Annotated in this window: 102 protein-coding genes, 2 tRNA genes and 2 pseudogenes (2 of these 106 cut by a window edge); 80 read left to right on the forward strand and 26 right to left on the reverse strand. The window is 68.3% G+C overall.

Going from position 1 to position 112002, the window contains the following annotated elements:
- Positions 1-820 carry the end of a SurA N-terminal domain-containing protein gene (locus D571_RS0100530; protein ID WP_018934724.1) on the forward strand. 1070 nt of this gene lie to the left of the window's left edge, so only the last 820 of its 1890 coding nucleotides appear in the window; the start codon falls outside the window, past its left edge; its stop codon occupies positions 818-820.
- Between the two features lie 102 nt (positions 821-922).
- Here D571_RS0100530 and D571_RS0100535 read toward each other — a convergent pair whose 3' ends face one another.
- On the reverse strand, positions 923-1723 hold the full coding sequence (locus D571_RS0100535) for an enoyl-ACP reductase (protein WP_018934725.1): 801 nt from the start codon (positions 1721-1723) through the stop codon (positions 923-925).
- Positions 1724-1868: 145 nt separating this feature from the next.
- Positions 1869-3434 (reverse strand): LysM peptidoglycan-binding domain-containing protein, encoded by a 1566-nt coding sequence (locus tag D571_RS0100540; protein ID WP_038046576.1) that lies wholly within the window; start codon positions 3432-3434, stop codon positions 1869-1871.
- 37 nt (positions 3435-3471) lie between these two features.
- Between D571_RS0100540 and D571_RS0100545 the strand changes: the two genes are divergently transcribed.
- The 3 genes from D571_RS0100545 to dnaQ are packed head-to-tail and all read left to right on the forward strand — an operon-like array spanning position 3472 to position 5406.
- On the forward strand, positions 3472-4200 hold the full coding sequence (locus tag D571_RS0100545) for a hypothetical protein (protein WP_018934727.1): 729 nt from the start codon (positions 3472-3474) through the stop codon (positions 4198-4200).
- Positions 4193-4651 carry a ribonuclease HI gene (rnhA, locus tag D571_RS0100550; RefSeq protein ID WP_018934728.1) on the forward strand — a complete coding sequence of 153 codons (459 nt, stop codon included), beginning with the start codon at positions 4193-4195 and terminating at the stop codon, positions 4649-4651. The genes D571_RS0100545 and rnhA overlap by 8 nt, the downstream gene beginning before the upstream one ends.
- A gap of 38 nt (positions 4652-4689) precedes the next feature.
- A complete protein-coding gene (gene dnaQ, locus D571_RS0100555; RefSeq protein WP_018934729.1) occupies positions 4690-5406 on the forward strand; it encodes a DNA polymerase III subunit epsilon in 717 nt (238 codons plus the stop codon).
- A gap of 21 nt (positions 5407-5427) precedes the next feature.
- Here dnaQ and smpB read toward each other — a convergent pair whose 3' ends face one another.
- On the reverse strand, positions 5428-5910 hold the full coding sequence (gene smpB / locus D571_RS0100560) for an SsrA-binding protein SmpB (RefSeq protein ID WP_018934730.1): 483 nt from the start codon (positions 5908-5910) through the stop codon (positions 5428-5430).
- Positions 5911-6035: 125 nt separating this feature from the next.
- Here smpB and D571_RS0100565 point away from each other — a divergent pair, with 125 nt between their 5' ends.
- From D571_RS0100565 to D571_RS0100575, 3 genes are read left to right on the forward strand one after another with little or no spacing between them, the layout of a single operon-like run.
- Positions 6036-7394, forward strand: a complete 1359-nt coding sequence (locus D571_RS0100565) for a sodium-dependent transporter (protein WP_018934731.1) — start codon at positions 6036-6038, stop codon at positions 7392-7394.
- Complete coding sequence (locus D571_RS0100570; protein ID WP_018934732.1) at positions 7394-7834, forward strand: type II toxin-antitoxin system RatA family toxin; 441 nt, start codon at positions 7394-7396, stop codon at positions 7832-7834. Before D571_RS0100565 ends, D571_RS0100570 begins: the two co-directional genes overlap by 1 nt.
- Entirely contained in the window at positions 7827-8243 is a 417-nt protein-coding gene (locus D571_RS0100575; RefSeq protein ID WP_018934733.1) for an RnfH family protein, read from the forward strand. Before D571_RS0100570 ends, D571_RS0100575 begins: the two co-directional genes overlap by 8 nt.
- On the opposite strand, the gene D571_RS0100580 is transcribed toward D571_RS0100575, so the two are convergent.
- Positions 8219-8578: an outer membrane protein assembly factor BamE gene (locus tag D571_RS0100580; RefSeq protein WP_018934734.1), complete on the reverse strand. Its 360-nt coding sequence runs from the start codon at positions 8576-8578 to the stop codon at positions 8219-8221. The two genes, D571_RS0100575 and D571_RS0100580, sit on opposite strands and share 25 nt — an antisense overlap.
- Before the next feature lie 99 nt (positions 8579-8677).
- Here D571_RS0100580 and fur point away from each other — a divergent pair, with 99 nt between their 5' ends.
- A complete protein-coding gene (fur, locus tag D571_RS0100585; RefSeq protein ID WP_018934735.1) occupies positions 8678-9106 on the forward strand; it encodes a ferric iron uptake transcriptional regulator in 429 nt (142 codons plus the stop codon).
- 24 nt (positions 9107-9130) lie between these two features.
- Here the strand turns inward: fur and recN are convergent, their stop codons facing one another.
- On the reverse strand, positions 9131-10795 hold the full coding sequence (recN, locus tag D571_RS0100590; protein ID WP_018934736.1) for a DNA repair protein RecN: 1665 nt from the start codon (positions 10793-10795) through the stop codon (positions 9131-9133).
- A gap of 1 nt (position 10796) precedes the next feature.
- Positions 10797-11675: an NAD(+) kinase gene (locus tag D571_RS0100595; protein ID WP_018934737.1), complete on the reverse strand. Its 879-nt coding sequence runs from the start codon at positions 11673-11675 to the stop codon at positions 10797-10799.
- Between the two features lie 116 nt (positions 11676-11791).
- Here D571_RS0100595 and hrcA point away from each other — a divergent pair, with 116 nt between their 5' ends.
- From hrcA to dnaJ, 4 genes are all read left to right on the forward strand, one after another.
- Positions 11792-12853 (forward strand): heat-inducible transcriptional repressor HrcA, encoded by a 1062-nt coding sequence (gene hrcA / locus D571_RS0100600; protein WP_018934738.1) that lies wholly within the window; start codon positions 11792-11794, stop codon positions 12851-12853.
- Positions 12854-12948: 95 nt separating this feature from the next.
- Positions 12949-13527 (forward strand): nucleotide exchange factor GrpE, encoded by a 579-nt coding sequence (gene grpE, locus D571_RS0100605; protein WP_018934739.1) that lies wholly within the window; start codon positions 12949-12951, stop codon positions 13525-13527.
- 131 nt (positions 13528-13658) lie between these two features.
- On the forward strand, positions 13659-15593 hold the full coding sequence (gene dnaK / locus D571_RS0100610) for a molecular chaperone DnaK (protein WP_018934740.1): 1935 nt from the start codon (positions 13659-13661) through the stop codon (positions 15591-15593).
- Between the two features lie 137 nt (positions 15594-15730).
- The gene (gene dnaJ / locus D571_RS0100615; protein ID WP_018934741.1) at positions 15731-16879 is read left to right on the forward strand and encodes a molecular chaperone DnaJ; all 1149 of its coding nucleotides are present in this window, start codon (positions 15731-15733) and stop codon (positions 16877-16879) included.
- A gap of 24 nt (positions 16880-16903) precedes the next feature.
- Here dnaJ and D571_RS0100620 read toward each other — a convergent pair whose 3' ends face one another.
- The 3 genes from D571_RS0100620 to epmB all read right to left on the reverse strand — a co-directional run bounded on the left by D571_RS0100620 (position 16904) and on the right by epmB (position 21955).
- Positions 16904-18970, reverse strand: a complete 2067-nt coding sequence (locus D571_RS0100620; RefSeq protein ID WP_018934742.1) for an EAL domain-containing protein — start codon at positions 18968-18970, stop codon at positions 16904-16906.
- Between the two features lie 17 nt (positions 18971-18987).
- Complete coding sequence (locus D571_RS0100625; protein ID WP_018934743.1) at positions 18988-20853, reverse strand: hypothetical protein; 1866 nt, start codon at positions 20851-20853, stop codon at positions 18988-18990.
- A 73-nt stretch (positions 20854-20926) separates the two neighbouring features.
- Complete coding sequence (gene epmB, locus D571_RS0100630; protein WP_026287457.1) at positions 20927-21955, reverse strand: EF-P beta-lysylation protein EpmB; 1029 nt, start codon at positions 21953-21955, stop codon at positions 20927-20929.
- A gap of 100 nt (positions 21956-22055) precedes the next feature.
- Here epmB and efp point away from each other — a divergent pair, with 100 nt between their 5' ends.
- Together efp and epmA are read left to right on the forward strand one after the other, a co-directional pair.
- A complete protein-coding gene (gene efp / locus D571_RS0100635) occupies positions 22056-22619 on the forward strand; it encodes an elongation factor P (protein ID WP_018934745.1) in 564 nt (187 codons plus the stop codon).
- 10 nt (positions 22620-22629) lie between these two features.
- Positions 22630-23607 carry an EF-P lysine aminoacylase EpmA gene (gene epmA / locus D571_RS0100640; protein WP_026287458.1) on the forward strand — a complete coding sequence of 326 codons (978 nt, stop codon included), beginning with the start codon at positions 22630-22632 and terminating at the stop codon, positions 23605-23607.
- 18 nt (positions 23608-23625) lie between these two features.
- Here the strand turns inward: epmA and asd are convergent, their stop codons facing one another.
- Positions 23626-24489: an archaetidylserine decarboxylase gene (asd, locus tag D571_RS0100645; protein ID WP_026287459.1), complete on the reverse strand. Its 864-nt coding sequence runs from the start codon at positions 24487-24489 to the stop codon at positions 23626-23628.
- Between the two features lie 84 nt (positions 24490-24573).
- Here asd and prmB point away from each other — a divergent pair, with 84 nt between their 5' ends.
- The gene (gene prmB, locus D571_RS0100650) at positions 24574-25467 is read left to right on the forward strand and encodes a 50S ribosomal protein L3 N(5)-glutamine methyltransferase (RefSeq protein ID WP_018934748.1); all 894 of its coding nucleotides are present in this window, start codon (positions 24574-24576) and stop codon (positions 25465-25467) included.
- 9 nt (positions 25468-25476) lie between these two features.
- Here prmB and D571_RS0100655 read toward each other — a convergent pair whose 3' ends face one another.
- Together D571_RS0100655 and D571_RS0100660 are read right to left on the reverse strand one after the other, a co-directional pair.
- Positions 25477-25938 carry a rhodanese-like domain-containing protein gene (locus D571_RS0100655; protein ID WP_018934749.1) on the reverse strand — a complete coding sequence of 154 codons (462 nt, stop codon included), beginning with the start codon at positions 25936-25938 and terminating at the stop codon, positions 25477-25479.
- 22 nt (positions 25939-25960) lie between these two features.
- Positions 25961-26509 (reverse strand): heme-binding protein, encoded by a 549-nt coding sequence (locus tag D571_RS0100660; protein ID WP_018934750.1) that lies wholly within the window; start codon positions 26507-26509, stop codon positions 25961-25963.
- A 94-nt stretch (positions 26510-26603) separates the two neighbouring features.
- Between D571_RS0100660 and aroC the strand changes: the two genes are divergently transcribed.
- The 6 genes from aroC (at position 26604) to greA (ending at position 34879) form a co-directional block, all read left to right on the forward strand.
- Positions 26604-27710 (forward strand): chorismate synthase, encoded by a 1107-nt coding sequence (gene aroC, locus D571_RS0100665; protein ID WP_018934751.1) that lies wholly within the window; start codon positions 26604-26606, stop codon positions 27708-27710.
- 120 nt (positions 27711-27830) lie between these two features.
- Positions 27831-29009, forward strand: a complete 1179-nt coding sequence (locus tag D571_RS0100670; RefSeq protein ID WP_018934752.1) for an MFS transporter — start codon at positions 27831-27833, stop codon at positions 29007-29009.
- 69 nt (positions 29010-29078) lie between these two features.
- Positions 29079-29873 carry a 4-hydroxy-tetrahydrodipicolinate reductase gene (gene dapB / locus D571_RS0100675; RefSeq protein ID WP_026287461.1) on the forward strand — a complete coding sequence of 265 codons (795 nt, stop codon included), beginning with the start codon at positions 29079-29081 and terminating at the stop codon, positions 29871-29873.
- Positions 29874-29965: 92 nt separating this feature from the next.
- Positions 29966-31099 (forward strand): glutamine-hydrolyzing carbamoyl-phosphate synthase small subunit, encoded by a 1134-nt coding sequence (gene carA, locus D571_RS0100680; protein ID WP_018934754.1) that lies wholly within the window; start codon positions 29966-29968, stop codon positions 31097-31099.
- A 67-nt stretch (positions 31100-31166) separates the two neighbouring features.
- A complete protein-coding gene (gene carB / locus D571_RS0100685) occupies positions 31167-34403 on the forward strand; it encodes a carbamoyl-phosphate synthase large subunit (RefSeq protein WP_018934755.1) in 3237 nt (1078 codons plus the stop codon).
- Positions 34400-34879: a transcription elongation factor GreA gene (greA, locus tag D571_RS0100690; protein WP_018934756.1), complete on the forward strand. Its 480-nt coding sequence runs from the start codon at positions 34400-34402 to the stop codon at positions 34877-34879. The genes carB and greA overlap by 4 nt, the downstream gene beginning before the upstream one ends.
- Here greA and yhbY read toward each other — a convergent pair.
- Positions 34872-35174, reverse strand: a complete 303-nt coding sequence (yhbY, locus tag D571_RS0100695) for a ribosome assembly RNA-binding protein YhbY (protein ID WP_018934757.1) — start codon at positions 35172-35174, stop codon at positions 34872-34874. The two genes, greA and yhbY, sit on opposite strands and share 8 nt — an antisense overlap.
- Positions 35175-35246: 72 nt before the next feature.
- Between yhbY and rlmE the strand changes: the two genes are divergently transcribed.
- The 28 genes from rlmE (at position 35247) to truB (ending at position 63513) form a co-directional block, all read left to right on the forward strand.
- On the forward strand, positions 35247-35873 hold the full coding sequence (rlmE, locus tag D571_RS0100700; RefSeq protein WP_018934758.1) for a 23S rRNA (uridine(2552)-2'-O)-methyltransferase RlmE: 627 nt from the start codon (positions 35247-35249) through the stop codon (positions 35871-35873).
- Between the two features lie 58 nt (positions 35874-35931).
- A complete protein-coding gene (gene ftsH, locus D571_RS0100705) occupies positions 35932-37884 on the forward strand; it encodes an ATP-dependent zinc metalloprotease FtsH (RefSeq protein WP_018934759.1) in 1953 nt (650 codons plus the stop codon).
- A 98-nt stretch (positions 37885-37982) separates the two neighbouring features.
- Positions 37983-38864, forward strand: coding sequence for a dihydropteroate synthase (gene folP, locus D571_RS0100710; RefSeq protein WP_038046548.1), 882 nt, complete (start codon positions 37983-37985; stop codon positions 38862-38864).
- Between the two features lie 10 nt (positions 38865-38874).
- Positions 38875-40215 carry a phosphoglucosamine mutase gene (gene glmM / locus D571_RS0100715; protein ID WP_018934761.1) on the forward strand — a complete coding sequence of 447 codons (1341 nt, stop codon included), beginning with the start codon at positions 38875-38877 and terminating at the stop codon, positions 40213-40215.
- Positions 40216-40322: 107 nt separating this feature from the next.
- The gene (gene tpiA / locus D571_RS0100720; RefSeq protein WP_018934762.1) at positions 40323-41087 is read left to right on the forward strand and encodes a triose-phosphate isomerase; all 765 of its coding nucleotides are present in this window, start codon (positions 40323-40325) and stop codon (positions 41085-41087) included.
- A complete protein-coding gene (gene secG, locus D571_RS0100725; protein WP_018934763.1) occupies positions 41084-41470 on the forward strand; it encodes a preprotein translocase subunit SecG in 387 nt (128 codons plus the stop codon). The genes tpiA and secG overlap by 4 nt, the downstream gene beginning before the upstream one ends.
- Before the next feature lie 19 nt (positions 41471-41489).
- Positions 41490-41574: transfer RNA gene (locus tag D571_RS0100730), tRNA-Leu, on the forward strand.
- Between the two features lie 266 nt (positions 41575-41840).
- Positions 41841-42197 (forward strand): NADH-quinone oxidoreductase subunit A, encoded by a 357-nt coding sequence (locus tag D571_RS0100735; protein WP_018869963.1) that lies wholly within the window; start codon positions 41841-41843, stop codon positions 42195-42197.
- Positions 42188-42664, forward strand: coding sequence for an NADH-quinone oxidoreductase subunit B family protein (locus tag D571_RS0100740; RefSeq protein WP_018869962.1), 477 nt, complete (start codon positions 42188-42190; stop codon positions 42662-42664). Before D571_RS0100735 ends, D571_RS0100740 begins: the two co-directional genes overlap by 10 nt.
- Before the next feature lie 17 nt (positions 42665-42681).
- On the forward strand, positions 42682-43407 hold the full coding sequence (locus D571_RS0100745; protein ID WP_018934764.1) for an NADH-quinone oxidoreductase subunit C: 726 nt from the start codon (positions 42682-42684) through the stop codon (positions 43405-43407).
- On the forward strand, positions 43400-44653 hold the full coding sequence (locus D571_RS0100750) for an NADH-quinone oxidoreductase subunit D (RefSeq protein ID WP_018934765.1): 1254 nt from the start codon (positions 43400-43402) through the stop codon (positions 44651-44653). Before D571_RS0100745 ends, D571_RS0100750 begins: the two co-directional genes overlap by 8 nt.
- Entirely contained in the window at positions 44653-45183 is a 531-nt protein-coding gene (gene nuoE / locus D571_RS0100755) for an NAD(P)H-dependent oxidoreductase subunit E (protein WP_018934766.1), read from the forward strand. The genes D571_RS0100750 and nuoE overlap by 1 nt, the downstream gene beginning before the upstream one ends.
- A 4-nt stretch (positions 45184-45187) precedes the next feature.
- Positions 45188-46468 (forward strand): NADH-quinone oxidoreductase subunit NuoF, encoded by a 1281-nt coding sequence (nuoF, locus tag D571_RS0100760; protein ID WP_018934767.1) that lies wholly within the window; start codon positions 45188-45190, stop codon positions 46466-46468.
- A 34-nt stretch (positions 46469-46502) separates the two neighbouring features.
- Positions 46503-48908, forward strand: coding sequence for an NADH-quinone oxidoreductase subunit NuoG (gene nuoG / locus D571_RS0100765; RefSeq protein ID WP_018934768.1), 2406 nt, complete (start codon positions 46503-46505; stop codon positions 48906-48908).
- A gap of 14 nt (positions 48909-48922) precedes the next feature.
- Positions 48923-49987 carry an NADH-quinone oxidoreductase subunit NuoH gene (nuoH, locus tag D571_RS0100770; protein WP_018934769.1) on the forward strand — a complete coding sequence of 355 codons (1065 nt, stop codon included), beginning with the start codon at positions 48923-48925 and terminating at the stop codon, positions 49985-49987.
- Between the two features lie 10 nt (positions 49988-49997).
- Positions 49998-50486, forward strand: a complete 489-nt coding sequence (gene nuoI / locus D571_RS0100775) for an NADH-quinone oxidoreductase subunit NuoI (protein WP_018869955.1) — start codon at positions 49998-50000, stop codon at positions 50484-50486.
- Between the two features lie 15 nt (positions 50487-50501).
- The gene (locus D571_RS0100780; protein WP_018934770.1) at positions 50502-51140 is read left to right on the forward strand and encodes an NADH-quinone oxidoreductase subunit J; all 639 of its coding nucleotides are present in this window, start codon (positions 50502-50504) and stop codon (positions 51138-51140) included.
- A gap of 73 nt (positions 51141-51213) precedes the next feature.
- Positions 51214-51519 (forward strand): NADH-quinone oxidoreductase subunit NuoK, encoded by a 306-nt coding sequence (gene nuoK / locus D571_RS0100785; RefSeq protein ID WP_012982131.1) that lies wholly within the window; start codon positions 51214-51216, stop codon positions 51517-51519.
- A 6-nt stretch (positions 51520-51525) separates the two neighbouring features.
- Entirely contained in the window at positions 51526-53520 is a 1995-nt protein-coding gene (gene nuoL / locus D571_RS0100790; RefSeq protein ID WP_018934771.1) for an NADH-quinone oxidoreductase subunit L, read from the forward strand.
- Positions 53521-53572: 52 nt separating this feature from the next.
- Positions 53573-55087, forward strand: a complete 1515-nt coding sequence (locus D571_RS0100795; protein ID WP_018934772.1) for an NADH-quinone oxidoreductase subunit M — start codon at positions 53573-53575, stop codon at positions 55085-55087.
- Between the two features lie 13 nt (positions 55088-55100).
- Entirely contained in the window at positions 55101-56549 is a 1449-nt protein-coding gene (nuoN, locus tag D571_RS0100800; RefSeq protein WP_018934773.1) for an NADH-quinone oxidoreductase subunit NuoN, read from the forward strand.
- Positions 56550-56567: 18 nt separating this feature from the next.
- Positions 56568-56912, forward strand: coding sequence for a DUF2818 family protein (locus D571_RS0100805; protein ID WP_018934774.1), 345 nt, complete (start codon positions 56568-56570; stop codon positions 56910-56912).
- A gap of 60 nt (positions 56913-56972) precedes the next feature.
- A tRNA-Met gene (locus D571_RS0100810) sits at positions 56973-57049 on the forward strand.
- 172 nt (positions 57050-57221) lie between these two features.
- Positions 57222-57689 carry a ribosome maturation factor RimP gene (rimP, locus tag D571_RS0100815; RefSeq protein ID WP_026287463.1) on the forward strand — a complete coding sequence of 156 codons (468 nt, stop codon included), beginning with the start codon at positions 57222-57224 and terminating at the stop codon, positions 57687-57689.
- A gap of 51 nt (positions 57690-57740) precedes the next feature.
- Positions 57741-59234 (forward strand): transcription termination factor NusA, encoded by a 1494-nt coding sequence (gene nusA / locus D571_RS0100820; RefSeq protein ID WP_018934776.1) that lies wholly within the window; start codon positions 57741-57743, stop codon positions 59232-59234.
- 66 nt (positions 59235-59300) lie between these two features.
- Positions 59301-62093 (forward strand): translation initiation factor IF-2, encoded by a 2793-nt coding sequence (infB, locus tag D571_RS0100825; protein WP_026287464.1) that lies wholly within the window; start codon positions 59301-59303, stop codon positions 62091-62093.
- The gene (gene rbfA, locus D571_RS0100830) at positions 62093-62539 is read left to right on the forward strand and encodes a 30S ribosome-binding factor RbfA (RefSeq protein ID WP_018934778.1); all 447 of its coding nucleotides are present in this window, start codon (positions 62093-62095) and stop codon (positions 62537-62539) included. The genes infB and rbfA overlap by 1 nt, the downstream gene beginning before the upstream one ends.
- 14 nt (positions 62540-62553) lie before the next feature.
- Positions 62554-63513 carry a tRNA pseudouridine(55) synthase TruB gene (truB, locus tag D571_RS0100835; RefSeq protein ID WP_018934779.1) on the forward strand — a complete coding sequence of 320 codons (960 nt, stop codon included), beginning with the start codon at positions 62554-62556 and terminating at the stop codon, positions 63511-63513.
- On the opposite strand, the gene D571_RS0100840 is transcribed toward truB, so the two are convergent.
- The gene (locus D571_RS0100840) at positions 63500-66151 is read right to left on the reverse strand and encodes an EAL domain-containing protein (RefSeq protein ID WP_018934780.1); all 2652 of its coding nucleotides are present in this window, start codon (positions 66149-66151) and stop codon (positions 63500-63502) included. The two genes, truB and D571_RS0100840, sit on opposite strands and share 14 nt — an antisense overlap.
- A gap of 172 nt (positions 66152-66323) precedes the next feature.
- Between D571_RS0100840 and rpsO the strand changes: the two genes are divergently transcribed.
- The 5 genes from rpsO (at position 66324) to D571_RS0100865 (ending at position 73805) form a co-directional block, all read left to right on the forward strand.
- Positions 66324-66593: a 30S ribosomal protein S15 gene (gene rpsO / locus D571_RS0100845; protein ID WP_018934781.1), complete on the forward strand. Its 270-nt coding sequence runs from the start codon at positions 66324-66326 to the stop codon at positions 66591-66593.
- A gap of 118 nt (positions 66594-66711) precedes the next feature.
- Positions 66712-68799 (forward strand): polyribonucleotide nucleotidyltransferase, encoded by a 2088-nt coding sequence (gene pnp / locus D571_RS0100850; RefSeq protein ID WP_018934782.1) that lies wholly within the window; start codon positions 66712-66714, stop codon positions 68797-68799.
- 59 nt (positions 68800-68858) lie between these two features.
- Positions 68859-69476, forward strand: coding sequence for a class I SAM-dependent methyltransferase (locus D571_RS0100855; protein ID WP_018934783.1), 618 nt, complete (start codon positions 68859-68861; stop codon positions 69474-69476).
- A 118-nt stretch (positions 69477-69594) separates the two neighbouring features.
- Entirely contained in the window at positions 69595-72888 is a 3294-nt protein-coding gene (locus D571_RS0100860; RefSeq protein WP_018934784.1) for a response regulator, read from the forward strand.
- A complete protein-coding gene (locus tag D571_RS0100865) occupies positions 72885-73805 on the forward strand; it encodes a diguanylate cyclase (protein WP_018934785.1) in 921 nt (306 codons plus the stop codon). Before D571_RS0100860 ends, D571_RS0100865 begins: the two co-directional genes overlap by 4 nt.
- A 13-nt stretch (positions 73806-73818) precedes the next feature.
- Here D571_RS0100865 and D571_RS14520 read toward each other — a convergent pair.
- From D571_RS14520 to mgtE (D571_RS0100880), 4 genes and pseudogenes are all read right to left on the reverse strand, one after another.
- Positions 73819-74109 (reverse strand): annotated as a pseudogene (locus tag D571_RS14520) (hypothetical protein); the annotation flags it as partial.
- On the reverse strand, positions 74106-75332 hold the full coding sequence (ispG, locus tag D571_RS0100870; protein ID WP_018934786.1) for a flavodoxin-dependent (E)-4-hydroxy-3-methylbut-2-enyl-diphosphate synthase: 1227 nt from the start codon (positions 75330-75332) through the stop codon (positions 74106-74108). The pseudogene D571_RS14520 and the gene ispG, both read right to left, overlap by 4 nt.
- Positions 75333-75446: 114 nt before the next feature.
- Positions 75447-76805, reverse strand: coding sequence for a magnesium transporter (mgtE, locus tag D571_RS0100875; RefSeq protein ID WP_018934787.1), 1359 nt, complete (start codon positions 76803-76805; stop codon positions 75447-75449).
- 11 nt (positions 76806-76816) lie between these two features.
- On the reverse strand, positions 76817-78178 hold the full coding sequence (gene mgtE / locus D571_RS0100880) for a magnesium transporter (protein WP_018934788.1): 1362 nt from the start codon (positions 78176-78178) through the stop codon (positions 76817-76819).
- 686 nt (positions 78179-78864) lie between these two features.
- On the opposite strand from mgtE (D571_RS0100880), the gene D571_RS0100885 reads away from it, so the two are divergent.
- From D571_RS0100885 to D571_RS0100900, 4 genes are read left to right on the forward strand one after another with little or no spacing between them, the layout of a single operon-like run.
- Positions 78865-79548, forward strand: a complete 684-nt coding sequence (locus D571_RS0100885) for an ABC transporter ATP-binding protein (RefSeq protein ID WP_026287465.1) — start codon at positions 78865-78867, stop codon at positions 79546-79548.
- A gap of 5 nt (positions 79549-79553) precedes the next feature.
- Complete coding sequence (locus tag D571_RS0100890; RefSeq protein WP_018934790.1) at positions 79554-82100, forward strand: ABC transporter permease; 2547 nt, start codon at positions 79554-79556, stop codon at positions 82098-82100.
- A complete protein-coding gene (locus tag D571_RS0100895; RefSeq protein ID WP_018934791.1) occupies positions 82100-83281 on the forward strand; it encodes a lipocalin-like domain-containing protein in 1182 nt (393 codons plus the stop codon). The genes D571_RS0100890 and D571_RS0100895 overlap by 1 nt, the downstream gene beginning before the upstream one ends.
- A 5-nt stretch (positions 83282-83286) precedes the next feature.
- The gene (locus D571_RS0100900; protein ID WP_018934792.1) at positions 83287-83961 is read left to right on the forward strand and encodes a cytochrome b/b6 domain-containing protein; all 675 of its coding nucleotides are present in this window, start codon (positions 83287-83289) and stop codon (positions 83959-83961) included.
- Between the two features lie 102 nt (positions 83962-84063).
- Here the strand turns inward: D571_RS0100900 and D571_RS0100905 are convergent, their stop codons facing one another.
- Positions 84064-86841, reverse strand: coding sequence for a valine--tRNA ligase (locus D571_RS0100905; protein WP_018934793.1), 2778 nt, complete (start codon positions 86839-86841; stop codon positions 84064-84066).
- Positions 86842-87026: 185 nt separating this feature from the next.
- Here D571_RS0100905 and D571_RS0100910 point away from each other — a divergent pair, with 185 nt between their 5' ends.
- Positions 87027-87629, forward strand: a complete 603-nt coding sequence (locus D571_RS0100910) for an outer membrane protein (protein WP_018934794.1) — start codon at positions 87027-87029, stop codon at positions 87627-87629.
- Positions 87630-87777: 148 nt separating this feature from the next.
- Here D571_RS0100910 and D571_RS0100915 read toward each other — a convergent pair whose 3' ends face one another.
- A complete protein-coding gene (locus D571_RS0100915) occupies positions 87778-88197 on the reverse strand; it encodes a DNA polymerase III subunit chi (RefSeq protein WP_018934795.1) in 420 nt (139 codons plus the stop codon).
- A 13-nt stretch (positions 88198-88210) separates the two neighbouring features.
- Positions 88211-89689 carry a leucyl aminopeptidase gene (locus D571_RS0100920; RefSeq protein ID WP_018934796.1) on the reverse strand — a complete coding sequence of 493 codons (1479 nt, stop codon included), beginning with the start codon at positions 89687-89689 and terminating at the stop codon, positions 88211-88213.
- 98 nt (positions 89690-89787) lie between these two features.
- On the opposite strand from D571_RS0100920, the gene lptF reads away from it, so the two are divergent.
- The 3 genes from lptF to D571_RS0100935 are packed head-to-tail and all read left to right on the forward strand — an operon-like array spanning position 89788 to position 92669.
- A complete protein-coding gene (gene lptF / locus D571_RS0100925; protein ID WP_018934797.1) occupies positions 89788-90900 on the forward strand; it encodes an LPS export ABC transporter permease LptF in 1113 nt (370 codons plus the stop codon).
- The gene (gene lptG, locus D571_RS0100930; protein WP_018934798.1) at positions 90897-91961 is read left to right on the forward strand and encodes an LPS export ABC transporter permease LptG; all 1065 of its coding nucleotides are present in this window, start codon (positions 90897-90899) and stop codon (positions 91959-91961) included. Before lptF ends, lptG begins: the two co-directional genes overlap by 4 nt.
- 36 nt (positions 91962-91997) lie before the next feature.
- The gene (locus D571_RS0100935; RefSeq protein ID WP_018934799.1) at positions 91998-92669 is read left to right on the forward strand and encodes a GDSL-type esterase/lipase family protein; all 672 of its coding nucleotides are present in this window, start codon (positions 91998-92000) and stop codon (positions 92667-92669) included.
- A gap of 53 nt (positions 92670-92722) precedes the next feature.
- Here the strand turns inward: D571_RS0100935 and D571_RS0100940 are convergent, their stop codons facing one another.
- Entirely contained in the window at positions 92723-93274 is a 552-nt protein-coding gene (locus D571_RS0100940; protein WP_018934800.1) for an RDD family protein, read from the reverse strand.
- A 45-nt stretch (positions 93275-93319) separates the two neighbouring features.
- Here D571_RS0100940 and D571_RS0100945 point away from each other — a divergent pair, with 45 nt between their 5' ends.
- Entirely contained in the window at positions 93320-93697 is a 378-nt protein-coding gene (locus D571_RS0100945) for a PilZ domain-containing protein (RefSeq protein WP_026287467.1), read from the forward strand.
- A gap of 54 nt (positions 93698-93751) precedes the next feature.
- Here D571_RS0100945 and glp read toward each other — a convergent pair whose 3' ends face one another.
- The 3 genes from glp to mobA all read right to left on the reverse strand — a co-directional run bounded on the left by glp (position 93752) and on the right by mobA (position 96273).
- Positions 93752-94993 carry a gephyrin-like molybdotransferase Glp gene (glp, locus tag D571_RS0100950; protein ID WP_026287468.1) on the reverse strand — a complete coding sequence of 414 codons (1242 nt, stop codon included), beginning with the start codon at positions 94991-94993 and terminating at the stop codon, positions 93752-93754.
- A 14-nt stretch (positions 94994-95007) separates the two neighbouring features.
- Positions 95008-95556 (reverse strand): molybdopterin-guanine dinucleotide biosynthesis protein B, encoded by a 549-nt coding sequence (gene mobB / locus D571_RS0100955; protein WP_018934803.1) that lies wholly within the window; start codon positions 95554-95556, stop codon positions 95008-95010.
- A gap of 84 nt (positions 95557-95640) precedes the next feature.
- Positions 95641-96273, reverse strand: a complete 633-nt coding sequence (gene mobA, locus D571_RS0100960; protein ID WP_038046552.1) for a molybdenum cofactor guanylyltransferase MobA — start codon at positions 96271-96273, stop codon at positions 95641-95643.
- Positions 96274-96351: 78 nt separating this feature from the next.
- On the opposite strand from mobA, the gene D571_RS0100965 reads away from it, so the two are divergent.
- From D571_RS0100965 to ribBA, 13 genes and pseudogenes are all read left to right on the forward strand, one after another.
- Positions 96352-97848, forward strand: a complete 1497-nt coding sequence (locus D571_RS0100965) for a nodulation protein NfeD (RefSeq protein WP_026287470.1) — start codon at positions 96352-96354, stop codon at positions 97846-97848.
- 60 nt (positions 97849-97908) lie between these two features.
- Positions 97909-98838, forward strand: a complete 930-nt coding sequence (locus tag D571_RS0100970) for a slipin family protein (protein ID WP_018934806.1) — start codon at positions 97909-97911, stop codon at positions 98836-98838.
- Between the two features lie 27 nt (positions 98839-98865).
- Positions 98866-99792 (forward strand): site-specific tyrosine recombinase XerD, encoded by a 927-nt coding sequence (gene xerD, locus D571_RS0100975; RefSeq protein WP_018934807.1) that lies wholly within the window; start codon positions 98866-98868, stop codon positions 99790-99792.
- Positions 99793-99865: 73 nt separating this feature from the next.
- A complete protein-coding gene (locus tag D571_RS0100980) occupies positions 99866-100576 on the forward strand; it encodes a DsbC family protein (protein ID WP_018934808.1) in 711 nt (236 codons plus the stop codon).
- A 9-nt stretch (positions 100577-100585) separates the two neighbouring features.
- Positions 100586-101065: a nucleoside deaminase gene (locus D571_RS0100985; RefSeq protein ID WP_018934809.1), complete on the forward strand. Its 480-nt coding sequence runs from the start codon at positions 100586-100588 to the stop codon at positions 101063-101065.
- A gap of 80 nt (positions 101066-101145) precedes the next feature.
- Positions 101146-101775: a MarC family protein gene (locus D571_RS0100990; protein ID WP_018934810.1), complete on the forward strand. Its 630-nt coding sequence runs from the start codon at positions 101146-101148 to the stop codon at positions 101773-101775.
- Between the two features lie 17 nt (positions 101776-101792).
- Positions 101793-101867, forward strand: a pseudogene (locus D571_RS14525) (zinc-ribbon domain-containing protein); the annotation flags it as partial.
- Between the two features lie 159 nt (positions 101868-102026).
- Positions 102027-102512 carry an RDD family protein gene (locus D571_RS0100995; protein WP_232196922.1) on the forward strand — a complete coding sequence of 162 codons (486 nt, stop codon included), beginning with the start codon at positions 102027-102029 and terminating at the stop codon, positions 102510-102512.
- Positions 102513-102697: 185 nt separating this feature from the next.
- The gene (gene glyA / locus D571_RS0101000; RefSeq protein ID WP_018934812.1) at positions 102698-103957 is read left to right on the forward strand and encodes a serine hydroxymethyltransferase; all 1260 of its coding nucleotides are present in this window, start codon (positions 102698-102700) and stop codon (positions 103955-103957) included.
- Between the two features lie 9 nt (positions 103958-103966).
- The gene (gene nrdR / locus D571_RS0101005; protein WP_018934813.1) at positions 103967-104557 is read left to right on the forward strand and encodes a transcriptional regulator NrdR; all 591 of its coding nucleotides are present in this window, start codon (positions 103967-103969) and stop codon (positions 104555-104557) included.
- On the forward strand, positions 104554-105723 hold the full coding sequence (gene ribD / locus D571_RS0101010; RefSeq protein ID WP_018934814.1) for a bifunctional diaminohydroxyphosphoribosylaminopyrimidine deaminase/5-amino-6-(5-phosphoribosylamino)uracil reductase RibD: 1170 nt from the start codon (positions 104554-104556) through the stop codon (positions 105721-105723). The genes nrdR and ribD overlap by 4 nt, the downstream gene beginning before the upstream one ends.
- A 31-nt stretch (positions 105724-105754) precedes the next feature.
- Positions 105755-106450: a riboflavin synthase gene (locus D571_RS0101015; protein ID WP_018934815.1), complete on the forward strand. Its 696-nt coding sequence runs from the start codon at positions 105755-105757 to the stop codon at positions 106448-106450.
- A gap of 25 nt (positions 106451-106475) precedes the next feature.
- Complete coding sequence (ribBA, locus tag D571_RS0101020) at positions 106476-107600, forward strand: bifunctional 3,4-dihydroxy-2-butanone-4-phosphate synthase/GTP cyclohydrolase II (RefSeq protein ID WP_026287472.1); 1125 nt, start codon at positions 106476-106478, stop codon at positions 107598-107600.
- 6 nt (positions 107601-107606) lie between these two features.
- Here the strand turns inward: ribBA and D571_RS0101025 are convergent, their stop codons facing one another.
- Positions 107607-108068, reverse strand: a complete 462-nt coding sequence (locus D571_RS0101025) for a DUF6231 family protein (RefSeq protein ID WP_018934817.1) — start codon at positions 108066-108068, stop codon at positions 107607-107609.
- Positions 108069-108141: 73 nt separating this feature from the next.
- Here D571_RS0101025 and D571_RS0101030 point away from each other — a divergent pair, with 73 nt between their 5' ends.
- The 4 genes from D571_RS0101030 to D571_RS0101045 form a co-directional block, all read left to right on the forward strand.
- Positions 108142-108624 (forward strand): Crp/Fnr family transcriptional regulator, encoded by a 483-nt coding sequence (locus D571_RS0101030; RefSeq protein WP_018934818.1) that lies wholly within the window; start codon positions 108142-108144, stop codon positions 108622-108624.
- Between the two features lie 18 nt (positions 108625-108642).
- Positions 108643-109428, forward strand: a complete 786-nt coding sequence (locus tag D571_RS0101035; RefSeq protein WP_018934819.1) for a YdcF family protein — start codon at positions 108643-108645, stop codon at positions 109426-109428.
- Positions 109428-111605: a hypothetical protein gene (locus D571_RS0101040; RefSeq protein WP_369773849.1), complete on the forward strand. Its 2178-nt coding sequence runs from the start codon at positions 109428-109430 to the stop codon at positions 111603-111605. Before D571_RS0101035 ends, D571_RS0101040 begins: the two co-directional genes overlap by 1 nt.
- A gap of 83 nt (positions 111606-111688) precedes the next feature.
- On the forward strand, positions 111689-112002 hold the start of the coding sequence (locus D571_RS0101045) for a YdbL family protein (protein WP_018934821.1). 340 nt of this gene lie beyond the right edge of the window; only the first 314 of its 654 coding nucleotides appear in the window; its start codon is at positions 111689-111691; its stop codon lies off the right edge, out of view.

Here is a 112002-nt window from a genome sequence, read left to right on the forward strand (position 1 = left end):
GACCTCGGTGGAGGACGCCCGGGCGCAGCCTCTGGAAGACGTGCGTGATGACGTGGAGGCGGATCTGCGTGACCGGACCGCCGAGCAGCTGCAGATCGACGCGCTGGACGACCTGCTGTCGCTGACGGTCGAGGTGCCAGACAGCCTGGAGCCGGCGGCCGATGCCACCGGCCTCGAGATCCGCACCAGTGACTGGTTTACCCGGGACCAGGGCGAAGGGATCGCCGAGGCGCGCGCAGTGCGTGAGGCGGCGTTCTCCGACCGCGTGCGCGAGGGCGGGGAAAACAGCGATGCGCTGGATATGGACGACGGTTCCACGGTGGTGCTGCGGATCGCCGAACGCGAGGAAGCGGAGCTGCGCCCGCTGGAGGACGTGGAGGAAGACATCCGCGCACGTCTGCAGCGCGAAGCCGCGGCCGAGGCGGCCGCGGAGGCCGGTGATGAGTTGATCGCCGGTCTGCGCGAGGCCGATCCTTGGGATGACGCGATCGAGGACCCCGATGCGTGGGTGCGCGGTCGTGAACTCACGCGCGAAGCGCGCGAGGATGATATCCCGTCGGGACTGGTGCCCCCGGTGTTCCGCCTGGCGGCACCGGATGGCGATACGCCGGTGATCGCCGGGATCCGTCTGGGCGACGGTGATTTCGCGGTCACCGTGCTTGAGCGGGTCGAAGCCGGTGGGGTGCAGGAGGACCCGGCCCTGCGCGAGCAGGCCCGCCAGCAGCTGCAGACCGCCTACGGCAGCGCCGAGCTGCGGGCCTATCTGGAGTGGCTGGAGTCGCAGGCGGATATCCGCCGTTACCCGGAAAACCTCGAGTAACTCCACCGGAGGCCCCGGGCCCGGTGGCCGCGGGAGGAAGGACAACAAAAAGGCCCGGCCATCACTGGCCGGGCCTTGTTTCTGGCGTATTCCGCCCGGGGCTTATTTGTCCAGGCCGATCTCGTGCTGGCCCAGGCCCACGGTGTTGTAGCCGGAATCGACATACATGACCTCGCCCGTGATGCCGGACGCGAGGTCCGAGCAGAGGAACGCACCGGCATTGCCGACCTGCTCGATGGTGACATTACGCCGCAGCGGGGCGTTGTTCTCCACGTGGTCGAGGATGCGCTTGAAGTCGCCGATCCCGGCGGCGGCCAGGGTACGGATAGGGCCGGCGGAGACCGCGTTGACGCGGGTGCCTTCCGGTCCCAGGGTGTAGGCGAGGTAACGCACGTTGGCCTCCAGGCTCGCCTTGGCCAGGCCCATCACGTTGTAGTTGGGCATGGAACGCTGCGCGCCGAGGTAGCTGAGCGTGAGGATGGATGCGTCCCGGTCTTTCATCATCGCGCGGCCGGCCTTGGCGAAGGCGGCCAGGGAGTAGGAGCTGATGTCGTGCGCGGTGCGGAAGCCGTCGCGTGTCATGTTGTCGAGGAAATCGCCGTCGAGCTCCTCCTTGGGCGCGAAGGCGACCGAGTGCACCAGGATATCCAGTCCGTCCCAGTAGTCGTCGAGTTGCTCGAAGACCTGTTCGATCTCGTCGTCGTTCTCGACGTTGCAGGGGATCAGGATGTCCGAGTCGAAGTCGGCGACCAGTTTTTCCACGCGGTCGCGCATCCGTTCGTTCTGGTAGGTGAAGGCCAGCTCCGCCCCTTCGCGGCGCATCGCCTCGGCGATGCCGTAGGCGATGGAACGGTTGCTGGCGACCCCGACGATCAGGGCGCGCTTGCCGGTGAGAAAGCCCATGAAACTCTCCTTGATGACGTAGTGCGGTCAGGGAAATACCGGGATCGGCATTTCCCGAATCGGCATATCTCGGGGGCGAGGCCCCATGCTTCCGCGATCATACCGATGTGTCCGGGGGCGGGCTACCTGCTCGCCCGGGCGGATCTCAGCCACCGGCGCGCGCGACAATGGCGTCGGCTTCATCGACATGCAGGACCAGCGTCTCGCCGGCGCGGATGCTGTCACCGTTCAGGCCATTCCAGCGGCGTACATCATCCACGGACACCTCGAAGCGCCGGGCAATGGCCGACAGCGAGTCGCCCGGCCGCACCTCGTACTCGATGCTGCCGTCGGCAACCGCGTCATGTGCCACACGCAGGGTGTCGCCCGGCTGCAGGGTGGCGTCGCGCCCGAGGTCGTTGGCCTCGCGCAGTTCCCGGATGCTCATGCCCGTGGACTGGCTGATGGTCCACAGGCTGTCCCCGGGACGGACCTCGTATTCACCGAAGTCTTCGGCGGCGGTCCGTGTGGGCCGACCGGGTGCGTCGTCCTCGCCCACCGGCAGGCGCAGGGTCTGCCCGGCACGGATCATGTCACCGTTGAGGTCGTTCATCTCGCGGACGACGGCGACATCGGTGCCCGCATCGCGTGCGATGCGGCCGAGGTTGTCGCCGTTCTCGACGGTGTACTCGCGAAAACGCAGCAAGGGCTCGTCGCCGTGGTCGGCGAGCGCCGTCTCGATCTCGCCGGCGGCGTCGCGCGGGACGAACAGGTGACGCGCATGCTCGGGGTGGGTGGCATGGCGGTGATAGCCGGGGTTGAGGCGTTCGAGCTCGTCCACGGTCAGGCCGGCCATCTCGGCGACCAGCGACAGATCGGACTGACGGCCCGGATCGACGATCTCCAGGGCCGGCTCATTGGCGACCGGGCTCAGTGTGACGTCGTGTTCCCCGGGGTCGCGGAACAGTTCCCGCAGGGCCAGCAGGCGCGGGACATAGGCATGGGGCTCGGCCGGGAGATCGAGACTCCAGTAGTCGGTGTCCTCGCCGCGCGCCGCGTTGGCATCCATCGCTCGTTTCACGTTGCCCTGTCCCCAGTTGTAGGCGGCCAGGGCCAAGTACCAGTCGTCGAAGCGCGAATGCAGGTATTCGAGGTAATCGAGCGCCGCGAGGGTCGACTGGTAGACATCGCGGCGACCGTCGTACCAGTCGTCCCGGTGCAGGTCGAAATGGTCGCCGGTCGCGGGGATGAACTGCCAGATCCCGGCGGCGCGTCCGCTGGAGGTCGCCTCGGGGGCGTAGCCACTCTCCACGATGGGGAGCAGCAGGAGTTCCGCGGGCATGTCGCGGGCCTCCAGCTCGGAAAGGATGAAATAGGCGAAGGGCTCGGCGCGGCGCGTGGCCATCTCGATGATGCGGGGCTGATCGCGGTAGTGGTCGATGTAGCGATCGACCCGCTCGTTACGCAGTTCCTCGTCGAAGCCGAAGCTGCGGCGCGTGCGTTCCCACAGATCGTCGGTTTCCTCTGCCCGGTCTTCGGCCTTTTCCGCCTGCCGTTCGACGGCGTCTGCCACGTCTTCCGGGGTGCGGGTATCGACCTGCGGCGTGTGGTCGCCGGATTCGGCGGACTCCAGTGACCGGTCCCGGTCGTGTAGGCTACAACCGGAGAGCAGGGCCAGAGACACGGCCAGGGCCAGGGGGCGGACGGGTACGGCAGGGTGGCGTAATTTCATGGGCATGAAGGATAAACCAGCGAACCCGGAGTACCAAATGCGGATGCGGGAATGTCTGGGCGAGTGGTATGCCCAGCCGCAGGGGCGGCGCGTGCGCGAGCGCCTGCTGGACCGCATGCGCCGCCACGCGACGGGCAGTCCGCTGGATGTCGCGGTGGAACTGGCACCGGCCCCGCTGATGGATCCCGAGGCCCATGATCAGGCCCGGGTCGTGCGCGTCGCCCCGCCGCGCGCGGACATCCGCATCGACCCCGAGTCCTGGGCCCTGGAGAGCGCCGGCGCCCGCATGGTGGTGCTCGGCCACCCGTGCAGCTGGAGCGCGCAGCCACAGGTGGTGGTCAACGAGGCCGCGCGGGTGCTGGAGCCCGAGGGGCACCTGTTCATGCTGGAGGCGAATCGGCTGCACGGTGACCCGGAGGCGGGCCTGTGGCCCTCGCCGCTGCCCGAGGGGCTGCGCGCGGTGCGTTATCGCGGGATGCTGGGCGAGGCCGGTCTGGAGGTGCTGGAACAGTGGAACCTCAGTCTGCTGCCACCGGGGCTGTCGGTCACGTGGCAGCGCCGGCTGGCGCGCCTGGATCCGTGGACGCTGCGGGGCGTGCCGCCACTGGCGGGGGTAATCCTGACCATCGCGCACAAGCGGGTGGAGGAGCCGCTGCGCCCGGCGCGCGGCATGCAGTTCGCCCGTCCGGCTCCGGCTCCCGGTATCGCCGTTTCCCGCGTATCATGCGCCGGCGAACGCGACGAGGCGGGGGACGCGCATGACTGACGACGACCGGGTGTACATCTACACCGACGGAGCCTGTCGCGGCAATCCGGGCCCGGGTGGCTGGGGCGCGGTGCTGCGGTACCGGGGCCACGAGCGCGAGCTCTACGGTGGCGAGGACGAGACCACCAACAACCGCATGGAGCTGACGGCGGCCATCCGGGCCCTGCAGACGCTGCAGCGGCCCTGCCGGGTGGAGCTGGTGACCGATTCGAAGTACGTGAAACAGGGCGTGACCGAATGGCTGCCGGGCTGGAAGCGGCGCAACTGGCGTTCGGCCTCCGGGCAGCCGGTGAAGAACCGGGATCTGTGGGAGGCCCTGGATGCCGAGGCCGGCCGCCATTCGATCGAGTGGTACTGGGTGCGCGGGCACAGCGGCCACCCGGAGAACGAACGTGCCGACCAGCTGGCGAACGCCGGCATCGACGAGCTGCTGGACGGCACCACCGGTTAAGGAAATACTGATCCGTGTTTCCTTGAGGAGACCGCAACATGCGACAGATCGTGCTGGATACCGAGACCACCGGCCTGGAACCGGCGGACGGTCACCGGATCATCGAGATCGGCTGCCTGGAGCTGGACAACCGCCGGCCCACCGGCCGGGTCTGGCACCATTACATTCAGCCGGATCGCGAGATCGACGCCGGCGCGGTGGCGGTGCACGGAATCAACAACGCGTTTCTGGCGGACAAGCCGCGTTTTGCCGACCTGGCAGCAGAATTCGTCGAGTTCGTGCGCGGCGCCGAGCTGGTGATCCACAACGCGCCGTTCGATGTCGGCTTTCTCGATCACGAACTGCGGCTGCTGGGTGGGCAGGCGCCGGCGGAGTCGGTGACCGAGATCTGCGAGGTGCTGGATTCGCTGGTGCTGGCGCGGCGCATGCACCCCGGCAGCCGCAACTCGCTGGATGCCCTGTGCAAGCGCTACGGGGTGGATGCCTCGGACCGGACCCTGCACGGCGCGCTGCTGGACGCCGAGCTGCTGGCCGACGTCTATCTGGCGATGACCGGCGGGCAGGTGAGCCTGACCCTGGACAGCGATTCCGGCCAGGAGACCGGCTCGGAGGCGCCGGCGCGGGCACGGCGTTCGGGGCAGCCGCTCCCGGTCGTGGAGCCGTCGGCGGAGGAGGCGGCCGCCCATGCCGAGCTGCTGACGGTGCTGGACGAGGCGGCGGGGGGGACCTGCCGCTGGCGCGCGGCCGGCGGATGAGTCGGCGTCAGCCGTTCTTGTTCAACGATTTTTCATGATGCGCGCCCGCTCGCGCTGCCAGTCCTGTTCCTTCTTGTCGGCGCGCTTGTCGTAGGCCTTCTTTCCCTTGGCCAGGCCGATCTCCAGTTTGGCCCGGCCGCGCTTCCAGTAGAGGGCCAGCGGCACCAGGGTGAACCCGCGGCGCTCCACCGCGCCGATCAGGCGGTTGATCTCGGAACGGTGCAGCAGCAGCTTGCGGGTGCGGCTCGCGTCCGGGTTAATGTGCGTGGAGGCCGTGGGCAGGGGCGTGAAATGGGCGCCGAACAGGTATGCCTCGCCGTTGCGCAGCAGGACGTAGGCCTCGCTGATCTGCGCGCGGCCGGCCCGCAGTGACTTGACCTCCCAGCCCTCGAGGGCCAGTCCGGCCTCCAGCCGGTCCTCGATGTGGTAGTCGTGGCGGGCGCGCCGGTTGAGCGCGATGGTGCTGGAACCGTCCCCGCCGGTCTTGTTCTTTTTCTTGCCCATGGGGGCGCAGTGTACTCCAGGCGTCAACGGCCGGCATCCGGGGTCGGGGCGCGCGCCGCAACGGGGCAAGTTGAGTGCCGGGCGACCTTGGCTCACAATTCACGGGCAAAAACACGGAGATCCGCATGCCACCCACCGCATCGATCCACGGGCAATGGACCACGCGCCTGGCCTTCATCCTCGCGGCCACCGGTTCCGCCGTCGGTCTCGGCAACATCTGGCGCTTCCCCTATATCGCCGGCGAGAACGGCGGTGGCGCCTTCGTGCTGGTGTATCTGGCCTGCATCCTGCTGATCGGTCTGCCGGTGATGATCGCCGAGATCATGCTCGGCCGGCGCGGGCGCCAGTCGCCGATCAACACCATGACCAGCCTGTCGCGCGAGGAAGGGGTGTCGACCGGCTGGTCGTCCATCGGCTGGATCGGCGTGGTGACCGGTTTCCTGATCCTGTCGTTCTACTCGGTGGTGGCGGGCTGGGCCCTGTCCTACATCTTCAAGAGCGGGGCGGGGGGCTTTGTCGGCCTGGACGCCAGTGGCTCCGAGGCAATGTTCGACGGCATGCTGGCATCGCCCGAGGCGCTGCTGGCCTGGCACACCATCTTCATGGTGATGGTCGGCATCGTCGTCGCGCGCGGGGTGCAGTCGGGGCTGGAGAAGGCGGTGACCATCCTGATGCCGCTGCTGTTCGTGATGCTGCTGGTGATGGTCGGCTACGCGGTGGTGCAGGGCAACTTCGCCGAGGGTCTGGCGTTCATGCTGGCGCCGGACTTCTCCGAGCTGTCCGCGAACGCCGTGCTGCTGGCCATGGGGCAGGCCTTCTTCACCCTGAGCCTGGGCATGGGCGCGATCATGATCTATGGCAGCTACCTGCAGAGTGACGCCTCCATCCCGCGCACTGCCGGGGTGGTCGTGGGTGCGGACACCCTGGTCGCGATCGTGGCCGGCCTGGCGATCTTCCCGATCGTGCTGGGCGCCGGGCTGTCGCCGGGCGAGGGTCCGGGGCTGATCTTCGTGACCCTGCCGCTGGCCTTCGGCGAGATGCCTGGCGGGCTGATCTTCGGCACGGTGTTCTTCATCCTGCTGAGCTTCGCGGCCTGGACCTCGGCGATCTCGATCGCCGAGCCGGCGGTGGCCTGGCTGGTGGAAACCGTGGGCATGACGCGGGTGGCCGCGACCACGGCGCTGGCGATCGCCGCCTGGACCCTGGGGATCGCGGCGCTGCTGTCGCTCAACGTCTGGTCGGACTACACCCTGTTCGACATGGGTGTGCTCGACTTCCTCGACTACCTGACCGCGAACATCCTGCTGCCGCTGGGCGGATTCCTGATCGCGCTGTTTGCCGGCTGGCGCATGACCCGCGGTTCGGTGAGTGCGGAGCTGGCGATGCGTTCCCCGGCCCTGTTCGGGCTGTGGTACTTCCTGGTGCGCTTCGTGGCCCCGATCGCGATCCTGCTGGTGTTCCTGCGCGCGGTGGAGCTGATCTGATGGGCTCGAAGATCCAGCGTTCGGCCGACGTGCCGTATTCGCGCGAGCAGATGTTCGACCTGGTGGACGACATCGACGCCTACCCGGAATTCCTGCCGGGCTGTCGCAGCGCGTCCTCCCGCAACCGGACCGAGACCCAGGTGGAGGGCACCATCGAGCTGGCCAAGGGCGCGCTGCACAAGTCGTTCACCACCCGCAACACCCTGCGGCGGCCGGAGTCCATCGACATCCGCCTGGTGAAGGGGCCGTTCCAGCGCCTGCACGGCACCTGGCGCTTCACCGAGCTGGAGGGCGGCGGCACGCGCATCTCGCTGGAGCTGGAATTCGAGTTCGCCAGCCGGCTGATGTCGTTCGCGATCGGCCCGGTGTTCCACCAGATCGCCAACTCCCTGGTGGACGCCTTTGTCCGCCGGGCGCAGGAGGTGCACGGGAATGGCTGAGGACGGGCCGGAAGGGCAGGACGGGCCGATGACGGTGGAGGTCGCCTACGCGCGGCCCGACCGCCAGCTGATCCTGCCGCTGGAGGTGGCGCCGGGTACCACCGTCGACCAGGCTCTGCGCCAGTCGGAGATCGACCGGCACTTCCCCGAGATCGACCTGGACAACGCGAAGGTGGGGATCTTCGGCAAGATCACTCGCCGCGACACCGTGCTGCGGCCACGGGACCGCATCGAGGTCTACCGACCGCTGATCGCGGATCCGAAGGAGGTCCGGCGCCAGCGGGCCGGGCAGAAGGGCGCCGGAAAGAAAGATGCCGGGAAGACCGACTCCGAGAAGAAAGGTCCGGCGAAGGGCGGAAACGACGCGGGTGGCGCCGAGTCCGCTCAGCCGTCCGGTTCCACCGGATAGTCTTCCAGCGCGACCGGCTGCGGCACGTCCGAATCGACGTAGGCGACCACGCCATCCGCAAAATACACGCTGACGCGCCCGCGTTCGGTCGGGCCGATGCCGGGGCGACGATAATAGATGTAGTCCCAGCGGTCCTCGCTCTTGAACGCGGCATCCAGCTGCGGGGTGCCCATCAGAAAACGCACCTGCCCGGGCGTCATCCCTGGCTGGATCTGCGCCACGTCGGTGGCATCGATCACGTTCCCCTGCTGTACATCGAGCCGGAACTGGTTAAAGCCACTGCAGGCGGTGAGCGTGCTTGCGGCAAGCGCGATAGTAATGAGAATCTTGTTCATCGAGCGCGCGGGACCTTGGACGAGCCTGGAAACGCGCATGGTACACCAAAGCATCCGGTCACTCTCAATGCCCGCGGGCGCCGGACGCAGGGATCGTGCATGGAAACGAGCAATCTCAAGAAGGCCGGACTCAAAGTCACGCTGCCGCGGATGAAGATCCTCGAGATCCTCGAGCAGTCGGAGACCCGCCACCTCACTGCCGAGGCGATCTATCGCGAGCTGCTGGATTCCGGCGAGGAGATCGGCCTGGCCACGGTGTATCGCGTACTGACCCAGTTCGAGGCCGCGGGGCTGGTGTGCCGGCTCCACCTCGAGGGCAACCAGGCGGTGTTCGAGCTGGAGCGCGGGGGACATCACGACCATATCGTGTGCAACCAGTGCGGGCGGGTCGAGGAGTTCTACGACGAGACCATCGAGCAGCGCCAGCAGCGGATCGCTGCGGACCACGGCTTCTCGATCCGCGATCATGCCCTGGTACTGTACGGCGACTGCAGCGACGAATCCTGCCCCCGGCGCCCGGCCTCCTGAGCCGTCGCGGCGTGGCCCGGGGCGTCAGTCCCCGGCCGTCTCCAGCAGCTCGCGCGCATGGGCGCGGCTGTTCTCGGTGAGCGAGCTGCCACCGATCAGGCGCGCCAGCGCCTCCACCCGATCGTCCCGATCCAGCCGCCGGATGCCGGTGCGGGTGTGATCGTCCGAGGTGGTCTTGGCCACCTCCAGCTGATGATGCGCCTGCGCGGCAACCTGCGCCAGATGCGTCACGCAAAGTACCTGGTGACGTTCCCCCAGGCGTCGCAGCTTGCGCCCGACGACCTCGGCCACTGCACCGCTGATGCCGGAGTCCACTTCGTCGAAGATCAGCGTGGGCACGGTCTGCTGCTGGCTGGCGAGCACCTGCAGGGCCAGGCCGATGCGCGACAGTTCGCCGCCCGAGGCCACCCGCGCCAGCGGCTGCGGGGTCTGGCCGGGATTGGCGGCGACGCGGAATTCCACCCGGTCGGCGCCGTGGGCGCGGGGTTCGTCGTCGGGTTCCACGGCGATCTCGAACTGTCCGCCGGCCATGCCCAGTTCCTGCATGGTCGCGGTGACCTCGGACTCGATCCGTCGCGCGGCCTGTTCGCGGGCGCGGGTCAGTTCCCCCGCGGCGTCTTCCAGCGCGCGGCGCGCCTGCGTGGCCCGGGCCTCCAGTTCTTCGACCGTCCGGTCGCCGGATTCCAGGTGCTCGAGTTCGTCCTGCAGCCGCTGATGCAGCCCGGGGAGTTCCTCGGGCTCCACGCGGTGCTTGCGTGCGAGACGCAGGTATTCCCCCAGCCGTTCATCCAGCTCGGCCAGGCGCTGCGGGTCGGGGTCGATGTCCTCGGCCAGCCGGCGCAGGGTGTCGCCGGCCTCGTCGATCTGGATGCGCGCCGATTCCAGCAGCTCGATGCCGGCCTGCAGCCGGTCGTCGTGGCGGGCCGCGTCCTGCAGGCGCTGCAGGGCCTGGCCCAGCAGGGTGTCCAGGCCGTTGTCCTCGGTGATGGTGGCATCGGCGGACTGCAACGCCTGCAGGACCTCGGTCCCGTGCGCCAGACGGCTCTGTTCGGTGGACAGCTCGGGGTATTCGTTGTCCTGCGGGGCCAGTTCCGCCAGTTCGCCGGTCTGGAAGCGCAGCAGATCGAGGCGGTCGCCGGCCTCGGCCAGCTCCGCCCGGGCCTGTTCCAGCTGGTCACGGGCCTCGCGCCAGGCGTGAAAGGCGGTGGCGACGGCCTCGCGCAGCGGGGCCTCGACAAAGCCGTCCAGCCACGCCCGCTGGGTGTCACGTCCGAGCAGCTGCTGATGGGCGTGCTGGCCATGGATGTCGACCAGCCACTGGCCGAGTTCGCGCAGCTGGGTGATGGTGGCCGGGCGCCCGTTGATCCAGGCGCGGCTCTTGCCCTGACGCGTGAGCACACGGCGCAGCAGCACCGGGGCGTCGTCCTCGCCCGCCAGGCCGGCCTCGGCCAGCCAGGCCTGTGCGGGACTGTCGTCAGCCAGCTCGAACTCGGCCCCCAGCTCGGCCTGCTCGGCGCCTTCGCGCACCATGGTCGCGTCGGCGCGATCGCCCAGCAGCAGGCCGACCACGTCGACCAGGATGGACTTGCCGGCCCCGGTCTCGCCGGTCAGGGCGTTGAGGCCGTCGTCCAGCTCCAGTTCGAGCTCGTCGACGATGGCGAAATCGCGGATGTGGATCAGGCGCAGCATGTCAGGGCTGTTCCCCCCAGCGCAGCTTGGAGCGCAGCGTGCGCAGGAACTGATGGTTGTACGGGTGGATCAGGGTCATGCCGTGGGCGCGGCGGCGGATGCGCAGGCGGTCGCCGGGGCCGAAGTCGACGTTTTCCTGCCCGTCCAGCGCGACCTGGGCCGGTGAACGGCTCTCGGGGGACAGCTGGATCTCCATCACCGATCCGCCGCCCACCACCAGCGGGCGGTGGTTGAGGCTGTGCGGGGCGACCGGGACGATCACCATGCCGTCCATCTCCGGGGTCAGGATGGGGCCGCCGGCCGACAGGGCATAGGCGGTGGAGCCGGTGGGCGTGGCCACCACCAGCCCGTCGGCGCGCAGGCGGCCGACGTCGACGCCGTCGATGGTGGTGTCGAACTCGATGATGCGCACCACGCTGAGGACATGCAGCACCGCATCGTTGACCGCCACGCCGGTATGCACGGTCACACCGTCGCGGATTACCTCCGCTTCCAGCATGGAGCGCGGTTCCAGTACATAGGCGCCGTCCAGGACCTCGCCCAGTTCCTCCGGAGCGCTCTCGGGAGAGACGTCGACCAGGAAGCCGAGGCGGCCCAGATTGATCCCCAGCAGCGGCGTGCCGATGCCGGCGGTCACCCGTGCGGTGGACAGCAGCGTGCCGTCGCCGCCGATCACGATCAGGAGATCGGCCTCGCGTGCGAGCTCGTCCACCGGTTTGACCGGTACGTCGGCCGGGCGCTGGAAGCCCTGAATGTCGGCCTCCATCAGGATATGGCGCTCGCGCTGGCACAGGAGGTCCACCAGCCGCTCCACCAGCGGAGCGGTGCGCGGGTCACTGGCCTTGCCGATCAGGCCGACGGTCTTGAACTCTGGCATCATGCCGGCATTATCCGGAAAACCGGGCGCGCCTGCACGCGGCCCGCTTGACGCCGGACGGCCGTCCCCGAACACTTGCGGGGTTGTGGCACTCATCCGGAAGGAGCGCTGACAGAACGATGACCGACTCTTCGATCCAGCTGGATGCCCGCGAGCGGACCCTGCTGCGGACGCTGATCGAGAGCTATATCAGCGACGGTCAGCCGGTGGGGTCCCGCAATCTGGCGCGCGCCTCCGGTCTGAAGGTGAGCGCCGCCACGGTGCGCAACGTGATGGCGGACCTGGAGGAGCGGGGCCTGATCCAGTCCCCGCATACCTCGGCCGGGCGCGTGCCGACCACGGCCGGTTACCGACTGTTCGTCGACAGCCTGCTGGAGGTGCGCAAGCCCAGCCGCGAGCAGATCGACGCGATCGAATCGCGCTTCGACCCGGGCGCGTCGACCCAGGATCTGCTGGACAGCGCCAGCAGCGTGCTGTCGCAGGTGACCCGCATGGCCGGGATGGTGCGCCTGCCGCGGCATCGCAACGTGGCCCTGTCGCAGATCGAGTTCCTGCGCCTGGGCGAGGGCCGGGTACTGGCGATCCTGGTGATCGACGGGCGCGAGGTGCAGAATCGCGTGCTGGAGCTGGACCGCGATTTCAGCCAGGACGATCTCCAGCGCATGGCGAATTATCTCAATGCGCATCTCGCCGGGAAGAGCCTGCACACGGTGCGCGCCGAACTGCTGCGGGAGATGCGCGAGGTGCGCGACGACCTCGACGCGCAGATGCTGGCCGCCATCGATCTGGGCGAGCAGGCGGTGGGCGCCGAGGACCCTGATGACGTGGTGGTGGCCGGCCAGACCCAGCTGCTGGGGTACGAGGAACTCTCGGACCGCGAACGCCTGCGCCAGCTGCTGGAGGCCTTCAACGAGAAACGCGAGATCCTCGGCATCCTCGACCAGTGCATCCGCGGGGATCGCGTACAGATCTTCATCGGCCGCGAGTCCGGTCTCGACTGGTTCGAGAACTGCTCGGTGGTGACCGCGCCGTACAGCGTGGACGGCGAGGTGGTGGGCGTGCTGGGCGTGATCGGCCCGACCCGCATGTCCTACGACCGGGTGGTCCCCATCGTGGACGTGACCGCCCGATTGCTGGGCTCGGCCTTGAATGTGCGCGGGGAATCCCCAGACTCCCAGTAAACGCCACGAAGGCGGGGCCCCGGCCCCGCCTTCCTGCTTGTGCGTCGCCCATCGGTCGACGCCCGAACGAACATCCGACAGATTGCGAGGGAAGCATGTCCGAACAGCCGGAATCCCGGGAACAGCACGAAAACGAGGCGCAGGAGGCGCCGTCCCCCGAGGAGCAGGAAGCCGCGGAGGCGGCCGCGGACGCCGAGCGCATCCAGGAGCTCGAGGCCCTGGCGGAGGAGCGTCGCGACCAGGCCCTGCGTGCCCAGGCGGAGCTGGAGAACCAGCGTCGTCGTTTCGAGCGCGAGCTGGAGAACGCGCACAAATACGCGATGGAGAAATTCGCCTCGGAGATGCTGGAGGTCTGCGATTCGCTGGAGATGGGCCTGCAGGCCGCGCGCGAGTCGCAGGACGTGGACCGCGTCATCGAGGGCGTGGAGCTGACCCTCAAGAACCTCACCAAGGTCTTCGAGAAGTTCGGCATTCAGCCCGAAGAGCCCACCGGCGAACGCTTCGATCCCGAACGCCATCAGGCGATGTCGATGCAGGAGGATCCCGAGCAGCCGCCGAACACCGTGGTCGCGACCATGCAGAAGGGTTACATGCTGCAGGACCGCGTGCTGCGCCCGGCGATGGTCGTGGTCTCGCGGGCACCCAGCTCTCCGGGCATCGACGAGAGCGCCTGACCGGCGTCGCGCCGGCCGGCCAGCGAAATTCTGCCGCGGCGGGTTGAAAAGGCCGTCGCGGCCCCCAGATCACCGGACAAACGCACGGGATGAAGCCCGTGCCACCAGTTCACTTTCAGGAGAGTTCAGCCATGGGCAAGATGATCGGAATCGACCTCGGGACCACCAACTCCTGCGTCGCCGTGATGGAAGGCGACCAGGCCAAGGTCATCGAGAACGCGGAGGGCGCGCGCACCACGCCATCCATCGTCGCCTTCAGTGACGACGGCGAGGTGCTGGTGGGCCAGGCCGCCAAGCGCCAGGCGGTGACCAACCCGCAGAACACCATCTTTGCGGCCAAGCGTCTGATCGGCCGCAAGTTCGAGGAAGATGAGGTCCAGAAGGACATCGAACTCGTCTCCTACAGCATCGTGAAGGCCGACAACGGCGACGCCTGGGTCGAGGTGCAGGGCAAGAAGATGGCCCCGCCGGAGATCTCCGCGCGCGTGCTGCAGAAGATGAAGAAGACCGCCGAGGATTACCTCGGGGAAGAGGTGACCGAAGCGGTCATCACCGTGCCGGCCTACTTCAACGACTCGCAGCGCCAGGCGACCAAGGACGCCGGCAAGATCGCCGGGCTGGAGGTCAAGCGCATCATCAACGAGCCGACGGCCGCCTCGCTGGCCTACGGCATGGACAAGCAGCGCGGTGACCGCAAGATCGCGGTGTACGACCTGGGCGGCGGTACCTTCGACATCTCGATCATCGAGATCGCCGAGGTGGACGGCGAGCACCAGTTCGAGGTGCTGGCGACCAACGGTGACACCTTCCTCGGTGGCGAGGACTTCGACAATCGCCTGATCGACTACCTGGCCGACGAGTTCAAGAAGGACCAGGGCATCGACATCAAGGGCGATCCGCTGGCCATGCAGCGCGTGAAGGAAGCCGCCGAGAAGGCGAAGATCGAGCTGTCCTCCGCGCAGCAGACCGAAGTGAACCTGCCGTACATCACGGCCGACAATACCGGGCCCAAGCACCTGGCGATCAAGGTCACCCGGGCCAAGCTGGAAAGCCTGGTCGAGGACCTGATCCAGCGCTCCATCGAGCCCTGCAAGGTGGCCCTGAAGGACGCCGGCCTGTCCGCCTCCGAGGTGGACGACGTGATCCTGGTCGGCGGCCAGACCCGCATGCCCAAGGTGCAGGAAGCGGTCTCCGGCTTCTTCGGCAAGGATGCGCGCAAGGACGTGAACCCGGACGAGGCCGTCGCGGTCGGTGCCGCGGTGCAGGCCGGCGTGCTGGGCGGCGACGTCAAGGACGTGCTGCTGCTGGACGTGACCCCGCTGTCGCTCGGGATCGAGACCATGGGCGGCGTGATGACCAAGCTGATCGAGAAGAACACCACCATCCCGACCCGGGCACAGCAGGTGTTCTCCACCGCCGAGGACAACCAGACCGCGGTGACCGTGCACGTGCTGCAGGGCGAGCGCGAGATGGCCAGCGCCAACAAGTCGCTTGGCCGCTTCGACCTGCAGGATATCCCGCCGGCTCCGCGCGGCGTGCCGCAGATCGAGGTCACCTTCGACATCGACTCCAACGGCATCCTGAACGTCTCGGCGAAGGACAAGGCGACCGGCAAGGAGAACAAGATCGTCATCAAGGCCTCCTCCGGCCTGTCCGAGGAGGAGGTCGAGCAGATGGTCAAGGACGCCGAGGCCCATGCCGAAGAGGACAAGAAGTTCCAGCAGCTGGTGCAGGCGCGCAACCAGGCCGATGCGATGGTGCACTCGGCCGAGAAGTCGCTCAGTGATCTGGGCGACCAGGTCTCCGACGAGGAGCGCTCGGCGGTGGAGTCGGCGGTGGCCGAGGTGAAGACCGCGATGGAAGGCGACGACGCCGAGGCCATCGAGCAGGCCTCGCAGAAGCTGGCCGAGGCCTCCGGCAAGATCGCCGAGAAGGCCTATGCGCAGCAGGGCGGTGATGCCGGGGCGGCCGATGCCTCCGGGGAAGCCGGCGGGCAGCAGCAGGGCGACGACGTGGTCGACGCCGAGTTCGAGGAAGTCGACGACAACGACCGCAAGAACGGCTGATCCGCCGTTGCCGGGCCTCTCGGGGCCCGGTTCCGTTTGCGGGAATGGTGACGCCCGGGCACGCGCACGCGCGAACCCGGGCGCTTTCGTTCCCGGAAGCGGCCTGATCGCCCCGTCCCATCCGCAGGAAACCGACCATGGCAAAACGCGACTATTACGAGGTGCTGGGGGTGTCCAGGGACGCCTCCGCCGCCGAGATCAAGAAGGCCTTTCGTCGCCTGGCGATGAAGTACCACCCCGACCGCAATCCGGGGGATGAGGAGGCCGAGGCCCGCTTCAAGGAGGCCCGCGAGGCGCATGACGTCCTCAGCGACGACCAGAAACGCGCCGCCTATGACCGCTACGGCCACGCCGGCGTGGACGGTTCGGCCGCCGGGGGCTTCGGCGGCGGGGCCGGGGGCGCCAACTTCAGCGACATCTTCGAGGATATCTTCGGCGATATCTTCGGCGGTGGCGGAGGGGGCCGCGGCGGCCAGCGCGCCTACCGCGGCTCCGATCTGCAGTACAACCTGGAGCTCACCCTGGAAGAGGCGGTGTTCGGCACCGAGGTGCAGATCCGCATCCCCACGACCAGCAGCTGCGAGGCCTGTGACGGCTCGGGCGCGGAGCCGGGGACCTCCACCGAGACCTGCCCCACCTGTAACGGCATGGGCCAGGTCCGCATCCAGCAGGGTTTCTTCTCGGTGCAGCAGACCTGTCCGCGCTGTCAGGGTACCGGGCGGATCATCCCGACGCCGTGCAAGGCCTGCGGCGGCCAGGGGCGCGTACAGGAGCAGAGCACCCTCGACGTGAAGATCCCCGCCGGGGTCGACAACGGGGACCGCATTCGGCTGTCCGGTCAGGGCGAGGCCGGCCTCAACGGAGGGCCGCCCGGGGATCTGTACGTGCAGGTGCGGGTCAAGCCGCACCAGCTGTTCCGGCGCGAGGGCAACGACCTGCACTGCGAGGTGCCGATCTCGTTCGCCACCGCGGCCCTGGGCGGCGAACTGGAAGTAGCGGCGCTGGATGGCCGGGTGAACCTCAAGATCCCGCCGGAGACCCAGAGCGGGAAGCAGTTCCGCATCAGCGGCAAGGGTGTGAAGTCGGTGCACGGTGGCAGCGTGGGCGATCTGATCTGTCGCGTGGTGGTGGAGACGCCGGTCAACCTGACGAAACGGCAGAAGGAACTACTGCAGGAGTTCGAGGAAGAGACCCGGGCCGGCGGCACCAAACACAGCCCGAAGGAGCATTCCTTTTTCGACGGGGTGCGTTCGTTCTTCGAGGACCTGAAGTTCTGGTCGAAGTAGTGTCGGAGCACGGCCCCGAGTGTCTCAGACGGACTCGAAGTCGAAGTCCGGTTCGGGCATAGGGGCCTGCAGGAAGAAGCCCTGCACGAGGTTGACGTTGAGGCCGTAGAGCACGGCCAGTGCCGAGGCGTCCTCGATATGCGGGACGATGACCTGCTTGCCCTTGGCGTGGGCGGCCTCGGTATATTCGCGGATCGTCTCCTGATTCTCCTCGCTGTCCGCGAGGTCCTTCACGAAGGAGGCATCCAGCTTGATGTGGTCGGCATCCAGGTGCTGCAGCAGCTGGAAGGGCTTGAGCCCGTTGCCGAAATCGTCCACGCACAGATGACTGTGCATCTCCTTGAGACCGCGGCCCACGCTCATCGCCGGCTTCAGGTGGGTGACGATGGTCGGTTCCTTGAGTTCCACCACCACGTTCTCCGCGGGTACGCGCAGGGCGTGCAGGTCATCGTTCAGCCAGGTCAGCACCGACGGGTCTCCGAGGGAGCCGTTGGTCAGTTTCAGGAAGAACTGGGTGCGTGAATCCTTCTTCAGCTGCTGCGCCAGCACCGCAAGTGCATGGCGCAGGATCCAGCGGTCGACCTGCGTGGCCACGCCGGTGCGCTCGGCGCTGGGAAGGAATTCCACCGGTTCGTGCACCGTGCCGTCCGGGTCCATCAGGCGCACGAACACGCTGTAGCGCGGGCGGTCGGCCCCGTGCAGGTTGACCACCGGCTGGTAGCGCAACTCCAGACGGTTCTCTTCCAGTGCTTCGAGGATGCGGTTCTTCCATTGCTGGTCCAGCTGGGCCTGGGTCAGCTCGCCTTCGGCCGGGCGGTAGAAGCGATGGGTGTTGCCGCCGGCCTTCACGGCCTCCTCCAGCGCGCGGTCGGTCTGCGCCAGCAGTTCCTCGGTGTCCGGGGCGGTCTCGTCGGCGATCACCCCGCCGACCGAAATGCTGCCGTGGGTGGACAGGCTGCCCACCTCGAAGACCCGTGAGGCGATGTCTCCCTGCAGGGCCTCCAGACGCTCCTCCGCGGGAGACTGCTGGGTGTCGGGCAGCACCACGCCAAAACGCTCGGCCTCCAGACGGGCCACCACGGCCTCTTCCGGGAAATGGGCCTCGATGATCTGGCCGATGTCCGCCAGCAGCAGATCGGCCCCGGACATGCCGGCATTGGCGCGGATCTCGGCGAAGTGGTCCACCGCGAGGGTGAGCAGCGTGAACGGTTTTTCGGTCTCGCCCGCATGCCGCCGCGCCGCCTCGATGGAATCGAGGAAATGCTGGCGGTTGTACAGGCCGGTGACCAGGTCGCGCTGCGACAGGTAATCGATCTTCTCCGCCAGTTCGCTGTCGTCGCCGGAGCGCAGCTGTACCTGGGTGGCGGCCTCGCCGTCCACGGTGGTGGAGGAGAGATGCAGTTCCGCTTCGAAGGGCTCGCCATCGAGGGTGCGAAGCTGGAAGTTCTGGGCCGCGGCCTCCTCGCTGCCTTCCTGATAGCTGCGCAGGAAGCGCTTGAGGTCGTCGCGGCTGTCCGGGGCCACGAGGTCCATCAGCGGCAGGCCTTCGATGTCGTCGGGGTCTTCGACGCCGAAACGCTCCCGCCAGGAGGCGTTGGCGTAGACGTGCATGCCGTCGTGGATGTAGGCGATCGCGTCGCGGGAGTTGTTCAGCAGCAGCTGGCAGCGGCGCTCGGACTCCTGCAACGAGGCCTCCATCCGCTTGACCTGCTGGCGGCTGTGCAGATGATCCGCGGCGCGGATGGTCATGATCGCGGCGAGATCGACCAGTTCGCTGTCGACCACGGCGTAGGCCCCGGCCTCGTAATCGGGCAGACGCTCGCTCTCCGGGCGCTCGGTGAGGATCACCAGCGGGGTACGCCGGCCGGCACCCTTGAGGGCGTGATCCACCTCGGGGCGCGCCAGCCCCAGGCCCGGTTCCGACAGCACGATGGCGTCGAAGCGATGCTGCTGGATCGCCTCGCCCAGTGCATCCGCGTCATCGACCTGTTCCGGACGCACGGCGCAGCCACGGGAACGGATGTTGCTGATGACCTGTTCCGCTCGGTTGGGATCGGCGGTGACGAAAAGGACTCGAATGGATTCGATCATGGATAGGCGGAGGCTTTCTATCGCGGGTCCAGGGAGAGGCCGTCACTGGCACCCGAGGTGGGCGCATCGTTGTCCGGGTCCTCGGCGAGCTCGATCTCGGTCATGCGGCAGCCGACCTCGGTGAACAGTGTAGTGCCCGTGCGCTCCGCGTCCAGCGCCAGCACCCGTGCACGCCCGTTGAGCCACACGACGACGCGGTTTTCGTGGTCGAACCCCTGTGCCGGGAGGAACAGGGCGGCCCCGCTCTCTCCGACGCGTACCGGGGTGAACAGGGCCGGCCGGGCCTCGCCTACCGCCCGTCCGGCACGAAAGAGCTGGACCTGCACCGGCATGCAGCGCTGGGCCAGGTATTCAACCCCGATGCTGATCTCGACGTTGTTCTCGAAGCGGATCCAGCGCAGCACGCCGACGGTCCAGCCGATCTGCTCGGGCGCCTGTTCGCGCAGCCCGACCAGATCGCCGATCAGCAGGGTCTGCCGGGGGGTCTGCAGGCGCAGGCGGATCCCGCCCGCGCCGATATCCTCGACCTGCCAGTGTTCCGGCTGCTGACGCTTGACGATCGGGGGCTGCGGCTCATCGCGGTCCGCGATCTCGAGCCCGCGGCCGACATCTTCCCAGGCCTGGCCGGCCCGGTCCGTGCCGCGGTCCGCCAGGGGGCGGGGTTCGCCGCCCCGATCCGCGGGGCGGGGGCTGTCGCTCAGACTCAGGCCGGCGTCGCTGCGGGCGGCCTCCGACATCTGCACCACATTGACGGAGGCCGCGCGCCCGCGGGGATGGCCGTCACCCTCCCGGCGGTCGGGTACCGCCGTGTCGGTGGGAGCGGGCCTTCCGGGGCCCGTGCGGCTGTCCAGTGCGGCCTGCATGTAGGCGTGGATGCGGGTCAGGCCGAACAGACAGTAGCGCTGTTCGTCGGTGGTCTCCCGCGAATGCCGGCGCGTTGGCAGCCGCGACCACAGCCACAGCATCCGTTCGGCCAGCGTGTGTCCGTCGGGGCGTCGCACCGGGTCGAGGGCTTCCGGCTGATCGCGCAGGGCCTCAAGCAGCGGATCCAGCTCCACGTGGGTGCTGTTGTGCTCGGTGGGCAGGCTGCGCAGGACCAGTCCCGGGGGGTGGTCGGTATCCAGGTCCGCCCGCAGTACCGGCAGATCCGGGTGCCCGTCGGGGCCGGGCGTGGGACGGCCTTGAACCGTGATCCCGCCGATCCAGCGGGCCAGCAGGTCGATGTCACCGATCTCCAGGGCATTGACCCCGGTGCTGCCGAGGACGAACAGGCGCGCGCTCATGGTGTCGATGCTGTCCGGACCCAGCGGGCTGATCGCCTGGCGCCGTACCGGGGGCTCGGTGGCGATTCCGGTCTCCAGCGCGAACCAGTACAGGCCATAGATCTGCCGCCACAGGCCGCGCGGCAATGGCTGATAGAGGCGCCAGTGGTGGATTGCCAGGGCTGCGAGGGCATCCAGGGCGGCCTGCATGTGCGGGACGCCCTTGTCCCGCGAGGTCCTGTTGGTGGGCACGCTGACGGGGGTCAGCAGAAGGTGCATGCTCGCCAGTTCGCGCAGGGTGTCGCCAAAGATCTGCGCGCGCCGCAGGCTGCGCTCCGCCAGGGGCAGGGCGCGCTGGCGCAGGCTGCGTTCCACCTCCGGGATCAGCGGCAGCAGGTATTCCTCGATGATGCCGGCCAGCTCGTCGCGCACCCCGGGCTTGAGGGCGGTGCGGTTGAGCGAGCCGAGCAGCGCGCAAAGTTTTTCGAATGCCGCCTCGCCGTCGGCGCGCGGCAGATCCTCGCACCACGCACGAAGGGTCTTCGCGGTATGTGGTGGAAAGCCTCCGGCGGTGGGCTCCGTCTCCGGCAGAGGCGGAAAAACGGCATCCGAGTCGATCATGGCCTGTTCCGGCAAGAGTGGGATATCTCCCCGAAGGTACCCGATCAAAAGACGGGGCAAAAGTCGGGGAATGCTATTTTTCGGCGCTCTGCCCCGCTTGCACTGCCGTCTTGCCCGGTTCGCCGGCGACTTCGCGCACCCGTCGCGGCAGCAGATAGCCCGGAAGGCGGCGGTGCATCTCCCGGTACAGAGCGGCGGCACGGTCGGGGGGTACCTCGAAATGCGCGGTGCCGCGGGTGCGGTCCAGGCAGTGCAGATAGTACGGCAGCACGCCGTGACGAAAGCCGCTTTCCTGCAGAGCCACCAGGGTATCGGCGTCGTCATTGACCCCGGCCAGCAGCACGGCCTGGTTGAGCAGGGTGATGCCGCTGGCCCGCAGGCGTTCCAGGGCATGATCGGCCGGGGCGGTGAATTCGCGCGGATGGTTGGCGTGCAGTACCAGCACGTGCTGCAGGCGCCCCTGCCCCAGCCAGCCGAGCAGGGCGTCGTCGACCCGCTCCGGCAGCACCACCGGCAGGCGGGTGTGGATGCGCAGGCGTTCGAGGTGGGGAATGCCTTCCAGGCGTGTCACCAGCCGCGCCAGCCGGGTGTCGGACTGGCTCAGGGGGTCGCCACCGCTGAGGATGACCTCGCGGATGTCGGGGTGTGCCGCGAGATAGTCCAGTGCCGGGCCCCAGTCGTCGCGCGCCGGGTTGTGGTCGGCGTAGTCGAATTCGCGTCGGAAGCAGTAGCGACAGTGGATCGCGCAGGCCCCGGTAGTCAGCAACAGGGCGCGCCCGGCGTACTTGTGCACCACGCCGGGGGCGGCCAGGGCCTCGTGATCGCCCACCGGATCGGCGACGAAACCGGGTACCTCGTCGGTTTCCGCCGTCACTGGCAGGACCTGGAGCAGCAGTGGATCCTTCGGTTCGCCGGGCACGATCCGGACGAGCCAGCTCTCCGGTACCCGGATCGGGAAGCTGGCGTGTCCGGCCTGCATCCCGGGCAGATGCTCCGGTGCGAGGGACAGGCGCCGGGCAAGGGTGCCCGGGTCGCGGATCGCGGCGGCCAGCGCGCGTTGCCAGCGGGGCGTATGGGTTGCCGGCGGTGTACGCGTTATCATGATCGAATTTTTGGGCATGGTCGGTTCCCGGCGGGACGGCCGGCCCGCGTCGTTTGAACGGCTGGAAGAACTGGCTGGAAACCTTCGAGGATTACGCGCAATGGCAACCTACAGTACCAACGAATTCAAGGGCGGTCTCAAACTCCTGCTGGATGGTGACCCGATGTCCATCGTCGAGAACGAGTTTGTCAAACCGGGCAAGGGGCAGGCCTTCAACCGGGTGAAGCTGCGAAACCTGCGCACCGGGCGCGTGGTGGAGAAGACCTTCAAGTCGGGCGAGTCGGTGGAGGCCGCCGACGTGCTCGAGACCGAGATGCAGTATCTCTACAACGACGGCGAGTTCTGGCACTTCATGACCCCGGAGAGCTTCGAGCAGTATGCGGTGAGCAAGGCCGCGCTGAACGGTGCCGAACAGTGGCTGAAGGAACAGGACATGTGCACCGTGACCCTGTGGAACGGCGAGCCGCTGTCGGTGGAGGCCCCGGCCTTCGTCGAGCTGCAGATCACCCAGTGCGACCCGGGCATCCGCGGCGACACCGCCCAGGGCGGCACCAAGCCGGCCACGCTGGAGACCGGCGCGGTGGTCAAGGTGCCGCTGTTCGTCGAGGAGGGTGAGTCGATCAAGGTCGACACCCGCACGGGTGAATACGTCTCGCGCGTCTGATTCGGGGTCCGTGTCGGACTGGCGGCCGCGGGCCGGCGGGGCGCGCGTGGCCCGGGCCCGCCTGCTGGCCGAACTGCGGGGGTTCTTCGCGCGCCGCGGCGTGCTGGAGGTGGAGACCCCGGTCCTCGGGCGGGGCACGGTGCTCGATCCTGCCATCGAGAGCTGGCATGCCCGCAGCGGTGACCGGGCCGACCGGATGGAGGGCTGGCTGCAGACCTCGCCGGAATACCCGATGAAGCGCCTGCTGGCGGATGGCGCGGGCGACATCTACCAGATTGCCCGGGTGTTTCGCGGCGGCGAAAGCGGCGCCCGCCACAACCCGGAATTCAGCCTGCTGGAGTGGTATCGTCTCGGGCTGGACGACCGGACGCTGGCCGACGAGGTGGTGACCCTGCTGCAGGAGGTCGCTGCGGCGGACCCGGCCTGGCATGCGCCGGACCCGGGGCCGCGGGTGGTGGCCTACCCGGACCTGCTGCACGAGGCCCTGGGCGTCGACGTGCTGCACGACGACGCGGCGCGTCTGCAGGCCGTGGCCGCGCAGCGCGGGCTGACCGTCCACGGCGAACTGGACCGCGACGCCTGGCTGGATGCTTTGGTGTCTCTGTGCGTGGTGCCGGAGTTTCCGCCCGGTCGGGTCACCATCCTGCACGACTACCCCGAGAGTCAGGCAATCCTCGCCCGACGCAGTCGCGAGCGTCCCGGCTGCGCCGCGCGCTTCGAGGTCTACTGGGGCGATCTGGAACTGGCCAACGGCTATTTCGAGCTGACCGACCCGGCGGAATTCCGCCGGCGCCGCGAGCAGGACCGGGCGCTACGGCGTGCGCGCGGGCAGCCGGAACCCGCGGCCGATCCGTTCCTGGAGGCCGCGCTGGAAGCGGGACTGCCCGACTGCGCCGGGGTGGCTCTGGGGGTGGACCGCCTGCTGATGCGCCTACTGGGCGAGGACGATATCCGGCGGGTGATCGATTTCCCCTGGGGATGCGCCTGAAGCGCCCGCGGGGGCGGCTCAGTCCCGGCCAGTGTAACGCCCCAGGGCGCTGCGCACCTGCACCTCGGTTTCCGGCGTCAGCGCCGGGTCCAGTTCCAGCGGCCCCGGGGGCAGCAGCAGGACCACCGACGATCCCAGGTTGAAGCGGCCCATCTCCGCGCCGCGCTCCAGTGCGATGTCGCGCTCCGGCCAGGTCACGCAGCTGGCCTTGCGCGCCGAGGGTGGTGTGATCTCCCCGGCCCACACGGTCTCGATCGAGCCCACGTTCTGGGCCCCGATCAGGGCCATCGCCATGGGACCGAAACGGGTGTCGAACAGCGCCACCACGCGTTCATTGCGGGCGTAGATGCGCGGCACGTGGCGCACGATGCGCGGCGCCACCGAGAACAGCCGCCCGGGGACGTGGATCGCATGGGTCAGGGTGCCGTCCAGCGGCATGTGCAGGCGGTGGTAGTGGCGGGGGGACAGGTACAGGGTGACGAAATGCCCGTTGCGAAACGGCACGGCGAGGTCGTTCTCGCCGCCCAGCAGTTCTTCCACCGAATAGTCGTGCCCCTTGGCCTGGAAGATGCGCCCGGACTCGATGCGTCCGCTGGCGCTGACCCGCGCATCCGCCGGACTGACCACGGTCGCGGCGTCGCCCTCCAGCGGGCGTACCCCGTCGCGCAGGGCGCGGGTGAACAGGGCGTTGAAGCTGGGGTAGGCGGCGATGTCCGGCTCCGCGGCCTCGTTCATGTCGAGCCCGTAGCGCTGCACGAAGGCGCGCAGCAGCGGCTGTACCCGTGGTGACTCGATGCGGGCCAGGCGATGCACCAGCCGCGACAGGGCGTGATGGGGCAGGGCGTACGACAGTCGGGCGAGCCAGGGGTCCAGGGCGCTCATGCGTTCCTCGCGGCGTGGGGGCGAGTGCATGATGCCGTTCGCGGGTTATCATGGCGACCCTTCAACCCTTCCCGGAGTGTGAAAATGGAACCCGGTACCGGTCTGCTCACCCTGCGCGACTTCATCCGCTACGGCGCGTCTCAGTTCCGCGCGGCCGGGCTCGCCTTCGGGCACGGCACCGATAACGCGTTTGACGAGGCGGCCTGGCTGACCCTGCACGCGCTGCACCTGCCGCTGGACCTGGAGGCCCACTGGTGGGACAGCCGCTTGACCCAGGCGGAGCGCGAACGGGTCGAGGGCCTGCTGCGCGAGCGTATCCAGTCGCGCAAGCCGGCGGCCTATCTCACGCGCGAGGCGTGGTTCGCCGGGCTGCCCTTCCATGTCGACGAACGGGTGCTGGTGCCGCGCTCGCCGTTCGCCGAGGTGATCGAGTCGGGGTTCGAGCCGTGGGTGGACCCGGACAGCGTGGAGCGGGTGCTGGATCTGGGCACCGGGGCCGGGTGCATCGGCATCGCCGCGGCGATGGTGCTGCCGCAGGCGCGGGTGGATCTGGCCGATATCTCTCCCGACGCTCTGGCGGTGGCGCGCGACAACGTGGCGCGCTTCGAGCTGGAAGATCGCGTCCGGCTGGTGCAGAGCGACGTGTTCGAGGGGCTGGATCCGGAGGATCGCTATGATCTGATCGTGACCAACCCGCCCTACGTGGACGCCCGCGACATGGCCGATCTGCCGGACGAATACCGCCACGAGCCGGAACTGGGCCTGGCGGCCGGGGACGACGGCCTGGACATCGTGCGCCGCATCCTCGCCGGGGCGCGTCGCCACCTGACCGACGACGGCGTGCTGATGGTGGAAGTGGGCAACAGCCAGGAGGCCGTGGAGGATGCATTCCATGACATCCCGATGGTCTGGCTGGATTTCGCGGCCGGTGGCCACGGCGTGTTCGTGGTGCGGGCCCAGGACCTGCCCCCCGCCTGAGGTCCGTCTTCAGCACTGCTCCCAGGGCAGGCCGTGATAGCGCCAGCCGCCCACGGTGGAACGGTGGTGCTGCTCGTCCAGCGGGCCCTCGAAGCCCTCCTCGACCGAATACACGTTGTGCACCCCGGCCTGCAGCAGGGCCTCGGCGGCCGCCAGGGTGCGCTTGCCGCTGCGGCAGATCAGGTACACCGACGGGGCGTCCTCGGCGGTGTCCATGGCTCCGCCAAGCAGCAGCTTGCGCACCTGCGGCACGAAGTCCGGGTTCACCGTCCAGTCCGGTTCGTCGATCCACGGGATGTGGATCGCCCCGGCGGGGTGTCCCACGAACAGGAATTCCATGGTCGAGCGAACATCGACCAGCAGATCCCGGGGGCGTTCGCGCAGGCGCTCCCACGCCTCCACCGGGTGGATGCGCGGGACGCCGGCGCCGGTGTCCGGCGAGTGGCCGTGCGGATCGGAATGTTCACTCATGCCGCGCTCTCCGCTTGCGGGGTTACATGGCGAAGTCCAGTTCTTCCTGGATCGCCTCCATGCCTTCTTCCGCGCAGGCGCGGTCCAGGTCGCCGCCCGGGGCACCGGAGACCCCCACCGCACCGAGGACCCGTCCGGCGGCCTCGATGAGGATCGCCCCGTCCAGCATCAGGATCCCGTCGACGTTGTTCATTTCGTGGCGGATGTCTTCCCGGTTGGCGACAAAATCGCCGGAGTCCAGGCCCGACATCACCGAGGCGCGGGCCTTGTCACCGGCGATCGAGATGGTCTGCGGCGCGGCGCGGTCATCGCGCATGACCACGCGGTCGTTGCCGCTGCGGTCGACCACCACGGCGCTGACCTGGTGCCCGTCGTCGCGGCAGGACTGCACGGTGGCCATCGCCAGCTCCTGGGCCAGGTCGAGGTTGAGGCTGGCCTGCTCGGTGTAGACATCGGCCGTGGCCGTGCCGCCGAGGCCCAGCAAAGCGCTCAGGAGCGTGGCCAGGGCGGTGCGGCGGAGGGATTGCAGGCGGGTCATGGAGAACTCCTTGCGCTTGAATGACAGGAGCATAGACGACACGGCGGGGGCGCGGATTCCGGTGGTGGATTCCGGGTCACTTCCATGGACGGGCGACATCCCCGGCCGCGGGCGGTAGACTGGCGCCATGTCAGGAAACAGCTTCGGACGACTGTTCGTCGTCACCACATTCGGGGAAAGCCACGGACCGGCCCTGGGCGGGGTCGTGGATGGCTGCCCGCCCGGCATCCCGCTCACCGAGGCCGATCTGCAGAAGGATCTGGATCGGCGGCGCCCCGGCCAGTCGCGGCACACGACCCAGCGGCGCGAGCCGGACCGGGTGCGCATCCTGTCCGGGGTCTTCGAGGGCGTGACCACCGGTGCTCCGATCGGGTTGCTGATCGAGAATACCGATCAGCGCTCGAAGGACTACAGCGAGATCAAGGACCAGTTCCGGCCGGGGCACGCGGACTACACCTATCATCGCAAGTACGGCATCCGCGATTATCGCGGAGGCGGGCGCAGTTCCGCGCGCGAGACCGCGCTGCGGGTGGCGGCGGGCTCGGTGGCGCGGCGCTTTCTCGAGGAGCGCTACGGCATCGCGATCCAGGGCTGGCTGTCACAGCTGGGGCCGCTGGAGCTGGCGGAGAAGGACCTCACCCGTACCGAGGAGAACCCGTTCTTCTGCCCGGATCCCGACCGGGTCCCGGAGCTGGAGGAGTTCATGGACGCGCTGCGCAAGTCGGGGGATTCCATCGGGGCGCGGGTGACGGTGGAGGCCCGCGGGGTCCCGGCCGGGTGGGGCGAACCGGTGTTCGACCGCCTGGATGCCGAGCTGGCCCACGCCCTGATGAGCATCAATGCGGTGAAGGGCGTGGAGATCGGCGCCGGTTTTGACAGCGTCGCTCAGCGCGGCACCGAGCACCGTGACGAGATCACCCCGGAGGACGGTTTCCTGTCCAACCATGCCGGGGGCGTGCTGGGCGGCATCTCCACCGGCCAGGCGCTGCGCGCGAACCTGGCGCTCAAGCCGACCTCGTCGATCCGCCTGCCGGGGCGCAGCATCGACACCGCGGGCGAGCCGGTGGAGGTGGTGACCAAGGGGCGCCACGACCCCTGCGTGGGCATCCGCGCCGCGCCCATCGCCGAGGCGATGACGGCGCTGGTGCTGGCCGACCATGCCCTGCGTCATCGGGGGCAGAATGCCGACGTGCCCGACCGCGGGCCGCATCCCGGGGACGCGTCCGGGACTTGATCCCGGGCATGCTCCCGTAGCGTTTCGGGGTCGGCGTCGGCCCTTTCGTCCGTTTTCCCTGGCTGCGGCGGATCCGTGCGTAACGGGGTCCGGCGCAGCCCGTAACCCGTTGTTCCGGTCGTGACGCCCAACCTGCGCCTGTCCAGCTTCTATTTCTTCTATTTCGCCACCATCGGGGCGTTCATGCCCTACTGGGGGCCGTATCTGTCCGAGCTGGGCTTCTCCGGCTCGCAGATCGGCGAGCTGATGGCGATCGTGCTGGCGACCAAGATCATCGCGCCCAACGTCTGGGGCTGGCTGGCCGATCGCACCGGGACCCACATGCCGCTGGTGCGCTTGGGGGCGCTGGCCGGGCTGATCGCCTTCACCGGGGTGCTGCTGTACTCCGGCTACTGGTGGCTGGCGGCGGTGATGGCGGTGTTCAGTTTCTTCTGGAACGCGATCCTGCCGCAGTTCGAGGCCACCACCCTGCGCACCCTGGGACGCGACAGCCACCGCTACGCCCTGGTCCGGCTGTGGGGGTCGGTGGGCTTCATCGTGGCGGTGGCCTCGCTGGGCTGGCTGTTCGACTTCATCGCAATCGCCTGGCTGCCGTGGCTGGTGCTGCTGCTGTTCGTGGGCCTGTATGTCAGCACGCTGCAGGTCCCGGAGCCGCCGCGTGACGAGGTGGCCGAGAACAACGTGCCGTCGATCGGGAGCGTGCTGCGGCGGCCCGAGGTCATCGGGCTGTTCCTGGCCTGTTTCTTCATGCAGGCGAGTCACGGGCCGTACTATGCGTTCTTCACCCTGTACGTGGAGGAGGCCGGTTTCTCCCGCTCCATGGCCGGGCAGCTGTGGGCCCTGGGCGTGCTGGCCGAGGTGTTCCTGTTCCTGATCACGCCGCGGCTGATCCTGCGCTTCGGTGCGTGGTTCCTGGTGACGCTCGCGCTGGTGCTGACCACCCTGCGCTGGTCGCTGCTGGCGGCGGTGCCGGAGTCGCTGCCGATGCTGCTGTTCATCCAGACCCTGCATGCCTTCAGCTACGGGGTGTATCACGCGGCGGCGATCTCGTTGATCCATTATTTCTTCCCCGGTCGACTGCAGGGGCGCGGGCAGGCGCTTTATTCGTCGCTGGCCTTCGGCGTCGGCGGGGCGCTGGGCAGTCTGGCCGCCGGCTATCTGTGGGACGGCGTGGGTTCGGTGTCGGTCTACGTACTGGCCGCGGGGCTGGCGGCGGCCGGGGTGTTGGCCTCGCTGTTCGGCCACTGGCGCCACCGCCGGGCGGCGACCGGGCCCGCGGCCGGTGGTGCTCGGGACTGACCACTCCGGGCTGACGCATCGCCGGGGCTCGCGTAGGCTTTGGGCAACTGACAGGAGGACGCAACGATCATGATCCGAGTAGCAGTCGCGGGCGCCGCCGGGCGCATGGGGCAGAACCTGGTGCGCGCGGTGGAGGAACACCCGCAGGCGGAACTGGGTGCCGCCAGCGAACGTCCCGGCAGCGAGGCCATCGGCCAGCCGGTGGATGCGGCCGGCCGCGTGCACCTGGTGGAGGACCTGGGCACGGTGACCGGGGACTTCGACGTGCTGATCGATTTCACCCGCCCCGAGGCGACCATGAAGCACCTCGAGATCTGCCGCCGGGCGGGGCGCACCCTGGTGGTCGGCACCACCGGCCTGGATGCTGATCAGGAGGCGGCGCTGCGCGCGGCGGCCGCGGAGCATACGGTCGTGTATGCCCCCAACATGAGCGTCGGGGTCAACCTGACCTTCAAGTTGGTGGAACTGGCGGCGCGCGCGCTGGGTGACAGCACCGACGTGGAGATCCTCGAGGCGCATCACCGGCACAAGGTGGATGCCCCATCCGGCACGGCACTGCGTCTGGGGCGCATCGTGGCCGACACCCTGGGGCGCGACCTGGAACAGGACGCGGTGTACGGCCGCGAGGGACACACCGGCGCGCGCGAACGCAGCACCATCGGCTTTGCCACGGTGCGCGGCGGCGACATCGTCGGCGAGCACACCGCGCTGTTCGCCGGCGAGGGCGAGCGGGTGGAGATCACCCACAAGGCCTCGGATCGCGGGATCTTCGCCGCCGGCGCGGTGCGTGCGGCGGTGTGGGCCAGCGAACGCGGGCCCGGGCTGTTCGACATGCAGGACGTGCTCGGCCTGCGCGAGCTGTAGTCCCGTCCGCGCGGTCCGCGTTGGACGGGGGTTCGGGCCCTCGCGTACACTGATTCCATCCCTATCGTAGATGCCCTGCCGGAGGTTCGCCCGTGCCCGCGCCCGCCCTGCTCGTCCTTGAAGATGGCACCGTGTTTCATGGTCAGGCGGTGGGGGCCCTTGGCCAGACCGTTGGCGAGGTGGTGTTCAACACGGCCATGACCGGTTATCAGGAGATCCTGACGGACCCCTCCTATGCCCGGCAGATGGTGACCCTTACCTATCCGCACATCGGCAACACCGGCACCAACCCGGAAGACGACGAGTCGTCCCGCGCGCACGCAGCCGGGCTGATCGTACGCGACGTGCCGCCGCTGGTGTCGAACTTCCGCTCGCGCGAATCGCTGCCGGATTACCTGCTGCGCCACGGCATCGTGGCCATCGCCGGCATCGACACCCGGCGGCTGACCCGCATCCTGCGCGAGAAGGGGGCACAGAATGGCTGCATCCAGGCCGGCGAGGCGGACGAGGCCTCGGCCCTGGCCGCGGCGCGCGAATTCCCCGGCATCAAGGGCATGGACCTGGCCCGCGAGGTCACCACCGGCAAGCGCTATGAGTGGCTGGAGGGGACCTGGCAGCTGGGCGAACAGCCGCGACGTCTGTCCCCGGAAGCTGCGGAGTACCACGTGGTCGCCTACGATTTCGGGATGAAGAAGAACATCCTGCGCATGATGGTCGATCGCGGCTGCCGGGTGACCGTGGTCCCGGCCGAGACCCCGGCCGCCGAGGTGATGGAGCTGGGTCCCGACGGGGTCTTCCTGTCCAACGGCCCCGGCGATCCCGAACCCTGCGGCTATGCGATCGAGGCGATCCGCGAGTTCTGCGAGCGGCGCATGCCGGTGTTCGGGATCTGCCTGGGGCACCAGCTGCTGGGGCTCGCCAGCGGCGCCAAGAGCATGAAGATGAAATTCGGCCATCACGGGGCCAACCACCCCATCCGTCACGAGGCCAGCGGCCGGGTGATGATCTCGTCGCAGAACCATGGCTTCGCGATCGACGAGGACCGGCTCCCGGAGACCCTGACGCCGACCCACCGCTCGCTGTTCGACGGCACCCTGCAGGGCGTCGCGCGCACCGACTGCCCGGCATTCAGCCTGCAGGGGCATCCGGAGGCGAGCCCCGGTCCGCACGACGTGTCCGCGGCGTTCGACGATTTCGTCGAGCTGATGCGCAGCGCCCGCGCCTGAGAATCCCGCCGGCGCGCCGGCACCCCCGAACCCGAACCATGATCCGACAGCCAGCGAGAGCGGCCTCATGCCCAAGCGTACCGACATCCAGAGCATCCTGATCCTCGGGGCCGGCCCGATCGTGATCGGCCAGGCCTGCGAGTTCGACTACTCCGGCGCCCAGGCCTGCAAGGCCCTGCGCGAGGAGGGCTACCGGGTGATCCTGGTGAACTCCAACCCGGCCACCATCATGACCGATCCGGAGATGGCCGACGCGGTCTACATCGAGCCGGTGGAATGGAAGACGGTGGAGAAGATCATCGCCGCCGAGCAGCCGGACGCGCTGCTGCCGACCATGGGCGGGCAGACCGCGCTGAACTGCGCGCTGGACCTCTCGCGCGAAGGGGTGCTGGACAAGCACGGGGTGGAGATGATCGGCGCCAACGAGGCGGCGATCGACATGGCCGAGGATCGCGATCATTTCAAGGCGGCAATGGCCGACATCGGCCTGGATACGCCCACCGCGGAGCTGGCGCATTCCTGGGAGGAGGCGCAGCAGATCCAGCCGCGCATCGGCTTCCCGGTAATCGTCCGGCCGTCGTTCACCCTCGGCGGCTCGGGCGGCGGCATCGCCTACAACCGCGAGGAGTTCGAGTACATCGTGAAGAACGGGCTCGACCTCTCGCCGGTGAACCAGGTGCTGCTGGAGGAATCGGCGCTGGGCTGGAAGGAGTTCGAGATGGAGGTGGTCCGCGACCAGGCGGACAACTGCATCATCATCTGCTCCATCGAGAACGTGGACCCGATGGGGATCCACACCGGGGACTCGATCACCGTGGCTCCGGCGCAGACCCTGACCGACAAGGAATACCAGATCATGCGCGACGCCTCGCTGGCGGTGCTGCGCAAGATCGGGGTGGAGACCGGTGGCTCCAACGTGCAGTTCGCGATCAACCCCGACAACGGGCGCATGATCGTGATCGAGATGAACCCGCGGGTGTCGCGCTCCTCCGCGCTGGCCTCCAAGGCGACCGGCTTCCCGATTGCCAAGGTCGCGGCCAAGCTGGCGGTGGGTTACACCCTCGACGAGCTGAAGAACGAGATCACCGGCGGGCTGACCCCGGCCTCGTTCGAGCCGTCCATCGACTACGTGGTCACCAAGATCCCGCGTTTCACCTTCGAGAAGTTCCCGCAGGCCGAGGCCAGCCTGACTACGCAGATGAAGGCGGTGGGCGAGGCCATGGCCATCGGCCGGACCTTCCAGGAATCCCTGCAGAAGGCGCTGCGCTCGATGGAGACGGGCATGGACGGGCTGGACGAGCGCATCGACCCGCAGGCGGCGAACGCGGTGGAACGGCTGCGCATCGCGCTGGCCAATCCGACCCCGGACCAGCTGCTGTACGTTGCGGATGCCTTCCGCCACGGCTTCAGCGTGCAGGAGATCTTCGAGCTGACCGCCATCGATCCGTGGTTCCTGGCACAGCTCCAGGAACTGGTCGATCTGGAAAAGGCGGTGCGCGACCGCATCCTTGGCGAGATGGACGCCGAGGAGATGTACCGCCTGAAGCAGCGCGGCTTTTCCGACCTGCGCCTGGCGAAGCTGCTGAACGAGACCGAGAAGGCCGTGCGCAAGCACCGTCACCGCCTCGGCGTGCGTCCGGTATACAAGCGGGTGGATACCTGCGCGGCCGAATTCGCGACCACCACCGCCTACATGTATTCCTCCTACGAGGAGGAGAACGAGGCGGAGCCGACCGACCGGCAGAAGATCATGGTGCTGGGCGGCGGCCCCAATCGTATCGGCCAGGGCATCGAGTTCGACTACTGCTGCGTGCATGCCGCCCTCGCGATGCGCGAGGACCGGTACGAGACCATCATGGTCAACTGCAATCCGGAGACCGTTTCCACCGACTACGACACCTCCGACCGGCTGTATTTCGAGCCGCTGACGCTGGAGGACGTGCTGGAGGTGGTGGAGAGCGAGCAGCCGACCGGCGTGATCGTGCAGTACGGCGGGCAGACCCCGCTGAAGCTGGCACGCGATCTCGAGGCGGCCGGTGTGCCGATCATCGGCACCAGTCCCGACTCCATTGACCTGGCCGAGGACCGCGAACGTTTTCAGGCCCTGCTGAACAAGCTGGGACTCAAGCAGCCGCCGAACCGTACCGCGCGCAGCGAGGAGGAGGCCGAGAAGCTGGCCGACGAGATCGGCTACCCGCTGGTGGTGCGTCCGTCCTACGTGCTGGGTGGCCGCGCGATGGAGATCGTGCGCGACCGCGAGGACCTGCGCAGCTACATGCAGAATGCGGTGTCGGTCTCCAACGACGCGCCGGTGCTGCTGGACCGCTTCCTCGACGACGCGATCGAGGTCGACATCGATGCGGTCTGCGACGGCCAGGAGGTGTTCATTGGCGGGGTGATGGAACACATCGAACAGGCCGGCGTGCACTCCGGTGACTCCGCCTGCTCGCTGCCGCCGTTCTCGCTGTCGCTGGAACTGCAGGAGCGCATGGTGGAACAGGTGCGCAAGATGGCGGTGGGCCTGCGCGTGGTCGGGCTGATGAACACCCAGTTCGCGATCAAGGGCGACGACATCTACGTGCTGGAGGTCAATCCGCGTGCCTCGCGGACCGTCCCCTATGTATCCAAGAGTGTCGGCCTGCCGCTGGCCAAGATCGCCGCGCGCTGCATGGCCGGGACCTCGCTGGCGGAACAGGGCGTGTCCGGCGCGGTGTTCCCCGACTACTATTCGGTCAAGGAAGCGGTCTTCCCGTTCGCCAAGTTCCCCGGCGTGGATCCGATCCTCGGGCCGGAGATGAAGTCCACCGGCGAGGTGATGGGCGTGGGCCGCAGTTTTGCCGAGGCCTTTGCCAAGAGCCAGCTGGGCGCGGGCGTCCTGCTGCCGGCCACCGGGCGCGCGTTCGTTTCGGTGCGCGATATCGACAAGCCGGAGGTCATCGACATCGCGCGGCGCATGGTGGAGCTGGGCTTCGAGGTGCTGGCGACCCGCGGCACCGCCGGCCTGCTGGAAGAGCAGGGGATCGCCGTGACCCGCGTGAACAAGGTCACCGAGGGGCGGCCGCACATCGTCGACATGATCAAGAACGACGAGGTCAGCTTTATCATCAATACGGTGGAAGGCAAGCAGTCGACCGCCGACTCCTACACCATCCGGCGCGAGGCCCTGATGCACAAGGTGGGCTACACCACCACCATCGCCGGGGCCCGGGCCACGGTCCAGGCTCTGGACCATCTGGAGGGCGGCGAGGTATTCCGGCTGCAGTCGCTCCATGAGGAGAACCGTGCAGGAGGTATGGGTTCATGAAGAAGACACCGCTTACCCTCAACGGCGCCGAGAAGATGAAGGAAGAACTGCGGCGGCTGAAGGCCGAAGACCGGCCGAAGGTGGTCAACGCGATCGCCGAGGCGCGCGAGCACGGCGACCTGAAGGAGAACGCCGAGTATCACGCCGCGCGCGAGCAGCAGAGCTTCATCGAGGGGCGCATCCGCGAGCTGGAAGGGACCCTGTCCAACGCGGAGATCATCGACGTGACCGCACTGCCGCAGACCGGCAAGGTGGTGTTCGGCACCACGGTGGTGCTGGAGGCGACCGAGGACGGGCGCGAGGTGACCTACAAGATCGTCGGCGACGACGAGGCCGACATCAAGCAGAACATGATCTCGGTCTCCTCGCCGATCGCGCGCGCGCTGATCGGCAAGGAGGAGGGCGACGTGGTGACCGTGCAGGCGCCGGGCGGCGAGACGGAATACGAGATCCTGGAGGTTCGCTACGTCAACTGACGGGGTCGAGACTGACCTTCGGTGCTTTCGGGTTGCGGCGGAACAGCGTGGCCACGTGGCCGATGCGCTGGACCAGCTCCGCGCCGGTGCGCTCGCACAGGTCGTGCACGACCTCGGCGCGGGCGTCGCGGTCGCCGATGCCGACCTTGACCTTGACCAGTTCATGATGGGCCAGCGCCTGTTCCAGTTCGGCCAGCACCGCGTCGGTCAGGCCGTTGCGGCCGAGGGTCACGACGGGTTTGCGCGGATGGGCCAGGCTGCGCAGGTGGCGGCGTTGCGCGTCAGTCAGATTCACGGAGGTCAGGCTTCGTTTTGAAACGCACGGAGTGTAGCACGCCCTTACCGGCACGAAACCGGGGAGCGGGGGATGCCTAAGCGCAGTCGCTCCAGCCAGCGCTGGCTGAAAGAACATTTCGATGACCCGTACGTCCAGCGTGCCCAGCAGGAGGGCTATCGCGGCCGCGCGGTGTACAAGCTCGAGGAGCTGGATCAGCGCGACCGCCTGCTGCGCCCGGGGATGCGGGTGGTGGACCTGGGCGCGGCCCCCGGTGGCTGGACCCAGTACGCGGCGGGCCGCATCGGCCGCAAGGGGGTGCTGGTGGCATCGGACATCCTGCCGATGGATCCGGTGCCGGGTGCGGAGATCGTGACCGGAGATTTCCGCGAGGACGAGGTGCTGGAGCGCATCCTCGAGACCCTGGGTGGAGAGGGTGCGGATCTTGTGCTTTCGGACATGGCCCCCAACCTGACCGGTACGGATGCCGTGGATCAGCCCCGGTCGATCCACCTGTGCGAGCTGGCGCTGGAGCTGGCGCTGCGGGTGCTGAAACCGAACGGGGCGTTCCTGGTCAAGCTGTTCCAGGGGGAGGGCTCGGATGCCTTTCTTGCCGAGGTGCGACGGTCCTTTGCGCAGGTAAAGGTGCGCAAGCCGAAGGCCTCGCGTCCCCGCTCACGTGAAGTGTATGTATTGGCGCGGAACCCACGGGATGTGTAACGATCCATTAGTTTACGTGGATATGCGTTCGGCCCAGCACAGCTTTTGAGGTGTCGTTTTGAATGGCCTGGTAAAGAATCTGATCATCTGGGCGGTGATTGCCATCGTCCTGATGTCCATCTTCAACAACTTCGCGCCGGATCCCGAAGAACAGGCGACCCGCAGCATCACCTACTCGGAGTTCATCCAGCAGGTGCAGGGGGGTCGCGTGGACAATGTCACCATCGAGGGTGACAAGATCACCGGGCAGATGGCCGACGGCGAGCGGTTCTCCACCGTCAACCCGAACGATTCGGGACTGATCGGCGACCTGCTCAACTACAACGTCGAGATCAACGCCGAGGAGGAAGCCGAACGCGGCCTGCTGATGAGCATCCTTATCAGCTGGTTCCCGATCCTGCTGCTGATCGCCGTGTGGATCTACTTCATGCGGCAGATGCAGGGTGGCGGTGCCGGCGGCAAGGGTGCGATGTCCTTCGGCAAGTCCAAGGCCAAACTGATGTCGGAGGACCAGGTGAAGGTGACCTTCGCCGACGTCGCCGGCTGTGACGAGGCCAAGGACGAGGTCGTCGAGCTGGTCGACTTCCTCAAGGATCCCAGCAAGTTCCAGAAGCTCGGCGGCCAGATCCCGCGCGGTGTTCTGATGGTCGGCTCGCCGGGTACCGGCAAGACGCTGCTGGCCAAGGCCATCGCGGGCGAGGCCAAGGTGCCGTTCTTCAGCATCTCCGGCTCCGACTTCGTCGAGATGTTCGTGGGCGTGGGGGCCTCGCGCGTGCGCGACATGTTCGCCGAGGCCAAGAAGCACGCGCCGTGCATCATCTTCATCGACGAGCTGGACGCCGTCGGGCGTCAGCGCGGCGGTGGCATGGGTGGCGGCGGCCACGACGAGCGCGAGCAGACCCTCAACCAGCTGCTGGTGGAGATGGACGGCTTCGAGGGCACCGAGGGGGTGATCGTGATCGCCGCGACCAACCGCCCGGACGTGCTCGACCAGGCGCTGCTGCGTCCCGGCCGCTTCGACCGTCAGGTGGTGGTGCCGCCGCCGGACGTGCGCGGCCGCGAGCAGATCCTCAACGTGCACATGAAGAAGACGCCGATCGCCGACGACGTGAACCCGCACCTGATCGCGCGCGGCACGCCGGGCTTCTCCGGCGCGGATCTGGCCAACCTGGTCAACGAGGCGGCGCTGTTCGCCGCTCGTGCCGGCAAGCGCCTGGTGGACATGAGCGACTTCGAGCGCGCCAAGGACAAGATCATGATGGGCGCCGAACGCCGCTCCATGGTGATGTCCGAGGACGAGAAGAAGCTGACCGCCTATCACGAGGCCGGGCACGCGATCGTGGGCCTGACCGTCCCCGAGCATGATCCGGTGTACAAGGTCAGCATCATCCCGCGCGGCCGGGCGCTGGGCGTGACCATGTTCCTGCCGGAGGAGGACCGTTACAGCCATTCGCGGACCAAGCTGGAGAGCCAGATCGCCAGCCTGTTCGGCGGGCGCCTGGCCGAAGAGATCATCTTCGGCGAGAAATCGGTCACCACGGGGGCATCCAACGACATCGAGAAGGCCTCGCAGATCGCCCGCAACATGGTGACCAAGTGGGGGCTGTCGGAGAAGCTGGGGCCGCTGGACTACGGCGAGGACGAGCAGCAGTCGTTCCTCGGGCCGCAGATGGGCAAGCCCAAGCAGATGTCCGACGAGACCGCTAATGCGATCGACGAGGAAGTGCGCAAGATCATCGACACGCATTACAACCATGCGCGTCAGATCCTGCTCGACAACCTCGACAAGCTGCACGCGATGGCTACTGCGCTGATGAAATACGAGACCATCGACGACAAGCAGATCGAGGACATCATGGCCGGTCGCGAGCCGCGCGAACCCGCCGACTGGAATGACGACACGTCCTCCGGCGGCGGTGACGGCACGGTGACCGGCGAGGGCGAGGAAGGCAGTGACGATTCGCGCGACGACGATCGTGGCGTGGTGAGCGGGCCGGCCCCGCAGTCCTGATCCCCCGTCCTCGTTGATGACGTGGCCGCCGTGGCCCTGTCGCGGCGGCCTTTTTTGTGCGTGACCCGACACCTTTTCAGCCGAACCCGGGACGACGGATGACCCCTGCAACGGCCAGCCCCCTTCTGTACGGACCGAATGGTCCGCTGCCCCTCGATCGCCCGCGGGTGATGGGGATCCTCAACGTGACCCCGGATTCGTTCTCCGACGGCGGCGAGCATGCGCGGCTGGATCGTGCCGTCGCGCGCGCCCGTCAGATGCAGGCCGAAGGGGCCGATCTGATCGACGTGGGGGGCGAATCCACCAGGCCGGGTGCCGAACCGGTGTCGCTCGCGGAGGAACGCCGCCGGGTGCTGCCGGTACTGGAGGCGCTGGCCGCGGAGGTCGCCCTGCCGGTATCGCTGGACACCATGAAGCCGGAGATCATGCGCGAGGCGGTGCAGGCCGGCGCGGCGATGCTCAACGACGTCAACGCGTTTCGTCGACCCGGGGCCGAGGCGGCCGCAGTGGCGGCCGCGCGGGATCACGGCGTCGCGCTGTGCGTGATGCACATGCAGGGCGAGCCGCAGTCCATGCAGCAGGCGCCGCATTACGACGACGTGGCCGCCGAGGTCCGTGCCTTCCTCGAGCAGCGCTGTGCCGCACTGCAGGCCACGGGGGTGCCGGCCGACCGCCTGGTGGTGGATCCGGGGTTCGGCTTCGGCAAGACCCTGGAGCACAACCGGACGCTGTTCCACGGGCTGGCGACCCTTGCCCGGGACGGGCGGTCGGTGCTGGTCGGGGTTTCGCGCAAGTCGATGATCGGTGCCCTGCTCGGCCAGCGCCCGGTGGAGGGGCGGGTGACCGGCAGCGTGGCCGCGGCGCTGCTGGCGGCGCAGCAGGGTGCGCGTATCCTGCGGGTGCACGACGTGGCGGCCACCGCCGATGCGCTCGCGATATACTCGGCACTGGATCCCCGCGCGGGGGGCAAGGGAGCATAGGGAGGAACGCATGGGGCGCTATTTCGGGACCGACGGTATCCGCGGGCGCACCGGCCAGTGGCCGATGACGCCGGAATTCGCGCTGCGCCTGGGGTATGCGGTGGGCGAGATCCTGGGCGAGAACGGCCAGACCCAGGGGCCGGTGCTGGTGGGCAAGGACACCCGGGTGTCGGGCTACATGTTCGAGTCGGCGCTGGAGGCGGGGCTGTCCGCCGCGGGGCTGGACGTGGCGCTGCTGGGCCCGATGCCCACCCCCGCGGTGGCCTATCTGACGCGCACCTTCCGGGCGACCGCCGGGGTGGTCATCAGCGCCTCGCACAACCCGTTCGACGACAACGGTTTCAAGTTCTTTACGCCCGAGGGCGACAAGCTCCCGGATGCGGTGGAGGAGGCGATCGAGGCACGTCTGGACCAGCCGGCCCAGGCGATCGACGGTCGCCGGCTGGGCAAGGCCGTGCGCATCTCCGATGCGGCCGGTCGCTATGTCGAGTTCTGCAAGAGCGCGATTCCGGCGCGTTCCGAGCTGCGCGGCCTTCGCATCGTCCTCGACTGCGCCCATGGCGCCACCTACAACGTTGCGCCCCACGTGTTCGAAGAGCTGGGGGCCGAGGTCGATCTGATCGGGTCGGCGCCCGACGGCTACAACATCAACGAGGGCACGGGTGCCCTGCATCCGGACGTGGTGGCGGAGCGGGTCGTGGCGACCGGCGCCGATCTCGGCATCGCGCTGGACGGCGACGGCGACCGGGTGATTCTGGTCGATGCCGACGGCCAGGTCGTCGACGGCGACCGGATCCTGGGCATCCTCGCTCTGGAGCGCCAGCGTCAGGGCAGGCTGGGCGGGGGTGTGGTCGGGACGCAGATGACCAACCTCGGACTCGAGCAGGCGCTGTCGCGAGCCGGGATCGCGTTCGTTCGCGCCCGCGTCGGGGACCGCTACGTCCTGGAAGAGCTGCGCCGTCACGGCTGGATGCTGGGGGGCGAGGGCTCCGGGCACATCGTCTGCCTCGATCACACCACCACCGGTGATGGCACCGTGGCCGGCCTGCTCGTGGCCCACCTGATGCACCGCACGGGTCGTTCGCTGGCGGATCTGGCCGCCGCGATCCCGCAGCTGCCGCAGGTGCTGGTCAACGTACGTCTGGAAAGCGGAGTGCAGGAGCGCCTGGAGGCGGCACCCGTGCGCGCGGCGGTCGCCGAAGTCGAGTCCGGTCTGGGGGATCGCGGACGGGTGCTGCTGCGCCCCTCCGGTACTGAACCGTTGATTCGCGTGATGGTCGAGGCGGAGGACGCCGGCGAGACCCGGGCCGCCGCCGAGCGCATCGCCGAGGCGATCCGCGCCGTCGCCTGACCCTGGCGGCCCGGGGTGCCCCCCGGCCGGTTGATTTGACCCGGGCGCGCCGGTAACATCCCGCCGCTCAATCATGGAACCCTGGCCACCGCAGGAGGAACCACCGCATGCGCAAGCCGCTGGTCGCCGGAAACTGGAAAATGAACGGCTCGCGGGACGCCAATCGCGAGCTGCTGTCCGCGCTCCAGGCGGAGCTGGCCGGCGTCGATTCGGTCGATCTGGCCGTTTGCCCGCCCGCGGTATATCTGGCGGAGGTGGTCGATACTCTCTCGGCGAGCCCCATCGCCGTGGGCGGCCAGGACTGCTCCGATCAGGCCTCCGGCGCCTACACCGGCGAGGTGGCCGCGCCGATGCTGCGCGAGATCGGCTGCCGCTACGTGATCGTCGGGCACTCCGAACGGCGCGAGCGCCAGAACGAGGACAGCGTCTGGGTGGCGGCCAAATACCAGGCGGCGCAGGCCGCCGGCCTGGTCCCGATCCTGTGCGTGGGCGAGCAGAAGGAAGAGCGCGAGGCTGGCCGCACCGAGGCGGTGGTGAGCGAGCAGCTGGATGCCGTGCTGGATGCGGCCGGGGTCGAGTCGTTCGACCATGCGGTGATCGCCTACGAGCCGGTCTGGGCAATCGGCACCGGCCTGACCGCCACGCCGGAACAGGCGGCCGAGGTGCATGCCTTCATCCGCAATCGCGTGGCGGCCCGCGACCCGCGCGTCGCCGCCGACCTGCGGATCCTGTACGGCGGCTCGATGAAGGCCGACAACGCGGCCGGCCTGCTGGCGCACGATGACATCGACGGCGGGCTGGTGGGTGGTGCCTCGCTGGATGCCGCGAACTTTGCCGGGATCGCGCGGGCCGCGGCCGGGGCGGGCGAATGATTTACGGGATTCTCCTCGTCGTCCAGGTGGTGGTGTCCATCGCCATCATCGCGCTGGTGCTGATGCAGCACGGCAAGGGCGCGGACGCGGGCGCCGCCTTCGGCAGCGGGGCGTCGGCCACGGTGTTCGGCGCCCAGGGTTCGGCCAATTTTCTCAGCCGTGCCACCGCGTTCCTGGCCACGGTGTTCTTCGTCAACGGCTTGGCGCTGGCCTATATCGCGGCCTCCGAGCCGGAAGCGCGCAGCCTGATGGATCAACCGACCCCGGAGGAGGCGGTCGAGGAGGACATCCCGCTGAGCGACGTACCGGGCATGGATCCGGAAGAGGCGCCGGCCGACGAACCGGCCGACACGCCCGGAAGGCCGCAGGACGTGCCACAATAAGTCCACGATTCGGAAACAGGCAGATGTGGTGGAATTGGTAGACACGCTATCTTGAGGGGGTAGTGGCGCAAGCCGTGTGGGTTCGAGTCCCACCATCTGCACCATTTTTCAGGAAAGGTTCCGTCCGGCATTCCGGGCGGAACCTTTTTATTTTAAATCCTTTATAATCAGTAAGTTGGCGACAACAGGAAGCTTGACACCGTTTTCCGCCTTCACCTAGACTGCCTCACCGGTGAACGCACCGGCCCGATCGCCGGAGGGCCCGTGGCCCCGGCGCATTCACCCAGCAACGCTGAACCGCCCATGGTCCGGCCTCCTGTGCGGCCGACCCGTGGACCTGCCCGCCCGAGGCGGCGTACGGGAGAGAGACATGCTGGAAGGATATTTGCCCATCCTGCTGTTCATCGCAGTAGGCATCGTGATCGGCATCGTGCCCCTGGTGATCGGCATGGCCGTGGGCCCCCGCAAGGCGGACGCTGCGAAAGATTCGCCGTATGAATGCGGATTCGAGGCCTTCGAGGATTCGCGCCTCAAGTTCGATGTCCGCTTCTATCTGGTGGCCATCCTCTTCATCATCTTCGATCTCGAGATCGCCTTCCTGTTTCCCTGGGCCGTCTCCCTCGATGCCGTAGGCCTGTTCGGGCTTCTTGCGATGGCGCTGTTTCTGCTGATTCTGGTAGTTGGCTTTGTCTACGAATGGAAGAAGGGGGCGCTGGAATGGGAATAGAAGGCGTTCTGGAAAAGGGCTACGTCACCACCTCGGCTGACAAGCTCATCAACTGGGCCCGCACAGGCTCCCTGTGGCCGATGACCTTTGGTCTGGCCTGCTGCGCGGTGGAGATGATGCACACCGGTGCGGCGCGCTATGACATGGACCGCTTCGGGGTCGTGTTCCGGCCGAGTCCACGCCAGTCCGATGTGATGATCGTCGCCGGCACGCTGGTGAACAAGATGGCCCCGGCGCTGCGCAAGGTCTACGACCAGATGTCGGAACCTCGCTGGGTGATCTCCATGGGCTCCTGCGCCAACGGTGGCGGTTATTACCACTACTCGTACGCGGTGGTGCGGGGCTGCGACCGCATCGTGCCGGTGGATATCTACGTGCCCGGCTGTCCGCCGACCGCCGAGGCGCTGCTCTACGGCATCATCCAGCTTCAGAACAAGATTCGGCGCACGAACACGATCGCGCGCTGAGCGACCCGGGGTGGCAGATGGCTGAACAACAGACCTGGATTGATGTGCTGCGCGCGAAACTGGGCGAACGCCTGGACGGCGTGCGGGTGGTCAACGGCGAGGCGACCATCGAGGTGCCGGTGGGCGCCTGGCGCGAGATTGCCGAGACGCTGCGCGACGACGAGGATTTCGCGTTCGATATCCTGATCGACCTGTGCGGGGTCGATTACCTCGAATACGGTCAGTCCGAATGGGCCACCGAGGACGCCTCCAGCGAGGGTTTCAGCCGCGGCGTGCAGGCGGCCACCTCGGGGCGCTTTACCTTTGACGATGCTCCGGGCGAATCCGCCTGGGACGGGCCGCGGTTCGCCGTGGTGGTGCACCTGCTGTCGGTGCAGAACAACCGCCGTCTGCGCATGCGTGCCTGGCTGCCGGACGACGAATTCCCCGAGCTGGAGTCGCTGGTGGAGGTCTGGGCCTCGGCCAACTGGTTCGAGCGCGAAGCCTTCGACCTGTTCGGCATCCTGTTCTCCGGACACCCCGACCTGCGCCGCATCCTGACCGACTACGGCTTCGTCGGTCATCCGTTCCGCAAGGATTTCCCGCTGATCGGTCACGTGGAGATGCGCTACGACAGCGAACAGGCGCGCGTGGTGTATCAGCCGGTGACCATCGAGCCGCGCGTGCTGGTGCCCAAGGTGATCCGCGACGACCATCGGTACACCGATGGCGACGCGCCGGCGGAAGGAGCCGATCATGCCTGAGATTCGCAATTTCACCCTGAACTTCGGTCCCCAGCATCCGTCCGCGCACGGGGTGCTGCGGCTGGTGCTGGAGATGGACGGCGAGGTGGTGCAGCGTGCCGATCCGCATATCGGCCTGCTGCACCGCGGCACCGAGAAGCTGGCCGAGAGCAAGCCGTACAACCAGTCGATCGGCTACATGGACCGGCTCGATTACGTGTCCATGATGTGCAACGAGCACGGTTACGTCCTCGCGATGGAACGTTTACTCGGGATCGAGGCGCCGTTGCGGGCCCAGTACATCCGGGTGATGTTCGACGAGATCACCCGCATCCTCAATCATCTGATGTGGCTGGGCGCGCATGCCCTGGACATCGGAGCGATGACCGTCTTCCTGTATGCGTTCCGCGAACGCGAGGACCTGATGGACTGCTACGAGGCGGTCTCGGGTGCGCGCATGCACGCGACCTACTACCGCCCCGGCGGGGTGGCCCGTGATCTGCCGGGCACCATGCCGAAGTTCAAGCCGTCAGCCTGGAAGTCGCAGGAGGTGGTGGACGAGTTGAACGCCAACCGGCAGGGCTCGCTGCTGGACTTCATCGAGTCGTTCACCGAGCGTTTCCCCGGCTGCGTCGATGAATACGAGACCCTGCTGACCGATAACCGGATCTGGAAGCAGCGCACGGTCGGCATCGGCGTGGTGGATCCGGACCGGGCGAAGCAGCTCGGCTTTACCGGGCCGATGCTGCGCGGTTCCGGGGTCGAATGGGACCTGCGCAAGAAGCAGCCCTACGAGGTCTACGACCAGCTCGATTTCGACATCCCGGTGGGCGCCAACGGCGACTGTTACGACCGTTACCTGGTGCGCATGGAAGAAATGCGCCAGTCCAACCGGATCATTCGTCAGTGCGTCGACTGGCTGCGCAACAACCCGGGCCCGGTGCTGCTGGAGGATCACAAGATCACCCCGCCGAAGCGCGAAGAGATGAAGGCGGACATGGAGTCGCTGATCCATCACTTCAAGCTGTTTACCGAGGGGATGTGCCTGCCGGAAGGCGAGGCCTACGCCGGCATCGAGCATCCCAAGGGCGAATTCGGCTGCTATCTGGTGTCCGATGGCGCCAACAAGCCGTATCGCCTCAAGGTGCGACCGCCGGGCTTTGTTCACCTTTCCGCCCTGGACGAGATGGCGCGTGGCCACATGCTGGCCGACGTGGTTGCCATCATCGGGACCCAGGATATCGTCTTCGGGGAGATTGATCGCTGATGGCTGCCGAACCGAAACCCGTTGCCTTTCACAAGCCGGCCGAGCACAGGGTCGAACTGAGCGACCACGAGCGCGAGGAGATCGATCACTGGCTGGAGCGCTATCCGGAGGACCAGAAGCGCTCCGCGGTGCTGGCCGCGCTGCGTGCGGTGCAGCACGAGGACGGTCATCTGTCGACCGCCAAGATGGACGCGGTCGCCGAGTACCTCGGGCTGCCCGCCATCGCGGTCTACGAGGTCGGCTCGTTCTACTCGATGTTCGAGCTGGAACCGGTGGGCAAGCACACCATCGCCGTGTGCAACAACATCTCCTGCAGCCTGCGCGGGTCCGCCGGCATTCTCGAACACCTCGAGAACCGCCTCGGGATCCGGCTGGGCGAGACGACGGCCGATGGCAAGTTCTACCTCAAGCCCGAAGAGGAATGCCTCGCGGCCTGCTGTGGCGCGCCGATGATGCAGGTAAACCACGTCTACTACGAGAATCTGACGCCCGACCGGGTGGACGAGATCCTCGACGGCCTGGAGTCCTGACACGATGGCCAACCAGATCTGTTTTGCGACCCGGCACCTGGACAACCCGAACTCGCTGGAGACCTACCGCAGCGTGGGCGGCTACCAGGCGCTGGAAAAGGTTTTTGCCGGCAAGATGGCCCCGGAGGACGTGATCGAGGAGGTCAAGACCTCCAATCTCCGTGGCCGTGGCGGGGCCGGCTTCCCCACCGGGATGAAATGGTCGTTCATGCCGCGCAACTCGCCCGGGCAGAAGTACATCGTGTGCAACTCGGACGAATCCGAGCCGGGTACCTGCAAGGACCGCGAGATCCTGATGTACAACCCGCACGCGCTGGTCGAGGGCATGGCCATTGCGGGCTATGCGATCGGGGCCACGGTCGGCTACAACTACATGCGCGGCGAGTTCATGGACGAGACCTTCCGGCGCGTCGAAGCCGCGGTGAGGGAGGCCTACGAGGCCGGCTACCTCGGCAAGGACATCCTCGGCTCCGGGGTCGATTTCGATTTGTACAACTCGCTGGGTGCCGGAGCCTATATCTGTGGCGAGGAAACCGCGCTGCTGGAGTCCCTGGAAGGCAAGAAGGGCCAGCCGCGGTTCAAGCCGCCGTTCCCGGCCAACTTCGGCCTTTACGGCAAGCCGACCACGATCAACAACACCGAGTCGCTGGCCTCGATCCCGTCGATCATCCGCAATGGCGGTCAGTGGTTTGCCGACCTGGGGGTGCCCAAGTCCGGGGGCGAGAAGCTGTTCTCCGTCTCCGGCCACGTGAACAACCCGGGCAACTTCGAGGTCCCGCTGGGCACGCCGTTCCGCGAGTTGCTGAAGATGGCCGGCGGCGTGCTGAACGGTCGCCAGCTCAAGGCCGTGATCCCCGGGGGGTCCTCGGTGCCGGTGGTGCCGGGCGACACCATGCTGCAGACCAACATGGATTACGACTCGATCACCCAGGCCGGATCCATGCTGGGTTCCGGCGCAGTGATCGTGATGGACGAGACCACCGACATGGTGAAGGCGCTGCAGACCATCTCGCGCTTCTACTACTCGGAGTCCTGTGGCCAGTGCACCCCTTGCCGGGAAGGCACCGGCTGGCTCTACCGCATGCTGACCCGCATCGTCGAGGGTCAGGGACGGCCGGAAGACCTCGAGCGTCTGGACGACGTGGCCAGCAAGATCGAGGGGCACACCATCTGTGCCCTGGGGGACGCCGCCGCGATGCCGGTGCGCAGTTTCGTGAAGCATTTCCGTCACGAGTTCGAACACTACATCCAGCACGGGCGGAGCCCGGTGGCCAGCGCCGCCTGATCGCCCCGTCGCGCACACGCAGCAGGAATCGAACATGAGTCAGGATCAGCCACAGGATCTGGTCACCGTCGAGATCGACGGGCGGACCTTGCAGGCGCCCAAGGGCACCATGCTCATCGAGGTTGCGGACGAGGCCGATATCCGGATCCCGCGCTTCTGCTATCACAAGAAGCTGTCCGTGGCCGCGAATTGCCGGATGTGCCTGGTGGAGGTCGAGCGTGCCCCCAAGCCGCTGCCGGCCTGTGCCACGCCGGTGATGGACGGGATGAAGGTGTACACCCGTTCACCCCTCGCGATTTCCGCGCAGAAGAACACGATGGAATTCCTGCTGATCAATCACCCGCTGGATTGCCCGATCTGCGACCAGGGTGGCGAGTGTGAACTGCAGGACGTTGCCATGGGGTATGGTGAGTCCGTTTCGCAATACACCGAAGCCAAGCGCGTGGTGCACGACAAGGATATTGGTCCGCTGATCGAGACCGAGATGACCCGCTGCATTCATTGCACCCGCTGCGTGCGCTTCGGCGAGGAGATCGCCGGGGTGCGCGAACTGGGGGCTACCGGGCGCGGCGAAGACATGCGCATCGGGACCTATGTCGAGAAGACGGTGGCGCACGAGCTCTCGGGCAACGTAATCGATCTGTGTCCGGTCGGCGCGCTCACGGCCAAGCCGTCTCGCTACGGGGCGCGGGCCTGGGAGTACGCTCAGGCCCCGAGCATCGCGCCGCATGACGGTGTCGGCTCGAACGTGTCGGTGCACACCTATGACGGTCGCGTCATGCGCGTGGTGCCGCGCGATAACGAGGCGGTCAACGAGACCTGGATCTCCGACCGTGATCGTTTCTCCTACGCCGGGCTGTATGCCGAGGACCGCCTGACCACCCCGCGCATCAAGCGCGACGGCCAGTGGCAGGACGTGGACTGGGAGACCGCCCTGCAGCATGCGGTGGAAGGCCTGCGCAAGGTGGCCCCGGAGCGCATCGGCGCTCTGTTTTCCCCGTCGCTGTCGCTTGAGGAGCACTACCTCGGGCAGAAACTGCTGCGCGGGCTGGGCGTGCGCGACATCGACCACCGGATGACGCAGCAGGATTTCCGTGACGATGACGCGGCGCCGCTGTTCCCGTGGCTGGGCAGCCCGATCGCAGACCTGGATCAGGCGGACGCGGTGCTGCTGATCGGCACCAATCCGCGGCGCGAACAGCCGCTGCTGGCCCATCGCCTGCGCAAGGCCGCGCTCAACAACGACGCCCGCGTGACCCTGGTGCACAATCAGCTGCTGGATCTGACCTACCCGCTGACGGCCCAGCTGGTGGGCAACGAGCATGCCCAGGTGATGGCGCTGGCGGGCATCGCCGGACGCATCGCCGCCGCCGGTGAGGGCCTGCCCCCGCGCCTGGAGAAGATCGTGAAGGCCGCGGAGACCGACGACCCGGATACCCGCGAGGCGTTCGAGCGTGCGGCGCGTTCCCTGCTGGACGGCGAGCACGGACATGTGCTGCTGGGCGCCGATGCGATGGCCAGCCCGGCGTTCGCCACCCTGCGCGCGCTGGCCGGCTGGATCGCCCGGCACACTGGCGCGCATCTGGGCTACATGGCCGAAGGCGCCAATGCCGCCGGTGCCTGGCTGGCTGGCGTGCTGCCGCATCGCGGCGTCGCCGGCGGCGAGCTGGAAGAGGCCGGACGCCCGGCGCCGGAGATGCTCGCCCAGGGTCGCGACGCCTTCGTGGTCGCGGGCCTGGAACCCGGGCGTGACGGGCACGACCCGGTTGCCTTCGAGCAGGCCCTGCGCGATGCCGGTTTCGTGGTGGCGCTGGCGTCGTTCGCCGACGAACGTCTGCAGGGCTGCGCCGACGTGCTGCTGCCGGTGGCGACCAGCTTCGAGTCCTCCGGGACGTTCGTGAATGTCGAGGGCCGCTGGCAGAGCTATCGCGCCGCCAGCCGTGCCCCGGGCGAGGCGCGCCCCGGATGGAAGGTCTGGCGCGTGCTGGGCAACCTGTTTGGCCAGAAGGGTTTCGACTACCTCGACTCGCCGGCGGTGCGGGACGAGCTGAAGGGACTGCTGGCTGAAGTACGTTTCGACAACACCGTGAACCTCAACCGCGTCCACGTGGAGGAGCCCGAGGTCGCCCAACCCGGCGGCAAGTCGCTGCTGCGCATGGCGTCGCGTTCGCTGTACGCTGTCGACCCACTGGTGCGGCGTTCGGCCCCGCTGCAGGAGAGCCCCGAGGGGCAGCTGGCGGACGCGGTACGGGTCCATCCCGAGTCCGCCGCCGGAATCCCGGATGGTGGCCGCGTTCGGGTGAAACAGGGTCAGGGCGAGGCCGAACTGACGCTTGTGCTCGATGACTCCGTACCGCCGGGCATGGCGATCACCCTAACGGGTGGCGCCGCGGCCCGCCTTGGTGCCCCGGGCGAGCCGGTGACGCTCGCTCGCGCCTGACAAGGGACTGAACCATGTTCGACTGGATTCTCAATCTGTTCCACTCCCTGCCGACGGTGATGCAGATCCTGATCGCCATCCAGCTGATCGTCATCCCGTTGATGCTGGGCGTGGCCTACCTGACCTTCGCCGAGCGCAAGATCATCGGCTACATCCAGGTGCGGGTGGGCCCCAACCGGGTCGGGCCGCGCGGCTGGCTGCAACCGATCGCCGACGCGGTCAAGCTCCTGATGAAGGAGGTGATCGTCCCGTCGAATGCGAACCGGTTCCTGTTTCTCAGTGCGCCGGTGCTGACCATTGCCCCGGCGCTGGCGGCGTGGGCGGTGATTCCGTTCTTCGAGGACGGTGCGCTGGCCGACGTCAACGCGGGTCTGCTGTACCTGCTGGCCCTGACCTCGCTGGGCGCCTACGGGATCATCATCGCCGGCTGGGCCTCCAACTCGAAGTACGCGCTGATGGGGTCGCTGCGGTCGGCCGCGCAGCTGGTCTCCTACGAGATCGCGATGGGCTTTGCGCTGGTGGGCGTGCTGATGGCCGCGGGCTCGATGAACGTCGGCGAGATCGTCAAGGCGCAGGAGGGATCCATCTATCACTGGTTCCTGCTTCCGCTGTTGCCGCTGTTCTTCGTGTATTTCATCTCCGGCGTGGCCGAGACCAACCGCGCCCCGTTCGACGTGGCCGAGGGCGAGTCCGAGATCGTGGCCGGCTTCCACGTGGAATACTCCGGGATGGCCTTCGCGGTGTTCTTCCTCGCCGAATACGCGAACATGATCCTGATCTCGGCGCTGACCGCGGTGCTGTTCCTCGGCGGCTGGCTGTCGCCGTTCCAGGGCATCCTGCCGGCGGCGATGTTCGACTGGCCGGTGATCGGCACCCTGCTGGGCGACGGCCTGCACTGGTTCCTGATCAAGACCGCGCTGTTCCTGTTCATCTTCCTGTGGTTCCGTGCCACCTTCCCGCGCTATCGCTATGACCAGATCATGCGCCTGGGCTGGAAGGTGCTGATCCCGGTGACCATCGTGTGGCTGTTCGTGCTGGGCGTGTTTGTCGCGTTCGACGTCGGCCCGTGGTTTGCGTAAGGAGTTCGCCATGAAATCCGTGCGTCATTTCTTCAAGAGCTTCCTGTTCTTCGAGCTGCTGCTGGGCATGCGGCTGACCGGGCGTTATCTGTTCCGGCGCAAGTTCACCGTACAGTACCCGGACGAGAAGACCCCGATGTCACCGCGTTTCCGCGGGCTGCACGCGCTGCGCCGTTACCCCAACGGGGAGGAACGCTGCATCGCCTGCAAGCTGTGCGAGGCGGTGTGCCCGGCGCTGGCGATTACCATCCACTCGGAGGAACGCGAGGACGGCACGCGGCGCACCTCGCGCTATGACATCGACCTGTTCAAGTGCATCTTCTGCGGTTTCTGTGAAGAGGCCTGTCCGGTGGATTCCATCGTCGAGACGCACATCTTCGAATACCACTTCGAGAACCGGGGCGAGCAGATCATGACCAAGGACAAGCTCCTGGCGATCGGCGACCGCTTCGAGAAGGAGATCGCCGAAGCACGCGCGATCGACGCCCCCTACCGGTAATCCAGGGACGCAACGATGACCTTCGAGCTCTTTCTGTTCTATGTATTCGGCGCCATCCTGCTGGGTGCCGCGCTGGCAATGATCAGCGTACGCAACCCGGTCCATGCGGCCCTGTTCCTGGTGGTCTGCTTCGTATCCGCTGCCGCACTGTGGCTGATGGCGGAGGCGGAGTTCCTCGGTCTGGTGCTGGTGCTGGTGTATGTCGGCGCCGTCATGGTGCTGTTCCTGTTCGTGGTGATGATGCTCGACATCAACATCGCGAAGCTGCGCGAGGGCTTCACCGAATACCTGCCGGTGGGGCTGGTGGTCGCGGCGGCGATGGCTACGGTGCTGGTGCTGGTCATCACTCGCTACATCACCATGGATGCCCCGGAGCGTGCCGGTCCCGAATACGCCAACACCGAGGCGCTGGGCGCGATTCTCTACACCGAGTACGTCTATCCGTTCGAGATCGCGGCGGTGATCCTGCTGGTGGCGATCATTGCTGCGATCTCGCTGACCATGCGGCGGCGGCCCGACAACAAGCGCATCGATCCGGCCCGCCAGATCGAGGTTTCGCGTGAAGGCCGGGTGCGCATGGTGTCAATGAAGTCCGAAGACAAGGCGCGTGGCGGCCGCGGGGCGGAACGCGACGACGACCCGACCCAGGAATGACGCCGGCGCGCGCCGGTGCCTAATCACCGCGGGGCGGACTTCACCGCCCCCCAAAGGAATTCAGGGCCAGACAATGATTACGCTAGAGCACTACCTGGTGCTGGCTGCGCTGCTGTTCTCGATCAGCGTGGCCGGGATCTTCCTGAACCGAAAGAACGTGATCGTGCTGCTGATGTGCATCGAGCTGATGCTGCTGGCGGTGAACATCAACTTCATTGCCTTCTCGTTCTTCCTGCAGGATCTGGCCGGGCAGGTCTTCGTGTTCTTCATCCTGACGGTCGCTGCGGCGGAAGCCGCGATCGGGCTGGCCATCCTGGTGTTGCTGTTCCGTAACCGCGGAACCATCAACGTCCAGGACCTGGACGCAATGAAAGGATAACGGGCCATGGATACGATCTATCTCCTCATTGTCCTGGCGCCGCTGGCGGGCGCGATCATTGCCGGCCTGTTCGGTCGTCAGATCGGCCGGGTCGGCGCGCACAGCGTGACCATCGCCGGGGTGGCCATCTCGTTCCTGCTGTCGCTGGTGGTGTTCTACCAGCACGTGTTCGGCGGGGCGGGCGTCTACAACGAGTCCGTCTACACCTGGATGGTCTCCGACGGCATCCGTTTCGAGGTCGGCTTCCTGGTCGACAACCTCACCGCGATGATGATGCTGGTGGTGACCTTCGTGTCGCTGATGGTGCACATCTACACCATCGGCTACATGCAGGATGACCCGGGTTACCAGCGCTTCTTCGCGTACATCTCGCTGTTCACCTTCTCCATGCTGATGCTGGTGATGGCGAACAACTTCATGCAGCTGTTCTTCGGCTGGGAGGCCGTGGGGCTGGTGTCGTATCTGCTGATCGGGTTCTGGTACAAGCGCCCGACCGCGATCTACGCCAACATGAAGGCGTTCATCGTCAACCGCGTCGGCGACTTCGGCTTCCTGATCGGGATCGCCGCGCTGGTGTTCTACACCGGCAGCCTCAACTACACCGAGGTCTTCGCCGAAGGCCAGGCGATGAGCGAGGCGACCATCACCATCTGGCCGGGCTGGACCTTCGGCCTGCTGGATCTGGCACTGATCTTCCTGTTCATCGGCGCGATGGGCAAGTCCGCGCAGGTGCCGCTGCACGTGTGGCTGCCGGACTCCATGGAAGGCCCGACCCCGATCTCGGCGCTGATCCACGCCGCGACCATGGTCACCGCGGGCATCTTCATGGTGGCGCGCATGTCGCCGCTGTACGAGTTCTCGGTGCCGGCGCTGTCGTTCATCCTGATCATCGGCGCGATCACGGCCTTCTTCATGGGTCTGATCGGTCTGGTGCAGAACGACATCAAGCGCGTGGTCGCGTATTCCACGCTGTCGCAGCTCGGGTACATGACCGTGGCCCTGGGGGCCTCCGCCTACGCCGCCGGCGTGTTCCATCTGATGACCCACGCGTTCTTCAAGGCGCTGCTGTTCCTGGCCGCGGGCTCGGTGATCATCGCGATGCACCACCTGCAGGACATGCGTGCCATGGGCGGGCTGCGCCGGCACATGCCCATCACCTACGTGACCGCGCTGATCGGGTCGTTGGCGCTGATCGGATTCCCGTTCTTCTCCGGCTTCTTCTCCAAGGACGCGATCATCGAGGCGGTGGGCTACTCGGAGATCCCGGGGGCCACCTTCGCCTACTGGATGGTGCTGCTGGGCGTGTTCGTGACCGCGCTGTACACCTTCCGCATGTTCTTCCTCGTGTTCCACGGGGAGGAACGCTACGACCAGGCGCATCACTACATGCCCGACCACGGGGACGGCGAGGACCACCATCACCATGGCACGCCGCATCCGCACGAAACCCCGTGGGTGGTCACCCTGCCGCTGATCCTGCTGGCGATCCCGTCGGTGGTGGCCGGCTACTTCATCGGGCCGATGCTGTTCGGGGACTTCTTCGCCGATGCGATCCACGTGAAGGAGGCGCAGGACGTCCTCGCGCTGAAGGGCGAGAGCTACACCGGCGTGTTCGGCTTCGTGCTGCAGGGCCTGATGCTGCCGGCCTTCTGGTTCGCGATGGCGGGCCTGGCCACGGCCTGGTACCTGTACATCAAGCGTCCGGATCTGCCGGCGGTGATCGCCGATCGGCTGCGGCCGGGTGTGCGCATCCTCGAGGACAAGTACGGCTTTGACCGCTTCAACGACTGGTTCTTCGCCGGTGGCACGCGGCGGCTCGGTCGGTGGCTGTGGCGCTATGGCGACGCGATGATCATCGACGGCTGGCTGGTCAACGGCACCGCCCGCTCGGTGGGCTGGCTGTCGACCCGCGTGCGCCACGTGCAGACCGGTTTCCTCTATCACTACGCGTTCGTGATGATCATCGGCCTGCTGGTCCTGATGTTCGCCTTCGTGATCTGAGAGGTTTCGACGATGTTCGCCGCGAAGACCTCCGCTGTTTCAAGGAACGACCATGTTTGCTGACTGGCCCATTCTGAGTCTGTTGATCTGGCTGCCGATCCTCGGCGGCTTCCTGACGCTTGCCGCCGGGCGCGATGCGCCGGTGGTGGCCCGGCGCCTGGGCCTCAGCGTGGCCGTGGCCACCTTCGTGGCAAGCCTGCCGCTGTGGTTCCTGTTCGAGCGGGGGACCGCCGACATGCAGTTCCAGGAGGTTGCTTCCTGGATCCCGGCGTTCAACGTGAACTACCACCTCGGGGTGGACGGCATCTCCATGCCGCTGATCCTGCTGACCACGCTGATCACCGTGGTCGTGGTGATCGCGGCGTGGGAGTCGGTCAAGGACCGGATCGCGTACTACCTGTCCGCGATGCTGATCATGGAAGGCCTGATGATCGGCATGTTCGCGGCGATGGACGCGGTGCTGTTCTACGTGTTCTTCGAGGCGATGCTGATCCCGATGTTCCTGGTGATCGGGATCTGGGGCGGGCCCCGGCGCGTCTACGCGACCATCAAGTTCTTCTTGTACACGTTCCTCGGCTCGGTGTTCATGCTGGTCGCGCTGATCTACATGTACACCCAGTCGGGCAGCTTCCTGATCCAGGACTTCCATGATCTGCCGCTGGGCATGACCGCGCAGATCCTGATCTTCCTGGCCTTCTTCGCCGCCTTCGCGGTGAAGATCCCGATGTTCCCGGTGCATACCTGGCTGCCGGATGCGCACGTGGAGGCGCCCACCGGCGGCTCGGTGATCCTGGCGGCGATCATGCTGAAGATCGGGGGCTATGGCTTCCTGCGCTTCTCGCTGCCCATCACACCGGACGCCTCGGCGGTGCTGGACACCCTGATGATCGTGCTGTCGCTGATCGCGGTGGTGTACATCGGCGTGGTGGCCCTGATCCAGAGCGACATGAAGAAGCTGATCGCGTATTCGTCGATCGCGCACATGGGCTTCGTGACCCTGGGCTTCTTCCTCGCGTTCTACATCTACTCCAATACCGGTGACTGGCAGGGCGCGTCGCTGGGGATCGCCGGCGGCATGGTGCAGATGATCTCGCACGGCTTCATCTCCGCGGCGATGTTCCTCGCGGTGGGCGTGCTCTACGACCGCCTGCACAGCCGCCAGATCGCGGATTACGGCGGCGTGGTCAACACCATGCCGTGGTTCGCCGCCTTCTTCGTGCTGTTCGCGATGGCCAATACCGGCCTGCCGGGGACCTCCGGCTTCGTCGGCGAGTTCATGGTCATCCTGGCCGCCTTCAAGGCCGATTTCTGGATCGCCTTCCTGGCCGCGACCACGCTGATCCTGGCCGCGGGCTACACCCTGTGGCTGGTCAAGCGCGTGATCTTCGGTGCGGTGGCCAGCGAGAAGGTGGCCGGCCTGTCCGACATGAACCGGCGCGAATTCTTCCTGATGGGGCTGCTGGCGTTCTTCACGCTGCTGCTGGGCGTGTGGCCGGCACCGCTGCTGGAAGTGATGAACGCGACCATCGACAACCTCGTGGCGCATATCGCGCACTCGAAGCTCTGAACGGACGCCTGACATGAATTTCGAGATTCCTGCCTTTCTGCCCGCCGTTCCCGAGATGTTCGTGCTCGGGATGGCGTGCTTCATCCTGATACTGGATGCGTTCCTGCCGGATTCGCGCCGCGACATCACCTACGGCCTGGTGCAGGCGACCCTGGTGGGCGCCGCGGTGCTGACCCTGTGGCTGGCCGGGCCGGAGGTCGAGCTGACCTTCAGCGACAGCTTCATCAAGGATCCGATGAGCGATGTACTGAAGGTCGCGGTATATGTGACGAGCTTCTTCGTGTTCCTGTATTCGCGTCCGTATCTGATGGCGCGCGGGATCCACAAGGGCGAGTTCTACATCCTCGGCCTGTTCGCGGTCCTGGGGATGATGATCATGATCTCCGGGCACAACCTGCTGACGCTTTACCTGGGCCTGGAGCTGCTGTCGCTGTCGTCCTATGCGCTGGTGGCCTTCTGGCGCGACAACACCCGCGCCACCGAGGCGGCGATGAAATACTTCGTCCTGGGGGCGCTGGCTTCCGGTCTGCTGCTGTACGGCATGTCGATGATCTACGGCATGACCGGGTCGCTGGACATCGCGGTGATCGCCTCCGAACTGACCGCGGCGGACGACACCATGAACGTCCCGCTGGTGTTCGGGCTGGTGTTCCTGGTGGTCGCGATCGCGTTCAAGCTGGGGGCCGTGCCGTTCCACATGTGGGTGCCGGACGTCTATGACGGGGCGCCGACGGCGGTGACGCTGTTCATCGCCACCGCGCCCAAGATCGCGGCATTCGCGTTCCTGATGCGCCTGCTGGTGGAGGGCATGGGACCGATGCATGCCGACTGGCAGGGGATGCTGATCATCCTGACCGTCCTGTCGCTGGCGGTGGGTAACGTGATCGCGATCGCGCAGACCAGCATCAAGCGGATGTTCGCGTATTCGACCATCGCGCATATCGGCTTCCTGTTCATGGGGATCCTGGCGGGTACCGAATCCGGGTACGCCTCGGCGATGTTCTACGTAATCGTCTACGCCCTGACTGCGGCGGGTGGTTTCGGCATGATCGTATTCCTGTCGCGTCAGGGCTACGAGGCGGACCGCATTGACGATTTCGCCGGCCTGGCCCGACGCAATCCGTGGTTCGCGTTCATCATGCTGCTGCTGCTGTTCTCGATGGCCGGGGTGCCGCCGACCGTGGGCTTCTACGCGAAGCTGGCGGTGATCCAGGCGGCCCTGGGGGCCGGCCTGGTCTGGCTGGGTGTGGTCGCGGTGATCTTCTCCATCATCGGTGCGTTCTACTACCTGCGCGTGGTGAAGATCATGTTCTTCGACGAACCGAAGGAGGACGCCAGCGAACCGGTCCAGCCTTCCGGGGCCCTGGCCACCGCGCTCAGTGTGAACGGGCTCGCGGTGCTGTTGCTGGGAATTTTCCCGGGGCTTCTGCTGTCCGTTACCCACTACGCCATCATCGGCTGATCGAGCCCGGAGGAACCGTTGAATCAACTGATCCCGTTTGAGGCCCTGGTCTGGGGGTTCGTGGCGTTTGCCTTTGTGGCCGCCAATCTGCCTTGGCTGACCGATCGCATCGGACTGATGTTTCTGCCGTCCAGCGGGACCAAGGGGGCGTGGACCCGGATATTCGAATGGCTGGCCCTGTTCCTGCTGGTCGGGCTGATCGGCAAGGGGCTGGAATACCAGGCCACCGGAAGCGTGCATGCGCAGGGCTGGGAGTTCTACGTGATCACGCTGTCGATGTTCGCGGTGTTCGCGATCCCGGGTTTCATCTGGCGCCACGACCTGCGTCCGCATCTGCGCCAGCGTGCGCGGCGGGCGCGCTGAGTCCCGCAAGATCGGGGCTTGCATGGGTGAAGAAGCGTTGGTATAGTCTCGATTCTCGGATGCGGGGTGGAGCAGTCTGGCAGCTCGTCGGGCTCATAACCCGAAGGTCGCAGGTTCAAATCCTGCCCCCGCTACCAGTTTCCAAAAGGGCCCCTTCGCGGGGCCTTTTTGTTAGGGCCGCGCTCCCGCGCGCCAGCAGGCTTCGAGCTGCAGCCTGTATCCATTACGGAAGGTGTAAAGGGGCGTTTAACGCCCTTTTTTTGTTTCCGGACTTCGTACCGGCGCTGTGGAATCGAGGTGGACGACCCTTTGTCCGAGCAGGTGGAACAACTCAGATTACTCCTGGAACCCGTGGTCGAGGGCCAGGGCTTCCGCCTGTGGGGCATCGAGCATCACCCGGGCTCGAAGCCGCAGATGCTGCGGATCTACATCGATGCGGATGCCGGGGTCACGGTCGATGACTGTGCCCGGGTCAGCGAGCAGGTCAGTGCCGTGCTCGACGTGGAAGAACCGATCCGGGCGGATTACACCCTGGAGGTCTCCAGTCCCGGGATCGAGCGCCCCCTATTTACGCCGGAACAGTTCCGCGCCTACGTCGGGCACGGGGTCAAGGTGCGCCTGACCTGGCCCGAGCACGGGCGACGGAATTTCCGTGGGCGTTTGCTGTCGGCGGATGACACCATGATCGAGGTGGCGGTCGACGGCATGGCCTACGAGCTGCCGCTGTCGGCCATCCACAACGCGCGCGTGCTGGACGACGGCCCGGGGGCGCAATGATGAACAACCTGATGTCGACAGACGACTGTCGAGGCTGCGAAGAGGCATGACATGAACAAGGAGATCCTGCTGGTCGTCGACGCCGTATCCAATGAAAAGGGCGTCGACAAGGGCGTCATTTTCGAGGCCCTGGAATCGGCCCTGGCGATGGCGACGCGCAAGTATCATGGCGGCCGCATGGACGTGCGCGTCAGCATCGACCGTGAAAGCGGCGACTACGAGGCCTATCGCCGCTGGACGGTGGTGGACGACGAGGATCCCGAGTTCGAATCGCCGGACTATCAGATGCTGCTGTCCTACGCGCAGCAGCAATACCCGGAGATCCAGATCGGCGAGGTGATCGAGGAGCCCGTCGAGGCGGTCGATTTCGGGCGCATCGCGGCGCAGACCGCCAAGCAGGTGATCGTGCAGAAGGTGCGCGACGCCGAGCGTCAGAAGGTGGTCGAGGAGTACGAGGACCGCGTCGGGACCCTGGTGATGGGGATCGTGAAGCGCACCGACCGGAACGGCACGTACGTGGACCTGGGCAACAATGCGGAGGCCCTGATCCCGCGCGAACACATGATCCCGCGCGAGACCGTGCGTACCAACGATCGCCTGCGCGGCTATCTCAAGGAGATCCGGCCGGACGCGCGCGGACCGCAGCTGATCCTCAGCCGCACCGCGCCGGAGTTCCTGATCGAGCTGTTCAAGCTGGAGGTCCCGGAGGTCGGGCAGGGCGTGATCGACATCCTCGGCGCGGCGCGCGATCCGGGTATGCGCGCGAAGATCGCGGTGCGCTCGAACGACCCGCGCCTGGATCCGGTCGGCGCCTGCGTCGGCATGCGCGGGTCGCGCGTGCAGTCGGTCTCCAACGAGCTGGCCGGTGAGCGCATCGACATCATCGTCTGGGACGAAAATCCCGCGCAGTTCGTGATCAACGCGATGTCGCCGGCCGAGGTGCTGTCGATCGTGGTCGACGAGGAAAAGCAGTCGATGGACATCGCGGTGGCCGAGGACAAGCTGTCGCTGGCGATCGGCCGCGGCGGGCAGAACATCCGCCTGGCCTCGCAGCTGACCGGCTGGGAACTCAACGTGATGACCGAGGAACAGGCCGAGGAGAAGAGCGAGGCCGAGGCGCGGCAGCTGGTGACCTTCTTCATGGAGTCGCTGGACGTCGACGAGGAGGTCGCCGGGATCCTGGTGCAGGAAGGCTTCAGCACGCTGGACGAAGTGGCCTACGTGGAAGAGGCCGAGCTGCTGTCGATCGAGGAATTCGACGAGGATATGGTGGCCGAGCTGCGCAACCGCGCCAGCGATGCGCTGCTGACCCGGGCCATCGCGGCGCAGGACGGCGGGGGCGGCGAACCGGCCGAGGATCTGCTGAACATGGATGGCATGACCCTGGCGCTGGCCAACCGGCTTGCGGCCAGCGGCGTATGCACCATGGAGGATCTGGCCGAGCAGGCGGCCGACGATGTGGTGGAAATGCTGGGCATCTCCGAGCAGGAGGCGTCCGAGCTGATCATGACGGCGCGCGCCCCCTGGTTTGAAACCGGGGAATGATCGCGACGCAGCGGCGATGATCGGACAGCGGCACGCCGGAACAGAATCAGGAATGGAGGTAGCGCCATGGCGCAAATGACAGTGCAGCAATTCGCCGAATCGGTGGGCAAGCCCGTCGATCGTCTCCTCGAGCAGCTCAAGGAGGCGGGTGTCGAGGTGGCCGGGCCCGAGGCGCCCATCACCGATGCCGAGAAGCGCCAGCTGCTGGACCATCTGCGTCAGAGTTCCGGGAGCGGATCGAGTGAACGCGTGACCCTGCGTCGCCGTTCGCAGCCGCAGACGCTGAAGGTCAGCTCGGGACAGGGCAAGACCAAGACGGTCAACGTGGAGGTGCGCAAGAAGCGCACCCTGAAGCGCAAGCCGGCCGACACCCAGCCGGCACCGGAGGACCGCCCGGCCCCGGAACCGGCCGCACCGGCGGACGATCCGGAAACCGCACCGCGCGTGGAAGAGGCCCCGGAGCCTGAGGCGCCGACGACGCCCGAGCCCGAGGCGCCGGAAGTGGCGGAAGAGCCCGTGACCGCGGAAGCGGAGCCGGAGGCGCCGGAGGTCGGTGCAGCAGAAGAGGACACCGCGGCGGACCATGCCGCCGAGGAACCGGTCGCCGAAGCGGAGGAGCCGGTCGTGGAGGAGGCCGGCGAACCAGCCGAGTCCGTCGAGCCTGTCGAGGAATCGCCCAAGGCCAGTGATGCGGCCGCGCCGAAGAAACCGCTCAGCCGCACCCAGCAGCTGGCGATGCAGCTGGAAGCGGAACGTGAGGCCCAGCGCAAGGCTGTCGAGGCGCGCAAGCAGGAAGAGGTCGAGCGCGAGGAACGCCAGAAGCGCAAGCAGGAAGAACAGGAAAAGCAGGAGGCGAAGCGCGAGAAGGAAGAGCAGGCGCGCCTGGAACGCGAGGCCGCGCAGCAGCGCCAGGCCCCGGCGGCCGAACCCGCGAAATCCGGCAAGGGCCGCAAGGGCGGGCGCAAGGACGACCGCAAGGAACTGCATGTCGCTGGCGATCGTCGTGGGCGGCGCAAGAAGGGTGACAAGGGCAAGGGTGGCGGTCAGTCGCAGGCGGCCCAGGCCGTGGCTGGCAAGCACGGCTTCGCCAAGCCGACCGCGCCGGTGGTGCGCGAGGTCGAGGTGCCGGAGACCATTACCGTGGCCGATCTGGCTCAGGCCATGGCGATCAAGGCGCCGCAGCTGATCAAGACCCTGATGGGCATGGGCGTGATGGCCACCATCAACCAGTCCATCGACCAGGAAACCGCGATGCTGGTGGTCGAAGAGATGGGCCACACCGCGGTGCCGGCGAAGGAAGAGACGATCGAGGACCAGATCGAGGTCGCCCAGGAGCAGACCGGCGAGCCCAAGGCGCGTCCGCCGGTGGTGACCGTGATGGGCCACGTCGACCACGGCAAGACCTCGCTGCTGGACCATATCCGCAAGACGCGCGTCGCCTCCGGCGAGGCGGGCGGGATCACCCAGCACATCGGTGCCTACCATGTGGAGAACCGGCATGACGGGGTGACCTTCCTGGATACCCCGGGGCATGCGGCGTTCACCGCGATGCGGGCCCGGGGTGCGCAGTCCACGGACATCGTGATCCTGGTGGTGGCGGCGGATGACGGCGTGATGCCGCAGACGCTGGAGGCGATCAACCATGCGAAGGCCGCCGGTGTGCCGATGGTGGTCGCGGTCAACAAGATCGACAAGCCCGAGGCCGATCCGGACCGCGTGATCAACGATCTGGCGCAGCACGAGGTGATCCCCGAGGAATGGGGCGGCGACACCCAGTTCATCCGGGTGTCGGCGCATTCCGGCGAAGGCATCGACGAACTGCTGGAGGCACTGGGCCTGCAGGCCGAGGTGATGGAGCTGATGGCCCCGGACGAGGGTCCGGCGCGCGGCGTGGTGATCGAGTCGCGCCTGGACAAGGGCCGCGGCCCGGTGGCGACCGTGCTGGTTCAGTCCGGCAGTCTGAAGCACGGCGACATCGTGCTGACCGGCAAGGAATACGGCCGCGTGCGGGCGATGTTCGACGATACCGGCACGGCGGTGAAGGAAGTCGGGCCGTCGATGCCGGTGGAGATCCTCGGCCTGTCGGGGGTGCCCGAGGCCGGCGACGAGATGCTGGTGGTGGCGGACGAGAAGACCGCCCGCGAGGCCGCCGAGTACCGCGATGCCAAGCAGCGGGAGCGCAAGCTGGCGGCGCAGCAGGCCGCCAAGCTCGAGAACGTCTTCAACCAGATGCAGGAAGGCGAAGTCGGGACCGTCAATATCCTCATCAAGGCGGATGTGCAGGGTTCCGCCGAGGCCCTGCGCGAGTCGCTGGTGAAGCTGTCCAACGACGAGGTCCGGGTCAAGGTGATCGCGACCGGCGTGGGCGGCATCTCGGAGTCCGACATCAACCTCGCGACGGCGTCCGAGGCGATCGTGATCGCGTTCAACGTGCGTGCCGATGCCGGCGCCAAGCGCTTGGCGCAGGAAAACGACATCGACGTGCGTTACTACTCGGTGATCTACGAGGCGATCGACGACGTGAAGCAGGCGCTGTCCGGGCTGCTGGCGCCGGAGACCCGCGAGGAGATCGTCGGGCTGGCCGAGGTCCGCGACGTGTTCAAGGCCTCGGGCTTTGGCCAGGTCGCCGGCTGCCTGGTGGTCGAGGGCGCGGTCAAGCGGGGCAACCCGATCCGCGTGCTGCGCGACAACGTGGTCGTCTACGAGGGCGAGCTGGAGAGTCTGCGGCGCTTCAAGGATGACGTGAACGAGGTCAAGGCCGGTACCGAATGCGGCATCGCGGTGAAGAACTACAACGACGTGAAGCCCGGGGACCAGATCGAGGTCTACCAGCGCGTCGAGGTCCAGCGGTCGCTGTAATGCCGGGACCCCGCGACTTCCAGCGCAGTGACCGGGTCGGCGAACAGATCCAGCGCGAGCTGGCCGAGCTGGTGCGCCTCGAGGTCAAGGATCCCCGGGTGGGGATGGTGACCATCTCGGGGGTGGAAGTGTCGAAGGACCTCGCCCACGCGCGGGTGTACTTCACCCGTCTGGGGGGCGAGGAAGGCGGTCGCGAGGCGCAGCAGGGCCTCAACAGCGCGGCCGGTTTCCTGCGGCGCGCGCTGGGCAGCCGCATCCGCATGCGCAGCATCCCGCAACTGCGTTTCATCTACGATGACACGCCGGAGCGGGGCGCGCGCATGTCCGCGCTGATCAGCCAGGCGCTGGCCGAAGACCGTGCGCGGCATGGCGACGTGGACGGTGATCCGGAAAACGGCGCGGACCCGGATGCCGCCGGGGGGCCGGACGCCCCGCAGGACCGGTAGAACCGGACCGACCCGTGGCACGCAGGAAGGGTCGCAACGTCGACGGCATCCTGCTGCTCGACAAGCCGCAGGGCCTCAGCTCCAGTCAGGCGCTGGGGCGGGTGAAATATCTGCTGGGCGCGCGTAAGGCCGGGCACACCGGTGCACTGGATCCGCGCGCGACCGGCCTTCTCCCGTTGTGTTTCGGTCAGGCCACCAAGGTCTCCGGCTGGCTGCTGGACGCCGACAAGCGCTACACCGCGCTGGCGCGTCTGGGGGTGGAGACCGACTCCGCCGACATGGACGGCCGCGTGCTGAGCGAGGCTCCGGTGCCGACGCTTGCCCCCGAGGATCTGGCGCGCCTGGAACGCGAGTTCAGCGGTGCGCTGGAACAGGTGCCGCCGATGGTCTCCGCGCTGAAGCAGGACGGGCGGCGGCTGTACGAACTGGCGCGCGAGGGTGTGGAAGTCGAACGCCCGCCGCGACCGGTGCAGGTCCATTCGCTGCACATCGAGCCGCGGGGCGAGGATCGCCTGCATCTCGAGGTGCACTGTTCCAAGGGTACCTACATCCGTTCGCTGGTGGCCGACATCGGCCGCGCCCTGGGCTGCGGGGCGGCGGTGGAAGAGCTGCGCCGCACCGGCCACGGGGTGTTCGACGCGTCCGCGATGTGGACCCGGGAGGCCCTGGAGGAACGCTTCGAACAGGGCGGGGCCGCGGCCATCGAGGCCTGCCTGCTGCCGGCCGAGGCCGCGCTGGCCGACTGGCCGGGGGTGCGGGTGAACGATGCCGGAGCCGCGGCCCTGCGGCATGGCAACCCGGCGCCGGCGGAGACGGTGGCGGCCCGCGTCGCCGGGCGCTCGCCGGAACCCGGTGCGGAGGAGCCACCGGGGATGCTGGTGCGCATGCACGATGCGCAGGGACGCTTCCTCGGTGTTGGCCTGCAGGGCGCGGACGGGGTTATCCGTCCGCGGCGGCTGTTCATCCCCGACTGACCGGGCCCGACTGGCGGTAGAGCGGCACCGGGTTGTCGATCACCCCGGCCAGCTGCTCCCCGGATATCGGGCGCGCCAGATAATACCCCTGGGCCTGGTCGCAGCCTTCGTCGATGAGCATCCGGAGCTGGGTCCCGGTCTCCACGCCTTCGGCGATGACCTCCAGACCGAGCTTGTGGCCCATCGCGATCACCGAGGCGGTCAGCGCGGCGTCGGCCGCGTCGTTGTCGGCCCCCCGGACGAAGGAGCCGTCCACCTTCAGGCGCTGCACCGGCAGGCGCTTGAGGTAGCTGAGCGAGGAGTAACCGGTGCCGAAGTCGTCGATGGCCAGCTGCACGCCCATCGCCCGCAGCTCCTCCAGCACCTCGATGCCGCGCTCGGCGTGGTCGATCAGGAAGCCTTCGGTGATCTCGAGTTCCAGACGCCACGGCGGCAGATCGCTCTCTGCCAGTACCTCGCGCACGTCACCGACGATGTTCCCGAACAGGATCTGGTGCCCGGAGACGTTCACGCCGATGCGCCCGAGACGTTCCGGGCCCCACTCGCAGGCGCGGCGCACGGCCTCGCGCAGGACCCAGCGCCCCAGCAGGCCGATGGTGCCGTTTTCCTCCGCCACCGAGATGAATTCCGCCGGGCTGATCATGCCGAACTCCGGATGACGCCAGCGGACCAGCGCCTCGGCCCCGGTCAGCGACTCGCCGGGCAGGTCCCATTGCGGCTGGTACACGACCTCGAGCTCGTCACCCTCGATCGCCCGGCGCAGGCCGGCCTCGATCGCCAGTCGCCGGTGGCTGGCCTCGGTGAGATCGGCGGTGTAGATCTGCACGTTGTTGCGGCCACGGGCCTTGGCCCGGTACATCGCGGAGTCCGCGTTGCGGATCAGCATGTCCGGTGTGGCCGCGTCGTCCGGGAACACGCTGATGCCGATGCTGGCACCGATGAAGAGCTCCTGTCCGGCCACGTGGAACGGGGCGTCCAGCGCGCGCAGGAGGCCGTGGGCCACGGCTTCGGCCTCGGTAGTCGCATGGATGCGTTCGCTCAGGACCACGAACTCGTCGCCGCCGTGGCGGGCGATGGTGGAGTGCGGATCCACCGCGTCCAGCAGGCGGCCGGCCACTGCCTCCAGCAGTTCGTCGCCGCGGTGGTGGCCAAGGCTGTCGTTGACGTACTTGAAACCGTCGAGGTCGACGAACAGCACCGCCAGTCGCTCTTCATGCTGGCGGCAGCGTTCGATCGCGCGGGCCAGGCGCTCATCCAGCTGGGTCCGGTTCGGCAGCTCGGTCAGCGGGTCATAATTGGCCAGGTGAGTGACCCGGCGGTGGGCCTCCTCGCGGCTGGTGACGTCGCGCGCGACTCCGAAGATGTCCACCACCCGGTCGCCGTCGTAGCGCACCCGGGCATTGAGTTCCAGCATTACCCGATGGCCGTCCGCGTCCAGGACTTCGGTGCGCGCCGGGGGCAGGTCGGCATCGTCGCCGCCGTCGATGGGCACCGCGGTGCCCTCGAGATAGGGCAGGAAGGGTTCCACTAGGGCGCGCAGGGTTCCTTCCGGCAGGCGGTCCATGCTGCGGCCGAGGACGCGCTCGACGCCCGCTGATACGTAGCGCGCGCGGCCCGAGCGGTCGAAGCGATAGACGAAGCCGCTGGCATATTCCAGCAGGTCTTCCTGTTCCTCCGCGGCCTGTTCCAGGGCCTCCGACTGCGCGACCACCTGGCGTGAAAGCGGGCGGATCACCCCGACGAGGCCCAGCCCCGACAGCAGGGCCATGCCAAGCACCAGGGCCACCGGCAGGGCGAGGTGGACCGCCATCCCTTCGTAGAGCTCGTCGGCAGGCAGCGCGACGGCCAGGCCCCAGTCCTCGCGGACCGGGGCGGAGAACACCACCTCGTTATCGCCGCGCTGCAGTGCGGCAGTGCCTCCCCGGGCCAGCTGCAGCGCCGGTGCGACGGGCTCGCCGGCGCCGGTGGGCATCAGGCTCCAGGTGATATCGTCGACCCGCAGGACGACGCCTTCGGGACCCTCGAGATAGGCCCCGTTGCGACCTTCGGCGACTCCCTCCATCACGCTGCCCAGGGCCTCGGCGGGGAACACCAGGATGTCCGCACCCAGCCATTCATCATCACGCGACAGGATCGGCACCGCGATCATCACGTAGGCCCGACTTTGCCAGGCCAGATGGTCGCGCAGCCGGGTCTCGCGCATTCCTGGTTCCACATCCGGCCAGTAGATGGCGTCCGGAGTGGTCTCGCCCACCGACAGGACCTTGCTTCCCTCGGCATCTAGGCGGATGATGCCGGCCGCTCCCGAGGGGCGCAGTGCATCCTCCAGCTTGTCGTGGGTGAATTCCCGCAGGGTCTCCCGGTCCACCTCGCCACGGTTGTAGGCGGCCAGCTCGTCGCGGATGCGGCTGCGGCTGGCGACCTGCCATGCGATGTCCTCGAGGCGGTCGAAGTACTGTGCCACCGCCAGCCCGTGGTTCTGCAGTGCCGACTGCTGCGCCAGGTCGGCGCGGTCACGCGCCTGCTGGTAGTAGGCGTGGGCGGTGAGCCCGGCCGCGATCAGGCCCACCAGTACCAGCACTGTCAGCGACAGCAGCAGGATTCGGGCCTGAAGTCGCCGGGTTTCCTGCGTGGTCATGACCTTCCCTGTCCGGAGGCGATGCGCCCCACATTACATCACAACGTGGCGGTCGGGTATGTAGCGGTCTCCCGCTGTTCATGCTCCCGGGGGCGTGCTAACATGTGCGCCCTGTTCGCCAGCGCCACTGGCCACTCAGACAGACGGTTCAGGAATCAGGAGACAGCCTTACATGTCGCTCACCACCGAAGAGAAATCGGCCATCGTCGAGAAGCACAAGCGCGATGCCAGTGATACCGGATCGCCCGAGGTGCAGATCGCCCTCCTGACGGCGCGTATCCAGCATCTGATGGGCCACTTCGACAAGCACAAGCAGGACCACCATTCCCGGCGCGGCCTGCTGAAGATGGTCAGCCAGCGGCGCAAGCTGCTGTCCTATCTCAAGCGAAAGGACGTCGAACGCTATCAGTCGATCGTGAAGGAACTGGGGCTTCGCCGCTAGGCTCCGCCCCCTCGGGCCCGCGCCACCGGTGCGGGCCCGTCTGTTTCAGGGATCCGCTGGCCGCCTGCGTGGTGGCCGGCGGATCGCATCAGGGAATCAACGGGAAACGGGAAATCACGTGTCATACAAGAAGTCGTTCCAGTACGGAAATCACACCGTCACGCTCGAAACCGGAGACATTGCCCGCCAGGCCAGCGGCGCGGTGCTGGTCAACATGGCCGAGACCGTGGTTCTGGTCACCGTGGTCGCCCGCAAGGAGGCCGACCCGGGGCGCGACTTCTTCCCCCTGACCGTCAACTACCAGGAACGCACCTACGCCGCAGGCAAGATCCCCGGCGGCTTCTTCAAGCGTGAAGGGCGCCCGAGCGAGAAGGAAACCCTGACCTCGCGCCTGATCGATCGTCCGATCCGGCCGCTGTTTCCCGAGGGCTTCAAGAACGAGACCCAGGTGATCGCCACGGTGGTGTCGATCAACCCCGAAGTGGATCCGGACGTTCCGGCGATGCTGGGTGCGTCGGCCGCGCTGGCGCTGTCGGGTGTTCCCTTCGGCGGCCCCATCGGCGCCGCCCGCGTCGGCTACCGTGCCGGCGAGTATCTGCTGAACCCGAGCTTCAGCGCGCTGGAGGAATCGGAGCTGAACCTGGTCGTGGCCGGTACCGAGAACGCGGTGCTGATGGTGGAGTCCGAGGCCAGCGAGCTGTCCGAGGAGACCATGCTGGGCGCGGTGATGTACGGCCACGAACAGATGCAGACCGCGATCCGCGCGATCAACGAGCTGGCCGCCGAGGCCGGCGAGCCGGCCTGGGACTGGCAGCCGCCGGAGAGCGATGCGTCGGTGGAAGACCGCGTGGCCGCCGCCGCGCGCGACGAGCTGACCGAGATCTACCAGATCGCCGACAAGCAGACCCGCAGCCAGCGCCTGAGCGAACTGCGCAACCGCCTGGTCGATTCCCTGGCGAGTGATGATGAATCCGGACCGGATGCCGACGCGGTCAAGACCGCCCTTCACGATCTGGAATACCGCCTGGTGCGCGATCGCATCCTCGATGGCCACCCGCGTATCGATGGCCGCGACACGAAGACCGTGCGCACGATCGACGTGAAGACCGGCATCCTGCCGCGGGCCCATGGCTCGTCGCTGTTCACCCGGGGCGAGACCCAGGCGATGGTGGTGGCGACCCTGGGCACCGACCGCGATGCCCAGGTGATCGACGCGATCGAGGGCGAGCGCCGCGACCGCTTCATGCTGCATTACAACTTCCCGCCGTACTGCACCGGGGAGACCGGTTTCGTCGGCTCGCCCAAGCGTCGCGAGATCGGCCACGGCCGGCTCGCCAAGCGCGGCGTGGCCGCGGTGATGCCGAACGACGAGGACTTCCCCTACGTGGTGCGCGTGGTTTCCGAGATCACCGAGTCGAACGGCTCCAGTTCCATGGCCTCGGTGTGCGGCACCTCGCTGGCGTTGATGGACGCCGGCGTGCCGCTGAAGGCGCCGGTTGCGGGCATCGCCATGGGCCTGATCAAGGAGGACGACCGTTTCGCCGTGCTCTCGGACATCCTCGGTGACGAGGACCACCTGGGCGACATGGATTTCAAGGTCGCCGGGACCTCGGACGGGGTGACCGCGCTGCAGATGGACATCAAGATTGACGGGATCACCCGCGAGATCATGGAAAAGGCGCTGGAGCAGGCGCGTGAAGGCCGTCTGCACATCCTCGGCTGCATGAACGCCGAGCTGGACTCCCATCGCGAGGAGATGTCCGAGCACGCGCCGCGCTTCATCACCATGAAGATCAACCCGGACAAGATTCGCGACGTGATCGGCAAGGGCGGCGCGACCATCCGCACCCTGACCGAGGAGACTGGCACGACCATCGACATCGGCGATGATGGCACGGTCAAGATCGCCTCCACCGATGCCGCCGCCGGTAACGAGGCGAAGCGTCGTATCGAGGAGCTGACCGCCGACATCGAGGTGGGTCGCCAGTACACCGGCAAGGTGGCCAAGATCATGGATTTCGGCGCCTTCGTGTCGATCCTGCCCGGCCGCGATGGTCTGGTGCACATCTCGCAGATCTCCGACGAGCGCGTGGAGAACGTCAGCGATTTCCTGTCCGAGGGCGACTCGGTCACCGTGCGTGTGCTGGAGGTCGACAAGCAGGGCCGCATCCGGCTGAGCATGAAGGCGGTCGAAGAAGACGCCTGAGGACGGGACGACGGGCCCGGCCCCGGGCCGGGTCCCGACTTCTCTCGGGGACGACAGGCATGGATCTGGTCAGCATTCGCAAGAGCTATCGGCGCTACGCGCGGCACTATGACGCGACCTTCGGGCGGGTGTTCGCCACCGGGCGGCACAGTGCGCAAAAGACCCTCGCGCCGCTGGAGGGCAAAAGGGTCCTCGAGGTCGGGGTCGGAACCGGCATTTCGTTTCCGGAATACCCCGAGGGGGTCGACCTGGTCGGGATCGACGTCTCGCGCGAGATGCTGCAGGTCGCTCAGGAACGCATCAACGGCGGTCTGCCCGGGGTACGCGGGGTCGCGGAGATGGACGCCGAAGCACTCGGTTTTCGCGACGACAGCTTCGATGCGGTGGTCGGGATGTACGTCGCCTCGGTGGTGCCCAACCCCGACCGCATGTTCGCGGAGATGTGGCGCGTCTGCCGGCCCGGCGGCCGGATCCTGCTGGTGAATCATTTCGCCTCGCGCCAGTGGTTTCTGCGCGGGGTGGAGCGCAGCCTGCGGCCGCTGTCGCGTGCGGTCGGCTTTCGTCCCGACATGGAGCTGGATCACTTCGTGTCGCTCACCGGCTGCGAGCCGGAGGCAGTGGAACCGGCCAGCCTGTTCGGCTACTGGAAGCAGGTCGCCTTCCGCAAGCCGGCGTGATCCGCGGGCCGCAGGGGACCCCCGGTTACCCCGGGGAGGGAAACCCTGATGGAGCTTCGCCGGGCCCGTGGGGTCCGGTCCTGCCCTCGCCCGAGGGCGCCGATCCCGGGACCAGCCGATGACCGCAGGTGACCAGAGCTCGAGTTCGTTCCAGACGTTTCATCTCCGCCTGCTGGTACTGGTACTTGCGGCCATCGTGCTGCTGGGCGCGGTGCTCGCGACGGTGGCCTACCAGATGCTGGAGGGCGAGACCCGCGACGCTGTGCGCTCGGAGGTGACCTCCACCTCCGAATCGACTGCGCTGTACGTCTCCCACTGGTTCTCCAGCAATGCGCGTCTGATCGAGGGCATGGCCCACGAGATCCCGGTGGGACGTGACCCTCTGCCCGTGCTGCAGCAGTTCGAGCGAATGGGCGACGTGGACCTCACCTACGTCGGCGATCAGCAGGGCGCGATGATCATGTCCGACCCCGACGCCAGCCTTCCGGCGGACTTCGATCCGCGCACGCGCCCCTGGTACGAGGGTGCGCTGCTGAACGATGGTCTGTACATCACCGCCCCCTTCGAGGATGCCGCGCAGGACCGGCTGATCATCTCCATGGGCGTGCCGGTTTACCGCGACACCGGCGAGCTGCACGGGGTGGCGGCCGGCGATATCGGCCTGCAGGAGGTGGCTGCCAGCGTGGCCGGCCTTGACCTGCGCTGGGACGGATACACGGTGCTGGTCGACGAAGACGGCATGGTGGTCGCGCACCCGGATTCCTCGCGCGTGCTGCAGCCGCTGGTGGATGTCATCGAGGAAAGCGGCGGGTTTGATCCGCTCGACCCGGCCTACGAGGGCGAGCTGCGCGAAGTGGTGATGGACGGGGAAAAACGCCTGCTGCACGCCACGCCCATCTCCGGGACCGACTGGTATCAGGTCCTGAGCCTGGACCGCGCGGCGGTGACCGAGCCGCTGCGCGATCTGCTGTGGCAGTTTGCCCTGTGGACCGTGGTGGCCGTGGTCCTGGTGGGGGGCGGTACCGCGCTGATCCTCAACCGGCTGGTGCGGGTACGCCGTGAGCTGGAGAACGAGATGAAGCTCGCACGCGAAGAGGCGGAGAGCGCCACCCGAGCGAAGAGCGAGTTTCTGGCCAACATGAGCCACGAGATCCGCACGCCGATGAACGCGATCATCGGCATGAGTCACCTCGCCCGGCGGACCGAACTGACCCCGCGCCAGCGCAACTACCTGGACAAGATCGACAATGCGGCCCAGCGGCTGCTGGGACTGATCAACGACATCCTCGATTTCTCCAAGATCGAGGCCGGCAAGCTGGAACTGGAAGACCAGCCCTTCCACCTCGACAGCGTGCTGCACGGGGTCACCGACGTGGTCGGTCACCGCGCCGAGGAGAAGGGCCTGGAGCTGGTCCACCATGTTGCCCCCGGGACGCCGCGGAACCTGCGCGGGGATGCGCTGCGGCTGGGGCAGGTCCTGACCAACCTGGTGGGCAACGCGGTGAAGTTCACCGAACGCGGCGAGGTGGTGGTGCACGTCTCCGCCGAGGCCATCGATGGCGGGTTCGTGACCCTGCGCTTCTCGGTGCGGGACACCGGGCCGGGCATGAGCGAGGAGGAGGCGGGCCGGCTGTTCCGCTCCTTCACCCAGCTGGATGCCTCGGTGACCCGGCGCCAGGAAGGTACCGGACTGGGACTGGCGATCAGCCGTCAGCTGGTGGAGATGATGGGCGGCGAGATCGGGGTCGAGAGCACGCCCGGCGAGGGTTCGACCTTCAGCTTCAGCGTGCGCCTGCCAGTGGAGAGCGAACCGGTGCAGACCAGGCAGGCAAGGGCCTCGCGCTCGCTGCGCGGGCACCGGGTGCTGGTGGTGGACGATTCCGATACCGCGCGCGAGACCCTCGCGGCCATGCTGCGCGACCTCGGGATCGAGGCGGACACCGCCGAGTCCGGGCCGCAGGCCCTGCAGCTGCTGGACCGGGCGCTGGAGCAGGGGAGCCATTACGACATGGTGCTGACCGACTGGCGCATGCCGGGCATGGACGGTCTGGAGGTCGCGCAGGCCATCAACACCGAACGCAAGCGCCAGGTGCCGTCGGTGCTGATGGTCACCGGTTTCGGCCGCGACGAGGTCCTGCAGCAGGCCGAGGAGACCGTGGACGGCGTGCTGCTGAAGCCGGTCACCGAGTCCACGCTGCATGACACCATGCTGGAATTGCTGCAGGTGGATGACGGGCACGACCAGATTCGCGAGGCCGCCCCCGGCACCTCCGCCGAGCTGCCGCGGCTGGACGGTGTGCGCATCCTGCTTGCCGAGGACAATGCGATCAACCGCGATCTGGCGGTGGAACTGCTGCAGGATCAGGGCTGCCGTGTGACCACCGTGGAGAACGGGCGCGAGGTGCTGGACGCGGTGCAGGAGGGCCGCTTCGATGCGGTGCTGATGGACATCCAGATGCCCGAGATGGACGGCCTGACCGCGACCCGCAAGCTGCGCGAGGATCCACGGCTGCAGGAACTCCCGGTGATCGCGATGACTGCCCACGCGATGGCGGGCGACCGCGAGAAGAGCCTGGATGCGGGGATGAATGACCATGTGGCCAAGCCGATCGACCCGGCAGCGCTGGCGCGGACCCTGGCGAGCTGGGTGGCCCGTGATGGCACGTCCGGCGGGGCGAATGCCGGATCAGAGCCCGTGCAACCGGAGCCTGGCAAGCCGGCGGCACCCGCCACGGCCGACGTCGCCGGGGATGCGGCAGCCCCCGCGCCAACTGCCGGTGGCAGGGAGGATGAACTGCCGGACGAATTGCCGCCGTTCGACCTGCCGGCTGCCCTGGCTCGCTGCAACGGGAAGGCGTCGCTGCTGCGGCGCATGATACTGAGCCTGGAGCAGCGTTACAGCGACGTGGCGGCAGAGCTGGCCACCCTGCTGGATGAAGGCCGGCGCGAGGAGGCCCACCGCCTGGCCCATTCACTCAAGGGGGTGGCGGGATCACTGGAGCTGCAGGAGGTGCGGCACTGTGCGGAAGCGATCGAGCTGAGCCTCGCGCAGAGGGACGAGGCAAGCGCGCGGGCGCGACTGTCCGATCTGGAGGCCGCCCTGGCCCCGGCGCTGGACGCCGCGCGCAGCCTCGTCGAGGAGACCCGTGACGCCGCTGACAAGCCTGCGGCCGGCCCGGTGCCGGCCGCGGCGGGCGCGCTGCCGATCGAGGATCTGCGCGGACTGAGAGAGCTGATCGAGGGCAACAACCTGCGGGCTCGGGCACGCTTCCGCGAGCTTCGCGCGGAACTGCTCGGTCACGGGCTGGATGATACCGTGCGGGAAATGGAGACCCGGATTGAAGAACTCGATTTCGACCATGCGCTGGCGGTCCTGGACCGGCTGCTGGAACACGCGGGAGAGTCACCATGACCGGTGCGCATCGGGCCCGCATCCTGGTGGTGGATGACGAGCCGGCCAACATCGAACTGCTGGCCGGGGTCTTCGAGGACCAGCACGAGGTGCTGTTCGCGACCAATGGCGAGAAGGCCATGGAACTGGCTGCCTCCGCCCGGCCGGACGTGATCCTGCTGGACGTGATGATGCCCGGGACCGACGGTTTTCAGGTCTGCGAGTGGCTGAAATCCGAACGCGCGACTGCGAACATCCCGGTGATCTTCATCACCGGTGTCGGTGACAACGAGGGCGAGGCCCGGGGCCTGGAGCTGGGCGCCGTCGACTACGTGAACAAGCCGATCAACCCGCCGGTGGTGCGCCTGCGGGTCCAGCACCAGATCGAACTGAAGCGGGCCCGTGACCAGCTGACCCGCATGGCGGTCACCGACGGGCTCACCGGTCTGGCCAACCGCCGCCAGTTCGAGGACACCCTGGAACGCGAGAATGCGCGCCTGGCGCGCACCGGGGGCGAGCTCTCGGTGATCCTGATGGATATCGACTACTTCAAGCCCTTCAACGACAGCCTCGGGCACGTGCGCGGCGATGACTGCCTGCGCGAGGTGGCCCGGGTGCTGGACGAGACCGTGTCGCGTTCCGCGGATCTCGCGGCCCGCTACGGTGGGGAGGAATTCGGCTGTATCCTGCCGGACACCGCGCTGGGGAATGCCGCCGAGGTGGCTGAACGGGTGCGTCGGGCAATCACCGAGCTGGCGATTCCTCACCCCGCCTCCGCGGTGGCGGACCATGTGACCGCCAGCCTCGGGGTCGCCAGCCTGCTGTGCAAGCCGCGGCGCTCGGCGCTGCGGGTGGTCGCGCGGGCCGACGAGCAGCTCTACCGGGCCAAGGCCGAGGGCCGTAACCGGGTCTGCGCCGCCGACGGACCGGAGGAGTAAGCGGGGCACAGGCGCGGGTGAACAGCGGGAGTTCGTGACGCCGGGCGTTGGCGGCGAGGAAGCGTCCGCGTCCGGGATGGTCGGCCTCCAGCGCGTCGAGATACTGCGAGGCCTCGCCCGCCACCGTCGACAGGAACACCTCCAGCTCGCGGGGGTCCACCCGTGGCGGCCCGTAAGCGGAACCGTCGTCGGCCGGATACCAGAACAGCCGCGGCTGCCAGTTGCAGCCCTGAATGCGCGGATCCTCGAACAGGGCCTGCACGCGTTGCAGCAGTTGCGGGTCGTGTGCGGCGCTCGCGCTCATCCGGCCTGTCCGTAGCGGCGTTCGATGTAGGCTTCGACGCGGGCCTGGAACTCCTCGGCAATATGCTCGCCCTTGAGGGTCACGGTCTTCTCGCCGTCCTCGTAGACCGGTGCGACCGGCTGCTCTCCGGTGCCGGGCAGGGAGATCCCGATGTCGGCGTGCTTGCTCTCGCCCGGGCCGTTGACCACGCAGCCCATCACCGCGACGGTCATCTCCTCGACCCCGGGGTAGTGCTGGCGCCAGTTCGGCATCTGCTGGCGGATGTAGCTCTGGATGTCCTGCGCCAGGTGCTGGAAGTACTCGCTGGAGGTGCGGCCGCAGCCAGGGCAGGCCACCACCGAGGGCAGGAAGCTGCGCAGGCCCATGCTCTGCAGGATCTCCTGCGCGACGCTGACCTCCTGCGTGCGGTCACCGCCGGGTTCCGGGGTCAGCGAGATGCGGATGGTATCGCCGATGCCCTGCTGCAGCAGGACGGACAGCGCGGCGGTGGAGGCGACGATCCCCTTGGCCCCCATGCCGGCCTCGGTCAGACCCAGGTGCAGGGGGTAGTCGCAGCGCGCAGCGAGGTCCTGGTAGACCCGGATCAGTGGCTGCACGCCACTGACCTTGGCCGACAGGATGATGCGGTCATGTGGCAGGCCGATGCGTTCGGCCTCGGCGGCATTCTCCAGCGCCGAGGTGATCAGTGCCTGCTCCATCACTGCCTGCGGTTCCAGCGGCTCCGGGCGCTGTGCGTTCTGGTCCATCATGCGCGCCAGCAGTTCCTGGTCGAGGCTGCCCCAGTTCACGCCGATGCGGACCGGCCGGTCGAAGCGGATGGCGGTCTCGATCATCGCCTGGTACTGCGCGTCGCGCTTCGAGCCGCGGCCGACGTTGCCCGGGTTGATGCGCAGCTTGGCCAGGGCCTCGGCGCATTCGGGGTATTCGGTCAGCAGCTTGTGGCCGTTGAAGTGGAAGTCGCCCACCAGCGGCACGTCCAGGCCCATCGCGTCGAGCCGCTCGCGGATTTCCGGTACGGCCTTCGCGGCGTCGGCGGAGTTGACCGTGATGCGCACGATCTCCGAGCCGGCGCGTGCCAGTTCGGCCACCTGGACCGCGGTGCGCAGGGCGTCGGCGGTGTCGGTGTTGGTCATCGACTGGACCACCACGGGATGCTCGCCGCCCACGGCCACGGGGCCGACGCGGACGGGGACGGTGCGGTGCCGGACGGGGCTGGTGCTCATGCTGATCTACTCGCGTGCTGGGTCGGGCCGGATCGGGTGCCGAGTCTAACGCAGTCGCGCGGGCCTGCCGAGCCGCCGCAGGCCGCGCGGGTGCTTGTGCGGCGGTGACGCCCGTTACAGGCCCAGCACGGCCACGGCCACGCCGAAATAGATCAGGATCCCGCCGATGTCGACCACCGAGGTGATCAGCGGCGCGCTGGCCACCGCCGGGTCCAGCCGCAGGGCGGTCAGGCCGAAAGGCAGGAGCATGCCGAACATCGCGCCGAACACCACGACCAGGAACATGCCCAGGGCGATGGCGTTGGCGACCTCCAGCGAGCCCAGCCAGTTTCCGGAGAGCCAGATGGCGGCCGCCAGGGTCACGCCCAGCGCGGTCGAGACCAGCAGTTCCTTGCCGCCCAGGCGCCAGGCGTCGCGCAATCGGACATCATTGACCGCCAGCGAGCGCACCACCAGGGTCGCCGCCTGCGAGCCGGTGTTGCCGCCGGTGGCGATCACCATCGGCAGGAAGAAGACCAGCGCGACCACCGCCTCGATGGCCGCCTCGTAGCGGGCGATCGCCAGCCCGGCGAAGATGTTGACCGCCACCAGGATCAGCAGCCAGCCGATGCGCTTGCGGTACAGCAGGCCCATGCTCGCGTCGCGCAGCGACAGCACCACGTCGCCCACCGCGGCCATGCGGTGGAAGTCCTCGGTGGTCTCCGCGCGCAGTACGTCCATCACGTCGTCGACGGTGATGATACCCAGCATGTGGCCCTCGTCGTCGACCACCGGCAGCACGTTGAGGTCGTAGTGGCTGATGCGGTGGGCCGCCTCCTCGCGGTCCTCCTCGGCGGTGATGCTGGCGACGTCGGTGTGCATCAGGTCGCCGACGCGCGCGGAGGCGCGCGCCAGCAGCAGGTCCTTCAGCCGCACCCAGGCCAGCAGTTCGCCGGCGGCGGTGGTCACGAACACCGTGTTCACGGTCTCCGCCACCTCGTGGTGGGCGCGCAGATGTTCCATGGCCTCGCTCACCGTCCATTCGGGCTGCACGGTGACGTACTCCGGGGTCATCACGCGCCCGGCGCTTTCTTCCGGATAGGCCAGCAGCGAGCCCACCGCCTCCTGGCTCTCCGCCGGGAGGGTCTCCATCAGGGAGTCGGCATGCTCGTCGCCCAGGCTGTCGATCACCGCCACGGCGTCGTCCAGCGAGAGGGCGGCGACCAGGTCCGCGGCCTGCTGCTCGTCCAGCGCGGCCAGCACCCGGGACTGATGATCGGGCTCCAGGTGCGCGTACACCGGCGCGGCGCAGGCCGGCTCCAGACGCTGGAAGAAGGCGACCGCCTGATCCTCGGGCAGGGTCTCCAGCGCGTCCGACAGGTCGGGCGCCGCATGCGCGTTGCAGATCGCGTTCAGCGGGCCGTCGGAGCCCTGCTCCAGGGCGGTGCGCAGGGTGTCGGGGAGGTTGTCGATGTCGTGATCGGTCGGACTCATGCGGATTCCCCTCAGGCCGGCGTGGCAAGGCCGAGCATGGCCACGGCCAGCGAGAAATAGATGGCGATGCCGCCAAGGTCGGCGATGGCGGTGACCAGCGGTACGCTGGCGGTCGCGGGGTCGAGCTTGAGGCTGCGCAGGATCACCGGCAGCAGCATGCCGACCATGCTGGCGAAGGCCACGATCAGGGTCATGGCGACCGCCACCAGCACCGCGATCTCCATGCCGCCGCGCCAAAGGCCCAGCAGCGATACCGCGATCCCCATGCTGACGCCGATGCCGGTGGCCACGCCCAGTTCCTTGGCCCACAGGCGCAGCCAGTCGCGCGTGGTGACCTCGCCGATGGCCATCGCGCGCACCATCAGGGTGGAGCTCTGCGCCCCGGCGTTACCGCCGGAGTCGATGATCAGCGGCAGGAAGAACACCAGCACCGCCACCGCCTCGATGGCCTCCTCGTACTGCGAGATCATCAGCGCGCCGAGGGTGTTGAACGCCACCAGGCCCAGCAGCCAGCCGATCCGCTTGCGATACAGCAGGAACGGGCTGGCCTGACGCGGGCTCAGCGGGAGGTTGCCCACCGAACCCAGCTTGTGGAAATCCTCGGTGGACTCGGCCTCGATCACGTCCATGACGTCGTCCACCGTGACCACGCCCAGCAGCTCACCGTTGTCGCCCACCACCGGCAGGCTTTCGATGTCGTAGTGCTGGATGCGCCGTGCGGCCTCGACGCGGTCGGCGTCCACCTGCACCGTAAAGGGCGACTCGTCGTCGATCAGGCTGCGCACCGGGCTGTCGGGCTCGGCGCGCAGGAACCGGCGGATGGGGATGGCGGCCAGCAGGGTGCGGTCGTCGTCGACCACGAAGATCACGTTGCTGGAGTGCTCGTCGCCGGTACGACGGATGTGAGCCAGCGCGCGCTTGAGCGTCCAGTCCGGGTCCACCGCGACCACCGACGGCGACATCACCCGCCCGACCGAGGCCTCGGGGTAGTTGAGCTGCTTCAGGGCACGGCGGATGGCGCGGAACGGCAGCAGGCGCAGGTACTCGCGCAGGCGTTCGGCGTCCAGGGTCTGCAGCAGCGCGGTGAGGTCGTCGGTCTCCATCTCGGAGAGCAGAAAGCGCGCGTCCTCGCGCGACGACGCGCCCAGCAGCTGCTGCTGGAAGGGGATGTCGAGATAGGCGAAGACATCGGCCTTGCGTCCGGGGTGCAGCCGGTTGAAGACCGGGGCGATCTCCTCGGCGGGGAGTTCCATCAGAGCATGCGCGATGTCCTGCACGCGCATGTAGTCCAGCAGCTCGTCGAGGCCGGCGCGGTCGTCCAGCCGGACCAGTTCGCGCAGCTCGATGATGGACTGTTCGAGGTTGTGTTCCATGTCCTGCTCCCGGCGGTCGATGGCGGTTCACCGGCCCGCGGCGCGGTGACGACGAGGGACCGTCGTATTCGGATTTCCAGGACGGGGCAGATCGCAGGATCCGGCCGCCTCCCGGCGCTCTGGTGTCATGAGGCCCGGCGGCAGCGGCGGAAAAGGGTGCGCAGTGCTTACGGCCGGGCGACGATAGATCGACAGCGTGTTCGGCGTTTCATCATGCGATCCCTTGTGGAAAGTCCCTTTATTCTAACGGATCCTCAGTGTCACTCAAGTGCTTGCGTGCGATGCTTGCACCGGTTTGAGCACTCGCGCGAACCTTCCGGCCTGCGCCCGGTCGCTAGGGAAACACTGATCAATGTACACGCTCGCGCTCGAGTCGCTTTTGTGTGCGAACAAGGCGCGGCGACCGCCGTGCAGTCATTCTGCACAAGGGAACCGCAACGCCGTGCGCGCGCAAAGGCGGCCGAGCCCCTTCGGGGTTGGCACGCCAGGTTCCCCGATCCTGCGTTGCGGCCCTTGCCGGTAGAACCACTACCGGCTGCGCACCGCGCCTTGGCTCGGAAAACTTGGCGTGCCAACGCGAGCGTGTACATTGATCAGTGTTTCCCTGGTCCAAGCCCGTCATGGAGCCGTACATGTCCTCGTCGTCGCCCGCCGCCGTCGCCCCGTCGCAGGATCCCGTGCTGGACGTGGCCGCACTGACGTTCGCCTATCCCGGCGCGCCGGAGACGGCGGTGCTGCGCGGGGTGAATCTGACGCTGGCGCCGGGGGAGCGGGTGGCGATAGTCGGCGAGAGCGGTTCCGGCAAGTCCACCCTGCTGCACCTGGCCGCGGGGCTGGAGCGCCCGGGCGGGGGCGAGGTGCGGCTGGCCGGGACCTCGCTGGGTGGCCTGGACGAGGCCGGCCGCACGCGTTTGCGCCGGCGGGTCGCCGGCATCGTGTTCCAGTCGTTCCATCTGATCCCGACCCTGGATGCGCGCGAGAATGTGATGCTGGCCCTTGAGCTGGCCGGGCTCCCCGATGACGTTGCGGGCCGCCGGGCGCGGGTGGCGGAGCGTCGCCGGCGTGCGGACGCCGCGCTGGCGGCGGTGGGTCTGGAAGGGCTGGGCGGACGCCTGCCCGAAGCCCTCAGCGGCGGGGAACAGCAGCGCGTGGCGATTGCCCGCGCGCTGGTGCACCAGCCGGCCCTGATCCTGGCCGACGAACCCACCGGCAATCTCGATTCGGTCACCGGCGAGTCGGTCTTCTCGCTGCTGCTGGAGCAGGTGGCCACGCATGACAGCGCCCTGCTGCTGGTGACCCACAGCGCGGAACTGGCCGGCCGCCTCGACCGCATCCACACCATGCACGACGGTCTTCTGCGGGAGGGCTGACGGCCATGGGGCTGATCTGGCGGGCGTGGATGCGCGACTGGCGCCGCCGGCCCCTGCAGCGGGTGCTGACCCTGCTGGGGGTGGTGATCGCGGTGGCCGTGGTGCTGGCGGTGGATCTGGCCAATCAGTCCGCGCAGCGCGCCTTCGACCGTTCCATGGAGACCGTGGCCGGCACCGCCACCCACCAGGTGCTGGGGCCGCCGGAGGGCTTTGCCGAGGCCCTGTATGCGGAGCTGCGCAGCGCCGGCCAGCGGGAGACCGCACCGGTGGTGGAGGGCGCCGCGCGGCTGGAAGACGGCCGCAGTATCTACCTGCTGGGCGTGGATCCGTTCGCCGAGGGGCCGTTCCGCGGCGCCGCCTCGGACATCGGCGCGGCGCCGGTGCAGCGGCTCCTGACCGAACCCGGGACGGTGCTCCCGCCACGCCAGTGGTTCGCGGAGCAGGATGCGGCGGATGGCGACCGGATCGAACTGCAGGCGGCCGGTGGCCGCCACGCGGTGCGGGTACTCGAGGCCGACGGGGCCGGCGAGGACGACGGGCGGGTGTGGGTCACCGATATCGCCACCGCCCAGGTCCTGCTGGGCCGCGACGGGCGCCTCGACCGCATCGACCTGCGGCTGGAGGATGCCGAGGCGCAGCGGGCGATGGAACGCGCGCTGGAACAGGCCGCCGGGACCGCGGGGGTGAACCCCGAGGAGCTGGAGATCGTCGAGTCCGGGGCGCGCGATCAGGCCTCGCGCGAGCTGGCACGGGCGTTTCGCATCAACCTGACGGCGATGAGCCTGCTGGCGCTGCTGATCGCGGCGTTTCTGGTCTACAACACCCAGACCTTCGCGGTGCTGCGCCGGCGCGAGCTGCTGTCCAGCCTGCGCCTGCTGGGGGCGGGGCGCGGTCGGGTCGTCGCCGTGGTCCTGCTGGAGGCGGCGCTGGTCGGACTGATCGGGACTCTGCTGGGGGCGCTGGCGGGGATCGCGCTGGCACAGGCACTGGTCGCACAGGTGGCGCAGACCGTCACCGACCATTTCTTTGCCGCGGCGGTCACGCAGGTCACGCCCCGGCCGCTGGCCCTGCTGGCGGTGCTGCCAGTTGGGGTGGGCGTGGCGCTGCTGGCTGCGCTGGCCCCGGCGCTGGAGGCGGCCCGCCACGCGGGGCCGTCGGGGCAGGGAGCCGGGGCCGGCGAGGCGCGGGCACGGCGGCGGGCGAACCGTCTGGCCGTGACGTCCCTGGGCCTGCTGGTCGCCGGTGCCGGGGTACTGGTCACCGGCGTGGCCGGGCTGCCGGGGGCCTTCTTCGGCCTGTTCCTGCTGATCGCCGGTTTCGTGCTGCTGCTGCCCCGGGTCCTGGGCTGGACGCTGCGCGGACTGGCCGCCCTCAGCGCCGGTCGCAGCCTGCCGCGGATCGGGCTGCGCAGCCTCGAACGCAGCCTGTCGCGCAGCGGCCCGGCCGCTTCGGCCCTGACCCTGGCGCTGGCCGCGACCATCGCGGTCTCGGTGATGGTGGGCAGCTTTCGCGGCAGCGTGGAGCAGTGGCTGGGACAGGCCCTGACCTCGGATCTCTACGTCACTCCGGTCGCCCCGGCCGCGGCTCGGGATGCGGCGCGGCTGCCGCAGGACTGGGCCGGGCCGCTGTTGAGCGAGTCCGGGGCCGACTCGCTGAGTACCGGTACCACGGTGGAGACCGGCAGCGACGCGGGCCGGGTCGAGCTGTTCGTGGTGCGGCCGCACCCCGACTGGCTGGAGCACCTGCCGCTGCTGGAGGTGGATGGTCCCCGGGACGGGCTGGCGGACCGTATGGCCGCCGGCGACGCCGTGCTGGTGACCGAACCCTTCGCCGCCCACCACGACCTGCAGGCCGGTGACGATCTCGAGCTGGCGGTGCCGGGCGGGCGTCGTACGTTCACGGTGGCCGGGGTCTACCGCGACTACGCGACCCCGCAGGGGCGCGTGATGATCCCCCACGGCGCCTATGCCCGGGACGGGCCGGCGCCGGAGGGCGTGGGTTCGTTCGGGCTGGTGCTGCCGCCGGATGTCGATCCGGAGGCCGCGGTCGAGCGCCTGGAGGCGTGGCTGGCGCAGCGCGATCCGGCGGCGATCGTGACCCGACCGGCGGAGCTGGAACAGGAATCCATGGCGATCTTCGACCGCACCTTCGCGGTCACCCACCTGCTGCGGATCATCACCCTGGTGGTCGCCTTCATCGCCATCCTCGGCGCCCTGATGGCCCTGCAGATGGAGCGTGCCCGCGAGTTCGCGACGCTGCGCAGCCTGGGGCTGGAGCCGCGGGGCGTGCACGGGCTGGTGCTGCTGCAGGGCGGGGTGCTCGGGTTGTTCGCGGTGCTGGCGGCGATCCCCGCGGGCCTGGGCATGGGCTGGATCCTGATCGAGGTGATCAACCGTCAGGCCTTCGGCTGGGGCATGGACCTGCGCTGGCCCGGGCGTGAGGTCGCGGGCACCGTGGCCGTCGGGCTGGTGGCCGCGCTGCTGGCCTCGTTGTGGCCGGCCTGGCGCATGGCCCGGATGCGTCTGCTGCCGGCGTTGCGGGAGGTGACCTGATGCGGGGCATGCTGCGAGCAGGGCTGCTTGTGCTGTTGCTGTCGGGTGCGTGGCTGGCGGGCTGTGGCGGGGAGCCGCCGGAACCCGCGTCCGACGAAGAGGGGACGGCGCTGCGGGTCGCCGATGCCCTGGGCGAGGAGGATCTCGAGGGCTTTCGCCGGGCCGAGGAGCCGCGCGTGTTCGAGTTCCCGCGGGATCACGGTCCGCATCCGGGGTTTCGCAACGAGTGGTGGTATCTGACCGGCAATCTGGAGGACCCCGACGGCGGCCGCCACGGGTTCCACATCACCTTCTTCCGGGTGGCGCTGGCGCCGGAGCTGGAAGGCGACCCGGCCTTTCACGGGTCGACCTGGGCCACGCCGCGTCTGTGGATGGCGCATGCCGCGATCCTCGACGTGGAGGGCGACTGGCACGCCTCGGAGGAGCGCTTCGCCCGGGATGCCGCCGGGCTGGCGGGTGCCAGCGAGCCGGTGGGCCGGGTGTGGCTGGAGGACTGGCAGCTGGCCGGCCTGGCGGGCGACACCTGGGACCTGCGGTTCACGGTGGACGGGCGCGAACTGGAGCTGGAGCTGGAACCGGAGCGCGCCCCGGTGCTGCAGGGCGAGGCGGGGCTGAGCCAGAAGGGGCCGGAGCCGGGCAATGCGTCGTACTACTATTCGGTCCCGCGGATCGCCGCGCGCGGCACCCTGCGTGGTGCGGACGGGGCGGAACGGGCGCTTTCCGGGCAGGCCTGGCTGGACCGCGAATGGAGCAGCGGGGCCCTGTCCGACGGCCAGATCGGCTGGAACTGGTTTGCCCTGCAGTTCGACGACGGCACCGACCTGATGTACTACCAGCTGCGGCGCGAGGACGGCACGCCCCACGAGCTTTCGAAGGGCCGCTGGATGCCGGCCGATGCCCCGGATCACGAGCTGCGCCCGGAGCACGTGGAGCTCGAACCGCTGCGGCATGCGCGCATGCCTTCGGGGAACCGTTACCCGGTGGTGTGGGAGATGACGGTCACGCCGCCGGATGGCGCCACCCCCCGGCATTTCCGCGTGGAGGCGGTGCGGGAATCTCAGGAAATGGATACGGTCATTCCGTACTGGGAAGGCGCGGTGGACATCCGTGACGAGGAGGGCGAGCGTCTGGGCCGCGGCTTCGTGGAACTGACCGGCTATGAACGCGAGGACCAGGAATGAACGGAATGACCGGTGGCAACGCGGATGCCCTGCGGGTGAAGGTGTGGGACTGGCCGACACGGGTGTTCCACTGGGGGCTGCTGCTGTGTCTGGTGGGGCTGTGGTACACCAGCACCGAATTCATGCTGTTCCGGTGGCACAAGTGGCTGGGCTACACCGTGCTGGGGCTGCTGCTGTTCCGCATCGTGTGGGGTTTTGTCGGCAGCGAGACGGCGCGTTTCAGTAACTGGCTGGCGGGGCCGGTGACGGTCGCGCGTTACGCGTGGGGCCGGCTGCGCGGCACCGCCCCCGAATACCTTGGGCACAACCCGCTGGGGGGCTGGGCGATCCTGCTGATGCTGGCGCTGCTGCTGGTGCAGGCGGTGACCGGGCTGTTCGCCAATGACGACATCTTCAACAAGGGACCACTGGCCGACTCCGTCAGCCGCGACGTCGAACGCGCGATGACGCGGGCCCACAAGGCCAACTTCGACCTGCTGCTGATCGTGATCGGGGTCCATGTGCTGGCCGTGTTCACCTATCAGTTCATTCTGCGGATCCGCCTGATTGGCGCGATGATCACCGGCTACAAGCGCGGGGCCTGGTCGGACCACCCGCATATCGCGAACCCCTGGTTCGGCCTGGTGCTGGCGCTGGTGGTGGCCGCGCTGGTGTTCGGGGTCGGCTCCGCCTGGGGGTAACCGGCGGCAGCCAAAGTCGCAGACTCCGCAGTGCCGGCTCCGAGCCCCGCGGCAGCGATCAGGGCCGGGGGCCGACGCCGGGCGGCCAGTGCCGCGCCGGCGTTACATCGCCCGGATGCGTTCGCGTTGCGCGGCGAGCTGCTCGCGGGTGGCCTGCATCTCGGCGACGCGGTCGCGCTCCTTCTGCACGACCTCGGCCGGGGCGCGGTCGACGAAGCTCTCGTTGGACAGGCGTTTCTCGCTCTGCTCGAGGTTCTTGTCGAGTTTGGCGATCTCCTTGTCCAGGCGGGCGAGCTCGGCGTCCTTGTCGATCAGGCCGGCCAGCGGGATTAGCAGCTGCATCTCGTCGACCAGCGCCATCGCCGATTCCGGGGCCTCGTCGCCGGCGTCCAGCCAGGTGACCTCCTCGGGCTTGCCGAGGAATTCCAGCAGCGCGTGGTGGCGCTGGTAGCGCTCCCGGTCGGCCTCGCTCCAGTTCTTCACCAGCACCGGCAGCGGCTTGCCCGGGGCGATGTCCATCTCGGCGCGAATGCGGCGCAGCCCGGTGATGAAGTCCTTGACCCAGTCGAGTTCGGCGGTGGCGGTGGCGTCATTCGGGAAGCCGTCCTGCGCCGGCCAGCGGCGCTGCACCAGGAACTCGACGTCGTCGCTGATGCCGGCGTGCGGCTTCACACTGGTCCAGATCGCCTCGGTGATGAACGGGATCACCGGGTGCAGCAGACGCAGCAGGGCCTCGAGCACGCTGACCAGCGTATGGCGCGTGGCACGCTTGACCGCCTCCGGCGTGGCGTCGTCGTTCAGCACCGGCTTGGTCAGCTCCAGATACCAGTCGCAGTAGTCGTGCCAGGTGAACTCGTAGAGCGTCTGCGCGGCCAGGTCGAAGCGGTAGGCGTCGAGCTGCTGCGTGGCCGTTGCGGCAGTTTCGGCCAGGCGGTCGAGGATCCAGCGATCGGCCAGGGTGCGATGTTCCGCGGTGTCCCCTGCGGCCGTGCAGTCGTGGCCCTCGACGTTCATCAGCACGAAGCGCGAGGCGTTCCACAGCTTGTTGCAGAAGTTGCGGTAGCCCTCGATGCGGCCGAGGTCGAACTTGATGTCGCGCCCGGTGGTGGCCAGGGCGGCCAGGGTGAAGCGCAGGGCATCGGTGCCGAAGGCGGGGAAGCCGTCGGGGAAGGCCTTGCGCGTGGTCTTCTCGATCTTCTTCGCCATCTGCGGCTGCATCAGGCCCCGGGTGCGCTTGGCCACCAGGTCGTCGGCGCTGATGCCGTCGATCAGGTCAATCGGGTCGATCACGTTGCCCTTGGACTTGGACATCTTCTGGCCTTCCGAATCGCGGATCAGGCCGGTGACGTACACCTCGCGAAACGGCACGTCGCCCATGAAGTGCTCGCCCATCATGATCATGCGGGCGACCCAGAAGAAGATGATGTCGAAGCCGGTGACCAGCACGCTGGTCGGGTAGAAGTCGCGCAGTTCCGGCGTCTGCTCCGGCCAGCCGAGGGTGGAGAACGGCCACAGGGCCGAGCTGAACCAGGTGTCGAGGACGTCCTCGTCCTGTTCCAGCGCCACCTCGGCGCCCAGGCCGTGCTTCTCGCGCACCTCGGCCTCGGAGCGCCCGACGTAGACGTTGCCGTCCGGGTCGTACCAGGCCGGGATGCGGTGACCCCACCAGATCTGGCGCGAGATGCACCAGTCCTCGATGTTGCGCATCCACTCGAAGTAGGTCTTCGACCAGTTCTCCGGCACGAAGCGGATGCGGCCGTCCTCCACCGCCTTGATCGCCGGTTCGGCCAGCGGGCCGGCCTTCACGTACCACTGGTCGGTCAGGTAGGGCTCGACCACGGTGCCGGAGCGATCGCCGCGCGGGACCATCAGGCGGTGGTCCTCGGTCTTTTCCAGCAGGCCGAGGTGATCCATATCGGCGACCACGCGCTTGCGGGCCTCATAGCGGTCCAGTCCGCGGTAGGCCTCGGGCACGTTGTCGTTCAGGCAGGCGTCGATGGTCAGGATGTTGATCACCGGCAGGTCGTGGCGCTGACCCATCGCGTAGTCGTTGAAGTCGTGCGCCGGGGTGATCTTCACGCAGCCGGAGCCGAACTCGGACTCGACGTAGTCGTCGGCGATGATCGGGATCTCGCGCCCGACCAGCGGCAGGCGGATCGTCCTGCCGATCAGGTCGCGGTAGCGTTCGTCTTCCGGGTGCACCGCGACGGCAGTGTCGCCCAGCATGGTCTCCGGTCGCGTGGTGGCCACGGTCAGGTGCCCGGAGCCGTCGGCCAGCGGATAGCGGAAGTGCCACAGGTGGCCGTTTTCCTCTTCCGACAGCACCTCCAGGTCGGACAGCGCGGTGTGCAGCACCGGGTCCCAGTTGACCAGGCGCTTGCCGCGGTAGATCAGGCCTTCCTCATGCAGGCGCACGAAGACCTCGAGCACCGCCTCGGACAGGCCGTCGTCCATGGTGAAGCGCTCGCGCGACCAGTCCACCGAATCGCCCAGCCGGCGCATCTGGCGGGTGATGGTGCCGCCGGATTCGTTCTTCCAGTCCCAGACAGCGCGCACGAATTCCTCGCGCCCGAGGTCGTGGCGGGTCTTTTCCTGCGCCGCCAGCTGGCGCTCGACCACCATCTGCGTGGCGATCCCGGCATGGTCGGTACCGCCCTGCCACAGGGTGCGGTCGCCGTGCATGCGCCGGTAGCGGATCAGGGTGTCCATCAGCGTGTGCTGGAACGCATGCCCCATGTGGAGCGTGCCGGTCACATTCGGTGGCGGCAGCAGGATGCAGTAGTTCGCCTCGCCCGTCTCCGGCGGCGCGAAGATGTTCGCAGCCTCCCAGCGTTCGTACTGGGCCTGTTCGATGCTCTTGGGGTCGAAGCTCTTGTCCATGGTCGGGCCGGGCTCGGGGTATGGATGGGAAAGCCGGGCATTATAACGAGCCGTTCGGGCCGTGACCCGTTTCGTCCGGGTGCACTGTCGAAACCCTCGTCTGGTGTGAGAGAATCGTCAGAAGTTGATGGACCGGGGGTGTCGCGCGGGCGTGCCGGCACCTCCCATATCGAGGAGAACGATTGATGTTCGGGAAAGGCAAGATTGCGGCCGCCGTGGGCGGTGCCCTGATGCTGGCCGGAGGCCTGTCCGCGGCCCAGGCCGACACCTTCCACGGCGGATACGTCGGCGGCCAGCTGGTGATCGTGGACTACGATTTTGATGTGGATCCCGGCCCCTCCCTGTCGGACAGCGACGTGGGCATCGGCGGTCTGATCGGTACCGGTACCACCGAGAACGACTATTACCTGGGCGTGGAGCTCGACTTCTGGCTGGATCAGGCCGACGACTCGGCCACCCGGAACGGGACGGATTACGACGTGGACGTCAAGCACAGCTATGGCGTGAACCTGCGTCTCGGCCGGGTCTTCAACGACGACCTGCTGGTCTACGGTCTGCTGGGTTACCAGGGCACCAAGGCCAAGGTGTCCGCCGAAGGGCTTGGTTCGGATTCCGAGACCTTCGAGGGTGGCCGCGGGGGCGCGGGTGTCGAGTATCAGCTCGACAACCGCATGTTCTTCCGTGGCGAGTATTCGCAGACCTTCCACGGAGATGAAACCGTGCTTGGCGGGGTCGAGGTGGATCCGGATTCCTGGCAGGTGAAGGGCGCGATCGGCTACCGCTTCTGAGCGTTGCGCGCGCCCCGGGATGAAAAAGGCCCCGCACGCCTGAGTGGCGTGCGGGGCCTTGTCGTTTCCGAAATGCCCGTTTGCCCGGGAAGTCTGCGGGATCGACGCGGGGCCCGGGCGGAGCCCCGGCTCACGACGCAGGCGGGACTCACAGGGCGTGATGTTCCAGCGGATAGCCGCGGTCGCGGAAGTAGCGCCAGCGGGCGCGACCGGCGGCGCGGCCGGTGTCGTCGCCGCCGACGATGTCGGCCACGCGCTCGAAGCGTCCGCAGTATTCGGGGACCTCGGCGGCCAGATTGACCAGCACGTCGCAGTGGGTGGTCGGGGCGCGGGAATCGTGCAGGGTCACCGGCACGTCGGGGGTGTCCACTTCGGTGGCGTGCGGCAGGAAGGCGGTGTCGCGGAAGGTCCACAGCCATTCGTCCAGGCTCTGCGTCAGGGCCGGATCCCCGGTGTGCACGTGCACCCGGTGGCCCTGGCGCGAGGCCTTCTCGGCCAGCTTGCAGGCCAGGCGCAGGCGCGCGTCAGGACGGGCGTCCTGCAGCAGGTAGAAGGTGACGCGGGTCATGCGCCGGCCTCCCTCAGGCCTGATCCAGCAGGTACTGCATCAGCATCGGGACCGGGCGGCCGGTCGCGCCCTTTTCCTTGCCGCTCTTCCAGGCCACCCCGGCGATGTCGACGTGCGCCCAGTTGTAGTCCTCGGTGTAGCGTGACAGGAAGCAGCCGGCGGTGATGGTACCCGCCGGGCGGCCGCCGATATTGGCCATGTCGGCGAAGTTGCTCTTGAGCTGTTCCTGGTACTCCGGCCACAACGGCAGCTGCCAGCCGCGGTCGCCGGTTTCCTCGCCGGCCTGTTGCAGCCGTTTGACCAGACGGTCGTCGTTGCCCAGCAGTGCGGCGCCCTGATGCCCGAGGGCGATGATGCAGGCGCCGGTGAGGGTGGCGATGTCGATCACCGCCTTCGGCTTGTAGCGCTCCACCCAGGTCAGGGCATCGGCCAGCACCAGACGGCCCTCGGCGTCGGTGTTGAGGATCTCGACGGTCTGCCCGGACAGGGTGTGGATGATGTCCCCGGGCCGGGTGGCGCGGCCGTCCGGCATGTTCTCGGCGCTGGTGACCACGCCGACCACGTTGATCGGCAGGCCCAGTTCGCATACCGCCTCGATGACCCCGAACACGCTGGCGGCGCCGCACATGTCGTATTTCATCTCGTCCATCTCGGCGCCCGGCTTGAGCGAGATGCCGCCGGTGTCGAAGGTGATGCCCTTGCCGACGAACACTACCGGGGCATCGTCCTTGTTGCCGCCGCGGTACTCCATCGCGATCAGGCGCGGCGGGCGCTCGGATCCCCGGCCGACGGCGAGGATGGCCCCGGCGCCCAGGGCCTCCAGTTCGTGTTCGTCGAGCACGGTGGTCTCGAGATGGTCATACTGTTCGGCGAGCCGGCAGGCGGTGTCGGCGAGGGATTCGGGATGGCAGACGTTGGGCGGGGTGTTGCCCAGGTCCTTCGCCCGGTTCATGCCGGTGACGATGGCCGCGGCCTCGCTGCAGGCCTTCTTCGCCGCATCGGCGTGGCCGCGGTCCACGGCGAGCTGGACCTTTTCGAGCTTGACCGGGCGGGTCTCTTCCTTGCCCTTGAACTCGAAGAAGCGGTAGGCGGCGTCGCCGAGGGCGGTCACCAAGGTCTGTACGGTCCAGGCGATGTCCTTGCCGCGCGGGACGAAGTCCTCCACCGCAATCACCGCGCTGTCGGCCGGGCGCTCCACCAGCGCGCCGGCGAGGGCCTGGCAGGCCTTGCGCGCGGCGCGGGCGTCGTAGTCCTTCTTCGCGCCCAGGCCGACCAGCAGCGCGGAACCCTTGCGTCCGGTGCCGGGCACCAGCAGGCGCGACCCGGCGTCACCGTCCATCTCGCCGGCCTTGAGCAGGGCCGCGAGATCGCCGTCGCGGGCCGCGTCCAGGGCCTGCGCGCCCGGGGCCGGCTTGCGCCGGTGGCTGACGGCGGCGGCACGGATCCCGGCGCGGGGTTTGTCGACGGTGGAGGTGGTGACGGAGAATTGCATGGGCGCCTCGCGGAATGAAGATGAATGATCTCCAGTGATACTACCAGCGCGCCGCCGGGGCGCACTATGCACACCGACGGCGTGGATACGGGCCGCGCATGATCCTGCGCCGGGCCGAGCGCTTCGTTGCGCGCGAACTCCTGGTGACCCAGGCGGCGGTCACCTTGGTGCTGCTGCTGGTGATCGTCGGCGGGGTGCTCGCGCGCGTGCTGCAGGACGTGGCCGAGGGCAGCGTGCCGGCGGATTTCCTGCCGGCGCTGGTGGGCTTCGGCGCGTTCAAGGGCATCGTCTACCTGTGGCCGGTGGCGCTGTTTCTGGGGTTCATGCTGGTGCTCGGCCGGATGCAGCGCGACAGCGAACTGATCGCGCTGCAGTCGGGCGGGATGTCGTTCGCCGCGCTGTATCGCGCCCTGTTCCTGGTGGCCGGACCTGCGGCCATCCTGCTGGCGGCGCTGATGAACACCGTGGTGCCCTGGACCGAGGGCGAGGTGGACCGCATGCGCGATCTGGCCGACCAGCGGTCGGACCTGGTGGGGATCGCGCCGGGGCAGTTCCTGGAGTCGCGCGTGGGGGAGCAGGTGTTCTTCGCCGAGCGCCTGAGCGATGACCGCGAGGCGCTGGAGGAGGTCTTCATCTACCGCGAGGTGGACGGCGAGGCGCAGGTCACGGTGGCCGCGCGCGCGATCCCCGATCCCGGGGCCGAGGGCAGCGGCTTCCTGGTGCTGGAGGACGGTTACCGCTACGTCGGCACTCCGGGCAGCGGGGCCTTTCGCATGCTGGAATTCGAGCGCCTGCGCACGCAGATCACCGAGCCCGACCCGGGCGCCGAGCGGCGCAGCCTGGAGGCGCACTCCACGCCGGAGCTGTGGGCCGAGCGGGACGACCACGAGGTGCGTGCCGAACTGGAGTGGCGCTTTGCCATGCCGCTGTCGATCGTGGTCCTGACGCTGATCGCCCTGCCGCTGTCGCTGGTGCCGCCGCGCAGCGGGCGCTACGCGCGCATCCCCGCGGCGATCGGGGTGTACGTGCTGTACGCCAACTTCCTGATCCTGGGCCAGGGGCAACTGGCGGACGGCCAGGTGCCCCTGGCCGTGGGGCTGTGGTGGGCGCACGGCGCGATGCTTGCGCTGTGGCTGCTGCTGGCCTGGCGCAAGGGCCTGCTGCGCCGGCCGCGCCGGGGTGCCGGCCCGCCGGTGGGGGATCCGGCATGACCACGGTGCTGGGGCGCTACATCATCCGCCAGGTGCTGCTGGGGACCGCGCTGGCGGTGCTGCTGCTGGTCGCGCTGGATGCGGTATTCGCGCTGATCGACGAGCTGCGGGACATCGGCCGCGGCGATTACGGCGTGGCGCAGGCGCTGATGTACGTGGCGCTGACGCTGCCGCGGCGGATGTACGAGATGATGCCGCCGGCGGCCCTGCTCGGCGGGCTGCTGCTGCTGGGCAACCTGGCGGCGGGCAGCGAGCTGACGGCGATGCGCGCCGCCGGGATGACCCTCGGTCGCTTCGTCTCGTGGGTGATGCAGGGCGGGCTGATCGTGGTGCTGGTGATGGTCGCGATCGGCGAGTTCGTTGCGCCGGTGGCGGAGAACCGCGCGCAGAGCCTCAAGGCGACCGCTTTCGACCGCGAACTGAGCGTCGGCTCGATGGGGCTGTGGGCGCGCGACGGGCGGCGCATCGTGCATGCCGAGGCCGTGCTGCCGGATGACCGGCTCGCGGGCGTGCGCGTGATCGAACTGGGCGAGGATCGGCGCCCGCGCGAGATCACCCGGGCTGCGGGTGCGCGCCACGTGGACGGCGAGTGGTGGCTGGAGGACGTGGAACGCTCGCGCCCGGATTTCGACGGGGTGGTGACGGAACATGCCGATGAGGAACGCGTGGAGCGTCTGATCGCCCCGGAATACTTCTCGGTGCTGGTGGTGGAACCCGCGCAGATGGGGGCGCGCGATCTTCATCGTTACATACAGTACCTGCAGGAAAACCGCCTGGATTCCGCGCCCTACGAGGTGGCCTTCTGGCAGCGCCTGACCCTGCCGGCCTCGACCTGGGTGATGCTGCTGCTGGCGATCCCGTTCCTGTTCGGGTCGCAGCGAGAGGGCGGGGCCGGACGCCGGCTGTTCGTGGGGATCGCGATCGGGGTGTCGTTCGCGATCGTGATGCGGGCGATGACCCATGTCGGACTGGTGTTCGCGCTGCCGCCGGTGCTGGCGGCCAGTGTGCCGGTGCTGCTGTTCCTGGTCGCGGGGCTGCTGGGGCTGCGGCGCGTGGCATGATGTGACGCGGAGCATCGACGACCGGAGAACGACGTAATGAGAGCAGGCGGAAGACTGTCCCGGACCGGGGGCGCGGGGCAATTCCTGTGGCTTCTGCTGGTAGCCGGACTGCTGGCCGCCTGCGGCGGGGCCGGGCCCACCGACCTCGATCCGTTGCCGCGTTCGGCCACGGTGCTGGTGTTCGGCGACAGCGTGACCCACGGCACCGGCGCCGGCGATGGCGAGGATTTTCCGAGCCGTCTGGAGGCGATTACCGGCTGGACCATGATCAACGACGGGGAACCCGGTGACCGCGCCGACACCGCGCGCGGGCGCATCGAGGACAGCTTGGCTGCACATGACCCGGATCTGGTCATCCTCGAGCTGGGCGGCAACGACTTCCTGCGCGGGCGCGAGCCGGCGGACGTGAAAGAGGACCTGCGGGCACTGATCGGGTACGTGCGCGACCACGGGGCGCAGCCGCTGCTGATCGGCGTGCCGGAGGCCTCGGCCCTGGGGGCCGCCACCGGGCGGCTGAGTGACGACGCGATCTATCGCGAACTCGCGCGCGAGGAGGACGTGCCACTGATCGAGGGGGTGCTGGCGGAGGTGCTGAACGACGATGCCCTGCGCGCCGATCGCATCCACCCGAACGCCGAGGGCTACGCGCGCATGGCCGAGGGCATCGCCGACGGCCTGAAGGACCTGGGGCTGTGGCTGGGGCGCTGAGCCGCGCCTGAACGCGGGCGATCCGGGCGATCCCGGCGATCCGGTCGGCGCGGTCAGTCGCCCGCGCCGGTTTCCTCGCGCTCCTTCCAGCGCGGACGCTTGAGCGGGCGCGTACGGGCCAGCTCCGTGGACGAGAGCCAGTCGTGCAGCATCCAGCGCCGCGGGTGCAGGGCGCTGGCACCCAGCGCAAGGATCCCCAGCGCCGTCATCAGCGCGGTCATCCAGTCGCCGTGCTCGCGTGCCAGATGGATCGCCATCAGGATGACCATCCACTGCGAGATTCCCACCAGAAAGCGCATCGTGGCCTGCCAGGGCGAGATGCGATACCCCTCCTCGCTGCGCACCACCAGGTTCCAGGTCTGCATCCCGAGGGTCTGGCCGGTGCGCAGCCAGAAGCCGTAGAAGAAGGCCCAGGCGGCAAACACGTTGAGCGCGAGCTGGACCTGCCAGAAGAACACGCCCGCCATGTTCCACAGCGGCAGGGTCACCAGCCCCAGCACCAGCCAGATGGCCAGCACCAGCAGGGAATCGTAGAGCAGGGCACCGAAACGCAGCAGCAGGCCGACGGGTCGGGTATCGCGTTCGGGGGAGGCGGTGTCGTTCATGGGATCTCGCTGGTCACTGCGCGGAAGATTGCGTAGTCTTGCGATATGTCGCGACGGTTTCAACGTATCCCGCTCGAATTTCCGGGCCGGCTCGAGCTGGATGGCCGGGCTTGCCCGGTGCGCGTGCTCGACATCTCGCTGCGCGGGGTGCTGGTGGAGTGCGAGGGACTGGAACCGCTCGCCCCGGGCACGCCCGGTCAGGTCGACATCCCGCTCAGTGACGAGGCGGGCATCGCGTTCGAGGGCACGGTGCGCTGGCAGCAGGGCGAGCGGCTGGGGCTGGAGATCGCCGCCATGCCGCTGGAGTCGGCCGGTCACCTGCGGCGCCTGGTGGAACTCAATCTGGGCGACGAGGCATTGCTGGAGCGCGAATTCGCGGCGATGGTCGCCGAGCCGCCGGGCGAGGACGACCCGGGCAATTGACCCCGGGAAATTGAACTCGGGCCCTGAACTCGGGCCCTGAAACCGGCGGCGTGCTCAGTAGAGCTCGTTGAACGGCAGTACCTCCACCCACTCCCCGGCGCGGGCGCCGTCCGCCTCCCGCGGCAGTACCACGAACGCATTCGCCCGGCTCATCGCGCTCAGCTGGTGCGAGCCCTGGCCGCCGGCACTGCGCACCACGTCCACGCCGTCCTCGGTCTCGAGGATCGCCCGCTGGTAATCCGTACGCCCCGGGCGTTTGCGCAGGTCCTCGCTCAGACGCGCGCGCAGGGTGCGTGGTTCGGCGACCGGCAGTCCGGCCAGCGCGCGCAGCGCCGGGCCGACGAACAGGCCGAAGGTCGCCATCGCCGAGACCGGATTGCCCGGCAGCCCGACAAAACGGGCCTGGCCGAAGCGGCCGAAGGCCAGCGGACGCCCCGGCTTCATCGCGATCTTCCAGAAGCCGACCTCGCCGCGCTGCTGCAGGATGCGGGTGACATGGTCGGCATCGCCCACCGACACCCCGCCGGTGGTCAGGATCAGGTCGGCCTCGCGGCCGGCGCGCTCCAGCGCCTCGCGCACTGCTTCTTCGTCGTCGCGGATGATGCCGTAGTCCTCGGCCTTCACCGCGTAGCGCGACAAGAGGGAACGCAGCATGTGCCGGTTGCTGTCGTGGATCTGCCCGGGTTCCAGCGGTTCGTCCACCGGCACCAGCTCGTCGCCCGTGGAGAAGAACACCACGCGCGGCTTGCGCAGGACCTCGACCTCGCCGATGCCCTGGCTGGCGAGCACGCCGATCTCGGCCGGACCCAGGACCTGTCCGGCAGGGTAGAGCCGTTCGCCGCTGCGGGTATCCTCGCCGGGACCGCGGATGTTCGCGTCCTCGGGGGCCGGGCGGTCGAACTGCACCATGTCGCCATCCACCGTCACGTGTTCCTGCATGACCACGGTGTCGGCCTCGTCCGGGACCACGGCCCCGGTCATGATGCGCACGCAGCCGCCGGGCGGCAGCGGCTCGTCCCACGGGTGCCCGGCGGCCGCCTGACCGACCCGGCGCAGGCGCGTGCCGGCCTCGCGGGCATCGGCGGCGCGCAGGGCGTAGCCGTCCATCGCCGAGACCCGTGCTGGCGGGACGTCCAGCCGGGCGTGTACGTCGCGGGCCAGCACCCGACCGGTGGCGGTCTCCAGGCTGCGGGTACGGGTATCGGCCACCGCCTGACAGGCGTGCAGCACGGCGGCGCGCGCCTGTTCCACGGTCAGGGCCGCGGGGTCGAATTCGTCACAGCCGGCCGCGTTCATCCGGTTCTCCATGGTCATCCGTTCAGCAATGAGTAAAGGGACAGGTGTTCGATGATGAAATCCGCCACCGGCGAGGGGCTGTCCAGCGCCAGCACCGGGCCGTGGAACGGCAGGCCGTCGGCATCCGTGGCCACCGCGATAATCCCCGGCGTGTCGGGATACAGCGGCGGCTTCTCGTTGGCCGTGCGGTAGACCTCGATGCGGGGCAGGTCCGCGTGTTTGAAGCCCTCCACCAGGATCAGATCCGAGCGCGCCGGGTCCAGTTTCGCGCACAGCGCGTCCAGATCCGGGGTCGTGCCTTCCTCGACCTCGGGGGTCTCGACCATCAGCGCGTAGCGCCGGGACGAGGCCACCAGGGTCTGATCCGCGCCCGCATGCCGCAGCTCGTAACTGTCCTTGCCCGGCTTGTCGACGTCGAAGGCATGGTGGGCATGCTTGATCACCGCCGGGCGCAGCCCGCGATTGCGCAGCTCCGGAATCAGCTGCTTCAGCAGCGTGGTCTTGCCCGAGCCGCTGGTCCCCGCAAAACCGATGCGGGGGATCCCATCTATCCTGTCCGTCATGATGCATCTCCCTGCCGGCGCCGTCCGAAAATCCAGTTCCGCAGTGTAGGGAAACAGGCCTCCATGTACATGTTCACCTTCCCGTCACGGGCCTGCCGGGCCCGCGGCGGCGAGGTCCTCGGGAGTGTTGAGGTTCACGAAGGCCCCCGGGTTGTCGGAGAAATCGGCGGTGATCGCCCCGTATTCGCGCAGCCAGGCGCCGGCCGCCACCGGGCCCTCGGCGACCGCGGCGCGCAGGGCGGGCACCAGTCCGGCACCCAGCAGCAGGAACAGCGGCTGCAGGCGCTGGCCGTCGTGGGCCATCGCGGCGGGGGCAGCGTGTTCGGCCCGCGCCGCCTGCAGGCGACGGGCGAGATCGCCGGGGGCCAGCGGGGCGTCCACCGGCAGGCACAGCAGGTCGCGTCCGGGGCGGGCGGCCCCGGCGGCGGCAACCCCGGCGAGCGGGCCGCGGTAGTCGGGGTATTCGTCGGCCACGCAGGGAAACCCCAGCCGTCGGCAACGGTCCATCTCGGTATTGGTGCTGACGACGACGTCGTTGACCTGTCCCTGCAGGCGTTCGATGGCATGCGCGATCAGCGGCCGGTCCTGCCAGGTGATCCAGGCCTTGTTGCAGCCGCCCATGCGCCGGCCCTGGCCCCCGGCCAGGATGACCCCCAGTGGTCCGGTGTCCGCGGCGGCGGGCGGAGCGGGGGGAGATGGGTGTGCTGTTCGGGGCATGGGCGTTCGGTTGTGCGATGGCCTATGTTGTAGGGTGCAGCATGCGTGGCGGACACGATACGAGGACGACAGCGATCCATGATCCGATTCCGTAAGCAACGCGGGGCCATGGCCCGCTGGCTGCTGTGGCTGACCCTGCTGGTGGTCGGCGCGACCGGCGCGCTGCTGGCCAGTGCCGACAATGCCGCGGACCGAGAGGCGGTGTTACTGACCGTGGAAGATGCCATCGGCCCGGCGACCGTAGACTACATCAGCCGCGGGATCGAGGCGGCCGAGGAGCGCGGTGCCGAGATGGTCGTGCTGCAGCTGGATACCCCGGGCGGGCTGGACTCCAGCATGCGCAGCATCATCCGGGAATTCCTGCAATCCGAGGTGCCGGTGGTGACGTATGTGCACCCGTCCGGGGCCCGTGCGGCGAGTGCCGGTACCTACATGCTGTACGGCTCGCATGTCGCGGCGATGACGCCGGCGACCAATCTGGGCTCCGCCACCCCGGTGCAGATGGGCGGGGGCGGCCTGCCGGGCATGGACGAGGAAGACCTGGACGAGTTGCGCGAGGAAGCGGAAGACGAGGACGAGGACGAGAACGGGAACGGCGACGAGGAGCGGGACAACGGCGAGGAGGCCGTCGAACCGGCAAGCGAAGAGGAGCTGCTGGAGGATGACCCCGAGCCCCGGCGCGGCGACGATGCGATGGAGCGCAAGGTGCTGGAGGACGCGGTGTCCTACATCCGCGGCCTGGCCGAGCGCTACGACCGCAATGCCGACTGGGCCGAGGAGACGGTACGCGAGGGCTCCAACCTGACCGCCACCGCGGCGCTGGAAAAGAACGTCATCGATTTCGTCGCCGACAACCTGGACGATCTGCTGGCGCAGCTCGACGGGCATACCGTGAAGCTGATGTCGGGCGAACGCGAGCTGGTGACCGAAGGCATCGAGATCGTGCGCATGGATCCCGACTGGCGCACCGAGCTGCTGTCGCTGATCACCAACCCCAACATCGCCTATATCCTGATGCTGATCGGGATCTACGGCATCATATTCGAACTGGCGAATCCGGGTGCGGTCTACCCGGGTGTGATTGGATCCATCGCGCTGATCCTCGCGTTCTTCGCGCTGCAGGTGATGCCGATCAACTATGCCGGGCTGGCGCTGATGCTGCTGGGGATGATCTTCATGATCGCCGAGGCGTTCGTGCCCAGTTTCGGCGCGCTGGGCATCGGAGGGCTCGTGGCATTCATAACCGGATCCGTGATCCTGTGGGATGACCCCAACCTGAACGTCGCACTGCCGCTGGTGGTGGGCACGGCGATCGCGATCGGCCTGCTGTCGGTCTGGGTGCTGGGTCGGCTGTTCAAGCTGCGCGGCAAGAAGCCGGCCACCGGCCACGAGGAGATGATCGGCATGCTCGGCTACGCCCGCGAGGACTTCGAGGTGCGCGGCCCGGTGTGGGTCCACAGCGAGCAGTGGACCGCCGAGACCACCGCCCCGGTGCGCGAGGGTCAGGCGGTGCGGGTGAAGGCCATCGACGGCCTGCGCCTGACCGTGGAGCCGGTGGAGACGTCCGCGCCATAGGCCCGGTCCGGGCGGATCGTAAACGCAGAAAGCCGCCGTCCAGGCGGGAGGGAGCGCAACATGGAAAACGAACTCGGTTTCATAATCGTACCGCTGCTGATCATCGTCGCCCTCATTGCGATGTCGATCCGCGTGCTGCGGGAGTACGAACGCGGCGTGGTGTTCTTCCTCGGGCGCTTTCAGTCGGTGAAGGGACCGGGCCTGATCATCGTCATCCCCGGGATCCAGCAGATGGTGCGCATCGACCTGCGCGTGATCACGCTGGACGTGCCCAGCCAGGACGTGATCTCGCAGGACAACGTGACCGTGCGGGTCAACGCAGTGCTGTATTTCCGCGTGGTGGATTCGGCCAAGTCGGTGATCCAGGTCGAGGATTACTACGCCGCCACCAGTCAGCTCGCCCAGACCACGCTGCGTTCGGTGCTCGGCAAGCACGAGCTGGACGAAATGCTGTCCGAACGTGACAAGCTGAATTCCGACATCCAGGGGATCCTCGATGCGCAGACCGATGCCTGGGGCATCAAGGTCACCAACGTCGAGATCAAGCACGTTGACCTGGACGACTCGATGATCCGCGCGATCGCGCGGCAGGCCGAGGCCGAGCGCGAACGGCGCGCCAAGGTCATCCACGCCGAGGGCGAACTGCAGGCGGCCGAGAAGCTGGTGCAGGCCTCGCAGATCATGGAGGCCAGCCCGGCCGCGCTGCAGCTGCGCTACATGCAGACGATGTCGGACATGTCCACCAACGGGCATGCCAACACCATCTTCTTCCCGCTGCCGCTGGAGCTGACCAAGGTGTTCGAGAACCTGGCCGGCAAGTTCCGCGCGGAGAATCCGGAGAACCCGCTGAACGCCGCTGCGGCCGCGGCCGGCATGGGCGCCGCGTCCTCCGGGGTAACCGGCGATACGGCTGTCGGCGACGGGGAGGGTGATGGTGGCGCCCGGGGAAGCAGCCGCGGGCCCGCACCCGACGACCCGGCCAATCCCTGATCGCGGCCTCGGCACGCCCCGTCCGCCGTGACCACCGCAACGCCCGAGGTGGCGGCGCCCGCGGAGACCCCCGCGGTCCTGGACCGGTTCCTCGACGAGCTGTGGTCGGTGGAGGGGCTGGCCGATCGCACCCTGGCCGCCTACCGGCGTGACCTGACCGCGCTGGCGGGGTTTCTCGAACCTCGCGGGGGCGCGCTGGAAACCGCCACGCATGCCGACCTGCTGGCGTTCGTCGCGGCGCGGATGCAGGGCGGGGCGCGGCCACGGTCGGTCGCCCGCGCGCTGTCCTCGGTCCGGCGGTTCTATCGTTTCCTGGTGCAGGCCGGCGAACGCGAGGATGATCCTTCGGCCGGGATCGACCCCCCGCGACCCGGGCGCCCGCTGCCGGCCAGCCTGTCGGAGGCGCAGGTAGAGGCGCTGCTGGCGGCGCCGGATACCGACACCGCGGTCGGCCTGCGCGACCGGGCCATGCTGGAGATGATGTACGCCGCCGGGCTGCGGGTTTCGGAGCTGGTGGGACTGGAGGCCACCGCGGTGAATCCGCGCCAGGGCGTAGTGCGCATCACCGGCAAGGGCGGACGCGAACGTCTGGTGCCGCTGGGCGAGCTGGCCACCGACTGGCTGGGGGCCTATCTGGACCGTGCCCGGCCGGAGCTGATGGCGGGCCATCTCCCGGTGGAGGCGGTGTTCGTGACCCGGCGCGGTCGCGGGCTCACGCGCCAGGCCTTCTGGTATCGCATCAAGGCGCACGCGGCGCAGGCCGGTATCGATACGGCGCTGTCCCCACATACCCTGCGGCATGCGTTCGCCACCCACCTGCTGGATCACGGGGCCGACCTGCGGGTGGTGCAGATGCTGCTGGGTCACAGCAGCCTGTCCACCACGCAGATCTACACCCATGTGGCGCGCGCGCGCCTCCAGGCATTGCACGCCGAGCACCATCCGCGCGGCTAGTTTCCGGCCGGAGTCTGTCCCGGAGACGGCCGCCGGCCTACAATTCACCTTTTGATCCATCAGCGAGACATCCATGTTCCTCAAGCGTGTTCTTCCCGTTGCGGTGGCCCTGGCGGCTGCCGGTACCACCGTTCAGGCCAGCGAGGCCATCGAAGAGGCGATGTCGCGGGCCATCCCCGATGCGCAGATCGATGCCATCGAAGACACCCCGCTGGACGGCATCAAGGCCGTGCGTTACGGCACCGAGGTCTTCTACGTCAGCGAGGACGGCCGGTACGTGATCCAGGGCAACATGATCGACCTTGAGACCCGCGAGAACCTGACCGAGCAGGTGGCCGGCGGAGCCCGGGCCGAACTGTTCGGCGCCATCGATGACAGCGAGCTGGTGGTGTACGAACCGAACGGCGAGACCCGCGCGGTGCTGAACATCTTCACCGATCCCAACTGCCCGTACTGCCGCGACATCCACGCCGATCTGCCCGAATACCTGGAGGCCGGGGTCAAGGTGCGCTATCTGATGTTCCCGGTGCTGGGGCAGGACTCCCCCGAGATCATGAATCGCACCTGGTGCGCCGATGACCGGCAGGAGGCGATGGACCGGGCCAAGGAGGGCGACCGATTGACGGATCTCGATGGCAGCTGTGCGACCCCGCAGGACGAACACATGCAGCTGGCCCGGGATCTGGGCGTGCGGGGCACCCCGGCGCTGTTCACCGGTGACGGCCAGATGATGGCCGGCTATGTCGAGCCGGCCGAGGTACTGGGCCGGCTGCTGGACGACTGAGGTTCGCCGGTGGGGGCGGGCGTCGATGATCGGGTGTTCCTGCGGGAAGCGATCCGTCTGGCGCGCGAATCGGTGGAGGTCGGGGGCGGCCCGTTCGGCGCGGTGATCGTGCAGGACGGCACCGTGATCGGTCGTGGCGCCAACCGCGTGATCCCGTGGGCGGATCCGACTGCGCACGCAGAGGTGGCGGCGATCCGGGATGCCTGCCGTTATCTCCAGGATCACCGACTGCACGGGGCCACCCTGTACGTCTCCTGCGAACCCTGTCCGATGTGCCGCGCGGCCGCCTGCTGGGCGCGGCTGGATCGGGTGGTGTATGCCGCCTCGGCACGGGATGCCGCCGAAGCCGGCTTCGATGATGAACGGATCCGTGACGAGCTGGTGGCCCCGCCGGAGCAGCGTATCCTCCCGTTGAGCCGGGAACTGGCCGAGGAGGGGCGGGCGGTGTTCGACTACTGGGAACGCCACGCCAACCGGCGCCTGTACTGAATGTGTTGCGTGATCGGCGCGTTGCGCTGATGACGCGCCCGGACTGACACCTTCATCCCCCGCGATCGGGAGAACACCGCATGCTGGAACTGGGCATCGTTGCCCTGACCACTTTTTTCGTGACCGTCGGTCCGGTGGACGTGGCGGTGGTGTTCGCGGTGCTGACCCGCGGCATGGACCCGGCGCAGCGCCGTGCGATGGCCTGGCGCGGCGCGTTGCTGGCGACCGCCATCCTGCTGCCGTTCGCGCTGTTCGGCGAGGCCGCGCTGGGACTGCTGGGGATCACGCTGCCGGCGCTGTATACCGCCGGTGGTATCCTCCTGCTGCTGATCGGCATCGACATGGTGTTCGCGCGCAGCTCGGGCGGGGTCTCGGCCACTCCGGACGAGACCCGCGAGGCCCGTTCGCGTACCGACCTCTCGGTGTTCCCGCTGGCCACGCCGCTGCTGGCCGGGCCCGGTGCGATGGGCGCGGCCATCCTGATGATGAGCCGCGCCAGCGGGGATCCCGCGGCGCAGGCGGTGGTGATCGCCGCGCTGATCGCGATCATGGTGCTGGCGCTGGTGTGCCTGCTGATCGCGGTGCGCATCCAGCACTGGCTGGGGATCACCGGCGCGCACGTGCTCACGCGCATCATGGGGGTGCTTTTGAGCGCCCTGGCGGTCCAGTTCATCTTTGACGGCCTGGCCGACAGCGGCATTCTGACCTGACATCGAAGGAGCGATGCATGACCCGGATCTGTCCACACTGCGAAACCGAGAACCCCGACGATGCGGCCTTCTGCAAGGCCTGCGGCCGCTCGCTGGACTTTGGTGCCGGTGAGCCCGCGCGCCCGTCGGAGGGCCCCGCGGAGGACGCGGGGCGCGGTGCTGGCGGCCCGGGTGCGCAGCCGGACCCCGGACGGGGCGGGGAGCCGCCCGGGTCCCGTCAGGACGCCCCGGACGATTCCGTTCCGCCGGCCATGAGCGGCGGGCCCGCGGATCCTGCGCGTGCGCAGGCCGGCGGCCCGCCGCAGGATCGCGCGGCCTTTGGCGGATTCTGGCGGCGCGTGCTGGCGCTGCTGATCGACGGCGTCCTGCTTGGCATCCCGCTGACCGTCGCCCAGGCGATGATCAGTCCGGAGACCCTGCATACCGAGGAATGGACCGATGCCGACACCGCCTGGACCTTCGTGAATCTGCTGGTCGGCTGGTTCTATTTCGCCGGCATGCACAGCTCGCAGTACCGCGCGACCATCGGGAAGATGGCGGTGGGGCTGCGGGTGGTCGACTGGCACGGCGAGCGCATCAGCTTCGCCCGCGCGACCGGGCGGCATTTCGCCGAGATCCTGTCCGGTCTGCTGTTCATGATCGGCTACCTGATGGTGGCCTTCACCCGGCAGCGCCGCGCCCTGCACGACTTCATCGCCGAGACCTGGGTGGTGCGCCGCGAGTGGCTGGATGAATAGCCCGTTCGCCCGGGCGTTCGGCGGGCGGCCCTGAAAATCCCGGCCGAATCCAGTATGGTATTGGACCTTTCCGGCGCCGTACCCCGCCCGGTCTCGACCCTCCGGCCGTCGTCCGCGGCCGGCGGAACGCCTTGTGGCGGGCCGCTGCGCGCCCGAATTGCCTTGAACCCAACGGGAGTCACCGAATGTTTTCGATCGACATGAGCATCAACGGCTACGATGACGAACTCTGGAGCGCGATCCGCAAGGAGGCGCAGCGCCAGGAAGAGCACATCGAGCTGATCGCCTCTGAGAACTACACCAGCCCGCGCGTGATGGAAGCGCAGGGCTCGGTGCTGACCAACAAGTACGCCGAGGGTTACCCGGGCAAGCGCTACTACGGTGGCTGCGAGCACGTCGACGTGGTCGAGCAGCTGGCCATCGACCGCCTCAAGCAGCTCTACGGCGCCGATTACGCCAACGTGCAGCCGCATTCCGGCTCGCAGGCCAACGCGGCCGTGTACATGGCCCTGCTGCAGCCGCATGATACCGTGCTGGGCATGAGCCTGGACGCCGGCGGTCACCTGACCCACGGCGCCAAGCCGAACTTCTCCGGCAAGATCTACAACGCGGTGCAGTACGGCATCACCGACGAGGGCCTGATCGACTACGACGAGGTCCAGCGCCTGGCCACCGAGCACCAGCCGAAGATGATCGTCGCCGGTTTCTCCGCCTACTCGCGCGTGGTCGACTGGAAGCGCTTCCGCGAGATCGCCGATTCCGTGGGTGCCTACCTCATGGTGGACATGGCCCACGTCTCCGGCCTGATCGCCGCCGGCGAATACCCGAACCCGATTGACCACGCCCACGTGGTCACCTCGACCACGCACAAGTCCCTGCGCGGGCCGCGTGGCGGTTTCATCATCTCCAAGGGCCAGCCGGAACTGAACAAGAAGTTCCAGTCGCTGATCTTCCCGGGGACCCAGGGCGGCCCGCTGATGCACGTGATCGCCGGCAAGGCGGTGGCGTTCAAGGAGGCCCTGGAGCCGGACTTCAAGACCTACCAGAAGCAGGTGATCGCCAACGCCCGTGCGATGGCCGAGGTGCTGGTCGAGCGCGGTTTCGACATCGTCTCCGGCGGCACTGACAACCACCTGTTCCTGCTGAGCCTGGTGTCCAAGGGCATGACCGGCAAGGATGCGGACGCCGCCCTGGGCCGCGCCAACATCACGGTCAACAAGAACGCGGTGCCGAACGACCCGCAGTCGCCGTTCGTGACTTCCGGCATCCGCATCGGCACCGCCGCCCTGACCACCCGCGGCTTCACCGAGTCCGAATCCCGCGAGCTGGCCGGCTGGATCGCCGACGTGCTGGACAACATGGACAACGAGCAGGTGATCGACGACGTCCGCGGCAAGGTCCTGGAGATCTGCCGCCGCTTCCCGGTCTACGGCGCCGGCGAATAAACCGGGGCGATGCGCTGTCCGGCCTGCGGTGCCAGTGACACCCGCGTGGTCGACTCCCGGGTCGCCGGACCCGAGCAGGAACAGATCCGGCGGCGGCGGGAGTGCCGCGTGTGTCACGAGCGCTTTACCACCTTCGAGCGGGCGGAATTCAGCCTGCCGCGGGTGGTCAAGCGCAGCGGCGAGCGGGTCGCCTTCGATGACGAGAAGCTGCGCAGCGGTCTGCGCCGGGCGCTCCACAAGCGCCCGGTGCGTACCGAGGACGTGGAGCACGTCATCGACGACATCAAGCGCCGTCTGGCCGGTACCAGTGCCCCCGAAATCAAGTCCGACCGTATAGGCGAGATGGTCCTGGAAGCCCTGCACGGGCTGGACCATGTCGCCTATATCCGGTTTGCCTCCATCTATCTCAGCTTTGCCAGCGTGCAGTCCTTCCGCGAGGCCATCGAGCGCCTGGAGGACGACCTGAGCCCCGAGATGCGGCGTCACCAGCTGCGTCTGATCGACGAGGAGTCGGCCCGCACCGCGGATGGCGCGGCCGATCCCCCCGGAAGTCCCTCGACTGACGCTCCGCCCCACGATCCGACCGACGAATCCCGATGAACGCCGCCGACCGTGAATGGATGCACCGCGCGCTGATGCTGGCGGACTGCGGCCGTTTCACCGCCGATCCCAACCCGCGCGTGGGGTGCGTGATCGTGCGCGATGGTCGCGAGGTGGGGGCCGGCGTGCACTGGCGGGCCGGCGAGGCGCATGCCGAGGTCAACGCCCTGCAGGCGGCCGGGGAGGCCGCGCGCGGGGCGACGGTGTACGTGAGCCTGGAGCCGTGCAACCACCACGGGCGCACGCCGCCCTGCACCGAGGCGCTGATCGCCGCCGGGGTGGGGCGCGTGGTGATCGCCATGGTCGATCCCGATCCACGCGTGTGCGGGGGCGGGGCGGAGCGTCTGCGCGCGGCCGGCATCGAGGTGGAGACCGGGCTGCTGGAGGCCGAGGCACGGGCGCTCAACCCCGGGTTCGTGCAGCGCATGGAGAACGGGCGTCCGTGGGTGCGCGTGAAGACCGCGATCTCGCTCGACGGGCGCACGGCGATGGCTTCGGGCGAGTCGCAGTGGATCACCGGCGAGGCCGCACGCAACGACGTGCAGCTGTGGCGCGCGCGGGCCGGGGCCATCCTCACCGGCAGCGGCACCGTGCTGGCCGATGACCCGCAGCTCAACGTGCGCCGCAGTCCGGCGGATCTGGCCGCGGCGGCCGGGTTGCCGGCATCGCAGCGGCTGGCCGACCTGCCGGTGCGCCAGCCATTGCGGCTGATCGTGGATTCCGGCCTGCGCACACCGCCCACCGCGCGCATCCTCGCGGGTTCGCCCACCTGGATCCTGACCAGCGCAGCCGCGGCGGCGGGCCCGGCCGCGGATGCCCTGCGCGGGCGCGGGGCCGATCTGATCGCCGTGCCGGAGGCGGAGGAGGACGCCGCCGGGCACCTGGATCTGCACGCCCTGCTGGCGGAGCTGCATGCCCGCGAGATCAACGAGCTGCACGTGGAGGCCGGTCCGGGGCTGGCCGGCGCGCTGGTCCGCGCCGGGCTGGTGGACGAGTGGCTGGTTTACCAGGCGCCGGTGCTGCTCGGTTCCGGCGGGCGGCCGATGGTGGACTGGGACATCGCGCGCATGGCCGAGCGCGCGGAGCTGGAGGTCATCGAGTCGCGCTGGCTGGGCGAGACGCTGCGGCTGCGGGCATTCCCCCGCCAGGCCACGAATTCGCTATGATCCCCGCATTTCCACACGGACAGGCCGCGCCATGTTCACCGGCATCATCGAAAGTCTCGGCACCCTCGACACCCTGACACCGAGCGGCGGCGACCGCCGGCTGCATGTCAGTGCGCCGGGGCTGGATCTCTCCGGCACCCACCTCGGGGACTCGATCGCGGTCAACGGCGTCTGTCTGACGGTGACCGATCTCTCGGTAGACGGCTTCACTGCCGATGTCAGCCGCGAAACCCTGGAGGTGACCACGCTGGGCGATCTGGGCCGCGGCGACCGGGTCAATCTGGAGCGCGCGCTGGCACTGGGCGATCGGCTCGGCGGTCATCTGGTCTCCGGTCACGTGGACGGCGTGGGCGAGCTGGTCTCGATGGAGCCCGATGCCCGTTCCACCCGGGTCCGGTTCCGCGCACCCGAGGCGCTGGCACGCTACATCGCCGCCAAGGGGTCGATCACCATCGACGGCACCAGCCTTACGGTGAACCGTGTCGAGGGGGCCGAGTTCGAGGTCAACATCATCCCGCATACCCGGGACCTGACGCGCTTCTCGGTCTACGCGCCGGGGACGCGCGTGAACCTGGAGGTCGACCTGATCGCCCGCTATCTGGAGCGCCTGATGCTGGGCGATCGCGCCGCGGATCCGGGCGCCGGAGCCGGGGACGGCGGTGGCACGCTGTCCGAGGACTGGCTGGCCGAGCAGGGCTTTCCCAATCATTCCGGCCCGCGCGACTGAGCGCGGGCCCCGACGGCAGGTGTTCATGGAATTTTCCGATACCGAAACCATCCTCGCGGAACTCGAGGCCGGGCGCATGGTGGTCATCGTCGACGACGAGGACCGCGAGAACGAGGGCGACATCCTGATGCTCGCCTCGCACGTGCGCCCCGAGGACATCAACTTCATGGCCAAGTACGGCCGCGGGCTGATCTGCCTGACGCTCACCCGCGAGCGCTGCCGGCAGCTGGCCCTGCCGCTGATGGTGACCGATACCAACGATGTGCACGGCACCAACTTCACGCTGTCGATCGAGGCCGCCGAGGGCGTGACCACCGGAATCTCGGCGTATGACCGGGCGCACACCATCCGTACCGCGGTGGCGCCCAACGCTCAGCCGGAGGATATCGTCCAGCCGGGGCACGTGTTCCCGCTGATGTCGCAGCCGGGCGGGGTGTTGGTGCGTGCGGGCCACACCGAGGCGGGCTGCGATCTGGCGCGTCTGGCCGGGGCGGAGCCGGCCGCGGTGATCGTGGAGATCCTCAACGAGGACGGGACCATGGCGCGGCGGCCGGACCTCGAGCGCTTCTGCGCCGAACACGGCCTGAAGATGGGCACCATCGAGGACCTGATCCGCTACCGCATCGAGAACGAGAAGACCGTGCGCCGGGTCTCCGAGCGCGAGTTCCCCACCGAGCACGGGACGTTCCGGCTGCTGGCGTTTCAGGACGAGGTGGATCACGAGATGCACTTCGCGCTGGTGCGCGGCGAACCCCGTCCGGACCGCGACATTCTGGTGCGCGTGCATCTGGAGAACACCCTGCACGATACCCTCGGCTATGCCGGCCCGGATCGCGGCTGGCCGCTGGATGATGCCCTGCGGCGCATCGACCAGGCGGGCGAGGGCGTGGTGGTGATCCTGCGCAAGCACGAGGGCCCCGAGGCCCTGACCCAGCGGCTGGAGCAGCTGGGCCAGACGGCCCAGCCGGCGGCCGAGGAGCGCGGCGGCGGTCGCGAAAACTCCGCCGAGTGGCGCATGTACGGCATCGGCGCGCAGATCCTGGCCGACTGCGGCGTCGGGCGGATGCGCCTGATGTCGGCGCCCAAGCGCTTCCACGGGCTGGGCGGTTTCGGCCTCGAGGTGGTGGACTACGTCCACGACGAGCCCTGACCCGCGTCACCAGCGCGCGCGGTCCCACATCTCCGGGTTGGCCCAGAAGCGGGCGTTCAGCCAGTCGGGCGTGAGCTTGTAGTCGTACAGGCTGGTGCGGTAGACCGCGTGGTCCGGCGTGGCCGCCTCCGCCGCCGGCTCGCGGCGGAAACCCAGGGCGAGGAAGGCGTTCAGGTCCCAGCGGTCGTCGCGGTGGCGGTGCAGGATCAGGGTCTCCTCCGCCCAGCGGTCGCGCAGCCCGCCCAGCAGCTGCTGTCCCGCCGCAAGTTCCATCTCCGCGAGTACGTCCAGCACCAGCACCAGTGATTCGCGCCCGGCGGGCGGGTCGGCCAGCAGGGCCTGCGGGGTGGTCACGCGCCGTTCCCCGTCCGTCTCGGGGACAGCGTCCGGGTCGAGGGTCAGGACCAGCGGGGTGTCGCGGCGCAGGCGTGCGGGCAGCTGGCGGCGCAGGGTCTCGATGTCGATCATGCAGGGCCTCGCGTGCGGGACGTCCGTTATACTCTACGCTTAACCCAGAGAAAGCCGTAAAGGAAGCCGTGCCATGACCCGGGATCTGCTGACCGAGTTTCTGTCCAAGCATCCGATGTCCGCCTCGCTGACCCCGTCGGAGGTCGACACCCTGATGCAGTACCTCGAGGTGGTCGAGACCCACCACAAGGAGATCATCGCCGACATCGGCGAGGTGGGCGAGGGCCTGTTCTTCGTGGTCAGCGGAACCGCTGCGCTGTATGACGATGACGGCAGCCAGGAGATCGAGGTCGGACGCATGGAGACCGGCGAACTGGCCGGCGAGATGTCGTTCTTCGACCGCGTACCGCGCGGGGTGCGCATGCGCGCGCTGACCGACAACACCCGCCTGCTGCGCCTGACGCGCTCCAAGTACGATCGCCTGCGGGTGGAACACCCGTACATCGCGGTGAACGTGCTTGAATTCGCCATCATCAGCCTCGATCACCTCATCCGCCGGGTGTCCGAGGACGTGGCGACCTACGCCCGCTACCTGTACGCCCCGGGCAAGAAATAGGCCCGCTCGGGTGCGACCATGACCTCCGCGGCGGCCACGGTCCTCGAGCATCTGCTGCTGCCGCCGGGACTGGCGGCGCTGCTGCTGGTCCCCGGCCTGCTGCTGTGGCGGGCCGAGCGCCGTGGCGGCGGGTGGCTGGTGACCCTGGGGCTGGCGGCGCTGATCCTGCCTGCGCTGAACATCGTTGCCGCCCCGCTGGCGCAGACCCTCGAGCGGGATCTGCGCGAACGGCCGCTGGCCACCGGCCGGGCCGATGCCATCGTGGTCCTGGGCGGCGGGCGCGCCAGCGACCGGCATCCGGTGACCGGCGGTGACGATGTTTCGGCGCTGACGTTCGAACGGGTGCGTTTCGCGGCCCGCCTGCAGCGCCAGACGGACCTTCCGCTGCTGCTCTCCGGCGGCAGCCCGGGGCTGGAGGGTGGCCCCTCCGAGGCCGAACTGATGGCGGAGGTGCTGCGCCGGGAGTTCGGCATCGAACCGCGCTGGCTGGAGGGGGCCAGCCGCAATACCCACGAGAACGCGTTCTTCACCGCGCAACATCTGCGGGGCAGCGAGGTGGAACGGGTGCTGGTGGTCACCCATGCGATGCACATGTCGCGGGCCCTGGGGCGTTTCGAGGCGGCCGGGCTGCCGGCCGATCCGGCGCCGACCGGGTTCCGTGGCCGCTCCGGCGACTGGCGGCTGCGCGATTTCCTGCCCACCGTGGACGCGCTGCAGACCTCGCGGTTCGCGCTGCGCGAATGGCTGGCCCGCGCCGCGCGACCGCTGCGGGACCGCCTGCCGGGCGACGGACCCGACGCATGATGCCCGCCATCCGGGCCGCTGCCTGGATGGCGTGCGGGGCACGGGCCGTGGTTTGGCGGCCGGAGGTTCAGGGGCGGGTGTCCCGGCTGGTGCTGGCGATGTGGCTGATGGCCCCGCTGGCGGTGATGCCCGCATGGGCGTCCGACTCCGCCGGGTCCACCGGGTCCACCGGGTCCACCGGGGGCTCCGGCGCCGGTCTGCAGATCGAACGCATCCTGCACGAGGCCCTCGACGTCGAGCGTCTGTCCGCGAGCGTGGCGCTGCGCGGCGGGCGGCTGACGGTCTCGGCCACGGCCGATCGCCTGCTCCTGCCCGAACCGCTGGGCACCCTGTCCGGGGTGCGCCTGGAATGTCCGTCGCTGGTCCCGACCACCGCGGGCTGGCGCTGTCGCGAGGCGCGGCTGTCGGCCGATGGCGGGGACCTGGCGCTGGCGGATCACCCGCTGCGGCTGGACTGGAACACGCGGCGCAATCGGGTGCGCATTGCAGGCCCGTGGCCGGACTGGTTCGGGGCCGAGGGCGAGTTCGTGGCGCGCGTGGCGGGTGCCGACGACTGGCGGGTGGAGCTGACGCTGCAGGGGCTCGACCCGGTGGCGCTGGCGGAATCGCCGCGGCTGGCGGCCTGGTTGCCGGAGGAGCCGCCGGTGGTGCTGCAGGGCGGGCGCGCGGATCTTGAACTGGAGGGCGATGCGCGCGGCGGTCATCGGGCACGCCTTGCGCTGCACGACCTGGCGTTTTCCGATGTCGTGGGGCTGCGCGCGGGCGAGGGCATCGACGGGCATCTGCAGGCGCGCGAGGACGACGGGGCCTGGGCGCTGGAGGGCCGGCTGGAGACCGGAGCGGTGTTTGTCGATCCGTGGTTTGTCGATCTGGCCGAGACCGGGGCATTGCAGGTGGACCTGGAGGAGCTTCGACCGGGGGCGGACCCGCTCACGGACGGGCTGGATCTGGCCGCGCTGCGGGGAAGCCTGGGCGACATGCTCGAATTCTCCGGCGAGCAGGTGCGGATCGGGTCGCTGGAATCCCCGGCACCGTCGGGTATCTTTCGCGCGACCGCGGAGGACCCGGGGGCAGTGCACGCGGTGCTGCTGGACCCGGTGCTCGCCGGAACGCTCGGGCGCGATCTGACGGTCAGCGGCGGTTCGGTCAGCGGACGGCTGGAGCTGGCCGGCGGCGAGCCGCGCGCGGCGGGCCTGCGCTGGAGCGGACTGGGGGCGGAGGACGGTGCAGGCCGCTTCGGCGTGGCGGGCAGTGACGGCGAACTGGACTGGCTGGCGGATGCCCCCGGGCGGCCCGGGCAGGTGAGCTGGGAACGGGCCCATCTGTTCCGCCTGCCGCTGGGCGAGTTCGAGGCGCGCGTGCGAGCGCAGCCGGACGGGATCGACCTGCTGCAGGAGACCCGCATCCCGATCATCGACGGCGCCCTGCGCGCGGATGACTTCGGTCTGCGTCTGACCGCCGATGGCCCGGACGTGCGCTTCACCGGCGGGGTGCAGGCGGTCTCGCTGGAGCCGTTGACCGAGATCCTGGACTGGCCGCGTTTCTCCGGCCGGCTGGCCGGCATGATCCCGGAGGTGCGTCTGGACCGCGGCGACCTGGCGGTGGACGGGCGGCTGCTGGTGCAGGTGTTCGATGGCGACGTGGTGCTGCGCGACGTGCGCGTGCGCGACCTGTTCGGGCGGACCCCGGAGCTCGGTCTGTCGGCACGCATGGACCGGCTGGACCTGGAGCTGGTCACGCGGGCGTTCGAGGTGGGCCGGGTGGAGGGGCGCTTGTCAGGGCGGCTGGATGATCTGCACATGATCGACTGGCGTCCGGTGCGCATGGATCTGGCCCTGCGGACACCCGAAGACGACCCGGGCCGGCGGCGCATCTCGCAGCGCGCGGTGCAGAACATCACCGAGTTGGGCGGGCCGGTGCAGGCGGCGGCTTCGTCGGTCTTCCTGCGCTTCTTCGAGAACTTTTCCTACCGGCGGCTGGGCTTTCGCTGCCAGCTGCGCGGCGGGGTCTGCGAACTGGACGGGGTGGGCGAGCGTGCGGACGGTGGCTTTACCCTGGTGCAGGGGGGCGGGCTGCCGCGCATCGAGGTGATCGGCTACAACCGCCGCGTTGACTGGGACGAGCTCCTGCGCGGGCTGTCGCGGGTGACCGCCGGGGAGACGCCGGAGGTCCGCTGACCTGGTTCATGTCCCGGTCAGCCAGCCGCTGATCTAATGTAGGATAAAGGCGATTCTTGCCGTGCCTGCCAAGGGAGTTGCACATGAAAGTCTGGTTCGGGGTTCCCGCGCTTGCCCTGCTGTCCGCACTGGTGGCGGGCTGCGTGACGATCAACATCTATTTCCCCGCCGCCGCGGCCGAGGATGCCGCGCGTGCGATCGTGCGCGACGCCCTGCAGCTGCACGACATCGACGAGCTGCGCGAGCTCGAGCCCGAGTCCGCGCCTGAGACGGACGGGGGGTCTTCGGATGCGGGTCCGTCGGGGGCCGGGGACGTGGCCGGCGAACGTTCGACCCCGTTGCTGGCGCGTCTGCTCGAAGGGCTGATCGCGCCGGCCGCGGCGAGCAATCCGGATCT

This window comes from Thioalkalivibrio sp. ALJ24, from assembly GCF_000377785.1.
Lineage (GTDB): Bacteria > Pseudomonadota > Gammaproteobacteria > Ectothiorhodospirales > Ectothiorhodospiraceae > Thioalkalivibrio.

What these genes read in the sequence shown, in the direction of transcription:
- D571_RS0100535 (WP_018934725.1), bottom strand. Translation starts at nt 1,723, where the DNA reads ATGGGCTTTCTCACCGGCAAGCGCGCCCTGATCGTCGGGGTCGCCAGC.
- D571_RS0100540 (WP_038046576.1), bottom strand. Translation starts at nt 3,434, where the DNA reads ATGAAATTACGCCACCCTGCCGTACCCGTCCGCCCCCTGGCCCTGGCC.
- D571_RS0100545 (WP_018934727.1), top strand. Translation starts at nt 3,472, where the DNA reads ATGCGGATGCGGGAATGTCTGGGCGAGTGGTATGCCCAGCCGCAGGGG.
- rnhA (WP_018934728.1), top strand. Translation starts at nt 4,193, where the DNA reads ATGACTGACGACGACCGGGTGTACATCTACACCGACGGAGCCTGTCGC.
- dnaQ (WP_018934729.1), top strand. Translation starts at nt 4,690, where the DNA reads ATGCGACAGATCGTGCTGGATACCGAGACCACCGGCCTGGAACCGGCG.
- smpB (WP_018934730.1), bottom strand. Translation starts at nt 5,910, where the DNA reads ATGGGCAAGAAAAAGAACAAGACCGGCGGGGACGGTTCCAGCACCATC.
- D571_RS0100565 (WP_018934731.1), top strand. Translation starts at nt 6,036, where the DNA reads ATGCCACCCACCGCATCGATCCACGGGCAATGGACCACGCGCCTGGCC.
- D571_RS0100570 (WP_018934732.1), top strand. Translation starts at nt 7,394, where the DNA reads ATGGGCTCGAAGATCCAGCGTTCGGCCGACGTGCCGTATTCGCGCGAG.
- D571_RS0100575 (WP_018934733.1), top strand. Translation starts at nt 7,827, where the DNA reads ATGGCTGAGGACGGGCCGGAAGGGCAGGACGGGCCGATGACGGTGGAG.
- D571_RS0100580 (WP_018934734.1), bottom strand. Translation starts at nt 8,578, where the DNA reads ATGAACAAGATTCTCATTACTATCGCGCTTGCCGCAAGCACGCTCACC.
- fur (WP_018934735.1), top strand. Translation starts at nt 8,678, where the DNA reads ATGGAAACGAGCAATCTCAAGAAGGCCGGACTCAAAGTCACGCTGCCG.
- recN (WP_018934736.1), bottom strand. Translation starts at nt 10,795, where the DNA reads ATGCTGCGCCTGATCCACATCCGCGATTTCGCCATCGTCGACGAGCTC.
- D571_RS0100595 (WP_018934737.1), bottom strand. Translation starts at nt 11,675, where the DNA reads ATGATGCCAGAGTTCAAGACCGTCGGCCTGATCGGCAAGGCCAGTGAC.
- hrcA (WP_018934738.1), top strand. Translation starts at nt 11,792, where the DNA reads ATGACCGACTCTTCGATCCAGCTGGATGCCCGCGAGCGGACCCTGCTG.
- grpE (WP_018934739.1), top strand. Translation starts at nt 12,949, where the DNA reads ATGTCCGAACAGCCGGAATCCCGGGAACAGCACGAAAACGAGGCGCAG.
- dnaK (WP_018934740.1), top strand. Translation starts at nt 13,659, where the DNA reads ATGGGCAAGATGATCGGAATCGACCTCGGGACCACCAACTCCTGCGTC.
- dnaJ (WP_018934741.1), top strand. Translation starts at nt 15,731, where the DNA reads ATGGCAAAACGCGACTATTACGAGGTGCTGGGGGTGTCCAGGGACGCC.
- D571_RS0100620 (WP_018934742.1), bottom strand. Translation starts at nt 18,970, where the DNA reads ATGATCGAATCCATTCGAGTCCTTTTCGTCACCGCCGATCCCAACCGA.
- D571_RS0100625 (WP_018934743.1), bottom strand. Translation starts at nt 20,853, where the DNA reads ATGATCGACTCGGATGCCGTTTTTCCGCCTCTGCCGGAGACGGAGCCC.
- epmB (WP_026287457.1), bottom strand. Translation starts at nt 21,955, where the DNA reads ATGATAACGCGTACACCGCCGGCAACCCATACGCCCCGCTGGCAACGC.
- efp (WP_018934745.1), top strand. Translation starts at nt 22,056, where the DNA reads ATGGCAACCTACAGTACCAACGAATTCAAGGGCGGTCTCAAACTCCTG.
- asd (WP_026287459.1), bottom strand. Translation starts at nt 24,489, where the DNA reads ATGAGCGCCCTGGACCCCTGGCTCGCCCGACTGTCGTACGCCCTGCCC.
- prmB (WP_018934748.1), top strand. Translation starts at nt 24,574, where the DNA reads ATGGAACCCGGTACCGGTCTGCTCACCCTGCGCGACTTCATCCGCTAC.
- D571_RS0100655 (WP_018934749.1), bottom strand. Translation starts at nt 25,938, where the DNA reads ATGAGTGAACATTCCGATCCGCACGGCCACTCGCCGGACACCGGCGCC.
- D571_RS0100660 (WP_018934750.1), bottom strand. Translation starts at nt 26,509, where the DNA reads ATGCTCCTGTCATTCAAGCGCAAGGAGTTCTCCATGACCCGCCTGCAA.
- aroC (WP_018934751.1), top strand. Translation starts at nt 26,604, where the DNA reads ATGTCAGGAAACAGCTTCGGACGACTGTTCGTCGTCACCACATTCGGG.
- dapB (WP_026287461.1), top strand. Translation starts at nt 29,079, where the DNA reads ATGATCCGAGTAGCAGTCGCGGGCGCCGCCGGGCGCATGGGGCAGAAC.
- carB (WP_018934755.1), top strand. Translation starts at nt 31,167, where the DNA reads ATGCCCAAGCGTACCGACATCCAGAGCATCCTGATCCTCGGGGCCGGC.
- greA (WP_018934756.1), top strand. Translation starts at nt 34,400, where the DNA reads ATGAAGAAGACACCGCTTACCCTCAACGGCGCCGAGAAGATGAAGGAA.
- rlmE (WP_018934758.1), top strand. Translation starts at nt 35,247, where the DNA reads ATGCCTAAGCGCAGTCGCTCCAGCCAGCGCTGGCTGAAAGAACATTTC.
- folP (WP_038046548.1), top strand. Translation starts at nt 37,983, where the DNA reads ATGACCCCTGCAACGGCCAGCCCCCTTCTGTACGGACCGAATGGTCCG.
- glmM (WP_018934761.1), top strand. Translation starts at nt 38,875, where the DNA reads ATGGGGCGCTATTTCGGGACCGACGGTATCCGCGGGCGCACCGGCCAG.
- tpiA (WP_018934762.1), top strand. Translation starts at nt 40,323, where the DNA reads ATGCGCAAGCCGCTGGTCGCCGGAAACTGGAAAATGAACGGCTCGCGG.
- secG (WP_018934763.1), top strand. Translation starts at nt 41,084, where the DNA reads ATGATTTACGGGATTCTCCTCGTCGTCCAGGTGGTGGTGTCCATCGCC.
- D571_RS0100735 (WP_018869963.1), top strand. Translation starts at nt 41,841, where the DNA reads ATGCTGGAAGGATATTTGCCCATCCTGCTGTTCATCGCAGTAGGCATC.
- D571_RS0100740 (WP_018869962.1), top strand. Translation starts at nt 42,188, where the DNA reads ATGGGAATAGAAGGCGTTCTGGAAAAGGGCTACGTCACCACCTCGGCT.
- D571_RS0100745 (WP_018934764.1), top strand. Translation starts at nt 42,682, where the DNA reads ATGGCTGAACAACAGACCTGGATTGATGTGCTGCGCGCGAAACTGGGC.
- D571_RS0100750 (WP_018934765.1), top strand. Translation starts at nt 43,400, where the DNA reads ATGCCTGAGATTCGCAATTTCACCCTGAACTTCGGTCCCCAGCATCCG.
- nuoE (WP_018934766.1), top strand. Translation starts at nt 44,653, where the DNA reads ATGGCTGCCGAACCGAAACCCGTTGCCTTTCACAAGCCGGCCGAGCAC.
- nuoF (WP_018934767.1), top strand. Translation starts at nt 45,188, where the DNA reads ATGGCCAACCAGATCTGTTTTGCGACCCGGCACCTGGACAACCCGAAC.
- nuoG (WP_018934768.1), top strand. Translation starts at nt 46,503, where the DNA reads ATGAGTCAGGATCAGCCACAGGATCTGGTCACCGTCGAGATCGACGGG.
- nuoH (WP_018934769.1), top strand. Translation starts at nt 48,923, where the DNA reads ATGTTCGACTGGATTCTCAATCTGTTCCACTCCCTGCCGACGGTGATG.
- nuoI (WP_018869955.1), top strand. Translation starts at nt 49,998, where the DNA reads ATGAAATCCGTGCGTCATTTCTTCAAGAGCTTCCTGTTCTTCGAGCTG.
- D571_RS0100780 (WP_018934770.1), top strand. Translation starts at nt 50,502, where the DNA reads ATGACCTTCGAGCTCTTTCTGTTCTATGTATTCGGCGCCATCCTGCTG.
- nuoK (WP_012982131.1), top strand. Translation starts at nt 51,214, where the DNA reads ATGATTACGCTAGAGCACTACCTGGTGCTGGCTGCGCTGCTGTTCTCG.
- nuoL (WP_018934771.1), top strand. Translation starts at nt 51,526, where the DNA reads ATGGATACGATCTATCTCCTCATTGTCCTGGCGCCGCTGGCGGGCGCG.
- D571_RS0100795 (WP_018934772.1), top strand. Translation starts at nt 53,573, where the DNA reads ATGTTTGCTGACTGGCCCATTCTGAGTCTGTTGATCTGGCTGCCGATC.
- nuoN (WP_018934773.1), top strand. Translation starts at nt 55,101, where the DNA reads ATGAATTTCGAGATTCCTGCCTTTCTGCCCGCCGTTCCCGAGATGTTC.
- nusA (WP_018934776.1), top strand. Translation starts at nt 57,741, where the DNA reads ATGAACAAGGAGATCCTGCTGGTCGTCGACGCCGTATCCAATGAAAAG.
- infB (WP_026287464.1), top strand. Translation starts at nt 59,301, where the DNA reads ATGGCGCAAATGACAGTGCAGCAATTCGCCGAATCGGTGGGCAAGCCC.
- rbfA (WP_018934778.1), top strand. Translation starts at nt 62,093, where the DNA reads ATGCCGGGACCCCGCGACTTCCAGCGCAGTGACCGGGTCGGCGAACAG.
- D571_RS0100840 (WP_018934780.1), bottom strand. Translation starts at nt 66,151, where the DNA reads ATGACCACGCAGGAAACCCGGCGACTTCAGGCCCGAATCCTGCTGCTG.
- rpsO (WP_018934781.1), top strand. Translation starts at nt 66,324, where the DNA reads ATGTCGCTCACCACCGAAGAGAAATCGGCCATCGTCGAGAAGCACAAG.
- D571_RS0100855 (WP_018934783.1), top strand. Translation starts at nt 68,859, where the DNA reads ATGGATCTGGTCAGCATTCGCAAGAGCTATCGGCGCTACGCGCGGCAC.
- D571_RS0100860 (WP_018934784.1), top strand. Translation starts at nt 69,595, where the DNA reads ATGACCGCAGGTGACCAGAGCTCGAGTTCGTTCCAGACGTTTCATCTC.
- D571_RS0100865 (WP_018934785.1), top strand. Translation starts at nt 72,885, where the DNA reads ATGACCGGTGCGCATCGGGCCCGCATCCTGGTGGTGGATGACGAGCCG.
- ispG (WP_018934786.1), bottom strand. Translation starts at nt 75,332, where the DNA reads ATGAGCACCAGCCCCGTCCGGCACCGCACCGTCCCCGTCCGCGTCGGC.
- mgtE (WP_018934787.1), bottom strand. Translation starts at nt 76,805, where the DNA reads ATGAGTCCGACCGATCACGACATCGACAACCTCCCCGACACCCTGCGC.
- mgtE (WP_018934788.1), bottom strand. Translation starts at nt 78,178, where the DNA reads ATGGAACACAACCTCGAACAGTCCATCATCGAGCTGCGCGAACTGGTC.
- D571_RS0100890 (WP_018934790.1), top strand. Translation starts at nt 79,554, where the DNA reads ATGGGGCTGATCTGGCGGGCGTGGATGCGCGACTGGCGCCGCCGGCCC.
- D571_RS0100895 (WP_018934791.1), top strand. Translation starts at nt 82,100, where the DNA reads ATGCGGGGCATGCTGCGAGCAGGGCTGCTTGTGCTGTTGCTGTCGGGT.
- D571_RS0100900 (WP_018934792.1), top strand. Translation starts at nt 83,287, where the DNA reads ATGACCGGTGGCAACGCGGATGCCCTGCGGGTGAAGGTGTGGGACTGG.
- D571_RS0100905 (WP_018934793.1), bottom strand. Translation starts at nt 86,841, where the DNA reads ATGGACAAGAGCTTCGACCCCAAGAGCATCGAACAGGCCCAGTACGAA.
- D571_RS0100910 (WP_018934794.1), top strand. Translation starts at nt 87,027, where the DNA reads ATGTTCGGGAAAGGCAAGATTGCGGCCGCCGTGGGCGGTGCCCTGATG.
- D571_RS0100915 (WP_018934795.1), bottom strand. Translation starts at nt 88,197, where the DNA reads ATGACCCGCGTCACCTTCTACCTGCTGCAGGACGCCCGTCCTGACGCG.
- D571_RS0100920 (WP_018934796.1), bottom strand. Translation starts at nt 89,689, where the DNA reads ATGCAATTCTCCGTCACCACCTCCACCGTCGACAAACCCCGCGCCGGG.
- lptF (WP_018934797.1), top strand. Translation starts at nt 89,788, where the DNA reads ATGATCCTGCGCCGGGCCGAGCGCTTCGTTGCGCGCGAACTCCTGGTG.
- lptG (WP_018934798.1), top strand. Translation starts at nt 90,897, where the DNA reads ATGACCACGGTGCTGGGGCGCTACATCATCCGCCAGGTGCTGCTGGGG.
- D571_RS0100935 (WP_018934799.1), top strand. Translation starts at nt 91,998, where the DNA reads ATGAGAGCAGGCGGAAGACTGTCCCGGACCGGGGGCGCGGGGCAATTC.
- D571_RS0100940 (WP_018934800.1), bottom strand. Translation starts at nt 93,274, where the DNA reads ATGAACGACACCGCCTCCCCCGAACGCGATACCCGACCCGTCGGCCTG.
- D571_RS0100945 (WP_026287467.1), top strand. Translation starts at nt 93,320, where the DNA reads ATGTCGCGACGGTTTCAACGTATCCCGCTCGAATTTCCGGGCCGGCTC.
- glp (WP_026287468.1), bottom strand. Translation starts at nt 94,993, where the DNA reads ATGAACGCGGCCGGCTGTGACGAATTCGACCCCGCGGCCCTGACCGTG.
- mobB (WP_018934803.1), bottom strand. Translation starts at nt 95,556, where the DNA reads ATGACGGACAGGATAGATGGGATCCCCCGCATCGGTTTTGCGGGGACC.
- mobA (WP_038046552.1), bottom strand. Translation starts at nt 96,273, where the DNA reads ATGCCCCGAACAGCACACCCATCTCCCCCCGCTCCGCCCGCCGCCGCG.
- D571_RS0100965 (WP_026287470.1), top strand. Translation starts at nt 96,352, where the DNA reads ATGATCCGATTCCGTAAGCAACGCGGGGCCATGGCCCGCTGGCTGCTG.
- D571_RS0100970 (WP_018934806.1), top strand. Translation starts at nt 97,909, where the DNA reads ATGGAAAACGAACTCGGTTTCATAATCGTACCGCTGCTGATCATCGTC.
- D571_RS0100980 (WP_018934808.1), top strand. Translation starts at nt 99,866, where the DNA reads ATGTTCCTCAAGCGTGTTCTTCCCGTTGCGGTGGCCCTGGCGGCTGCC.
- D571_RS0100990 (WP_018934810.1), top strand. Translation starts at nt 101,146, where the DNA reads ATGCTGGAACTGGGCATCGTTGCCCTGACCACTTTTTTCGTGACCGTC.
- D571_RS0100995 (WP_232196922.1), top strand. Translation starts at nt 102,027, where the DNA reads ATGAGCGGCGGGCCCGCGGATCCTGCGCGTGCGCAGGCCGGCGGCCCG.
- glyA (WP_018934812.1), top strand. Translation starts at nt 102,698, where the DNA reads ATGTTTTCGATCGACATGAGCATCAACGGCTACGATGACGAACTCTGG.
- nrdR (WP_018934813.1), top strand. Translation starts at nt 103,967, where the DNA reads ATGCGCTGTCCGGCCTGCGGTGCCAGTGACACCCGCGTGGTCGACTCC.
- ribD (WP_018934814.1), top strand. Translation starts at nt 104,554, where the DNA reads ATGAACGCCGCCGACCGTGAATGGATGCACCGCGCGCTGATGCTGGCG.
- D571_RS0101015 (WP_018934815.1), top strand. Translation starts at nt 105,755, where the DNA reads ATGTTCACCGGCATCATCGAAAGTCTCGGCACCCTCGACACCCTGACA.
- ribBA (WP_026287472.1), top strand. Translation starts at nt 106,476, where the DNA reads ATGGAATTTTCCGATACCGAAACCATCCTCGCGGAACTCGAGGCCGGG.
- D571_RS0101025 (WP_018934817.1), bottom strand. Translation starts at nt 108,068, where the DNA reads ATGATCGACATCGAGACCCTGCGCCGCCAGCTGCCCGCACGCCTGCGC.
- D571_RS0101030 (WP_018934818.1), top strand. Translation starts at nt 108,142, where the DNA reads ATGACCCGGGATCTGCTGACCGAGTTTCTGTCCAAGCATCCGATGTCC.
- D571_RS0101035 (WP_018934819.1), top strand. Translation starts at nt 108,643, where the DNA reads ATGACCTCCGCGGCGGCCACGGTCCTCGAGCATCTGCTGCTGCCGCCG.
- D571_RS0101040 (WP_369773849.1), top strand. Translation starts at nt 109,428, where the DNA reads ATGCCCGCCATCCGGGCCGCTGCCTGGATGGCGTGCGGGGCACGGGCC.